General features: G+C 63.5%; 94 protein-coding genes and 1 pseudogene (1 of these 95 running past the window's edge). 48 read left to right on the forward strand and 47 right to left on the reverse strand.

The annotated features are described in order from the left end of the window. The 6 genes and pseudogenes from G4223_RS06345 to G4223_RS06370 form a co-directional block, all read left to right on the forward strand. A pseudogene (locus G4223_RS06345) lies at positions 1–317 on the forward strand (methyl-accepting chemotaxis protein); the annotation flags it as partial. 40 nt (positions 318–357) lie between these two features. Continuing rightward, positions 358–2583 (forward strand): HAMP domain-containing methyl-accepting chemotaxis protein, encoded by a 2226-nt coding sequence (locus G4223_RS06350; protein ID WP_241003991.1) that lies wholly within the window; start codon positions 358–360, stop codon positions 2581–2583. A gap of 25 nt (positions 2584–2608) precedes the next feature. Beyond that, the gene (locus tag G4223_RS06355; RefSeq protein WP_241003992.1) at positions 2609–4669 is read left to right on the forward strand and encodes a methyl-accepting chemotaxis protein; all 2061 of its coding nucleotides are present in this window, start codon (positions 2609–2611) and stop codon (positions 4667–4669) included. A 19-nt stretch (positions 4670–4688) separates the two neighbouring features. Continuing rightward, entirely contained in the window at positions 4689–5180 is a 492-nt protein-coding gene (locus tag G4223_RS06360; protein ID WP_163676690.1) for a chemotaxis protein CheW, read from the forward strand. Beyond that, a complete protein-coding gene (locus G4223_RS06365; protein WP_163676692.1) occupies positions 5174–6013 on the forward strand; it encodes a CheR family methyltransferase in 840 nt (279 codons plus the stop codon). The genes G4223_RS06360 and G4223_RS06365 overlap by 7 nt, the downstream gene beginning before the upstream one ends. Positions 6014–6036: 23 nt before the next feature. Next, on the forward strand, positions 6037–7122 hold the full coding sequence (locus tag G4223_RS06370; protein WP_163676695.1) for a protein-glutamate methylesterase/protein-glutamine glutaminase: 1086 nt from the start codon (positions 6037–6039) through the stop codon (positions 7120–7122). On the opposite strand, the gene G4223_RS06375 is transcribed toward G4223_RS06370, so the two are convergent. Then, entirely contained in the window at positions 7123–8856 is a 1734-nt protein-coding gene (locus G4223_RS06375) for a methyl-accepting chemotaxis protein (RefSeq protein WP_163676698.1), read from the reverse strand. A gap of 301 nt (positions 8857–9157) precedes the next feature. Here G4223_RS06375 and G4223_RS06380 point away from each other — a divergent pair, with 301 nt between their 5' ends. Continuing rightward, the gene (locus G4223_RS06380; RefSeq protein WP_163676700.1) at positions 9158–9799 is read left to right on the forward strand and encodes a LuxR C-terminal-related transcriptional regulator; all 642 of its coding nucleotides are present in this window, start codon (positions 9158–9160) and stop codon (positions 9797–9799) included. A gap of 485 nt (positions 9800–10284) precedes the next feature. Here the strand turns inward: G4223_RS06380 and G4223_RS06385 are convergent, their stop codons facing one another. Further along, complete coding sequence (locus G4223_RS06385; RefSeq protein WP_163676703.1) at positions 10285–13929, reverse strand: vitamin B12-dependent ribonucleotide reductase; 3645 nt, start codon at positions 13927–13929, stop codon at positions 10285–10287. 329 nt (positions 13930–14258) lie between these two features. Between G4223_RS06385 and G4223_RS06390 the strand changes: the two genes are divergently transcribed. From G4223_RS06390 to G4223_RS06400, 3 genes are read left to right on the forward strand one after another with little or no spacing between them, the layout of a single operon-like run. Then, positions 14259–14609 carry an NADH:ubiquinone oxidoreductase subunit NDUFA12 gene (locus G4223_RS06390; RefSeq protein ID WP_163676706.1) on the forward strand — a complete coding sequence of 117 codons (351 nt, stop codon included), beginning with the start codon at positions 14259–14261 and terminating at the stop codon, positions 14607–14609. Between the two features lie 20 nt (positions 14610–14629). Further along, on the forward strand, positions 14630–15133 hold the full coding sequence (locus G4223_RS06395) for an MlaD family protein (protein ID WP_241003993.1): 504 nt from the start codon (positions 14630–14632) through the stop codon (positions 15131–15133). 27 nt (positions 15134–15160) lie between these two features. Continuing rightward, entirely contained in the window at positions 15161–15667 is a 507-nt protein-coding gene (locus G4223_RS06400; protein WP_163676709.1) for an MlaD family protein, read from the forward strand. Positions 15668–15674: 7 nt separating this feature from the next. Here G4223_RS06400 and G4223_RS06405 read toward each other — a convergent pair whose 3' ends face one another. Further along, positions 15675–16160, reverse strand: coding sequence for a hypothetical protein (locus tag G4223_RS06405; protein ID WP_163676712.1), 486 nt, complete (start codon positions 16158–16160; stop codon positions 15675–15677). 74 nt (positions 16161–16234) lie between these two features. On the opposite strand from G4223_RS06405, the gene G4223_RS06410 reads away from it, so the two are divergent. Together G4223_RS06410 and G4223_RS06415 are read left to right on the forward strand one after the other, a co-directional pair. Further along, complete coding sequence (locus G4223_RS06410; RefSeq protein ID WP_163676714.1) at positions 16235–16474, forward strand: hypothetical protein; 240 nt, start codon at positions 16235–16237, stop codon at positions 16472–16474. Then, on the forward strand, positions 16465–16854 hold the full coding sequence (locus tag G4223_RS06415) for a DUF2155 domain-containing protein (protein ID WP_163676717.1): 390 nt from the start codon (positions 16465–16467) through the stop codon (positions 16852–16854). The genes G4223_RS06410 and G4223_RS06415 overlap by 10 nt, the downstream gene beginning before the upstream one ends. Here the strand turns inward: G4223_RS06415 and aat are convergent, their stop codons facing one another. The 4 genes from aat to G4223_RS06435 all read right to left on the reverse strand — a co-directional run bounded on the left by aat (position 16855) and on the right by G4223_RS06435 (position 26149). Beyond that, complete coding sequence (gene aat, locus G4223_RS06420) at positions 16855–17499, reverse strand: leucyl/phenylalanyl-tRNA--protein transferase (RefSeq protein WP_163676720.1); 645 nt, start codon at positions 17497–17499, stop codon at positions 16855–16857. A 73-nt stretch (positions 17500–17572) separates the two neighbouring features. Continuing rightward, positions 17573–20413 carry a PAS domain S-box protein gene (locus tag G4223_RS06425; protein ID WP_163676723.1) on the reverse strand — a complete coding sequence of 947 codons (2841 nt, stop codon included), beginning with the start codon at positions 20411–20413 and terminating at the stop codon, positions 17573–17575. Next, positions 20400–23471 (reverse strand): ATP-binding protein, encoded by a 3072-nt coding sequence (locus G4223_RS06430; protein ID WP_163676726.1) that lies wholly within the window; start codon positions 23469–23471, stop codon positions 20400–20402. The genes G4223_RS06425 and G4223_RS06430 overlap by 14 nt, the downstream gene beginning before the upstream one ends. 71 nt (positions 23472–23542) lie before the next feature. After that, the gene (locus G4223_RS06435; RefSeq protein ID WP_163676728.1) at positions 23543–26149 is read right to left on the reverse strand and encodes an ATP-binding protein; all 2607 of its coding nucleotides are present in this window, start codon (positions 26147–26149) and stop codon (positions 23543–23545) included. A 250-nt stretch (positions 26150–26399) separates the two neighbouring features. Between G4223_RS06435 and G4223_RS06440 the strand changes: the two genes are divergently transcribed. After that, positions 26400–27308 (forward strand): Dyp-type peroxidase, encoded by a 909-nt coding sequence (locus G4223_RS06440; RefSeq protein WP_163676730.1) that lies wholly within the window; start codon positions 26400–26402, stop codon positions 27306–27308. Positions 27309–27312: 4 nt separating this feature from the next. On the opposite strand, the gene G4223_RS06445 is transcribed toward G4223_RS06440, so the two are convergent. From G4223_RS06445 to G4223_RS06465, 5 genes are all read right to left on the reverse strand, one after another. After that, complete coding sequence (locus G4223_RS06445) at positions 27313–30099, reverse strand: FAD-binding and (Fe-S)-binding domain-containing protein (protein WP_163676733.1); 2787 nt, start codon at positions 30097–30099, stop codon at positions 27313–27315. A 7-nt stretch (positions 30100–30106) separates the two neighbouring features. Beyond that, on the reverse strand, positions 30107–30754 hold the full coding sequence (locus G4223_RS06450; protein WP_163676737.1) for a LutC/YkgG family protein: 648 nt from the start codon (positions 30752–30754) through the stop codon (positions 30107–30109). Beyond that, complete coding sequence (locus G4223_RS06455; protein ID WP_163676743.1) at positions 30747–32165, reverse strand: LutB/LldF family L-lactate oxidation iron-sulfur protein; 1419 nt, start codon at positions 32163–32165, stop codon at positions 30747–30749. Before G4223_RS06455 ends, G4223_RS06450 begins: the two co-directional genes overlap by 8 nt. Further along, positions 32162–32929 (reverse strand): (Fe-S)-binding protein, encoded by a 768-nt coding sequence (locus G4223_RS06460; protein WP_163676745.1) that lies wholly within the window; start codon positions 32927–32929, stop codon positions 32162–32164. The genes G4223_RS06455 and G4223_RS06460 overlap by 4 nt, the downstream gene beginning before the upstream one ends. A gap of 115 nt (positions 32930–33044) precedes the next feature. Continuing rightward, positions 33045–33629, reverse strand: coding sequence for an FCD domain-containing protein (locus G4223_RS06465; RefSeq protein ID WP_163676747.1), 585 nt, complete (start codon positions 33627–33629; stop codon positions 33045–33047). A 220-nt stretch (positions 33630–33849) separates the two neighbouring features. Here G4223_RS06465 and lldP point away from each other — a divergent pair, with 220 nt between their 5' ends. Continuing rightward, complete coding sequence (lldP, locus tag G4223_RS06470; RefSeq protein ID WP_163676749.1) at positions 33850–35493, forward strand: L-lactate permease; 1644 nt, start codon at positions 33850–33852, stop codon at positions 35491–35493. A gap of 99 nt (positions 35494–35592) precedes the next feature. On the opposite strand, the gene G4223_RS06475 is transcribed toward lldP, so the two are convergent. After that, on the reverse strand, positions 35593–37071 hold the full coding sequence (locus G4223_RS06475; RefSeq protein WP_338086827.1) for a methyl-accepting chemotaxis protein: 1479 nt from the start codon (positions 37069–37071) through the stop codon (positions 35593–35595). Between the two features lie 140 nt (positions 37072–37211). Then, complete coding sequence (locus G4223_RS06480; protein ID WP_205762412.1) at positions 37212–37988, reverse strand: FCD domain-containing protein; 777 nt, start codon at positions 37986–37988, stop codon at positions 37212–37214. A 162-nt stretch (positions 37989–38150) separates the two neighbouring features. Here G4223_RS06480 and G4223_RS06485 point away from each other — a divergent pair, with 162 nt between their 5' ends. Continuing rightward, a complete protein-coding gene (locus tag G4223_RS06485; RefSeq protein WP_163676751.1) occupies positions 38151–41600 on the forward strand; it encodes a pyruvate carboxylase in 3450 nt (1149 codons plus the stop codon). Between the two features lie 16 nt (positions 41601–41616). Here the strand turns inward: G4223_RS06485 and G4223_RS06490 are convergent, their stop codons facing one another. The 10 genes from G4223_RS06490 to icmF form a co-directional block, all read right to left on the reverse strand. Continuing rightward, positions 41617–43251 carry a sensor histidine kinase gene (locus tag G4223_RS06490; protein WP_163676753.1) on the reverse strand — a complete coding sequence of 545 codons (1635 nt, stop codon included), beginning with the start codon at positions 43249–43251 and terminating at the stop codon, positions 41617–41619. 176 nt (positions 43252–43427) lie between these two features. Further along, complete coding sequence (locus G4223_RS06495) at positions 43428–44300, reverse strand: c-type cytochrome (protein WP_163676755.1); 873 nt, start codon at positions 44298–44300, stop codon at positions 43428–43430. Between the two features lie 10 nt (positions 44301–44310). Then, positions 44311–45579, reverse strand: a complete 1269-nt coding sequence (locus G4223_RS06500; protein ID WP_163676757.1) for a c-type cytochrome — start codon at positions 45577–45579, stop codon at positions 44311–44313. Positions 45580–45675: 96 nt separating this feature from the next. Further along, positions 45676–46308 (reverse strand): response regulator transcription factor, encoded by a 633-nt coding sequence (locus G4223_RS06505; RefSeq protein ID WP_163676761.1) that lies wholly within the window; start codon positions 46306–46308, stop codon positions 45676–45678. After that, on the reverse strand, positions 46305–48047 hold the full coding sequence (locus G4223_RS06510; RefSeq protein ID WP_163676764.1) for a sensor histidine kinase: 1743 nt from the start codon (positions 48045–48047) through the stop codon (positions 46305–46307). The genes G4223_RS06505 and G4223_RS06510 overlap by 4 nt, the downstream gene beginning before the upstream one ends. Positions 48048–48092: 45 nt before the next feature. Then, entirely contained in the window at positions 48093–51284 is a 3192-nt protein-coding gene (locus G4223_RS06515; RefSeq protein ID WP_163676767.1) for an efflux RND transporter permease subunit, read from the reverse strand. Between the two features lie 12 nt (positions 51285–51296). Continuing rightward, the gene (locus G4223_RS06520) at positions 51297–52499 is read right to left on the reverse strand and encodes an efflux RND transporter periplasmic adaptor subunit (RefSeq protein ID WP_163676770.1); all 1203 of its coding nucleotides are present in this window, start codon (positions 52497–52499) and stop codon (positions 51297–51299) included. A 212-nt stretch (positions 52500–52711) separates the two neighbouring features. Then, entirely contained in the window at positions 52712–53341 is a 630-nt protein-coding gene (gene trhA / locus G4223_RS06525; RefSeq protein WP_163676772.1) for a PAQR family membrane homeostasis protein TrhA, read from the reverse strand. A gap of 124 nt (positions 53342–53465) precedes the next feature. Further along, the gene (locus tag G4223_RS06530) at positions 53466–55157 is read right to left on the reverse strand and encodes an AMP-binding protein (RefSeq protein ID WP_163676775.1); all 1692 of its coding nucleotides are present in this window, start codon (positions 55155–55157) and stop codon (positions 53466–53468) included. A gap of 114 nt (positions 55158–55271) precedes the next feature. Continuing rightward, on the reverse strand, positions 55272–58517 hold the full coding sequence (gene icmF / locus G4223_RS06535) for a fused isobutyryl-CoA mutase/GTPase IcmF (protein WP_163676778.1): 3246 nt from the start codon (positions 58515–58517) through the stop codon (positions 55272–55274). Between the two features lie 214 nt (positions 58518–58731). Between icmF and G4223_RS06540 the strand changes: the two genes are divergently transcribed. Next, the gene (locus G4223_RS06540; protein WP_163676781.1) at positions 58732–59280 is read left to right on the forward strand and encodes a hypothetical protein; all 549 of its coding nucleotides are present in this window, start codon (positions 58732–58734) and stop codon (positions 59278–59280) included. A 1-nt stretch (position 59281) separates the two neighbouring features. On the opposite strand, the gene G4223_RS06545 is transcribed toward G4223_RS06540, so the two are convergent. Continuing rightward, complete coding sequence (locus tag G4223_RS06545) at positions 59282–60091, reverse strand: ferritin-like domain-containing protein (protein ID WP_163676784.1); 810 nt, start codon at positions 60089–60091, stop codon at positions 59282–59284. 224 nt (positions 60092–60315) lie between these two features. Between G4223_RS06545 and G4223_RS06550 the strand changes: the two genes are divergently transcribed. The 5 genes from G4223_RS06550 (at position 60316) to qhpR (ending at position 67210) form a co-directional block, all read left to right on the forward strand. Further along, the gene (locus tag G4223_RS06550; RefSeq protein ID WP_163676786.1) at positions 60316–62280 is read left to right on the forward strand and encodes a methyl-accepting chemotaxis protein; all 1965 of its coding nucleotides are present in this window, start codon (positions 60316–60318) and stop codon (positions 62278–62280) included. Positions 62281–62450: 170 nt separating this feature from the next. After that, a complete protein-coding gene (locus tag G4223_RS06555; RefSeq protein WP_163676789.1) occupies positions 62451–63839 on the forward strand; it encodes an ethanolamine ammonia-lyase subunit EutB in 1389 nt (462 codons plus the stop codon). Then, positions 63836–64618 carry an ethanolamine ammonia-lyase subunit EutC gene (eutC, locus tag G4223_RS06560; RefSeq protein ID WP_163676792.1) on the forward strand — a complete coding sequence of 261 codons (783 nt, stop codon included), beginning with the start codon at positions 63836–63838 and terminating at the stop codon, positions 64616–64618. Before G4223_RS06555 ends, eutC begins: the two co-directional genes overlap by 4 nt. Positions 64619–64621: 3 nt before the next feature. Beyond that, positions 64622–66028, forward strand: a complete 1407-nt coding sequence (eat, locus tag G4223_RS06565) for an ethanolamine permease (protein ID WP_163676794.1) — start codon at positions 64622–64624, stop codon at positions 66026–66028. Between the two features lie 99 nt (positions 66029–66127). Further along, positions 66128–67210: an AraC-like transcriptional regulator QhpR gene (qhpR, locus tag G4223_RS06570; protein WP_163676796.1), complete on the forward strand. Its 1083-nt coding sequence runs from the start codon at positions 66128–66130 to the stop codon at positions 67208–67210. A 9-nt stretch (positions 67211–67219) separates the two neighbouring features. On the opposite strand, the gene G4223_RS06575 is transcribed toward qhpR, so the two are convergent. Continuing rightward, positions 67220–67681, reverse strand: a complete 462-nt coding sequence (locus G4223_RS06575; protein ID WP_163676798.1) for a peroxiredoxin — start codon at positions 67679–67681, stop codon at positions 67220–67222. Between the two features lie 83 nt (positions 67682–67764). After that, a complete protein-coding gene (locus G4223_RS06580) occupies positions 67765–70737 on the reverse strand; it encodes a bifunctional [glutamine synthetase] adenylyltransferase/[glutamine synthetase]-adenylyl-L-tyrosine phosphorylase (RefSeq protein ID WP_338086828.1) in 2973 nt (990 codons plus the stop codon). Between the two features lie 84 nt (positions 70738–70821). Here G4223_RS06580 and G4223_RS06585 point away from each other — a divergent pair, with 84 nt between their 5' ends. After that, complete coding sequence (locus G4223_RS06585; protein WP_163676801.1) at positions 70822–74025, forward strand: YhdP family protein; 3204 nt, start codon at positions 70822–70824, stop codon at positions 74023–74025. Between the two features lie 90 nt (positions 74026–74115). Here the strand turns inward: G4223_RS06585 and pal are convergent, their stop codons facing one another. The 5 genes from pal to hpnC form a co-directional block, all read right to left on the reverse strand. After that, the gene (gene pal, locus G4223_RS06590; RefSeq protein ID WP_163676804.1) at positions 74116–74646 is read right to left on the reverse strand and encodes a peptidoglycan-associated lipoprotein Pal; all 531 of its coding nucleotides are present in this window, start codon (positions 74644–74646) and stop codon (positions 74116–74118) included. Between the two features lie 138 nt (positions 74647–74784). Then, on the reverse strand, positions 74785–75381 hold the full coding sequence (locus tag G4223_RS06595) for a superoxide dismutase (RefSeq protein ID WP_163676806.1): 597 nt from the start codon (positions 75379–75381) through the stop codon (positions 74785–74787). Positions 75382–75480: 99 nt separating this feature from the next. Further along, positions 75481–76689: a hydroxysqualene dehydroxylase gene (locus G4223_RS06600; RefSeq protein WP_338086829.1), complete on the reverse strand. Its 1209-nt coding sequence runs from the start codon at positions 76687–76689 to the stop codon at positions 75481–75483. Continuing rightward, complete coding sequence (hpnD, locus tag G4223_RS06605) at positions 76686–77492, reverse strand: presqualene diphosphate synthase HpnD (RefSeq protein WP_163676810.1); 807 nt, start codon at positions 77490–77492, stop codon at positions 76686–76688. Before hpnD ends, G4223_RS06600 begins: the two co-directional genes overlap by 4 nt. After that, positions 77489–78400, reverse strand: a complete 912-nt coding sequence (gene hpnC, locus G4223_RS06610) for a squalene synthase HpnC (protein WP_338086830.1) — start codon at positions 78398–78400, stop codon at positions 77489–77491. The genes hpnD and hpnC overlap by 4 nt, the downstream gene beginning before the upstream one ends. A gap of 27 nt (positions 78401–78427) precedes the next feature. Here hpnC and G4223_RS06615 point away from each other — a divergent pair, with 27 nt between their 5' ends. Then, positions 78428–79270, forward strand: a complete 843-nt coding sequence (locus tag G4223_RS06615; RefSeq protein WP_163676816.1) for a phytoene/squalene synthase family protein — start codon at positions 78428–78430, stop codon at positions 79268–79270. Here G4223_RS06615 and G4223_RS06620 read toward each other — a convergent pair whose 3' ends face one another. The 5 genes from G4223_RS06620 to G4223_RS06640 all read right to left on the reverse strand — a co-directional run bounded on the left by G4223_RS06620 (position 79271) and on the right by G4223_RS06640 (position 83742). Beyond that, entirely contained in the window at positions 79271–80008 is a 738-nt protein-coding gene (locus tag G4223_RS06620) for a proteasome-type protease (RefSeq protein ID WP_163676819.1), read from the reverse strand. A 119-nt stretch (positions 80009–80127) separates the two neighbouring features. Further along, entirely contained in the window at positions 80128–81051 is a 924-nt protein-coding gene (locus G4223_RS06625) for an alpha-E domain-containing protein (protein WP_163676822.1), read from the reverse strand. Next, the gene (locus G4223_RS06630; RefSeq protein ID WP_163676825.1) at positions 81045–82463 is read right to left on the reverse strand and encodes a circularly permuted type 2 ATP-grasp protein; all 1419 of its coding nucleotides are present in this window, start codon (positions 82461–82463) and stop codon (positions 81045–81047) included. Before G4223_RS06630 ends, G4223_RS06625 begins: the two co-directional genes overlap by 7 nt. A gap of 348 nt (positions 82464–82811) precedes the next feature. Next, complete coding sequence (locus G4223_RS06635) at positions 82812–83009, reverse strand: YgaP family membrane protein (protein WP_163676828.1); 198 nt, start codon at positions 83007–83009, stop codon at positions 82812–82814. A gap of 79 nt (positions 83010–83088) precedes the next feature. Further along, complete coding sequence (locus G4223_RS06640; RefSeq protein WP_163676831.1) at positions 83089–83742, reverse strand: Crp/Fnr family transcriptional regulator; 654 nt, start codon at positions 83740–83742, stop codon at positions 83089–83091. Between the two features lie 63 nt (positions 83743–83805). On the opposite strand from G4223_RS06640, the gene G4223_RS06645 reads away from it, so the two are divergent. Next, positions 83806–84738 (forward strand): esterase-like activity of phytase family protein, encoded by a 933-nt coding sequence (locus G4223_RS06645; RefSeq protein WP_163676834.1) that lies wholly within the window; start codon positions 83806–83808, stop codon positions 84736–84738. A 49-nt stretch (positions 84739–84787) separates the two neighbouring features. Here G4223_RS06645 and G4223_RS06650 read toward each other — a convergent pair whose 3' ends face one another. Further along, the gene (locus G4223_RS06650) at positions 84788–85300 is read right to left on the reverse strand and encodes a glycine cleavage system transcriptional repressor (RefSeq protein WP_163676837.1); all 513 of its coding nucleotides are present in this window, start codon (positions 85298–85300) and stop codon (positions 84788–84790) included. A gap of 122 nt (positions 85301–85422) precedes the next feature. Here G4223_RS06650 and G4223_RS06655 point away from each other — a divergent pair, with 122 nt between their 5' ends. Further along, positions 85423–85872, forward strand: coding sequence for a c-type cytochrome (locus G4223_RS06655; RefSeq protein WP_163676840.1), 450 nt, complete (start codon positions 85423–85425; stop codon positions 85870–85872). A gap of 7 nt (positions 85873–85879) precedes the next feature. On the opposite strand, the gene G4223_RS06660 is transcribed toward G4223_RS06655, so the two are convergent. Then, complete coding sequence (locus G4223_RS06660; protein WP_163676844.1) at positions 85880–86653, reverse strand: metallophosphoesterase family protein; 774 nt, start codon at positions 86651–86653, stop codon at positions 85880–85882. 7 nt (positions 86654–86660) lie between these two features. Continuing rightward, positions 86661–87560, reverse strand: coding sequence for a lipid kinase MamU (gene mamU, locus G4223_RS06665; protein WP_163676847.1), 900 nt, complete (start codon positions 87558–87560; stop codon positions 86661–86663). A 156-nt stretch (positions 87561–87716) separates the two neighbouring features. Between mamU and G4223_RS06670 the strand changes: the two genes are divergently transcribed. The 21 genes from G4223_RS06670 (at position 87717) to G4223_RS06770 (ending at position 108592) form a co-directional block, all read left to right on the forward strand. Further along, positions 87717–89339: an acyl-CoA synthetase gene (locus G4223_RS06670; RefSeq protein WP_163676850.1), complete on the forward strand. Its 1623-nt coding sequence runs from the start codon at positions 87717–87719 to the stop codon at positions 89337–89339. Positions 89340–89480: 141 nt separating this feature from the next. Beyond that, the gene (locus G4223_RS06675) at positions 89481–90608 is read left to right on the forward strand and encodes an HD-GYP domain-containing protein (RefSeq protein ID WP_338086831.1); all 1128 of its coding nucleotides are present in this window, start codon (positions 89481–89483) and stop codon (positions 90606–90608) included. A 142-nt stretch (positions 90609–90750) separates the two neighbouring features. Next, complete coding sequence (locus G4223_RS06680) at positions 90751–91860, forward strand: HD domain-containing phosphohydrolase (RefSeq protein WP_338086832.1); 1110 nt, start codon at positions 90751–90753, stop codon at positions 91858–91860. 69 nt (positions 91861–91929) lie between these two features. Continuing rightward, the gene (gene mepA / locus G4223_RS06685; RefSeq protein ID WP_163677586.1) at positions 91930–92796 is read left to right on the forward strand and encodes a penicillin-insensitive murein endopeptidase; all 867 of its coding nucleotides are present in this window, start codon (positions 91930–91932) and stop codon (positions 92794–92796) included. A gap of 190 nt (positions 92797–92986) precedes the next feature. Then, a complete protein-coding gene (gene rpsB, locus G4223_RS06690) occupies positions 92987–93769 on the forward strand; it encodes a 30S ribosomal protein S2 (RefSeq protein ID WP_163676854.1) in 783 nt (260 codons plus the stop codon). Positions 93770–93863: 94 nt separating this feature from the next. Continuing rightward, entirely contained in the window at positions 93864–94790 is a 927-nt protein-coding gene (gene tsf / locus G4223_RS06695; RefSeq protein ID WP_163676858.1) for a translation elongation factor Ts, read from the forward strand. A 170-nt stretch (positions 94791–94960) separates the two neighbouring features. After that, a complete protein-coding gene (gene pyrH, locus G4223_RS06700; protein WP_163676861.1) occupies positions 94961–95686 on the forward strand; it encodes a UMP kinase in 726 nt (241 codons plus the stop codon). Between the two features lie 51 nt (positions 95687–95737). After that, positions 95738–96259: a ribosome recycling factor gene (frr, locus tag G4223_RS06705; protein WP_205762425.1), complete on the forward strand. Its 522-nt coding sequence runs from the start codon at positions 95738–95740 to the stop codon at positions 96257–96259. A gap of 5 nt (positions 96260–96264) precedes the next feature. After that, on the forward strand, positions 96265–97002 hold the full coding sequence (locus G4223_RS06710) for an isoprenyl transferase (RefSeq protein WP_163677593.1): 738 nt from the start codon (positions 96265–96267) through the stop codon (positions 97000–97002). Between the two features lies 1 nt (position 97003). After that, positions 97004–97783: a CDP-archaeol synthase gene (locus G4223_RS06715; RefSeq protein WP_163676864.1), complete on the forward strand. Its 780-nt coding sequence runs from the start codon at positions 97004–97006 to the stop codon at positions 97781–97783. A gap of 10 nt (positions 97784–97793) precedes the next feature. Beyond that, entirely contained in the window at positions 97794–98981 is a 1188-nt protein-coding gene (locus G4223_RS06720) for a 1-deoxy-D-xylulose-5-phosphate reductoisomerase (RefSeq protein WP_163676866.1), read from the forward strand. 24 nt (positions 98982–99005) lie between these two features. Continuing rightward, complete coding sequence (gene rseP / locus G4223_RS06725) at positions 99006–100142, forward strand: RIP metalloprotease RseP (RefSeq protein ID WP_163676869.1); 1137 nt, start codon at positions 99006–99008, stop codon at positions 100140–100142. A gap of 49 nt (positions 100143–100191) precedes the next feature. After that, complete coding sequence (gene bamA / locus G4223_RS06730) at positions 100192–102468, forward strand: outer membrane protein assembly factor BamA (protein WP_163676872.1); 2277 nt, start codon at positions 100192–100194, stop codon at positions 102466–102468. Position 102469: 1 nt separating this feature from the next. Next, positions 102470–103093, forward strand: a complete 624-nt coding sequence (locus G4223_RS06735; protein WP_163676876.1) for an OmpH/Skp family outer membrane protein — start codon at positions 102470–102472, stop codon at positions 103091–103093. A 3-nt stretch (positions 103094–103096) separates the two neighbouring features. Continuing rightward, entirely contained in the window at positions 103097–104116 is a 1020-nt protein-coding gene (gene lpxD, locus G4223_RS06740) for a UDP-3-O-(3-hydroxymyristoyl)glucosamine N-acyltransferase (RefSeq protein WP_163676878.1), read from the forward strand. A gap of 57 nt (positions 104117–104173) precedes the next feature. Next, positions 104174–104635: a 3-hydroxyacyl-ACP dehydratase FabZ gene (gene fabZ, locus G4223_RS06745; protein WP_163676881.1), complete on the forward strand. Its 462-nt coding sequence runs from the start codon at positions 104174–104176 to the stop codon at positions 104633–104635. Beyond that, complete coding sequence (gene lpxA, locus G4223_RS06750; protein WP_163676884.1) at positions 104635–105435, forward strand: acyl-ACP--UDP-N-acetylglucosamine O-acyltransferase; 801 nt, start codon at positions 104635–104637, stop codon at positions 105433–105435. Before fabZ ends, lpxA begins: the two co-directional genes overlap by 1 nt. Next, entirely contained in the window at positions 105425–106243 is an 819-nt protein-coding gene (locus G4223_RS06755; RefSeq protein ID WP_163676887.1) for an LpxI family protein, read from the forward strand. Before lpxA ends, G4223_RS06755 begins: the two co-directional genes overlap by 11 nt. Then, entirely contained in the window at positions 106236–107414 is a 1179-nt protein-coding gene (lpxB, locus tag G4223_RS06760; RefSeq protein ID WP_338086833.1) for a lipid-A-disaccharide synthase, read from the forward strand. The genes G4223_RS06755 and lpxB overlap by 8 nt, the downstream gene beginning before the upstream one ends. Continuing rightward, complete coding sequence (gene gloA / locus G4223_RS06765) at positions 107411–107803, forward strand: lactoylglutathione lyase (RefSeq protein ID WP_163676890.1); 393 nt, start codon at positions 107411–107413, stop codon at positions 107801–107803. The genes lpxB and gloA overlap by 4 nt, the downstream gene beginning before the upstream one ends. Before the next feature lie 3 nt (positions 107804–107806). After that, complete coding sequence (locus G4223_RS06770; RefSeq protein ID WP_163676893.1) at positions 107807–108592, forward strand: alpha/beta fold hydrolase; 786 nt, start codon at positions 107807–107809, stop codon at positions 108590–108592. On the opposite strand, the gene trmFO is transcribed toward G4223_RS06770, so the two are convergent. Beyond that, a complete protein-coding gene (gene trmFO, locus G4223_RS06775) occupies positions 108560–109939 on the reverse strand; it encodes a methylenetetrahydrofolate--tRNA-(uracil(54)-C(5))-methyltransferase (FADH(2)-oxidizing) TrmFO (protein WP_163677598.1) in 1380 nt (459 codons plus the stop codon). The genes G4223_RS06770 and trmFO overlap by 33 nt on opposite strands. A gap of 247 nt (positions 109940–110186) precedes the next feature. On the opposite strand from trmFO, the gene G4223_RS06780 reads away from it, so the two are divergent. After that, positions 110187–110591, forward strand: a complete 405-nt coding sequence (locus G4223_RS06780; protein WP_163676896.1) for a DUF4170 domain-containing protein — start codon at positions 110187–110189, stop codon at positions 110589–110591. A 108-nt stretch (positions 110592–110699) separates the two neighbouring features. On the opposite strand, the gene G4223_RS06785 is transcribed toward G4223_RS06780, so the two are convergent. The 4 genes from G4223_RS06785 to G4223_RS06800 form a co-directional block, all read right to left on the reverse strand. Beyond that, the gene (locus G4223_RS06785) at positions 110700–111188 is read right to left on the reverse strand and encodes a pentapeptide repeat-containing protein (RefSeq protein ID WP_163676899.1); all 489 of its coding nucleotides are present in this window, start codon (positions 111186–111188) and stop codon (positions 110700–110702) included. A 175-nt stretch (positions 111189–111363) separates the two neighbouring features. Continuing rightward, positions 111364–112404 carry a porphobilinogen synthase gene (gene hemB / locus G4223_RS06790; protein WP_420844438.1) on the reverse strand — a complete coding sequence of 347 codons (1041 nt, stop codon included), beginning with the start codon at positions 112402–112404 and terminating at the stop codon, positions 111364–111366. A 141-nt stretch (positions 112405–112545) separates the two neighbouring features. After that, positions 112546–112866 carry a peptidylprolyl isomerase gene (locus G4223_RS06795; protein WP_163676902.1) on the reverse strand — a complete coding sequence of 107 codons (321 nt, stop codon included), beginning with the start codon at positions 112864–112866 and terminating at the stop codon, positions 112546–112548. A 58-nt stretch (positions 112867–112924) separates the two neighbouring features. Beyond that, on the reverse strand, positions 112925–113755 hold the full coding sequence (locus G4223_RS06800) for a TrmH family RNA methyltransferase (protein WP_163676905.1): 831 nt from the start codon (positions 113753–113755) through the stop codon (positions 112925–112927). A 36-nt stretch (positions 113756–113791) separates the two neighbouring features. On the opposite strand from G4223_RS06800, the gene G4223_RS06805 reads away from it, so the two are divergent. Then, positions 113792–114379, forward strand: a complete 588-nt coding sequence (locus G4223_RS06805; RefSeq protein WP_163676908.1) for an rRNA large subunit pseudouridine synthase E — start codon at positions 113792–113794, stop codon at positions 114377–114379. Between the two features lie 34 nt (positions 114380–114413). Here the strand turns inward: G4223_RS06805 and G4223_RS06810 are convergent, their stop codons facing one another. After that, entirely contained in the window at positions 114414–114596 is a 183-nt protein-coding gene (locus tag G4223_RS06810) for a hypothetical protein (protein ID WP_163676911.1), read from the reverse strand. A gap of 162 nt (positions 114597–114758) precedes the next feature. Continuing rightward, on the reverse strand, positions 114759–115343 hold the final stretch of the coding sequence (gene uvrA, locus G4223_RS06815; RefSeq protein ID WP_163676914.1) for an excinuclease ABC subunit UvrA. The gene runs 2259 nt beyond the window's last position; only the last 585 of its 2844 coding nucleotides appear in the window; its start codon lies beyond the right edge, outside the window; its stop codon occupies positions 114759–114761.

Genomic DNA, 115343 nt, shown 5'->3' on the forward strand with positions numbered 1-115343 from the left:
AAAATGCCAGCGCCTCGGAGCAGGCGTCGGCCACCTCCGAGGAGCTGGCCACCCAGGCCGAGGCGTTGCAGCACACCATCGCCTTCTTCCGCGTCGATGGCAACGGTGCCGCCAAGCCCAGGACCAAGCCGGCGCCGGTCCGTCGCGCCGAGCCTGCCGTCCGGCCGGTGTCTCGTCCCACGGCCTCGGCCATGCGTCCGTCCGGCCGCAAGACAAACGGTGCCAAGCCTAACGGCAAATCCAATGGCAGCGGTTACGCCTTCGACCTGAGCGCGGGTGGCCCCGACGGTCAAGACGCCGAATTCGAACGCTGCTGAATACAACGAACGCACGACACCCCAGGGGGCTATTATGCGCATGTCGGTGAAACTGAAGCTTGCTCTGTCCTTTGGCCTGATCCTGGTGTTGTCGGCGGTGGCCGCATTCATTGGCGTCAACAGCCTGAACCAACTGGACCAGACGGCCCAAGGCTTGGTGAACGGTCCGGCCAAACGCCAGTCCATCGTGCAGGATTTGAACACGACCTTCGTCGCCGTGGTGAAGGCGGAAAAAAACATGATGTTGGCCGCCACCGAGGAGGACATCGAACGCTACGACAAGGAAGTCCTGGCCCTGCGTGACGAGGTCCGCAACCTGCGCGACGAATATCGCGGGGTGGCCAGCGAGGACGGACGCAAGCGCATCGACGCCTTCACCGTCGAATGGGAGCGTTACGTGGCGGTGCAGGACAAGGTGCGCGAACTGACACACCAAAACAGCAACGTCAAGGCACGTGAGATGAGCATGAAGATCGGCGCGCCCATCCTCCAGCCGATGATCGACGGGCTGCGGGCGTTGTCGCAGCGTCTTGAGACGGCTACCGGTGACCGGGCCAGGGCGCGGGTTCTGATCGACCGCATGGTCGGCCGCACCATCGAGGCGGTCAAGGACCAGAAGAACGCCCTGTTGCTCAATGACGTCGCCGCCATGGAACCCTATGAGCGGGCCTCCAACGAGGCGGTGGCCGACGTGCGCCATCTGCGCGACCAGGCCCGCCCGTTGTTGGGCGAGGAGGAGGGGCGCCAACTCGACCAGCTTTCGGCACAGTTCGAGCGTTGGGCCAAGACCAACACCGATGCCCTGGCGCTCAATCACGAGAATTCGAACACGCGGGCGGCGGAATTGTCCGCCAGCCAGGGGCGGCAGTCCCTGGACAAGGCGCAGCGCGTTCTTGACGACATCGTCGGGCTCAACCAAGTGCTGATGAAGGAGGCTACGCAGAACGCCAGCGAAACCGCGGCCAGCGTGCGCAACCTGTTGATCACCGTGGTCGTGGTGTCGCTGGTGCTCGGTATCGCCGCCGCCACCTGGATGGCGATAAGCATCAGCCGGGGCCTCGGCCGCTCGGTGGCGTTGGCCAACGCGGTGGCGTTGGGCGACCTCACCCAGACGGTCGAGGTTAGCAGCAACGACGAAATCAAGGATCTGGTCGATTCCCTCAACGCCATGACCGCCAATTTGCGTGCCACGGCGGGGGTTGCCGAGCGCATCGCCCAGGGCGACCTGACGGTTCAGGCCAAGCGACTGTCGGACAAGGATGTGCTGGGGATCGCGCTGGAAACCATGGTGGAGAAGCTGCGCGAGGTGGTGGCGGACGCGGGTTCGGCGGCGGAGAACGTGGCCGCCGGCAGCCAGGAACTGTCGGCCAGTTCGGAACAACTGAGCCAGGGGGCCACGGAACAGGCGTCGTCCACCGAGGAGGCGTCGGCGTCCATGGAGGAAATGGCGGCCAACATCCGCCAGAACGCCGAGAACGCCAGCCAGACGGAGAAGATCGCCCGCCAGTCGGCCAAGGACGCCCAAGCCTCGGGCGAGGCGGTGAGCCGCGCGGTCGAGGCGATGCGGACTATCGCCGAGAAGATCGGCATCGTCCAGGAGATCGCCCGCCAGACCGATTTGTTGGCGCTGAACGCGGCGGTCGAGGCGGCGCGGGCCGGCGAGCACGGCAAGGGGTTTGCCGTGGTGGCGAGCGAGGTGCGCAAGCTGGCGGAACGCAGTCAGGCGGCGGCGGCCGAGATCAGCGGCCTGTCGGGCGAGACGGTCAAGGTGGCGCAGGAAGCGGGCGACATGCTGGGCAAGCTGGTGCCCGACATCAAGAAGACGGCGGAACTGGTGGAAGAAATCACCGCCGCCTGCCGGGAGCAGGACATCGGCGCCGACCAGATCAACCAGGCGATCCAGCAATTGGACAAGGTGACGCAACAGAACGCCTCGGCGTCGGAACAGGCGTCGGCCACCTCCGAGGAACTGGCCACCCAGGCGGAAGCGTTGCAGCACACCATCGCCTTCTTCCGCGTCGATGGCAACGGTGCCGCCAAGCCCAGGACCAAGCCGGCCCCGGCGCGGCCGGTGGCCAAGTCGGCGGCGGTCCATGCGGTGGCCCACCTGACCGCCGCCGCGTCCGGCGTCCGCGCCGCGCCGCGCAAGGTCGCCGGGGCCAAGCCCAACGGCAAGGGCAACGGCAAGAGCAACGGCGCCGGTTACGCCTTCGACCTCAGCACCGGCGGCCCGGATGGCCAGGACGCCGAATTCGAACGCTGCTGACACATCTGTTCAGGGGGATACGGCCATGCGCATATCGATCAAGGCGAAACTCGGCGGGCTCGTCGGTCTGGCGATCGCCGGTCTGCTCGGGATCATCGGCGGTGGGATCGCCAAGGACAATGTCCTTGAGCAACTCTACGCGGTCGAGGGCATGGCCCAGCAGGTCGCCGTGGATATTCTCAATCTGCGGCGCTACGAAAAGGACTTCCTGCTGACCAACGCCGTCGCTGCCAAGGGGGAGCACGACAAGGTCTATGGCGAACTGGGGGGACGACTTCAGACCATCGCCGCCGCCGCTCGCGGCCACGGGCTCGAGGTGGGAAGCGAGTTGACGGCGTTGGCCAATGCCCTGGCCACCTATCGCGACACCTTTTCCCGTCTGGTCGAGATGCAGACCAAGGCGGGCCTGACCCCCGACCAGGGGCTCGAGGGAGAGCTGAGGCGGGCGGTGCAGGAGATGGAAAGAACAGCCAATGCGGCCAACAACGTGGTGCTGGTCCGCGACATCCTGATGATGCGGCGTCATGAGAAGGACTTCCTTCTGCGCGGCGAACAACAGACCATCGACCGGTTCGAGGCGGCCTACGCTTCGTTCACTCAGAATCTGGGACGTCGCCCCGTCGGCGGGATGGCCGAACGGGGCGATGCCTATCGCAGTGCGTTCATGGCCCTGGTCGAGGCCAAGCGGGCCATCGGGCTGGACCACAAAAGCGGCCTGATCGGCGCCATGCGCAGTGCTGTCCATGCCACCGACACGGTGCAGGAACAGGCGCTGACAAAGCTGCGCGAGGCGACGATGCAGGCCGGGGACCGGCTGCACAACACCATCGTCGCCATTTCGCTGGCGGTGGTGGTGGCCCTGGCCGCGCTTGGCGTCTATATCAGCCGGCAGATCCTGGCGCCGGTTCGTCAGTTGGCCCATTCCCTCCGCGTGTTGTCCACTGGCGACGTGGAAACGCCCATCGACATCCGCACCAACGATGAAATCAACGACATGGCCGAGGCGTTGCGGACCATGGCCGTCAACCTGCGCGCCACCGCCGGTGTCGCCGACCGCATCGCCCAGGGCGACCTGACGGTCCAGCCCAAGCGACTGTCGGACAAGGACACGCTGGGCATGGCGCTGGAAACCATGGTGGAGAAGCTGCGCGAGGTGGTGGCGGACGCGGGTTCGGCGGCGGAGAACGTGGCCGCCGGCAGCCAGGAACTGTCGGCCAGTTCGGAACAACTGAGCCAGGGCGCCACGGAACAGGCGTCGTCCACCGAGGAGGCGTCGGCGTCCATGGAGGAAATGGCGGCCAACATCCGCCAGAACGCCGAGAACGCCAGCCAGACGGAAAGGATCGCGCGCCAGTCGGCCAAGGACGCGCAGGTTTCAGGCGAGGCGGTGAGCCGCGCGGTCGAGGCGATGCGGACCATCGCCGAGAAGATCGGCATCGTCCAGGAGATCGCCCGCCAGACCGATTTGTTGGCGCTGAACGCGGCGGTCGAGGCGGCGCGGGCCGGCGAGCACGGCAAGGGCTTCGCCGTGGTGGCGAGCGAGGTGCGCAAGCTGGCGGAACGCAGTCAGGCGGCGGCGGCCGAGATCAGCGGCCTGTCGGGCGAGACGGTCAAGGTGGCGCAGGAAGCGGGCGAAATGCTGGGCAAGCTGGTGCCCGACATCAAGAAGACCGCCGAATTGGTCGAAGAGATCACCGCCGCCTGCCGGGAACAGGACATCGGCGCCGATCAGATCAACCAGGCGATCCAGCAATTGGACAAGGTGACGCAACAAAATGCCAGCGCCTCGGAACAGGCCTCGGCCACCTCGGAGGAACTGGCCACCCAGGCCGAGTCGTTGCAGCACACCATCGCCTTCTTCCGTGTCGATGGCAACGGTGCCGCCAAGCCCAGGACCAAGCCGGCGCCGGTCCGTCGCACGGAAAAGGTGGCGCATATGCTTACCCATCCGGTGACGGCGGTCCGCGTCGCACCGCGCAAGGTCAACGGCGTCAAACCGAACGGCAAGGGTAACGGCGCCGGTTACGCTTTCGACCTGAGCGCCGGCGGTCCCGACGGTCAGGATGCCGAATTCGAACGCTGCTGAGCGAAAGAGGAGAACCACCATGGACGGCGGCCGTAACTCCAACAATCAAAACGAGCAGGTCGTCACGCTGGGCCTGGGCAGCGAGATATTCGCGGTGGCGGTGGACCGGGTTCGGGAAATCCTCGACTTGGTTCCCATCACCCACCTGCCGCATGCGCCTGCTTATCTGTTGGGCCTGATCGATGTACGCGGTCGCGGCGTTCCGGTCATCGACCTGAGGGTCAAATTGGGCATGGCGGCAGTCGACCACACCCTGAACACCAGGATACTGGTGTTGCAATGCGACGTGGCCGGGCGGCCGCTGGACGTGGGGCTGATGGCCGACCGAGTCTACGAAGTCACCGCGCTGGACAGTGAGGCCACGGCACCGCCCCCCGATATGGAGCGGCTGTGGCATTCCGACTATATCGAACGCATCGGCCGTCATGGTGGCGACTTCGTCATCGTCCTCGACCTGATGCGGCTGTTCGCCGACGAAACCGCCCTGTTGCAAGCTGGCGCCGCATGCTGAGCCAGGGAGACTTCAAGCGTCTGGCCCGTTTCATCGAAGGCTATTGCGGAATCCGCATGCCCGACAGCAAGCGGACCATGTTGGAGGGGCGGTTGCGGCGGCGGCTGACGGCGTTGCGGCTGGACGACTACCACCAGTATTGCCGCTATCTCTTCGACGAAGACGGGTTGGCGGAAGAGGCGGTGCATCTGATTGACGCCGTGACCACCAACAAGACGGATTTCTTTCGCGAACCCGAGCATTTCCGCTATTTGGCCAGTACCGCGCTGCCCGATCTGCTGAATAGCCGGGGCGGGGGGCGGACGTCGAGGCTGGTGGTGTGGAGTTCGGCCTGTTCGGTCGGTGCCGAGCCCTATACCCTGGCCATGGTCTTGGCCGATCTGTCGGCGCAGGGAGCCGCCCAAGGGGCCGGCTTCGACTTCACCGTGTTGGCCACAGACATCTCGACCAGAGTGCTCGACAAGGCTGCGCAGGGTATTTATCCCGAGGACATGGTGGCGCCGGTGCCGCCGGAATATCGCCGGGCCTTCTTCATGCGGGCCCGCGACCACCAGCGCCATGAGATGCGGGTGGTGCCGGAATTGCGGGCCAAGGTGCAGTTCACGCGCATGAACCTGCTTGAGGATTCCTATCCGTTGGACCAGCCGGCGGATGTGGTGTTTTGCCGCAATGTCTTGATATATTTCGACAAGCTGACACAGCAACGGGTGCTGGAACGGCTGTGTGGCGCGTTGCGGCCAGGCGGATACCTGTTTCTCGGTCATTCCGAAACGGTGGGCAACCACCATCCGACCATCGTTCAAGTGGCGCCGACGGTGTTCGTGCGGATCTGACGCAAAAGGTGATGGGGGGAAGAATGAAGGACAAGGTCAAGGTCCTGGTGGTGGACGATTCGGCGTCGGTGCGTCAGACGTTGGCCGACATCTTGTCCAGTGATCCAGGCATCGAGGTGGTGGGGACCGCGGCGGACCCGTTTGTTGCCGCCCAGCGGATGCGCGATGTGCTGCCCGATGTCATCACCCTGGATGTGGAGATGCCGCGCATGGACGGCATCACGTTTCTGCGCAAGATCATGGCGCAGAGGCCGATTCCGGTGGTCATGTGTTCGTCGTTGACCGAACAGGGATCGGAAACCCTGATGCAGGCGCTGGAGGCCGGCGCCGTCGACGTCGTCCTCAAGCCCAAGATGGACGTCCGCCAGTCGCTGTTGGAAACCGCCGCCACCATCTGCGACACCGTGCGTGCCGCAGCTCATGCCCGTTTGTCGCAAATGCGCGCGGTGCGCGATTGCCGTCGTCCGGTCGAACGCAAACTGTCGGCCGACGTGATCATGCCGCCGCCGGCGCCGGGTGCCCATGCCATGGCGCGAACCACGGAAAAGGTGGTGTGCATCGGCGCTTCGACCGGCGGCACCGAATCGTTGCGGGTGGTGCTCGAAGGGTTGCCGGTGGACAGTCCCGGTATCGTCATCGTCCAGCATATGCCGGAAAAGTTCACCGCCGCCTTCGCCCGCCGCCTTGATGGCCTGTGCGAGGTCGAGGTCAAGGAAGCCGAGGACGGCGACACCGTGTTGCGCGGCCGGGTGCTGATCGCGCCGGGCAACCGCCACATGCTGTTGCAACGGAGCGGAGCGCGCTATTACGTCAGCATCAAGGACGGGCCGCAGGTGTCGCGCCATCGGCCGTCGGTGGACGTGCTGTTCCGTTCGGCGGCCCACCATGCCGGCGCCAACGCCCTGGGCATCCTGATGACCGGCATGGGGGACGACGGGGCCAGCGGCATGGCCGAGATGCGGGCCGCCGGTGCCACCACCATCGCCCAGGACGAGGCCAGTTGCGTGGTGTTCGGCATGCCGAAAGAGGCGATCGCCCGTGGTGGCGTCGAAAAGGTGGTGCCGCTTGATCTGTTGGCGGCCGAAATCCTGAGAGCCGACAAGGGCTGATCAGAACAAAAGGTCGTCGATCTCGGTCTCGGTGGGTTCCGTCCGCGGGGGGGCGTCGGCGGTCGCCGCGGCGGCGCCGAACAGGTCGTGCAGGGCGCGTTCGCTGGCCATGGTGTAATTTCCCGATAGCCGCGACAACACCAGATTCTTGAGTTCCTCGATTCGGGAGGTGTCGATCGGCGTGCTGGCGGCGATGTCGTTCAGACCTTGAGCCACGTTGCGCAGGCGCCGGGCGAAGCCGTCGGATACGGCGATGTGCTCGCAGCCGCCGCGCAACAACATCTGTGCCCGATGGCTGTCCGTTTCCAGCACGTTCAGGGCCGCCGCCTGTTCGGCACCGATTGCCGATAGTCGTTCTGTCGCTTCGCGCAGGCGGGCAACCGCCAAGCCGATGGCCTCGCCGTCGTGGCCGTTGTGGTTGTCGGCCAGGATTTCGGCCAGGGCTTGGGCGGTTTGAAGGCCGGACATCAGGGTTTCAGCGTCTTCCTCCGTGCGGGTGGCCAACTGGCGTAAACTTTGTGCCACCACGCTGAGGGTCCGGCCACGGTCGCCCAGCCGGGAGCATTTGAACGAAGCGTTGAGCGCCATGATCTTGAGGTCGGCCTCGATGGAATGGATCGCCTCCACATGGGCGACCATGGTGGCGACGGCGGTGCATACCGAGTTCATGGTTCCCCCGGTGCGCGTCAGTGCCGTGGCGTATTCCTCGAGCAGTCGTTCGACCTGACCGATCTCGCGACCAAGGTCGGTCAGGAACGAGCCGTCGCCGCCGCCGAAACTGTCGCGGCCCAGGGAGGTGATGGCCTCGGTCTCGCCGGCAAGGTCGGCCAGACTGATCGACACTTGGCCGACTTGTTCCAAAAGATCGGCGGCGGTCTGCTCCAACTGGTGGGCCTGCAACGAGGCCACCAGAGAGACCGCCTGGGCGGTGTCGGCGGCAGGCACGTCGGGGGGCGGGACGCACAACCCGCCCAGCACGGTCATCGCCTCGGCGACGTGTTCTGTGCGCTGGCGGGTGATGTCGCCGATCTGCAAGGCCATGACCGCTTGTCCGACCTTGTCGCCGGCCAGACGCGAACGTCGGCCGATCGAGGCGGCTGCCTCCGCCACCTGGCGCCGCTGTTCGTTCAATGTATGCAGGCTGTCGTCCAACCGGTGGGTCAGGGACAGCAACGCGCCGCCGTGGCGTTCGGCAAAGCCAGCCTGAGCCTGTCGCGCTTCCGACGTGTCGGCGGTAAGGGCGTGCAGTTCCGTGGACAGTACCGCCAATTCACGGGCCGCGTCGGCGGCCAGCCGGTCGATCTCTCGGGTGAAGACGGAAAAGTCGGTGCTGCGGTCGTCAAGATGGGCGGCCTCGACCTTGGCGTTCAGAGCCACCAGCTTGACTTCGGCGACGGTGCGGCTAAGCCGCACCAGCCGGCTGGCCATCGCGGTCAATGCGCCTTCCAACCCGCTCAGTCTTGTCACCGTGTCGCCCTGGCCGGTGGCGCCCAATTCGGCCGCCACCGCCAACGCCGCCGTCAAGTCGTCAATGCAGGCACGCATATCGGTGCGTTCGAATTGGGCGGTCAGGGCGGTGAAGGTCTGGGCGATGGTGTCCCAGCACGTCACCGCCTCACCCAGACCGCTGCCGGCATCCAGGAACACCGCCTCCAGACCATCGGCGACGCCGCTTAGTTCGGCGAAAGCGTGTGCGGTCTGCCGGTCGAATCCCGTAACAAAGGCGTTTGTCATGGCCGTCTTCTCCGCCTGGCGCCGTTGTGTCCTCGGATTATCTCTGCGACCGCAAGCGGTGGACAAGGCTGAGCACCATCCTCCTCCCCTCCCTCAGAAGAGGGGCGGAGAGGGGGAGTAGACGCTATCCATACGATAAAATACCACCGGCTGTGGTGTGTTGAGGCTGTCTGCCACAACATTTTATGGCGCAGAGGATTTTTCACCGAAAGCATGTTGTCCATGCGGATAGTAGACAACGGTAAAACGGATGTTAGTCTTTGGTTGAACTTTCAAAAGTTGGGCAAAGAAGGGTGGCGCTATGACTATCGTTGTGGCAGGAGAAAACCGTCTGGCCAAAGACAACCTTATCTCAAGCATTTTAGAGAATTCCGAGATAAATGCGATGTCATTGGACAACCTTGAGGATGTTGTCGCCGCCGCCGACAGCATGGACGCGGACACGCTGGTGCTCCTTGATTACGAAATGGGGGCGGCAATAGAGACGTTGTATGAACTGCGCAGCCGTTTGAACGGGCGCCTCTGGGTGGCACTATACAGTGCGCCGGGAAACCCGGACGAAGCCATGCGTTGCCTTAATCTCGGGTATGACGGCTATTTGCCGCGCACCATGCCGGCGTCGGCCATCGTCTGCGCCATACAGTTAATGATGCGGGGGGAACGGTTCGTGCCCTCCATCACCATCGACGGTTCGCCACGCATGTTCGGCGAACGGACGAGGAGCCTGTCGGCGTTGTCGCCGCGACAAAGCGAAATCCTCAGCCTGGTCGCGACCGGCGCCTCGAACAAGCACATCGCCCGTGCGTTGCTGGTCGAGGAAGTGACGGTGAAATCACACGTCAAGGCGATCTTTCGCAAACTGGGGGTTCGCACCCGAACCGAGGCGGCCCGCTACATGCTGACCGGTGCCGAGCGGCTACGGCCGCAACAGGCGCTGTTCTGACGCTGGATGCGGGCTATTTCTTCACGCGAAACCTGGAGCCGGCGAACCCGCCGCCGGCTTCTTTGGGCCGTACAAAGCGGTCTGACTGCTTCGGGACGAATTGCGCGGGAAAGCTACCTCCGCTCAAGTTGCTGGTAGACACTCATCCACCAGCCCGGCCGAAGCGACCATTCGCAAGTTCTTCATATGGAGAGGATGTCACCCTCAAGGACGAAGCTGGCGCGCTGCCGATCTTCATCGGAACGACCACCCTGGGCGCAAAACGGACCTGAAACATCAAATCGCTTTCATCGCGAGTCGGCTCAGTACCCGAACAGACGTGTCCAAGTCCGCCCTCTTCCGTCATTTCGCAAGCATCGCGCAAGCGAAGGGCCGGTTCCTGGGGAAGGAACCGGCCCGCTTGTTCGAGGGACCTAAGAGAGGAGAGAACGGTCCCCCGAGTCCCTTGCATGCGGCGGACCTGTCGGTTCGCCGCCTTCACCGGCTCACGAGCAGCCGGTGGTGCCGCCGCAGGTGTCGCATTTCAGGCAGGTGCCGTTGCGGACCAAGGTGAAGTTGCCGCATTCCGGGCAGGCGTCGCCCTCGTAGCCCTTCATGCGGGCGTGGCGGATCTGTTCGGCGCGGGCGTCGAACTCCAGGATGGCGGTTTCGGTGTCCACCTCGAGCGCCATCACCGGCTGGCTGATCGGGGTGGTGGTGGTGCCGGTCAGGTCGGCCGACAGGCCGGCATTAGTCGGCGCGCCGCCCTTCACCACCAAGAACTTGGACCGCACGTAACCCTTGGACGCGACCCGCTCGACCACGGTGTTGAGCGCCGCCACGCCCTGGCCGCTTTGCGCCGCGCCCTTGCCCACGGTGTCGGGAGTCAGGTCGGCCGGCTCCACATGGGCCAGATCGTTGCGCGACAGGTAGGAAATGGCCAATTCGCGGAAAATGTAGTCCAGGATCGAGGTGGACATTTTGATGGTGTCGTTGCCCTCCACCATGCCCGACGGCTCGAAGCGGGTGAAGGTGAAGGCCTCGACGAATTCCTCGAGCGGCACGCCGTATTGCAGGCCGATGGACACGGCGATGGCGAAGTTGTTCATCATGGCGCGGAAGGCGGCACCTTCCTTGTGCATGTCGATGAAGATCTCGCCCAGCTTGCCGTCTTCGTATTCACCGGTGCGCAGGTAGACCTTGTGGCCGCCGACGATGGCCTTTTGGGTATAGCCCTTGCGACGATCGGGCAGCTTGCGCCGCGCCGCGGCGATGATGCGCTCGACCACATGTTCGGCCACGATCTCGGCCCGTGCCGCCAGCGGCGCCTCGGCGATGGCTTCTTCCAATTCGCCGGCGTCGTCGAGCACGGCGGCCTGAAGCGGCTGGCTGAGCTTTGAACCGTCGCGATAAAGCGCATTGGCTTTGAGGCCCAGGCGCCACGACAGCATGTAGGCGTTCTTGCAATCGTCGATGCTGGCCGAGTTCGGCATGTTGATGGTCTTGGAAATGGCGCCCGAGATGAACGGCTGGGCGGCGGCCATCATGCGGATGTGGCTTTCCACCGACAGGAAGCGGGTGCCGATCTTGCCACAGGCGTTGGCGCAGTCGAACACCGGAAGATGTTGGGCCTTGAGGAAGGGAGCACCTTCAAGGGTCATGGCGCCGCAGCAATAGGTGTTGGCGGCGTCGATCTCGGCACGCGAAAACCCGAGATGGGCCAGCATGTCGAAAGACAGGTCGTCCAGTCGGGCCGCCGGGATGCCCAGCGTGCCGACGCAGAAATCGGCGCCCAGGGTGTACTTGTTGAACACGAACTTGATGTCGAAGGCCGATTCCAGGCTCTGTTCCAACCGTTCGAGCGTGGCGTCGTCGAAGCCCTTGGCCCGCAGGCGGTCATGGTTGACGCCGGGAGCGTTGCGCAGCGTGGCATGGCCGACCGCGTAGCGGATGATCTCGGCCACGTCGCTTTCGGAATAGCCGAGCGTGCGCAACGCCTCGGGCACCATGCGGTTGATGATCTTGAAATAGCCGCCGCCGGCCAGCTTCTTGAACTTCACCAGGGCGAAGTCGGGCTCGATGCCGGTGGTGTCGCAATCCATCACCAGACCGATGGTGCCGGTCGGGGCGACCACGGTGGCCTGGGCGTTGCGGAAACCATGCTTTTCACCCAGTTCCAGGGCGTTGTCCCAGGCCAGACGGGCGGCCGCCACCAAGGTAGCGTCGGGGCAGTTGTCGGCGTCCAGCGGCACCGGGTTGGTGGCCAGCCCTTCATAGCTGGAGGTCAGGCCATAGGCGGCGCGGCGATGGTTGCGGATCACCCGCAGCATGGAATCGCGGTTGGAAGAGAAGCCGGGGAAGGCGCCCAACTCGGATGCCATCTCGGCCGAGGTGACATAGGATTCGCCGGTCATCAGCGCGGTGATAGCGCCGATCAGGGCACGGCCCTTGTCGGAATCGTAGGGAATGCCCGAAGCCATCAACAGGCCGCCGACATTGGCGTAGCCCAGGCCCAGCGTGCGGAAGTCATAGGACAGCTGGGCGATCTTCTCGGACGGGAACTGGGCCATCAGCACCGAGATTTCCAGCACCATGGTCCACAGCCGGCAGGCGTGGCGGAAACCCTCGATGTCGAAGTCGCCGTTGCGGTCGCGGAAGGTCAACAGGTTCAGGGATGCCAGATTGCAGGCGGTGTCGTCCAGGAACATGTATTCCGAGCACGGATTGGACGCATTGATGCGTCCCGATTCCGGGCAGGTGTGCCAGTCGTTGATGGTGGTGTCGAACTGGATACCCGGATCGGCGCAGGCCCAGGCGGCTTCGCCGATGTGTTCCCACAGGGCACGCGCCGGCAGGGTCTTCTTGACCACGCCGCTGGTACGGTGCTTGAGCACCCATTCCTGGTCCTCGATCACCGCGTTCAGGAAGTCGTCGGTGACACGCACGGTGTTGTTGGAATTCTGGCCCGATACGGTCAGGTAGGCCTCGGAATCCCAGTCGGTGTTGAGCACCGGGAACTCGATCTCGTCATATCCCTGGCGGGCGAATTGGATCACGCGCTGGATATAGTTTTCCGGGATCATCACCGCGCGGGCGGCCAGGATGGCCTTGCGCAGCTTTTTATTCTGCTTGGGGTCGAAGCGGGATTCGCTGTCGGCGTCGCCGTCCCACTGGTTGCAGGCGGCCATGACCTCGGCCAGATGCTTGCTCGCCAGCTTGGAGCCGGTGACCAGGGCGGCCACCTTCTGCTCTTCCTTGACCTTCCAGTTGATGAATTCCTCGATGTCGGGGTGGTCCACGTCCACCACCACCATCTTGGCGGCGCGGCGCGTGGTGCCGCCCGACTTGATGGCGCCGGCCGCGCGGTCTCCGATCTTGAGGAAGCTCATCAGGCCCGAGGACTTGCCGCCGCCCGACAGCCGTTCACCGACGCCGCGCAGCTTCGAGAAGTTGGTGCCGGTGCCCGACCCGTACTTGAACAGGCGCGCCTCGCGCACCCACAGGTCCATGATGCCGCCTTCGTTCACCAGATCGTCCTCGATGGACTGGATGAAGCAGGCGTGCGGCTGCGGATGCTCATAGGCCGATTTGGAACGGACCAGCTTGCCGGTCTTGAAATCCACGTAGGAATGGCCCTGGCCGGGACCGTCGATGCCATAGGCCCAATGCAGGCCGGTGTTGAACCATTGCGGAGAGTTGGGGGCGCCCATCTGGGCGGCCAGCATATGGGCCATCTCGTCACGGAAGGCGCGGGCGTCGTCGTCGGACGCGAAATAGCCGCCCTTCCAACCCCAATAGGTCCAGGTTCCGGCCAGACGGTCGAACACCTGACGGGCGCTGTTTTCGCCGACCAAACGCTCGCTCTCGGGCAGTTCGGACAGGGCGGCGGCGTCGGGCTCGTGCCGTTGCAGCCATTCGGGGACGCCCTTTTCCGCGACGCGCTTCAGGCGCGCCGGCACACCGGCCTTGCGGAAATATTTCTGTGCCAGCACGTCACAGGCCACCTGCGACCAATCGGCGGGGACTTCGATGTCGTTGGCGGAAAACACCACCGAGCCGTCGGGATTGCGAATCTCGCTCGACGTGGTGCGGAATTCGAGGCCGCTGTAAGCGGTTTCCCCGGCCTTGGTGAAGTGACGCTGGACGCGCATTGGTTCCCCTCTTCGAAACGGTCGGCCTGTGGCGATGCCGGTGGCGACAGCCGGAACCGAGGAATCCCCATTCCCTCCAGGTTCAGCCTAGCCACACAAGATGTGGTGGCTCGCCTCCAGACGACGCGCAGGTTATGCCAGGGGCGTTACAGGATCAACAAGATTTTGTCCCGATTTTGTAAACGGAACACATTATATAGTTACAAAAAATACGGTGTTTTAAACGTATGCCGACGGATGCGAAGGCACCTCTGGACGCGTGGCCCCGCATTTGCCATAGTCCCGCCCTGCAATCGCCAATCGCCACCCTCTGAAAGAGCGGGGAAAAGATGACCAGCTTCGGCACCCTGATGTATACCTGGGCCAAGGGCCGCCTGGTGGGCACCGACACCAAGGGCAACCGTTATTACACCGAGCGTTCCGCCGCCAAGAACCGCCGCACCAAGCGTTGGGTGATCTTCAACGGTCCGGCCGAGGCCTCGACCATTCCGTCGGAATGGCACGCCTGGCTGCATTACACCGCGGACAAGCCGTTGACCGACATGCCGCGCCAGCCCTGGCAAAAGCCGCACGAGGCCAACGCCACCGGTTCCGCCGGCGCCTATTTGCCGCCGGGTCACGACCTGCGTGGTGGCCAGCGCGAGCGTGCCGCCGGCGATTACGAGGCTTGGCAGCCCTGAGTTCCAAGGGGCGGGAGACAATGTCCATGGTCACCAAGGGCGGATACCGCGACACTGTTCTGGGCGCCACCGTCGTCCTGACGGCAGCCGTCCTGTTGGGCTTGGTCTACGCCAAGGACGACCGGCCCGAACAAGGGGAAACCGATGGCTACATCCTGACGGCGCTGTTCAAGCGCGCCGACGGGATCAGTGTCGGTTCCCTGGTCCGCCTGTCCGGGGTCAACGTCGGCAAGGTGGTGGACCAGAAACTTGCCCCCGATTATCGCGCCCGTCTGACCTTGCATATGGAGCAAGGGGTCGAGGTGACCGCCGACACGGCCGCCGTCATCCAGACCGACGGGCTTTTGGGCGCGAAATACATCGAGCTCAAGCCCGGCGGCGACGAACGCATGCTGGAGCCGGGACAGGAGATCGCCTTCACCCAGGACGCCATGGTCCTTGAGGAATTGGTGGGCATGATCATCGAGCAGGCCAAGGCCAAGCGCGGCTATGCCGGCAAGCCGGTGCCGTCGCTTACCGAATAGGCGAGCGCGAGAAGAGGTCTAGAAAACATGGGACGTAATCTCATCGAGACGATCATGGGCGCGGTGGTGTTGGCGGTTGCCGGCTTCTTCCTGGCCTTCGCCTATAACCATGCCGATCTCAAGCAGGTTGCGGGTTACGGCCTCAGCGCCCAGTTCGCCAGCATCGGCGGGTTGGAGGATGGTTCGGACGTCCGCATCAATGGAATCAAAGTGGGGACCGTCGCCAGTCATCAGCTTGACCCGGTGACCTTCAACGCCGTTCTGCATCTGACCATCATGCCGGAAATCCGTCTTCCCACCGACACGGTGGCGACCATCGCCAGCGACGGTCTGTTGGGCGGCAAGTTCCTGAAACTGGAACCAGGCCGGGCGACCGGGCGGATCGAGGACGGCGGCACCATCACCAAGACCCGGGATTTCAAGTCCATCGAGGAAATGGTGGGCGAGTTGATCTTCCTGGCGACCTCGGACGCACCACCGGCGGCGGGAACCGCCAAGCCGGCGGCTCCCACGGTTCCGGCCGAGGAACAGTAAGCAACTTTTAGAACAAGGACGCGCCGCCCGGCCATGCCAAGGCAGGAATGACCGGGCAATCCTTGCCGCCCTGGTTGTTTTTGCCGGTCTGTTGGGTGGCGGCCAGAACGGATTGGCTTTGTCCGTCCTGTTGCTGTTGCTGCTTGGCCTGTTCCTCCTGGACGCGCTTGTCCACTTCCTCTTGGATCTTCTGCTCCAGGATCTGTTGCATGACCGGGGACAGTTTGGCCATGGAATCGTCGTCCACGCCCATTTCCGCCATGATCTGCTCACGCAACTTTTCCTTGAGCTTTTCCAATTGGGTGTCGCGAACCCAGGCACTGAAGCCTTTCTCCTTGATGGCGTCCATTTCGCTGGCGCGGGCTTGTTCTGCGGCCTCTTTTTTCTGCGCGGCCTCAAGTGCCGCGTCGAAGCCGCTGGCGGTGGTCGTGGCGCCGACGGCAACCGCTGCCGAACCGGTGGTCGCCGTTTGGTTCGAGAGGGGATCGATCATCGCAGGTCTAGCTCCTGGTGGTACTTGCGGGTAATTTCTGCAAGAGTCGCGCCAGAGCGAAACGGAGGACGCGCGTGAAAGCCATCGTTGTGCTGTGTTGTCTGGCTTTGGCCGGCTGTGTCGAGGTATCCCGGTTCAAGGATGCCGGGGGCGATCTCTATTACGCGGATTGCGACAACCCGATTCGTCTGCAAAGCTGCCGTTCCGCGCTGGAATCCACCTGCCCGGCCGGGTACGATTTCGTTCGGACCAATACCCGCGATGACGGCGGGAAAACGGTCTACACCAATTCTGGATTCTTTCGATGCCGTTGACCCGTTTGCGTTTTCCGTTTCTTGCCTTGACCCTTGGCGTGGGCGTGCCGTTTGTCGCCGCCGCGCAGGGGGCGCCGGACCTGTCGATGGATGTGGCGGTCTTGCAGGGATTGGACAAGGTGACCGCCCATGTGGTCACCATCGAGGCCCCGGTCGGCCAGCCGGTGCGGTTCGGCACGCTTGAGATCATCGCCCGTTCGTGCAAGAAGCGCCGGCCCGAGGAAAACCCGGAAAGCGCGGCTTTCCTCGACATCTGGGAGTTGCGTCCCAACCAACCGGCGCAAAGCCTGTTCCGGGGCTGGATGTTCGCCTCCAGCCCGGCGCTGTCGGCCATGGAACACCCGGTCTACGACATCCGCGTCCTTGACTGCGAACAGTGATCAGCCGGCGGCGATGCTGTCCGGGATGGCGTGGCGCCAGTCCACGGTTTCTCGGGGAAACACTGTCGGAACCGCCACCGCTGCGGCCAACAGGTCGCGGTAGCGTTCGCGCGGGATCTCCACCGCCCCGAAACGGGTCAGATGGTCGGTGATGAACTGAGTGTCGAGCAACGCATATCCCGCCGTCCTGAGCCGCGCCACCAAATCCACCAGCGCGACTTTCGAGGCGTCGGTCTCGCGGCTGAACATGCTTTCGCCGAAAAACGCCGATCCCAGCGCTAGCCCGTAAAGACCGCCGACCAAGCGTCCGTCCCGCCAACTCTCCACTGAATGGGCCAGTCCCAAACGGTGCAGTTCAACGAACAGGCTGACGATTTCGTCGTTGATCCAGGTTTCCGTGCGGTCCGCCGTGTTTTCCGCACATGTTTCCATGACCGTTTCGAAAGCCGTGTCGACGCGAATATCGAACGTTCCGCGCTTTAACGTCTTTTTCAACGAGCGTGGCACATGGAAGGCGTCGAGCGGCAAGATTCCGCGCTGTTCCGGGTCGATCCAGTACAGGTGGCGGTCGTGACGCGACCGGGCCATGGGAAAGATGCCCATGGCATAGGCGCGCAACAGCAAGTCACAGGTCAAGGGGCGCATGAGGTGCGTTTCCGTCCATCAACCCTGGATAGCTATTACGCCAGCAAAACGCGGGCCGCCAGGACAAAAATGCTCAGTTACGGGGCCGGGCGAGGCTGACATGGAAAACGGTGCCTTGCTGCGGTGCCGGTTCGACCCAGATACGGCCGCCGTGATGTTCGGCGATTTTGCGGCAGGCGGCCAAGCCGATGCCCGTGCCTTGGTATTGCTTAGGGGTAACCAATCGAGAGAACAGGGCGAAAAGGCGATCATATTGCGAGGGATCGACGCCGATGCCGTTGTCGGCGACCGAGATGATCCATTCCATCGGTGTTTCGCGGCAACTGATGTTGACGCATGGGGCGCGGTCGGGAGCACAAAATTTGACGGCGTTGCCGATCAGGTTCTGGAACAGGCGTTCCAGTTCCGAGGCGCTGGCGTTGATCGTGGGAAGCGGTTCCTCGACGGTGATCCGGGCTTGTGCTTCGGTGATGGCTTCGCCCAGGTTGGACAGGGCGCGGCGCAGCGGTTCTTCCAGGGCGACATCCTCGCGCGGGGACGATTGGCGGCCGATGCGGGAATATTCCAGCATGTCGATGATCATGCGATCCATGCGCTGGGCGCCGTCAATGGCATAGCCCAGGAACTCGGCCATTTCCTCGTCCAGCCCGGTTTTTCTCAAGCGCCGTTCGATCAGTCCCATATAGCTGCTGATCATGCGTAGCGGCTGGCGCAGGTCGTGGGACGCCACATAGGCGAAGCGTTCCAACTCGGCATTGGAGCGCAAGAGATTCTCGTTGAGTTCCTTCATGGTGGAAACGTCCTGGGCCGCCCACACCACGCCCAGTTCGGGGGTGGTTTCGTCCACCAGATGCGCGACCAGATGCACCCAAACCTGGGTGCCGTCGCGGCGGCACATCAACACGTCGTCGGTGAAGGTGCCGCCGTTCACAACCATGGGATAGGCTCGCTGTCTGACGTCCTCGCTTTGCGCCGGGTCGCCGTACAGGATGGATGCCGAAAGTCCCGCCAAATTCTCGCCATCACGACCATAAATACGGCAAAACGCCTCGTTGGCCTGGACGATGATACGGTCCAGACCCAGGATGGCGATGCCAACGGGCGTATTGGCCAAGATGGCCTGTTGGTAGCTGGCCAGCCGATGAATTTGTTCGGCGGCCTGGCGCTGGACGGTGATGTCGTGGACGATCTTGGCGAAGCCGCGAACGCCGCCCGATTCGTCATGCAGGGCGGTCAACACCTGATGAGCCCAAAAGCGGGAGCCGTTCTTGCGGACGTGCCAGCCCTCGATTTCGGCGTGGCCATGGCTGCGGGCGGTTTCCAACATTGTCCGAACCACGCCGTTGGTCACATCCTCGGGGGGGTGGAACAACTCGGTGGATTGGCCGATCACGTCTTCTGCTTCATAACCCTTGATGAGCTTCGCGCCCTGGTTCCAGGTCTGTACCCGTCCCTCGGGGTCCAACAGCATGACGGCGTAGTCGCGGATGCCGTCGACCAGCACACGGAAGCGTTCCTCCGAGGCGCGCAAGGCCTCGGTGGTGGTCACCTGTTGGGTGATGTCTTCGAAAATCCAGATATAGCCCCGACCGGTTTTGCCGGGATGGATAAGCCGTCCCGTCAATTTGAGCCACAGGGGGGTGCCGTCGGCACGATGTGTGAAAACGGTGTCTTCGAAGGTGCCGCCAGCCGTGATCTCGGGATAGGCGTGGTTTCCCAGCGCGGTGTAGACCGAATCGTCGCCATAAAGCACGCGGGTGCTCTGTCCTTTGAGGGAGGCGGGAGGAACCCGGAAAATCGCGGCCAAGGATTCGTTGGCGTCGATGATGTGGCGCTTGTGGTCCACCAGCGCCAGCCCGATGGGGGTATTGGCGAAAACGGCTTCCAGTCGGGCCGAGGCGTCCGAAGCCTGTTCCAGAGCCTTTTCCTCGTCGTGCCACGACCGCAGAATATGGCGGGCGCCCCAGGTGCTGAGCGCGCAGAACAACATGATCAGGGCAACGGTGCGGACCAGTTCGCTCCACCATTCCCGCAGATAGTCCTGGGTGGCCAGGCCGACAAGGATATAGAGCGGGTGATCTCCGATTTTGCGATAGGAAACGGTGCGAGTGACGCTGTCGATGGGGGTCGTGGCGAAATAGGTGCCGGCTTGGGGCTGGCGTTTGACCAGTTCCGCCAGTTCGTTCGAACGGCTGGCGGAACGGATGGTGGCTGTGCCGTTGTCCAGGGTTTCGGGATAACGGACGACCACCGCCAGCGAAGCGTCGCGCAAGGCCACGGCGCCACGGCTGCCGAGGTCGAGTTGTTCGAAATTGCGCGACAGCTTGTCCAGGCTGATCGGGGCATAGGCCACGCCGGCGAAGCTGCCGTCGTGGTGGCTGATACGGCGGGCGGCCACGATGACCCATTGTTCCGTGGCCCGCCCCAAGACCGGGGACGAAATGACCAGAACGTCGTCGTCGCTTTGGCTCAGGCGGCGGAAATAATCGCGGTCGCCGACATGGAGGTCGTGTTCGGCCCCTTCACCGACTGCGTGGACGACCGTCCCCTTGGCGTCGGTGACACGCAATCCGATGACCTCGTCGGTTCGGCGGGATTGGCGGTCCATCAGTTCCAGAACGGCGCCGTCGTCACGGTATCCCCGTCGTTCCTGGCTTTTGATTTCTTCAGCCACCGTCAGCAAACCGTCGTCGATGCGGTCGAAGGTGGCGGCAAGGCTGCTTTCCAGCAAGTGGGTCAGGTTCTGGGAAACGGTATCGGCGGTGTGGTGCTGGTGTTTCCAACTGTTGACCAGGGCAAGGGTGGCCAGAACCACGGCGAACATGTTCGCCATCACCACCAGGGCGGTCAGACGGTAGGCGAAGGAGCGGCTTTGAGCGGGTTTCCCCGAGGATGCAGGGTCAGGCGCTGGCACTGTGGATGTCCTCGGCAACCGGCAAGGTGAAGTGGATGGAGCATCCCTTGCCCGGCATCGACGTCGCCCAGATGTGGCCGCCATGGCTTTGCACCAGGACGCGGCACAAGGGGAGGCCAAGGCCGGTGGAATCCGGATTGCGGTCGTGGGCGGTCTCGAAGGCGCGGAACAGATGTTCGCTGTTGATCGGCGGCAAGCCAGGCCCGTCGTCGGCCACGGTGATGCGCCAACCATCCTGATGTGGTGCGGAACAGACGGTCACGGTGATCGGCTGGTGCCCCTGGCAATGGCTGGCGGCGTTGGTGAAAAGCTGGACGAACACTTCCAGCACCATGGAAGCGTCCGCCTGGACGGCGGGAAGCGGCTGAACGTCGAACCGTATTTTCTCGGCGGGCCAGCGTTTCCTGGTCTTGGAGATGGCGTCTTCCGCCACGGCGGCGCAATTCGTCGGGCAAAGTCGCGGTTCGTCGCACAGCGCGGCGACATAGCGGGGATAATCGCGCAGCAGGGCGTTGAGGTGAATGTTGGCGGCGGTGATGAAGCCCAGCCAATGGTCACCTTCGTCGCTTTGGCCGCTCGCCAGTTCCCGCAGTTCCCCGATATGGTGGGTCAGCTCGGCCAAAGGCTGTTGCAGGTCGGCCGCGATCAGTTGGATCAGTTCGTGCAGACGGTTGTTGGCTTCGGCCAACCGCTCGGAACGTTCTTCGGTCGCTTCGCGGGCCGCGGCCAATCCAGAGGTGCGGTTGGCCACCTCCGTCGCCAGTCGCCAGCGGTAATGGGCCAGGCGGCCGGCGTGCTGGTCCGCGCGATGAGCCCAAAAGTACAAGATGAGCGAGGCGATTATCGCCAGCGCTGTCGACAGCACGGTGACGATTCGCCATTCGTGCAGTGTCTTGTCACGGGAATAGCCGGAGGTCACCACCAGGGGAAAGCCGGGCAAGACCCGATATCCCAGCAACTTGTCGTTCCCGTCGGCCTTGGAAATCAGGTGGGCCGTGCCTTCCGTCGCGCGTGGCAGGTAACGCACGAACAGGTCGGAATTGGAAATGTCGATGCCGAATTTTTCTTCGTGCTTGGGAGCGCGGGCGACCATGTGCCCGCTGAGCGTGATGACCGCGGTTCCGCCATTGGGATCCAGCAGAACCGTTTCCAGGAACCGGGCGTAAAGGTCCGGGTTGACGGAGGCGAACACGATGCCGTCGAAGCGCCCCTGAGCGTCGAGGATGGGATGGCTGAACTGGATGGAACGATGCTTGGTGATCGGGCCAAGTCGTGGCCGCCCCAGCACCAGTTGGCTTTGGCTGTGGCTGGTTGTCTGTTCGCGGAAATATTCGTAGCTGGAAACGTCCATGCCGGTGGTGGGTGTCGTGGTTTCGGGCCAAGTGCGCGGCCAGACCAGGCCGGACGAGTTGGTCCGCGTCACCAGCATGACCTCGGGCATGGTCGCCAAGCGCGCCGTCAGGCGCTCGCTGAAGGCTTCTGTCTGGATGCGGCCGTCTTCGGCCGCCAATGCCACGTCATCGAGCATGGTGTCGATCCGCCGGAACGACCCTTGCAGGTGGTGGGCGATGGACTTCACCACGGCGGCTGTCAGGTTCTCGGCGGCGGCGATGGCGCTTTGATAGTCGCTGCGGGCTTGCAAGGCGTTGCCGACCAACAGTGCGCCGGCGATGGCCGCCGCGACCATCCGTCCGCTGTAGGTCGGCATGTATGGCGGCGGAGGGTCGTCCCGATGGGTGGATGGTGGCGCCGGGGATGGAGAGGACACCACAAGACGTGTCAACTCGGCGATACGGGCCTCGAAGGCGCTCAGGCGTGCCTTGAGAGCCAGACCTTGCTGGCAGGTCGCCTGGGTCCGGGTCTCCAGGTCGGGTAAGGATGGCGGCACGGAGCGGGCCAGCATCTGACTGCAACTGACGATCGACCGCAACGGTTCTTGAAGGTGGTGCGACGCCACCAGGGTCAGGCGCTTGAGTTCCTCGTTGATCCGGGCGAGTTGGCTTGTTCGTCGTTCGGCCAGGGTGCGGGCGGCCTCCAACTCGATCGTGCGTTGGGCGACGGCCTCTTCCAGCGTATGCTGTTCCGTGGCGAGAAGAAGGTGCTGGCGGCGGATGTGGCGGGTCCAATAGAGCAGCAGAGCCGAGAACGCCACCAACAAGGTCAGTTCGACTACCGCCATGCGTCGCCAGGCGCCCAGCCCCTTGGCGCGGGAGATGCCGGCGGTGACCATGACCGAATATTCGGGCAGGACCCGATAGGCCAGCAATTTGTCATTCGCGTCGGTCTTGGCGACCAGATGGGCGACGCCGATCGGCAGGTTCGGCGCCCACAACCGGATCAGGTCGCTGTCGGAAATGTCCCGAGCGAACGAGTCCGCCTGGTTCGGCGCACGGGCGATGATCCGGCCGGTGACGCTGATCAGGCCGCACGATCCGTCTTCGTCGTAAAGGATGGAAGAGAGGAAGCCGGCATAGGTGTCGGGGTTGACGGCGGCCACCACGATTCCGGCAAAGGCGCCATTGCGGTCACGGATCGGCCGGGACAGGTGCAAGGTGCGTTCGCCGGTGGACAATTCCCGGATCGGATCGCCGACGACCATGCGGGCGGGGCCGGTGGCGTCTCGTTGTTCGATGAAATAACGGCGGCCCGAGATGTCCACCGCACTCGTGGGTAAGGAATTGCCGGGCCAAGTCTGCGAAGACAACGTGCCGTTGGCGTCGGCGATCCCGAGATAGCGCACCTCTGGATAGGACGAAAGCCGGGCGCCGATGCTGTCGATGAAGCGGCGGTCGTTGTGGCGGCCGTCGCGGACGGTGAGGGCCAGTTCGTCCAACAGGGCGTCAAGCGCCTCGAGGCTGCTGCCGATGTGCTGTTCGGAGGCTACCGCCAGAGCCTGGATCAAGGTCTCGGCGTCGCGGATCGCCTTGTCGTAAGTGAACTTCAGGTGAAGCGAGACACAGGCCACCAAGCCGGCGATGACGGTCAACGCCACCCGATAAGCCGACCACGGGGATCGCCTTGGCTTTTGGGCGGGAGCGATCGGCGGCTGGCTGGACATGGGGCTCCCGGATAGCGGCATGGCCGAACGAATCTACCTCTGACGCACAGGTGCGCCAAGAGGCAAAAGCGTCATTCGGCGACGCCTGTCTTCTTGGGCAGGGTGAAGGAGAAGGTGGAGCCTTCGCCAGGGACGGAGGTCACCCAGATGCGCCCCTGATGATGTTCGACGATCTTGCGGCAGGAGGCCAGTCCGATGCCGGTGCCTTCGTACTGGCTCTGCGGGACCAGACGCTGGAAGATGTTGAACAGGCGGTCATGATCCTTGGCTTCGATTCCGATGCCGTTGTCGGCGATCGAGAACGACCAATTGTCCCCTTTGTCCTCGCACATGACGGTGATGCGCGGCGGGCGTTCCTCGGCCCGGAACTTGATGGCGTTGGCCAACAGGTTCTGGAACAGCCGTTCCAGTTCCGAACGCACCCCCCAGATGGTCGGCAAGGGTGTCAGGATGGTGATTTCGGCTCCGGCTTCGGCGCAGGCGGTCCGTAGCGTCGCCGTCACGCTTTCGGCAACCTGTTCCAGGTCCACCTCTTCGCGCGTGTCGGTTCGGCCAATGCGGGAATAGCTCAGAAGGTCCTGGATCATGCGGTCCATGCGCTGGGCGCCGTCCACCGCGAAACCGATGAATTCCCTTTCCTCGTCACCCATGCGGTCGTTCATGCGGCGCACGACCAGGGACAGGAAACTGGTGATCATGCGCAACGGCTGGCGCAGGTCGTGGGACGCCACATAGGCGAAGCGTTCAAGCTCGGCGTTGGAACGGCGCAGGTCGGCCAACAGGGACTCGATCTCCTGCTCGGCCGCCAACCGGGCCTGGATGTCGCGGAAGATGATGACCGCCCCGCGGACTTCGTCTTGTTCCTGGATAGCGGTTACCGTGAACTCCACCGGCAGGGCGTCGCCGGACTTGTTCCAGAACACCTCGCGCTCGCAATACCGCGTCTGTCCGTCCCTCAAGGTGTGGTGGATGGGGCATTCGTGTTCCGGGTAGTCGCGGCCGTCCGCGTGACGGTGGTGCATCAGGTGGTGCTGGGGATGTCCCACCAGGTCCAGGGCGTCCCAGCCGGTCAGGCGTTCGACTGCCGGGTTGACGAAGGTGACATGGCCGGAACTGTCGAGTCCGATGATGCCCTCTCCGGCACAATCGAGCAGCAATTGGTTCTGTTGTGCCAATCGGGCCATCGCCACTTCAGTACGGCGCCGGTCGGTGACCTCGCGTCCGAGGACAATGGTGCCACGGCAAACATGGTCGGGCCGGAACAGCGGGACGCGCAGGACGTGGAAGAAATGGACATCACCACCGATGGTGGCGATCACTTCCTCGCGGCTGATGGTGGCTCCCTTGCTGCGCACGCTTTCTTCCGCTCCGGCGGCCGACAGCAACCAAGCCGAAAGGTGAGGGGCGGCGGCGGCGACCTCGGAATCGGTGCGGTCGCGGTAGTCGCCGTCTTCCAGTCCGAACAAGGTGGCGGCCGTGGCGTTGATCCATTGCCAGCGGCCCAGGTCGTCCTTGAAACAGATGAAGTCGGGAAGGGCGTTCCACAGCGACCGCCGTTCCTCGAGGGCGTCACGGAATTCCAGGATGGCCGTCCGCATCTCTCCCAATTCGTCGTGGTGGAAACGGACATCCATGGGCAGGTCGAGGTCTCGCCGCGCTAGGCTGCGCAGATCGCGGCGCAAGCGGCGCAAAGGGGTCAGCAACCGTCGGCGCAGCAGGGCCAGGGCCGCCGCACCCAGCCCCAGGGCGGCCAATGCCACGCCGCCATGCACGACCATGGACCGGGTGGCGGCGGCATGGGCGGTTTGGGCGGCGGCGACCGCCCCTTGGCGCGTCCGTTCCATCAAGGCGGCCATCTGCTCTTCGACCGGGTTGGCGACGGCCCGTTCGGTGCCGGGGGGGCGCCCATTCAACATGCGCTCCCACATGGGCCAATAATTTGCGTTCAGCGCCTGTTGGGTTCGTTCCACTGTTTCAACAAGGGCACGGTTGTTCAGTGATTGCGTTTCTTCGACAATGTGGCTCCATACCGTGTCCGCCTCGCCGCGCATGCGGGCAAGGGCCAACAATTCGGCGGAAGACAGTGGACGGTCGTGGGATCTGGCCAGGGCGACCTGGGTGGTTTGATCCTGGACCGACCGGTACAAGTCCAATGTCCACAGCTTGATCCGGTTCATGCGGCGGATGAAGACCACGGTCCGATCGGAAGGAAGGGTGAGACGGCGAACCGACGTGGTCAGTCGGCCTAGGAAAAGGTCGGTGGTATCGAGCCAGTCTTGCCGCAATTGAGGAGAGCGTTCGGCAACGGGGCGAAGCATGTCCTGGTCTACCGACAGGCGCAGTTTGGCGACGTCTCGGGCCGCTGCGGCCAAGTCTTCGCCGTTGTCCAGCAACGTCAGTGCCGCATGCAGCCCCTGGCCGCCGTCGCGTCGATGCATCTTGATGTGTTCGACGGCGGCGGCTTCGACGGAAGTGGTCAGGGCCTGAGCGGTTTCGCCGCGTTCCGCGACCATGTGGTGCGCGGCCGCAAGCAACAGGTCGGCGGTGTCGTTGGTGCCTTGTTGCATTTCGACGGCACGCAAGGCCATGTACTGGCCGTGAACGTCACGCAGTACGCACCCCCAGATGACGGCGACCAACAGCGCCACCAATCCGAAGACGAGCCGGCCGACCGTCACATGGCCGGCTCTGCCGTTTTGCCTTTGTGTGGAAAGCACCCAGACGTCCCCAACCCACTTCCCCGATCGCGACGATTTTCGCGGGAGGCGTTATTTTCGGAATTCAATCTACCAAGAGTGTCTATCTCCTTGTCCACAAGTATAATCGATGACCTGGTATTTTCCGACCAAGGCAGCAGGGCGTTTGTCGCAACGCCCCTTTGCGCTATCCTCCCATCCTGGATGTGGGCAACGAATTGAGAGGACGTCGATGGTGGTCGCGCAAACGGCGGTCTGTGCCGAGACCGGGAATTACGCCGTCTTCCTGACGCTTCTGGTCAAGGCCGGGGGCGAGGCGGTGATACGTCGGGCGGCGGCGGCTCTGCCGTCCTTGACCAGGACGATCGCCGATCAGGTGGGGGAGCCGGAACTGGTCAGCGCTTTCGGCATCGGTGCCGACGTTTGGGAAAGTGTGACCGGATGCGCCAAGCCCGAGGGACTGGAGCCGTTCAAGGCCTTGGCCGACGGGCCGCGGGTGGCGCCGTCCACGCCGGCCGACCTTTTCGTGCACATCCATTCCCCCCGCCAGGACGCCAATCTGGTTTTGGCGCGCGAGCTCATGCGGCTTTTGGGGGACGGCGCCACGCTGGTCGAAGAGGTGATGTCCTACAAGCATCTGGGCGGGCGCGACCTGACCGGTTTCGTCGATGGTACCGAGAACCCTGAAGGCGAGGAACGGGCCGAGGTGGCGCTGGTGGCCGACGGTCCCCATGCTGGTGGGTCTTTCGTCAGCCTGCAACGCTATGTCCACGATCTGGCGCGCTGGGAGGCGCTGCCGTTGCCCGAGCAGGAAGGCTGCATCGGTCGCACCAAGGCGGACGACGAAGAGTTGGACGACGACGTCAAGCCGCCGACGGCCCATATCGCCCGCGTGGTGATCGAAGAGGATGGCGAGGAACTGGAGGTGGTGCGCCACAGCCTGCCTTATGGCGGCGTCGGCGAACGCGGCCTTTATTTCGTGGCCTACTGCGCCGATCCGGCCGTTTTCCGGCGTATGCTGGAGAACATGGTGATGACCGATCATGAGGGACATCACGACCGGCTGTTGGATTTCACCAAGCCGGTGACCGGGGCGTCGTTCTTCACGCCCTCGGCCACTTTCCTGGAGGGATTGGCGTAAGAGCTCAGTCCTTGCGTTTTCCCACCCGGTCCAACAGATAGGCGATCGAGCGATACGGCTTGCCCGAGTGGTCGGACAAGCCGATCTCACAGGTCCGGTTCGAGGAATAGCCGCCCTCGGCATCGACCGGCACCGCGGCCGGCAATCTGCGTAGCGCGTGATCGTTGAGTTCCGGGGTGGTGAAGCCCTTGTCGCCGGCGAAGCCGCAACAGCCGACACCTTCAGGCACCACCACCGTTTCGGCACAGGCCTGGGCCAGGGCCAGCATCTTGCCCTCGAGCTCCATACGCCGGGCCGAACAGTTGAAATGCACCAGCACTGGCCGGCTTTCCTTGCGCTCGATTTCAAGGCGCGGCAGGACCCGGTCGTGCAGGAACTCGACGCTGTCGAACACGGACAAACGCTTGTCCAATACCCGCTTGAGCCGCAGCGTGCAGGCCGAGGCGTCCATCAGCACCGGGATACGGCCATTGTCCGACGCGGCCAGCAGGGCGCGTTCCATCTCGGACGACTTGGCATCGGCAAGATCGTTCATACCCTTGCTCTCGAAGGCCTGCCCACAGCACAGCTCGGCCATGTTTTCCGGGAAGACGACGCGAAAGCCGGCTTTTTCCAACAATGCGGTCATGCGTTCGGGGACCGCATCGCTTTCCGGCGCGCCCGACGACGCCCCCAGCGAGCGGTTGGCGCAAGAGGGGATATAGACGACTTCTTCGCCCGTCGCCCTGTTCGCCACGGGTGGCTTGGCCGGGCGTGGCAACGACGCGTGCACCTTGGGGAACGAGCCGCCGGTCATCGCCTGGGCGACGCGGCCGGCCACCAGGGCGGCGCGGGCCCCCTTCATGGCGAGGCCGAAATTGTTGGCGGCCAGCTTTCCGGCCATTTTTTGCAGCGGCGTCAGCTTGCGCCCGCGCAATGCCTTGGTCAAAAGGCCGGTCTCGATGCCGACCGGACAGGCGGTGGAGCACAGGCCGCAGGCGGCGCAGGTGTCCAGGCCCTGGTAATCGTAAAGTTTGCGCAATTCCGGGGCGTCATCGCCCTGGGCCTGGCGCCGCGAGATTTCGCGCCAGCCGGTGATGCGCTGGCGGGGCGACAGGGTCAGTCCATGGCTGGGGCACATGCGCTCGCAGAAACCGCATTCGATGCAGGTGTCGACCAGCGGATCGGCGGCGGGCAGCGCCTTGAGGTTCCACAGATGGGCATAAGGATCGTCGTCCAACACCACGCCGGGATTGAGCAGACCCGAAGGGTCGAGCAGCCGCTTGAGGCGCCACATCAGGGCGGTGGCTTCCTGGCCCCATTCCATTTCGACGAAGGGCGCCATGTTGCGGCCGGTGCCGTGCTCGGCCTTGAGCGAACCGTCGTATTTGTCCACCACCAGATGGCAGACGTCGTCCATGAAGGCGGCGTAGCGATCGACCTCGGCGCGGATGCCGAAATCCTGGGTGAAGACGAAGTGGACGTTGCCGTCGAGCGCATGGCCGAAAATGATCGCTTCGTCATAGCCGTGCTTGGCGAACAGCGCTTGCAGGTCGAGCATGGCCTGGGCAAGGTCGGGAATCTTCACCGCCACGTCTTCGATGATGACGGTGGTGCCGGTCTTGCGCACCGCACCCACCGCCGGGAACAGGCCCTTGCGGATCTTCCACAGCTTGCCGAATTCCTCGGGGGCGTCGGTGAAGGCCGGCGGGTACAAGGTGGTGAAGGCGGCAAGAACGTGTTTGACGGCATCGATGTTGGCGGCAAGACCTTCGGCGCTTTCCGCGCGGGTTTCCACCAACAGCGCGGTGACACCATCGGCGACGCCGACGATCTCGGCCGGCATGCCCGGCTTGTCCTCGACCGAGCGGAGCGCCGGGCGGTCCATCAACTCCACCGCCGACACCGGCGAGTGCTTGAGCTCGGCCACGGCGCGGCAGGCTTCGGCGATGTCCGGGAACAGCAACAGGGCGCTGGCCTTGTGGGCGTGTTCCGGCACCGTGCGGTACGTGATTTCGGCGATGAAGCCCAGCGTGCCCTCGGACCCGATCAGCAGATGGGTCAGGATGTCGATGGGGTCTTCGAAATCCACCAGGGCGTTCAGGGAATAGCCGGTGGTGTTCTTGATGGCGAACTTGGAGCGGATGCGTTCGGCCAGGGCCGGGTTGTCGCGGGTGGCGCCACCCAATTCGGCCAGTTCGGCCAACAATGCACCATGGCTGGCGCGAAAGGCGGCGACCGAGGCGGCGTCGCCGGTGTCGACCAAGGTACCGTCGGCCAGGATCAGTCGCATGGACAACATGGTCTGATAGGAATTGTCGGCGGTGCCGCAGCACATGCCCGACGAATTGTTGGCGGCCATGCCGCCGATCTTGGCGGAATCGATCGAGGCCGGGTCGGGGCCGATCTTGCGGGCGAAGGCGGCCAGACGGCGGTTGGCTTCGGCGCCGATGACGCCCGGTTGCAGGCGGATGGCCTTGCCGTCGTCCTCGATCTTGACGCCGTTCCAGCTGTCGCCCAGGACCAGAAGCACCGAATCGGTGACCGATTGCCCGGACAGCGAGGTCCCGGCGGCGCGGAAGGTGACGGGGGCCTGGGCGGCGCGGCATTCCGCCAGGATGGCGATGACCTCGGCCTCGGAATCAGCCTTGATGACGATTTGCGGCACCAGACGGTAGAAGCTGGCGTCGGTGCCATAGGCCAAGGTGCGCAAGGGATCGCGGATCAGCCGCTCGGGCGGCACGATAGCGCCCAGGCGGACGGCGAGGGCGTCGTAATCGCGAGAGGTGGCGGGAGAGGAAAGGGCGTTCATGATGTCTTCAGTCCTCGATCACCAGGACGACCAGTTCCTTGGGGCCGTGGACGCCATAGGCCAGGGTTTGTTCGATGTCGGCGGTCTTGCTGGGGCCTGACACCAGAACCACGTTGGTGGGCATGCGGCTGCTCCAGCCCTGGTCACGCATCAGCTCCGGCAGATTGTCCACCACCGTCGAGGCACGCACCAAGGCGACGTGGATCGGGGGCAGCAACGACAACAGGCGCGGTTCGGCGGCGTCTGGCCATAGGACCAGGGTGCCGGTTTCGGCGATGCCGGCGACGGCTGTGGTCAGGCCGGCATCGACGCCGTGCACCAATGTCGTCTTCATCTCTTCGACCGGACGGTCATAGGGAACCAGCCGGGGCGCGTCCTGGCTCCAATCGGCGGCAAGCCGACGCCCGCTCTCCGTTTCGGGGGCGACCATCAATGAAGCGGCTCGGCCGGCCAGGACCGTCCGCAACTGCTGTGGCCAACCGGCCTCGGTGACGCGGTGCACTTCGGCGTGCAGGGTCTCCAGCAACTGGCAGAATCGTCCGATCCGTTCGTCCACGGCGTAAGCCGGGGCATCCCAGGCGGGCAGGGCGGGGATGGAGGTGCGCCGCGCGGCGCGCAAGCGGCCCAGGATGTTGGCGCGGGCGGTCTCACTCATGGTCGAACCCCTTGTCGCGAGCCAGCTCATGCAAGGTCTTGCCGGCGAATTTCGGTTTGGTCCGCACGCTGGTCCATTGCCGCATCAACGGCGCCTTTGCCGGAATCAGGTTGCCCAAGCGCGCCATCAGCCGGGTGGCAAGGCCATAGGCCCAGGGATGGGCATACATGAATTGCCATCCCCGCCATGACAGGGTTTCGTGCAAGCTCCGGCGCGATCCGGCCCCCTTGACCGCTTGGCTGTGGCCGGAATGCACCGATTCGGTTCGCAACCGCACCAGTAGGTCGGCCAGGGGGATCTTGACCGGGCAGACCTCGACACAGGCGTTGCACAGGGTCGAGGCGTGCGGCTGGTCGCCGGCGCAATCCAGTCCCTCCAATTGCGGCGTCAGAATTTTGCCGATGGGACCGGGATAGACGAATTTGTAGGTATGGCCGCCGACACGGGTGTAGACCGGGCAATGGTTCATACAGGCGCCGCAACGGATGCAGCGCAGGGTGTCGCGCAATTGCTCGTCGGCGTAGACGCGCGATCGTCCGCTGTCCAACAACACCAGATGCACCGCCTGGGGGCCGTCCTTCTCGCCCGGCTTGCGCGGGCTGGTGATCATGTTGACATAGGTGGTGATGGGCTGGCCGGTGGCCGAGCGCGGCAGCAACGACAACAACGGCGCCACGTCGTCCAGGGTTTCCGCCAATTTCTCGATGCCCATCAGCGCGATGTGCAGCGGCGGCAAGGTGGTGGACAGCCGGCCGTTGCCTTCGTTTTCCACCAGGACCAGGGTTCCGGTCTCGGCCACCGCCACGTTGACGCCGGAAATGCCCGCGTCGGCGGTGGCGAATTCGTCGCGCAGCACCCGTCGCGCCGCCGCCGTCAAGGCGTCCACGTCCTCGGTGTAACCCAGGCCGTCGATGTTGTCGGCGAACAATTGGGCGATCTCGCCCTTGTTCTTGTGGATGCAGGGCATGACGATGTGGCTGGGGGCTTCGTGGGCCAACTGGATGATGTACTCGCCCAGGTCGGATTCCACCGCCTTGATGCCGTGGCCTTCCAGGAAATGGTTGAGCTCCATTTCCTCGGACACCATGGACTTGCCCTTGATGACCTTTTTCGCGCCGGCCTTTTGCAAGATGCCGAGAACGATGGCGTTGGCCTGGGCGGTGGTTTCCGCCCAATGAACATGGATGCCGTTGGCGGTGCACTTGGCTTCCAACTGCTCCAGCAATTCAGGCAGCCGGGCCACGGCGCGGGCCTTGGCCATGGCGCCGCGTTCGCGCAACGCCGCCCAGGCGGCGGGATCGGCGAATTGGGCGGCACGCTTGGACATCAGCCCATCCATGGCGCGGCGGAAATTGCGCCGAAGGGTGGGGTCGTTGAGCGCGATGGGCGCGCGTTGCGTGAAGTCGCTCATTTCCCACCTTGTCCGCTGGTGCGTTCCAACAGGAATTCGGCGATGTGACGGCCATGAATGGCCTTGCCGGCTTTTTCCAGGGCGCCGTTGATGTTCATCAGGCAGCCGCAATCGCCCGACAACACTTGCGATGTGCCGGTTTCCTCGATGGCCGCCACCTTGTCGGTGACCATGGCCGCCGAGATTTCCGGCTGACGCACCGCGAAGGTGCCGCCGAAGCCGCAGCACTCCTTCTCGCGCGGGTTTTCCACCAAGGTGACGTTGGACAATTGCCGCAGCAGGGATTTGGGCTGGTCCACCACCCCCATCTCGCGCATGGAATGACACGACCCGTGCCAGGTGACGCGCACCGGCTCGCCCTTATCCTCGAGCTTGATGTCGAGAACGTTGACCAGGAAGTCCGTCAATTCGAACACACGGGCGGAAAAGGCTTTGGCCTTGGAATATTCGGGCCGCCCCTCGAACAGGTCGGGATAGTGGGTCTTCATCATGCCGGCGCACGATCCCGATGGCACGACGACCGGCCAGTCGTTGGGGAAAGCGGCGATCTGACGCAACGCCACGGCACGGGCTTCGTCCAGATAGCCGGAATTGCGTGCCGGCTGGCCGCAGCAGCTTTGATCCGGGGGAAACACCACGCGCAGTCCCTGGCGTTTCAGCAATTCCATGCCGGCCAGACCTGCTCCGGGATAGAACAGGTCGATGACGCAGGTGCCGAAGAAATAGACGGTTTCGGGCCGTCGCAGGCGTGCGGGATCGGACATGGCGCTTCCTTCGGGGTTACGAGCCTTCTTGCGGGCCGCGTTGAATGGCTAGCCAATATGACCGATTTATACAAGTGGTAAAATATTTTATCCAGATATGATTCTGTGGTTCTGACTATCCGCGTGACCGCGCCGGGGCCATCAGGTCAACTCCGTCGCGGCGCCGCAAGGCGACCTCGCGCCGGGAATCGGCGCGCTGTGCCTCACGCAGTGTTTCGGCGGTGGTGGCCAGGTGGGCGTCGGCGGCGGCGCGGGCGGCGTCGGGGTTGCGGGCGGCGATGGCGGCGTAAATGGCCTGATGCTGACGCAAAAAGCCTTCGCGGACGCCGCGCCTGAGGTAGAGGTCCGCCCGATCATAGAACACGCCGCTTTTCAGCATTTCAAACAGCCGGCGCATGATGTGGATCATCACCTGGTTTCCCGACATCTCGTAACAGATCAGGTGGAACTGGGCGTCGGCTTGGGCTTCCTGTTCCGGGTCGTCCAGCGCGTGTGCCTTTTCCATCTCCGTCAGGGATTGGCGCAGGCGGGCCACGTCTTCGTCGCTGGCCCGTTCCGCGGCGAAAGCGGCGGCCTGACCGGCCAGCAGGCGGCGGAATTCCAGGTAGTCGAAAGCGGTTTCGGGATGGGAGTGCAGCAGGCACGACAGCGGGTCGGCCTGTTCCTGGGGGCTGCATGGTTTCGGTGTTCGTGTCCTCATGGTTCAAACATAGCGACTGCCAATGCGGCTATCCAGAGGGGGAGTTCTGAATAAGGTGTATTTTCCAGTTTACAAGGGCAAGGCAATAACGTTATCCATCCGTCACGCGCGGTCATATTAATTTACCAAAATGGCCGCATGGGTAAGAACCTTTCCAAAAAGGCCGAGCCAGGGCTTCCCGACCGGAGGCCGAGCGGCCGTCGTTCCACCGGGAGGAAACATGCAGCCCTGGATGCAGATTTATGACCCCGTCGGCAATTTGTGGCTTTCGTCGCTGGTTGCCGCCTTGCCGATCATTTTCTTTTTTGCCGCCCTGGCGGTCTTTCGCATGAAGGGCCATTGGGCGGGCACCGCGACCGTGTTGATCGCCTTGGCCGTGGCCGTGTTCTTTTACGGCATGCCGGCGCCCATGGCGCTGGCATCGGCCGGGTATGGTTTTCTTTATGGGTTGTGGCCCATCGCCTGGATCATCGTGGCCGCGGTGTTCCTCTATAAGATCACGGTCAAGACCGGGCAATTCGACGTCATCCGCGCTTCGGTGGTCGCCATCACCGAGGATCAGCGGCTTCAGATGCTGATGGTCGGCTTTTCCTTCGGCGCCTTCCTGGAAGGTGCGGCCGGCTTCGGCGCCCCGGTGGCCATCACCGCCGCGTTGCTGGTGGGGTTGGGTTTCAACCCGCTCTATGCCGCCGGTCTGTGCCTGATCGCCAACACCGCGCCGGTGGCGTTCGGCGCCATGGGTATCCCGATGATCGTCGCGGGCAAGGTGACCGGCCTCGACGCCTTCAAGATCGGCCAGATGGCTGGCCGCCAGTTGCCGCTGCTGGCGATGATCGTGCCGTTCTGGATCGTCGCCATCATGGATGGATGGCGCGGCATCAAGGAGTGCTGGCCGGCGATTCTGGTGGCCGGCGGGTCGTTCGCCATCGGCGTGTTCTTCACCTCGAACTTCATCGGTCCCGAACTGCCCGACATCACCTCGGCGCTGATCAGCTTGGTCAGCCTGACCTTGTTCCTCAAGGTGTGGAAGCCCAAGCGCATTTTCCGCTTCAAGGACGTATCGGAAGAGGAAAAACATTCCCACGACTATTCCATCGGTCAGGTGGTCAAGGCGTGGTCGCCGTTCCTGATTCTGACCGCGGTGGTCACCGTGTGGTCGCTGAAGGGGTTCAAGGCTTTGTTCGCCAAGGGCGGCGCCCTGTCCGGTACGGTTCTGTCCTTCCCCATTCCGGGCCTGGACAAGATGGTGACCAAGGGTGAACCCATTGTCGCCAAGGCCACCGCGCTGTCGGCGGTCTACGACCTCAATCTGGTTTCCGCCACCGGCACGGCCATCTTGCTGTCGGCGCTGATTTCCATGGCGGTGCTGCGTCTCAGTCCGGCCCAGGGTCTGAAGATTTTCGTCGAGACCCTGAACGAACTCAAGCGCCCCATCTACACCATCGGTACGGTGCTGGCCTTCGCCTTTGTCGCCAATTATTCGGGCCTGTCCTCGACCTTGGCGCTGCTGTTGGCCGGTACTGGTGCGGCGTTCCCGTTCTTCTCGCCCATCCTGGGCTGGTTGGGGGTGTTCCTGACTGGGTCCGACACCTCGTCCAACGCGCTGTTCTGTTCGCTTCAGGCAACCACCGCCCAACAGATCGGAGCCCCCGAGGTGTTGATGGTGGCGGCCAACACAACCGGTGGCGTGACCGGCAAGATGATCAGCCCGCAATCCATCGCCGTGGCCTGCGCGGCCGTCGGTCTGGTGGGCAAGGAAGCGAATCTGTTCCGCTTTACCGTCAAGCATTCCATCGGTTTCGTGGTGCTGATCGGCCTGATCACCCTGTTCCAGGCCTATGTGACGCCGTGGATGGTGCCGTAAGGCATTTGCCCCTCCGGCTTGGTTTTCCGATTTCCCTGAGCCGGAAAAACTGAAGGCCCGGATGGTTCGCCATCCGGGCCCTTTTTTGTGCGCCTGGGTTCAACGCGCCAGGATTTGTGCCGCCTCTCTGGTTTTGGCGACGGCGCTTTCCGATTGCTGGGCGGCGGCCGAGATTTCGCCGATGCTTTGCGAGATCGCCGACACCGAGGCCGAGGCGTTTTGCATGTTGGCCGACATGTCGCGGGTGACCGCGCTTTGCTCTTCGACCGCCGACGCGGTGGCCGAAACGTATTCTCGCACGTTCTCGATGCTTGAGCGGATTTCCCCCAGGGCGTCGACCACGGTGTTCGACACATTCTGCACCGCCTGGATTTCGGCGGTGATCTGGTCGGTGGCGCGGGCCGCCTGGGTGGCCAGGTTCTTGACTTCGTTGGCAACCACGGCGAATCCCTTGCCGGCTTCGCCGGCGCGGGCCGATTCGATGGTGGCGTTCAACGCCAAAAGGTTGATCTGTCCGGCGATGTTCTGGATCAGGCCGACGATGCCGCCCATGGACAGGACCGCTTCGGCCAGACGCTGGGTCGAGTCGCCGGCCATCGTCACGCGCTCGAAAGCGCCGTCGCTGGCCTTGCGGGAGTTGCTCATACTTTGCGATATCTCGGCCACGGACGCCGCCAGTTCCTCGGCGGCCGAGGCCACCATCTGCACGTTGCCCAAGGTTTCGACGGCGGCGTGTTTGGCGGTGTCGGCCTGTTGGCTGGTTTGGCCGATGGCGTGGTCCAGTTCCGCGAAATTGCGGTCGATCAGTTGCTTGAGGCTTTGCAGAAGCTCGATCTGCTTGGTGATGTCGGTGGCGAACTTGACCACTTTATAGGGCTTGCCCTCGGGATCGAGGATGGGGTTGTAGCTGGCCTCGATCCACACTTCGCGGCCACCCTTGCCGATGCGCTTGTACTGCGCCGCCTGGAACTCGCCCGCGCGCAGCTTGCGCCAGAATTCGGCGTATTCGGCATTGTTCCGGTAGCCGGCCTCCACGAACATGGAGTGGTGCTTGCCCTTGATTTCGTCCAGGCGATACCCAAGGGTCCGCAGGAAATTCTCGTTGGCGTCAAGGATGGTGCCGTCCATCGCGAACTCGATCACCGCCTGGGACTTGCGGATGGCGTCGACTTGCCCGCGCAGTTCCGCGTATTCCTTTTTCTGCTTGGTCACGTCGATGGCGAATTTGACAACCTTGTAAACCTTGCCGTTCGCATTGCGCAGGGGATTGTAGCTGGCTTCGATCCAGACTTCGTGCCCGCCTTTGCCGATGCGCTTGAATTGCGCGATCTGGGCTTCGCCTTGGCGCAGCTTCTTCCAGAATTCGGCGTAGTCGGGGCTGTCGCGGTAGCTGGGTTCGACGAACAGGCTGTGGTTCTTGCCTTGAACTTCGTCCAGTCGATATCCCAAGACGTTCAGAAAATTGTCGTTGGCCGTGAGAATTGTACCGTCGGGCGTGAATTCGATGGTGGCCTGGGATTTTTCAATGGCGGCGAGCTTATGTCCAGCTTCGTCGGGTTTGCGAAAGAACACCATCATCCACCTCATCTCCCTGAGATATACCAATGGTATGTGGTTGATGTATGGTGGATGTCAAGGCAAAAGTAGAACGGTTATATTTATTTTATATTTATTCGCATTCCATTGCACTTTGAGGGCGAAATTTTTATAAGAAGTACTCATTTAGGGGGAGCTATCAGGTCGCTTTTTGCAATGCGGCGCAAACTGACTTCCAGGCGGGCATCGGCCTTGGCGATTTCAGCCAGTGCGTCACGGGTGAAGTTGATGTGGGATTCGGCCGCGCTGCGGGCCGTGATCGGGTCACCGGCCATCACTGCGTCGAACACGGCACGGTGCTGTGACAGCAACAGGTCGCGCACGCCTTTGCGCATGTAAAGCTTGGCGCGGTTGTAGAAGACGTCGTTGCGCAGCATGTCCGACAGCGACCGCATGATGTGCAGCATGACCACGTTGTGTGACGCTTCGTAAATGGACAGGTGGAAGTCGGCGTCGGCGTCGGCTTCTTCGCTGGGGTCGTCCAACGCGTGGGCCCGTTCCATTTTCTCGAAACAGTCGCGAACAAGTTCCCGATCGACGTCGGTGCCGCGCAGCGCCGCCAGATAGGCGGCCGAGCCCTCGACGATGGCGCGGAACTCCAGATAGTCGAAGGTGGTTTCAGGGCGCTGTTGCAAGACGGAGGACAACGGCGCGGTGAAACCCTCGCCCAACAGCGGTGCGACGAAGGTGGCGCCGCCTTTGCCGGAATAGACCAAGCCTCTTTTTTCCAGCTTGTCCAAGGCCTCGCGCAGCGAGGGGCGGGAGACGTCGAACCGGACAGCCAGCTCACGTTCGGCCAACAGGCGTTCTCCAGGCCGGAGTGATCCCTCCAGGATCAATTGTTCCAGATGGTCGGCGATGGTGTCGGCCAGTTTGGCCGGGCGGATCGGTTCGGTCATGACGGCACATTCTGTTGATGAGCAATCCCTGATTAGGTCGGAAAGCGTCTTTTGTCCAGCCCAGGGAATTTCGGTAAACAGAAATGACGTCGTTTACATATTTGGTAAAAAAAGTTATCCAATTTCTGAAAATCCGGTCAACGGCTGAAGGTTGCCGCTTCCATGTCCCATTCCGTCAAGAAACTGCTTGTCGCCAACCGTGGCGAGATCGCCATTCGCGTCTGTCGCGCCGCCACCGAGTTGGGCATGAGCACGGTGGCGCTTTATTCCCAGGAAGACCGCTTCGCCTTGCATCGGTTCAAGGCGGACGAATCCTATCCGGTCGGCAAGGGCAAGGGGCCGGTCGAGGCCTATCTGTCCATCGACGAAATCGTGGATATCGCCCGTGAATGCGGTGCCGACGCGGTGCATCCCGGCTATGGCCTGCTGTCGGAAAATCCCGATTTCGCCGATGCGGTGCGCGAGGCGGGTCTGGTCTTCGTCGGCCCCAGCGCCGAGGTGATGCGGGTGCTGGGCAACAAGGTCTCTGCCCGGATCGCCGCCGTCGAGGCCGGGGTGCCGGTGATGCCGGCCACCGGGCCGTTGCCACATGACATGGATGAATGCCTGAAACTGGCCGCCGGCATCGGCTATCCGCTGATGCTCAAGGCCAGTTGGGGCGGCGGCGGACGTGGCATGCGGGTGGTGGAAGGTCCGAACGATCTGCCCGATCTGGTCGCCACCGCCCGGCGCGAGGCCAAGGCGGCGTTCGGCAACGACGAGGTCTATCTGGAAAAACTGGTCCGCCGGGCACGCCATGTGGAAGTGCAGGTCGTCGGCGATTCCTTTGGCAACGTGGTGCATCTGTTCGAACGCGACTGTTCCGTTCAGCGTCGGAACCAGAAAGTGGTGGAACGCGCGCCGGCACCCTATCTGGATGACGGACAGCGGGACCATTTGTGTGCCGCCGCCTTGCGTTTGGCCCGTGCCGTGGGTTACGAGAACGCCGGCACGGTCGAGTTCCTGATGGATGCCGACACCGGCGCTTTCTATTTCATCGAGGTCAACCCGCGTGTTCAGGTCGAGCACACGGTGACCGAGGTGGTCACCGGCATCGACATCGTCAAGGCACAAATCCAGATTGCCGCCGGTGCCGCCATCGGTTCGCCCGCCTGTGGGGTGCCGCGCCAGGACGACATCGGTCTGAACGGTCACGCCATTCAATGCCGGATCACCACCGAGGATCCGGGCAACAACTTCATTCCCGATTACGGCCGCATCACCGCCTATCGCGGTGCCAACGGCTTCGGTATCCGCCTGGATGGCGGCACCGCCTTTTCCGGGGCGCTGATCACCCGGCATTACGATTCGTTGCTGGAGAAGGTCACCGCCTGGGCTCCGACACCGCAAGAGGCCATCCGCCGGATGGACCGTGCCTTGCGTGAGTTCCGTATTCGCGGCGTCGCCACCAATCTGGCGTTCCTTGAAGCGGTGATCGGCCATCCGGCCTTTGTCGCCTGTGACTACACCACCCGGTTCATCGACGAGACGCCGGCCTTGTTCCAACAGCCCGAACGCAAGGACCGGGCGACGAAGTTGCTGAAGTTCGTGGCCGAGGTCATGGTCAACGGCAACCCGGAAACAGCGGGCCGATCCCGTCCCAAGTATCACCACCCGGCACAACCCTTGCCTCATTTCACCGGCGAGCCCAAGGCGGGAAGCAAGCAAAAGCTCGACGCGCTGGGGGCCGACGGTTTCGCCGCCTGGGTGCTGGAGCAGAAACGGGTTCTGGTCACCGACACCACCATGCGCGACGCCCACCAGTCGCTGTTGGCGACCCGCATGCGCAGCCACGACCTGTTGGCGGCGGCGCCGGCCTATGCCCACATGCTGCCGGAATTGTTCTCGGTGGAATGCTGGGGGGGCGCGACCTTCGACGTCGCCATGCGCTTCCTGCACGAGGACCCGTGGCAACGCTTGGCCGGACTGCGCCGGGCCATGCCCAATCTGTTGCTTCAGATGTTGCTGCGCTCGGCCAACGCGGTCGGCTACACCAACTATCCCGACAACGTGGTGCGCCATTTCATCGACCGCGCGGCCAAGGGCGGCATCGATCTGTTCCGGGTGTTCGACTGCCTGAATTGGGTGGAGAACATGCGCTTCGCCATCGATGCCGTGCGCGAGACCGGGGCGCTTTGCGAGGCGGCCATCTGCTACACCGGCGACATCCATGATCCGGCGCGCAGCAAGTACGACCTGAAATATTACGTCGACCTGGCCAGGCAACTGGAAAAGGCCGGCGCCCACATGCTGGGGGTCAAGGACATGGCCGGCCTGTTGCGCCCGCGTGCCGCCACCGCGTTGTTTTCGGCGTTGAAGCAGGAAGTGGGCATTCCAGTCCACTTCCACACCCACGACACCTCGGGCCTGTCGGCGGCCAGCGTGCTGGCGGCGGTAGAGGCGGGGGTTGACGTGGTTGACGCGGCCATGGACGCCATGAGCGGCACCACCTCGCAACCGCCCCTGGGGTCGTTGTGTGCGGCCCTTCGCGGGCACGAGCGCGATCCCGGCTTCGATCCCGAGACGTTGAACCGACTTTCGGTCTATTGGGAACAGGTCCGCGACCATTACGCCGCGTTCGAAGCCGACATGAAGGCGGGAACCGCTCAGGTCTACCTGCATGAAATGCCGGGCGGACAGGTCACCAACCTGCGGCAACAGGCGCGTTCGTTGGGGATCGAGGAAAAGTGGGACCAGGTGGCACACGCCTATGCCGACGTCAACACCTTGTTCGGCGACATCGTCAAGGTGACGCCGACCAGCAAGGTGGTGGGCGACATGGCGTTGATGATGGTGACCGGCGGGCTGAGCCCGTCGGACATCGCAGCCCCGGACAAGGAAATCGCCTTTCCCGAATCGGTGGTGCAGTTGTTCCGTGGCGAACTGGGCCAGCCGCCGGGGGGATGGCCGGCCGAGTTGCAGGCCAAGGTGCTGAAAGGCGAAGCGCCGTTCACCGATCGTCCCGGCGCGGTCATGCCGCCGGCCGACCTTGGCGCCATCCGCGCCGAGGTCGAAGGCAAGCTGGGGCGGGCCATCGATGACGATGAATTGGCGTCGTATCTGATGTACCCCAAGGTGTTTGCCGATTTCGCCGCCTTTGGCCGCCATTTCGGCGACGTCTCGGCCTTGCCGAGCCTCGTGTTCTTTTACGGCATGCAGCCGGGCGAAGAGGTGTCGGTCGAGTTGGAGCGCGGCAAGGCCCTGATCATCCGCTTCCTGGCGGTCGGCGAGGCGGACGATCAAGGTCTGCGCAAGGTGTTCTTCGAACTGAACGGTCAGCCGCGCACGGTTCAGGTTTCGGACAAGGCGGTGGCGCCGGCCCGCCCGGCCCAGCCCAAGGCGGAAGACGGCAATCCGGCGCATGTCGCGGCTCCCATGCCCGGCTTGGTGGTCGGCATTGCCGTTCAGGAAGGGCAAAAGGTGGAAAAGGGCGACATCTTGCTGTCGCTTGAGGCCATGAAGATGGAAACCGCCGTCCGTGCCGAACGTGCGGCCTCCATCAAAAGAATCTTCGTGCAACCGCGTCAGGCGGTCGAGATGAAGGATCTGTTGGTGGAATTGGATTTCTCCTGACGCTTCGGGAGAAACGTCAGCTTTCCGGCAGGGTGAAATGGAACGTCGATCCCTCGCCGGGCTGGGACGTCACCCAGATGGTTCCCCCCCAAAAATGGACGATGCGGCGGCAAAGGGCCAACCCGATGCCGCTGCCCTCGTACTGCTCCACGGTGTGCAAGCGCTGGAAAATGGCAAAAATCTTTTCCCAATATTCCGAGGAAATGCCGATACCGTTGTCGGTGACGGCGAAACGCCACAGGCCGTTTTCAACCGGTTCGGCGGAGATGGTTATTCTCAGCGGACGGTCGGGACTGCGGTATTTCAGGGAATTGCTCAGCAAATTGCCGAACAGGCTGGTGAGATGGTTGAGGTTGACCGCCAGGGCGGGAAGTTCGGCGACACAGACCTGGGCCCCGCAGGAATCAATGTCGTTTCCAAAGTCCTGTAACGCCAGGGCGACGGCGTCAGTTGTCGCCACCGATTCCGCCCCCAGGTGTTGACGGCCAATGCGGGCATAGGCCAGCAGATCGTGGATCAATCCCGACATGCGTTGGGCGTTGTTGGAGATGAAGGTCAGGTATTCGTGGCAATCCTTGTCCAACTGGCCGTCACAGCGCCGTTCCAGTAATTGAGAAAAGCACGAGATGTTGCGTAGCGGCGTCTGGAGGTCGTGCGAAGCGATATAAGCGAATTCCTCCAACTCGGCGTTGGAGCGTTTCAGGTTGGTGTTGCTTTGTTCAAGTTCGGACGCCATGCCGACACTGGTGTGGTAGGCCTGTTCCAGCCGTCGATAGGCCGTCAGTTGGATAGCCCCCAGCAACAGGGCGACGGCGGCCGTCAGCCAGCTTTGTATCTTCCAGGCGTGCAGATAATCGTCCGGGCTGACCGCGACAACCAAGGTGAGCGGGTATTTCTCGAGACCGCGAAAGGCGTAGATGCGGTCAAGTCCGTCAATGGCCGAGTGAAACGTGCCGCTGGCCCGCATGACGTCTGACAGGTGCAGCTCCAGCAGGCCGGAGCGGCCTAGATTCAACTGTTCCTCGACCTTTGGGCGCCGCACGATCAGGTGGGCGTTCTCACGATGGCGCAAGGTGACCAGCCCTTGCTTGCCGATGTTCAGCCCATCGATGGTGGCCTGTAGCCATTCCAGGTCGATATGACCGGTCAAGGCTCCGGCGAAGGTGCCGTCTTCATCGCGGACTGGGGTGGCGAAGAACAGGCCGTAATGCCCGGTGGCGCGACTGATCTGCACGTCGGAAATGATGAAGTTCCGCTCGGGCTGGCTTTTAAGGGTACGGAACCAGTCGCGGTCGGCTATCGAAAAATGGGCCTGAGGGTTGGCCCGTCCGACACCCAGGACGGTTCGGCCTTCGGCATCGAAGGCCCGGTGGTTCAGCACCACCTCGAAACCACTAAGGGCTGCGGCCATGCGACTTTCCAGCAACTGACGGCGAGCGGGTGAGATGGGGGCACGCAAATCGGCCGGAGTGACGTCGGCGGCGAGGCCGTTCAGATTCCCGAGAAGGCGGTCCAGACTGGAGCTGACGGTAAGCGTCAGCACGTCGGCCAGATTGTCCACGTTGGCCTGGGCCGCGCGGAGCGTCGACTGGTAGCTGTTGACCAACAGGAAGGCCAGCAACAGCAAGATGAACCCCAGAGGTCCCATCATGGCAAGGCCGTCCGCACGAATGATGCTGGGTCGGTGTCCGCCGTGGCTCTGGTTCTTGCCCATTTCGGCGCCTTTTGTCGCCGGTGATGCATGGGCTCACCATATCATAAGTTTATGATGTTGGGCCTAATTCTTAGGAAGGTTGGAACCCGCCTTTCGGCGGGTTCCTGCGATTGTCAATAACGGGCGTCCTTGGGTTTGTCGCCCTTGGGCCAGTCGTTGGCCTTGCCCGCGAAATCGGGGCGGGGTTGGTGTGTGAAATACTCGGATACGTCCACCGCTTCCTGTTCGGTCAGCGAACCACCCTGGCCCAGCCGGTCATTCAGGCCATGGCCCACCGGCATGTTGTTGAAGACGAAGGCAGCCGCCTTGTAGGTTCGCGCCATGCCGGCGCCGATGTTGAACGATTCCGGCCCCCAGAGCGGTGGGAACAGCATTTCGCCTTGGGCGTCCTTCATGCCTTCGCCGTCGTTGCCGTGGCACATGGCGCATTGCTGTTCGTAAACCCGCTTGCCGTTGACCGGATCGGGTTGCAGCTTGGTATTGATCTTGCCGATGCCGCGTCCCTGGACGTTGGCCGCCCCTTGCGGGATCAGCGAAGACAACCAGTCGGAGTAGGCGATCATCGCCTTCATTTCGCGTGAGTTCTTGTCCAGCGGCTTGCCGTTCATGGACCGCATGAAACAGCCGTTGAAACGCTCGGCCAAGGTGACGTCGCGGGCGGCGCGGGGATTGTAGCTGGGATAGGCGAAAGAGACGCCGACGAGGGGCGAACCGTTGGGCGCCTTGCCGCCGGCCATATGGCACGAGGTGCAGTTCATGCTGGCGCCGACGTTGTCGGGCAGCAAGCGCTTGGTTTCGGACATCAGCCGCTTGCCGTACATGATCAACTCGCCCTGTTCACCCTTGGGCATGTCGACATCGCGCGGCACGGCGAAGGCGACGGAAGGGGCCTTGTCGGCGGCCAGGGCGGGCAGGGTGCCCAGGACCATGGCTCCGGCCATGGCTGCGCCAAGGGCGGACCGGATGTTCTTCGAAAGCGTGGTCATGGTCGGCTCCTTACGGGCGGGCGGGGATCAGGGCGTAGGCCTTGCGGGCTTTCGCCACGTCTTGGGCGCTGACCGCCGGGGCGTTGTTGCCCCAGGACGTGCGGATGAAGGTGGCGACGTCGGCCACTTCGTCGTCGGTCATCCTGGCGAAGCCCGGCATGGCGAAGGCGCGGAAGGGGCCGTCGGCGGTGACCGGCATGCGTCCGCCGGCCAGAACGATGCGGATGACCGAGGCTGGATTGTCGGGCAGCACCGCGCTGTTGCCGGCCAGGGCCGGGAAGATGGCCGGCGCCCCCATGCCGTCGGCGCGGTGGCAGTTCTGGCAATATTCGGCATAGGCCACGGCGCCGCGTTGGGCATAGTTGCCGGCACGCAGATCGGCGAAGGTGGTTGATCCGGCTTTTGGCTGGTAGCCCTTGCCCGACTGTGGCGACAGGCTCTTGAGATAGACGGCCATGGCGTTCAGGTCGGATTCGGACATGTGCTGGGTGGAATGGCTGATCACCTCGGTCATGCCGCCGAAGGCCGCGGTGTGGTCGGTGCGGCCGGTCTTCAGGAAGCGGACGATGTCGGCTTCGCTCCAGTCGCCCAGGCCGATGCCCTTGTCGTTGCGCAGCGACTTGGCGAACCATCCGTCGATCATGCCGCCGGCCAGGAATTGACTGCCCTCGGCGAAGCCCATGGCCTTTTCCTGAAAGCCGATTCCGCGCGGCGTATGGCACGAACCGCAATGGCCCAGTCCTTCGACCAGATAGGCGCCGCGGTTCCAGGTTTCGTCACGTCCGGCCACCGGCTGGAATACGGCGGTGTCCACGAACACGGCGTTCCATACGGCCAACGGCCAGCGGATGGACAGCGGCCAGGGAATGTCCGAGGCGCGGTTGTTCTGTTCCACCGCGTCCACGCCGCTCATGAAATAGGTGTACATGGCCCGCATGTCGGCGTCCGACACCTTGGCGTAGGACGGATAGGGCATGGCCGGATAGAGCTGGTGCCCGTCCTTGGCGACGCCGTCGCGCACCGCGCGGACGAAATCGTCGTAGCTGTAGGCGCCGATTCCGGTCTTGCCGTCGGGGGTGATGTTGGTGGAATAGATGGTGCCGATGGGGGTTTCCATGGGCAATCCGCCGGCGAACGGTTTTCCGTCGGGGGCGGTGTGGCAGGCGATGCAGTCGCCGGCGACGGCAATCGCGCGGCCGGTGTCCACCGCCGAGGTTTCGGCACGGGCGGATGTCGCCATCAACAGGGCGACGGCCGTGCTCAGCACGATACGTTTCATGGTGGGCGCGCTCCTTGCAGTCCTATGCCGCAAGGCTAGGCTCATGCCCTGTCCGTCGGTATTGGGGTTACCCCGAAAAGGGGGGTAGGGTTTACCCTATGCCGTCGCCATCAGCATGCGGGTCAGGTCGGCGACGGAATCGGCCTGCATCTTTTCCATCACATGGGCACGGTGGACCTCGACCGTCTTGATGGAAATATCCAGTTCGAAGGCGATGACCTTGTTGGGCTTGCCCTGAACCACCAACGCCATGACGTCTTTTTCCCTCTGGGTCAGGGTATCGACGCGGCGTTGAACCGCCTGGGCGGCGGCGGCGCGGCCACAGATGTCGCGGCTGCGGTTAAGGGCGCGTTCCACCTGCTCCAACAGCACCTCGTCATTGCACGGCTTTTCCAGGAAATGCACCGCGCCGTCGCTCATGGCCTGGACCGCCATGGGGATGTCGCCATGTCCCGACAGGAAGACGATGCCCAAGGTCTCGCCGGCTCGGTTGAGCAGGGCTTGCAACTCCAGCCCGCTCATCCCCGGCATGCGGACGTCCAGCACGACACAGCCGGGCTTTCCGGGCTTGCGGGCGGCCAGGAAAGCTTCGGCCGAGGGATGGCATTCCACCGGGACGCCCAGCGATTTCAGCAGAAAGGCCAGGGAATGGCGGATGGCTTCGTCGTCGTCCACCACATGAATGGTGGGAACGCACGGATCGGGGGAACCGCAGTTGCCGCAATTCATGAAGCGTCCTCCCTGAGACGGGGCAGGGTGAAATGGAAGCAAGCGCCGTCCGGGCCGCTTTCCGCCCACAGACGGCCGCCATGGGCTTCGACGAAGCCGCGCGACAGGGAAAGCCCCAGGCCCAACCCCTCGGGTTTGGTGGTGAAGAACGGCTCGAACAGATGGGCCAGCGCCTCGGCGCTGAGACCGGGGCCGCTGTCGGCGACGCTGAGCCTGACGCGCTCGGCGTCGCCCCAGGTGCTGACGGTGATGCGGCGGTCGTCGCGCCCGGCCATGGCGTCGGCGGCGTTCTGCAACAGGTTCAGCACCACCTGTTCCATCTGCACCCGGTCGGCACGGACCATGCCCAAGCCATCGGCCAAAAAGGCGGAGACGGTGACGCCGCGCCGCGCCGCAATGGCCTGGAACAGGCCCAGCGCCTCGCGCACGGGATCGTTGAGGTCAAGAATGTGCGGTTCGGGGACGCGCTTGCGGACAAAGGCCCGCATGCGCCGCACGATGCCGGCGGCGCGTTCGGCCTGGGTGGCGATCTGGCCGATTCCTTCGGCAACGCCCTCGGGATCGGTGTGGGCGGTCAGGCGGCGCTGGCAGCCGTTGGCATAATTGGCGATAGCGGCCAGCGGCTGGTTGATTTCATGGGCCAGGCTGGACGCCATTTCCCCCAGCAACGCCAGCCGGGCTCCGTGTTCCATTTCGTCGCGCCGCCGCCGGGCCTCTTCGTGCGCGGCTTTCAGTTCCTCGGTGCGGCGGCGCACCAGAACCTCGACACGGGCGACGTGGATCAGCCACCACAGCGCGGCCAACGCGGCGAACGCCAGGAACGGCCAGTAGTCGCGGGCCATCTGTCCCAGGCTGCGATGACGCAGATATTCGTAGGGGCCGATCTTGAGCGCGCGGAACAGTTCGTGCACTGGTTGGTAATCCACCGGCACCGTCCAGGCATGGCCGTCGCGAACCGGCATGGTCAGCAACGCCACCGCCACCCGTTTCGCCAGGGCGTCCGGTGTGTGGGCCAGTTTGGCGAAGGGCCAGTCGGGATAGGAGCGGGTCGAGGTCAAGCAACCGCCACCCGGCGGAATGCGGCCGTCGAGCACGCGGAAATCCTCGGCCCTGAGCTTGCCTTCGGCGGCCATCTGCTCCAACAGGCAGGCGCGCACGATGCCGGCGTCGGCGGCGCCCGACGCTACTGCCTCGACCACACGTTCGATGGGAAAGCCCAGGAAATCGACGCCGCTGGTGTCGTCGAACGGATCGATGCCGATCTCGGCCATTTCCCGCCAGGCGACGCGAAAGCCGCCGAACGCCTCGGGCGCCACCGCCGCCAAACGGGTGCCGCGCAAATCGGCCAGACGGCGCAGGTCGGTTCGCGAGGCCCGCACGACCACCGCCGAGGCGACATTGCGTGCCGTCACCGTTTCGGCCGAGGCGGCCAGACTGGCGATGCGAATGATGCCCTCGGCGGCTTCGAGTTCGACGTAATGGCCGGGATTGGTAATGACGAAATCCACCGTTTCGTCACGGACGGCCCCGGCCAGCCCGTCAAGGTCCAACGGCACGGCCCGCAGGGCATATTCGGGCAAATTGGCGCCCAAATGGCGCAACGTGGGCTCCCATTCGGCTTCCGCCCGTTCGGCGCCGCGAAAGGCCAGGATTCCGATGCGCAGCTCGGACGGTTCCGCCCGCGCGAGTACGGGCAGCAGGCACAACGCCACAAGGATCAGCAGGCGGCCAAGAAGCATGTCCTCTTGATAGCCTGCTTTCCCTTACGCGTCATGGGTAAAGGCCTATTCCCCGGCCTCGGCGGTCTCGGGGTGGGGGAAGCGTGGTTTCTTCGGGTGCTTTTCGAACCACCGGGCCACGGCGGCACGGACCACCACATAGAAGACCGGGGTGAACAGCAGGCCGAACAAGGTCACGCCCAGCATGCCGAAGAACACCGCTGTTCCCAAGGACTGGCGCATTTCGGCGCCGGGGCCGATGCCGATCACCAAGGGCAGCACACCCAGGATGAAGGCCAAAGACGTCATCAGGATGGGGCGCAGGCGGGTACGGGCGGCGTGAACGGCGGCGTCCACCCGGTTCATGCCTTCGACTTCGGCCTGACGGGCGAATTCAACGATCAGGATGGCGTTTTTCGCCGCCAATCCGATCAGCACGATGAAGCCGATCTGGCCCAGGATGTCGATGGGCATGCCCCGCACCATCAACCCCGAGACGGCGGCCAACAGGCACATGGGAACGATCAGCACCACGGCCAAGGGCAGCGACCAGCTTTCGTACTGTGCCGCCAGCACCAGGAAGACGAACACCACGGACGCCACGAACACCAGCATGCCGTGGTTGCCGGCCAGGATTTCCTGAAGCGCGAGTTCGGTCCATTCGAAACCGAAGCCCACCGGCAGGCGTTCGTCGGCCAGCTTCTTCATCTGTTCCAGCGCATAGCCCGACGACACGCTGGGGATGGTCGATCCCTGAAGCTCGGCCGCCGGATACAGGTTGTAGCGCGGCACGCGATGGGGGCCGGTGTCGTAACGGAACGACGCCACCGACCCGATCGGCACCATCAGGCCCTTGTCGTTGCGCACCTTGAACTGAGAGATGTCGGCGATGTCGTCGCGGAACTGTGCATCGGCCTGGGCGGTGACACGGTAGGTGCGGCCCAGGAAGTTGAACTCGTTGACAAAGGACGACCCCAGGAAGATCTGCAACGCCTCGTTCACCCGTTCGGCCGGCACGCCCAGCATCTGGGCGCGGACCCGGTCGATGTCGGCGTAGACGTTGGGGGTGCGGGTGTTGAACAAGGTGAAGACGCCGACCAGTCCGGGCACCTTGTTGGCGGCCATCATCATGTCCACGGTGGCTTCCTCGAGCGCGCGGGAACCGGCGCCGACCTTGTCCTGGATCATCATCTTGAAGCCGCCGGCGTTGCCGATGCCGCGCACCGGCGGCGGTTCGATGGCCATGATCAGGCCGTCCTGGATGGCGCCGTAACGTTTGGTCAGCTCGGCCTTGATGCGGGCGGCGGTCAGCCCTTGCTTGGCGCGTTCCTCGTGCGGGGCCAGGATGACGAAGATGGCGCCCGCATTGGGGGCGTTGGTGAAGGTGGCGGCGTCAAGGCCGGCGATGGGCACGGCGTGCACCACGCCCGGCGTCGCCAGCGCGGTTTCCACCACCCGGCGCATGACCTTGTCGGTCCGCATCAGGGACGAACCAGCCGGCAACTGGATGACGTTGATCAGGTATCCCTGGTCCTGGGTGGGGATGAAGCCCTTGGGCGTGGTGGCGAACTGGTAACCGGCCAGACCGATCAGGCCGCCATAGACCACCAGCATCATCACCGCCAGCCGCACCACCCGCCGGGTCAGGCCGCCATAGCCGCCCGACAGGCGGTCGAACAGCCGGTTGAAACCCTGGAAGAACAAGATGACCGGCCGGGCAAGCGGCGAGGCGGTCTCGTGGTCGTGCACGGTGTGCGGCTTGAACAGCAGCGCGCACAAGGCCGGCGACAGGGTCAACGACACGATCAGCGAGATCACCGTCGAGGCGGCGATGGTCACCGCGAACTGGCGGAAGAAAGCGCCCGAGATGCCGGGAATGAAGGCGGCGGGAATGAACACCGCGCACAGCACCAGGGCGATGGAAATCAGTGCCGAGCCGGTCTCGTCCATGGTGACGTGGGCGGCGTTTCGTGGCGTCATGCCTTCGCGGATGTTGCGCTCGACGTTTTCCACCACGACGATGGCGTCGTCGACCACGATACCGACCGCCAGGACCAGCCCGAACAGCGACAGGTTGTTGAGCGAATAGCCCATGGCCGACAGCACGGCGAAGGTGCCGACCAGCGACACCGGAATCGCCACCACCGGCACGACCGAAGCCCGCCAGGTCTGAAGGAACAGCACCACCACCACGATCACCAGCAGAACGGCCTCGAAGATGGTCTCGTTCACCGCATCGACCGAGGCGGCGATGAATTCCGTGGGGTTGTAGATGACGTCGTACTTGACGCCTTCGGGGAACGACTTGGACAACTCGCGCATCTTGGCGAGCACCAGTTCCGAAGTGTCGAGCGCGTTGGAACCGGGACGTTGGAACACGCCGATGGGGGCGGCGCCCTTGGTGTCAAGGTAACCGTTGACGCTGTAATCCAGCGCCCCCAATTCGACACGGGCGATATCCTTGACACGGGTGACGCGGCCTTCACCGTCTGTCTTGACGATGACGTTGGCGAACTGGGCCGGGTCCACCAATCGTCCCTGGGTCTGGACGTTGAACTGGAACGCGCCCTGTTCCGGCATGGGGGGCGCCCCCAAGGTGCCTGCGGCCACCTGGACGTTCTGGGCCTGAAGCGCCTTGATCACCTCGCCGGCAGTCAGGTTGCGGGCCGCGACCTTGGTCGGGTCCAGCCACACGCGCATGGAATAGTCGCGGGCACCGAAAACGCGGACGTCGCCGACGCCATCCAGACGCAAGAGGTGGTCCACCACCTGAAGGGTGGCGTAGTTGGAAAGGTAGATCTGATCGCGCGACCCGTCTGGGGAGTACAGGTGCACCACCATCAGCATGTCGGGCGAATTCTTGGTCACCGTCACGCCGATGCGCTTGACGTCGTCGGGAAGACGCGCGGTGGCGATGGCGACGCGGTTCTGCACCAGCACCTGGGCGGTGTCCAGATTGGTGCCCAGGCTGAAGGTCACCGTGATCTTGAGGTTGCCGTCCGCCGTCGCCTGGCTGTTCATGTACAGCATGTTCTCGACGCCGTTGATCTGCTGCTCAAGCGGTGTCGCCACGGTGTCGGCCACCACCTGGGCCGAGGCGCCGGGATAGCTGGCGCTGACCACGATGGTCGGCGGCGTGATCTCGGGATATTGGGCCACCGGCAGCGCGAAATAGGCGATGCCGCCGATGATGGTGATCAACAGCGACACCACGGTCGCGAAGATCGGCCGGTCGATGAAGAAATGCGACAGCTTCATGGTGGCCGGTCCTTATTTGCCAGCCGGGGCGGCTGGTGCCTCGATCTGGCCGGGGACCGGCGTCACCTTGGCGCCGGGGCGGGCCCGCATCAGACCGTTGATGATGATCTGCTCGTCGCCGGTCAGGCCCGAACGGATGGCCCGCAGACCATCCGACAGCGTCCCCAACACCACCGGTCGCGGCGCCACGGTGCCGTCGGCGGTGACGGTCATGACGATCTTGCGGCTTTGATCGGTCATGATCGCCGAATCGGGCAGCATCAGCGCCTCGTACGGTGCCGAGGCAGGCAGGCGCACGCGGCCGAAGCTGCCCGGCACGACGCGCCCATCGGGATTGTTCAGGGTGACGCGGGCGCGGATGGTGCCGGAATTGGCGTCGACCTGATTGTCGATGAAGGTCAGGTTTCCCTGGTGCGGCCAGCCGCTTTCGTCCATCAGCCGCAGGCTGACCGGAACGGCCAGATCGGCGCCGCTGACGCGGCCATGGGTGTTCTGGAACGCCAGGAAATCGGCCTCGCTGAGGTCGAAGCTGAAATAAAGCGGGTCCTGGGACACGATGGTCGTCAACAAGGTACCCGAACCCGAAGCGCTGCCGGCACTCACCAGGTTGCCAATGCTGATGTTGCGCGCACTGATGCGGCCGGTGATGGGCGAGGTGATCCGGGTGAATTCCAGGTTCAACTCGGCCTCGCGCACGGCGGCCTGGGCGGCGGTTTGGCCGGCGCCGGCGGTGCGCGATTCCGCCTCGCGCTGATCCAGCAGGCTTTGCGCCAGGAAGTCGCGCTTTTGCAATTCGCCGGCCCGGTTCAACTGACGGCTGGCGTAGTCTTTGCTGGCTACCGCCTGGGTCACCTTGGAGCGCGCCGACACCAGGGCGATTTCATAGGGGCGGGGGTCGATGACGAACAGCAGGTCACCCTTGTTGACCATCTGGCCGTCGGTGAAATGGATTTCCGTCAGGTAGCCGCCGACGCGCGCCCGCAATTCCACATAGTCGATCGGGGTGAACTGGCCGGTGAATTCGCTCCATTCGGTGACCTGGCGCTTGAGCGGCTGGGCCACGGTCACCGGCGGGCCACCCTGGGGGCCGCCCTGCGCCGTTGGCGCGCTCTTGCCGCCACTCTTGAACGAATAGATGCCGGCACCGATGCCAAGGGCCACGACCGCCGCCAACACCAACAGGGAAACAGGGAATTTGCGCGTGTCTTGGGCCATGACGGTCGTCCGGGTGGATGGGGCTGAGGATGTGCAGAAAGCAAAACGCCCCGGCGGCCGGGGCCATGTCGGGACGTCTGACCGTCTGACGGTCAGAACTATACTGAACGGTTTGGTTTTATCGTTGACGCCGGGGCTGGGTCAAGGACGCAGAAAGTGGTCGGTGCAAGGCGAGGGGTAAATTCCCTCTGGGTTGCATCTTTAGCTGGCGTTCAGACGAATTCACCGGCGATGGCGGCGAAATGGCAGATCGCGGCGGCCAGTACGCAGGCATGCCAAGCCGCGTTATGGAAACGCATCCGATGGGCAAGGTGCAGCGGGACGCCCAAGGTGTAAAGGCCACCGCCCACCAACAGCAAGATCAGGGTGCGTGCGGCAAGGGAATCCACCAAGGGGCCGAATCCCAGCACCAGCGCCCAGCCCAATGCCAGATAAAGGGCCAGCGACAGCTTTTCGAAGCGGCGAGGGAAAATCAGTTTCAGCACCACTCCGGCCAGGGCGCCGGTCCACACCACGCCGCCCAACAGGGCGGCGGTGCTGCCGTGCAGGCGCAGCACCACGAAGGGGGTGTAGCTGCCGGCGATCATCACGAAGATCATGGCGTGGTCGACGCGGCGCCACCATTCCTTGGCCGGCCCGCTCCATAGATTATAGGCGGCCGAGGCCCCCAGCATGGCCGCCAATCCGGCGCCATAGGTGATCAGGGCGAAGCCGCGGTCCATGGACAAGCCCTGGGCCACCAGAAAACCGACGGCCCCCAGTGCAAACAGCAATCCAAGGATATGGACGATTCCGTCGGCCCATTTCTCGGCGGTGGTGAAAACCGGAAAGCCGTGAGTCATGCCGCCCCCTTGATTGAACGGTAATTATGTTGGGATAAACAGGGCTGGTTGCAATGGGGGGGCATACGAAAGAAAAGGCCCGCCGACCTTGCGGTGGCGGGCCTTGGGGTGACGGGACGCGAGGTCAGGCGGTGACTTCGGCGAAGTCTTCCTCGAAATATTCGCCTTCGACCCGGATACCCTGGTTGCGGCGCTGTTCCTCGATGCGCTTGAGCTCGACACGACGGATCTTGCCCGAGATGGTCTTGGGCAGGTCCGAAATCTCGATACGGCGGACGCGCTTGTAGGGCGCCAGCGTCGCGCGGATGTGCTTGAAGATATCCATGGCCAACTCGCGCGAGGGTTCGAAGCCGGCACGCAGCACCAGGAACGCCTTCGGCACCGCCAGACGCACCGGATCGGGGCTGGGCACCACGGCGGCTTCGGCGATGGCCGGGTGCTCGATCAGCGCGCTTTCCAGTTCGAACGGGCTGATACGGTAGTCGGACGCCTTGAACACGTCGTCGGCGCGGCCGACATAGGTGATGTAGCCGTCTGCATCGATGCAGGCCACGTCGCCGCAATGATAGTGTCCGGCCCGCATCAGGCTCTTGGTCTTTTCCGGGTCGTCCTTGTAGCCCTGCATCAGGCCCAGCGGACGCGGATCGAGCGCTAGCGAGATCTCGCCTTCCTCGGTCTTGTTGTCGTCGGAATCGAGCAACGCCACCGTGTAACCCGGCATGGGGCGACCCATGGAGCCTTCCTTGACCAACTGGCCCGGCGGGTTGCCGATCTGGCAGGTGGTCTCGGTCTGGCCGTAGCCGTCGCGGATGGTGATGCCCCAAGCCGACTTGACGCGGTCGATGACCTCGGGGTTCAGGGGTTCCCCGGCGCCGACCAACTCGCGGATCTTGACCGGATAGGACGCCAGATCCTCTTGGATCAGCATGCGCCACACGGTCGGCGGCGCGCACAGCGAGGTGATGGAGCAGCGGACGATGACGTCCAGCATGGACTTGGCCGAGAAGCGGCCGTAATTGTAGACGAACACGGTGGCGCCGGCGTTCCACGGCGCGAAGAAGTTGGACCACGCATGCTTGGCCCAGCCCGGCGAGCTGATGTTCAGGTGGATGTCACCCGGTTGCAGGCCGATCCAGTACATGGTGGACAGGTGGCCGACCGGATAGGACTGATAGGAATGGGCCACCAGCTTGGGCTTGGCCGTGGTGCCCGAGGTGAAGTAGAGCAGCAAGGTGTCGTCGACCTTGGTCTCGCCCTCGGGGGTGAACTCGGCGCTGGCTTTGTAGGCCTCGTCGAAACTGGTCCAGCCGTCATGGGTGCCACCCACCACGATCTTGGTGAACTGGTTGTCCAGCGCGTCGAACTTGACGGTCTGGTCGGCCCCGGCGACGACATGGGCGGCGCCACCGCGTTCGAAGCGGTCCTTGAGGTCTTCGGTGACCAACAGGGTGGTGGCGGGAATGATCACCGCCCCCAACTTGATGCAGGCCAGCATGGTTTCCCACAGTGGCACCACGTTGTTCAGCATCATCAGTACCACGTCGCCGCGCTTCACCCCCTGGGCGCGCAGGAAATTGGCGACCTGGTTGGAGCGCGCCGACAATTCGGCGAAGCTCAGCTTGATCTCGCTGTTGTCGTCAACCAGCCACAGCGCCGGCTTGTGGTTGTCCTTGGCCATGACGTCGAAATAATCGAGCGCCCAGTTGAAGTTGGACAATTGCGGCCAGCGGAAGTCGCGGTAGGCGGTGGCATAGTCGGTGCGATGGGCGAGCAGGAAGTCGCGAGCCTTGAGAAAAGACTGAAGATCAGCGGACATGTTTTCTCCCCCTGAGGCGGGTGGTGTGGCGGAACGGGAGCTTGACGCTCTCTTGCTCGGCGGGTTTCACCCCGCCGGCCAGGACGGTCGGCGGGGCAAGACCGGGATAAATGGTTACATGTTGCGGCGGTATTGACCGCCGACCTCGTACAGCGCGCCGGTGATCTGGCCGAGCGAGCAGCAGCGCACGGCGTCCATCAGGACGGCGAACATGTTTTCATTGTTGATGGCGGCCTGTTGCAGCCGGTGCAGCATGTCTGGCGCCACCTCGGCGTTGCGGGCGTGGAAGTCGCGCAGCCGCTTCAACTGGCTTTGCTTTTCCTCGTCGGTGGAACGCTGCAACTCGATCTCGGCTTCCTCGGGCGGATTGGGATTGAGGAAGGTGTTGACGCCGATGATCGGATAGCTGCCGTCGTGCTTCTTGTGTTCGTAATAAAGCGATTCGTCTTGGATCTTGCCGCGCTGGTAACCGGTCTCCATGGCCCCCAGCACGCCGCCGCGTTCGGCGATGCGCTCGAATTCCTGGAGCACGGCTTCTTCCACCAGATCGGTCAATTCTTCCAGGAAGAACGAACCCTGGTTGGGGTTCTCGTTCTTGGCGACGCCCCATTCACGGTTGATGATCATTTGAATGGCGACGGCGCGGCGCACCGATTCGGCGGTCGGCGTGGTGTACGCCTCGTCATGGGCGTTGGTATGCAGGCTGTTGCAATTGTCGTAGATGGCGATCAACGCCTGCAACGTGGTGCGGATGTCGTTGAAGTCCACTTCCTGGGCGTGCAGCGAACGGCCCGAGGTCTGGACGTGGTATTTCAGCTTCTGCGACCGCTCGTTGGCGCCGTACTTGTCGCGCATGGCCACCGCCCAGATGCGGCGGGCGACGCGGCCGATCACCGAATATTCCGGGTCCATGCCGTTCGAGAAGAAGAACGACAGGTTGGGCGCGAAATCGTCGATGTGCATGCCGCGCGCCAGGTACGATTCCACGTAGGTGAAACCGTTGGCCAGCGTGAAGGCGAGCTGCGAGATGGGGTTGGCGCCGGCTTCGGCGATGTGGTAGCCGGAAATCGAGACGGAATAGAAGTTCCGCACCCGGTTGTGGACGAAGTATTCCTGGATGTCGCCCATCAGCTTGAGCGCGAAATCGGTCGAGAAGATACAGGTGTTCTGGCCCTGGTCTTCCTTGAGGATGTCGGCCTGGACGGTGCCGCGCACGCTTTCCAGGGTCCATTCCTTGATCTTCGCCACTTCGTCGTCGGTCGGCTGGCGGCCGTTGTCACGCTCGAACTTCTCGATCTGCTGGTCGATGGCGGTGTTGAAGAACAGCGCCAGGATCACCGGCGCCGGGCCGTTGATGGTCATCGACACCGAGGTTGACGGCGCACACAGGTCGAAACCCGAATACAGCACCTTCATGTCGTCCAAGGTGGCGATGGAAACGCCGGAATTGCCGATCTTGCCATAGATGTCCGGGCGTTCGTCCGGGTCACAGCCGTACAGCGTGACCGAGTCGAAGGCGGTGGACAGGCGGGTCGCGGCGCTGTCCTTGCTCAACAGCTTGAAGCGGGCGTTGGTGCGGAAGGCGTCGCCTTCGCCCGCGAACATGCGGGTCGGGTCCTCGTTCTCGCGCTTGAAGGCGAAAACGCCGGCGGTGAACGGGAAGGAACCGGGCAGGTTCTCCTTGAGCAGCCAGCGCAGCAACTCGCCATGATCCTGGAACGGCGGCAGCACCACCTTCTTGATCTTGGTGCCCGACAGCGATTCGGAAACGATGGTGGATCGAATTTCCTTGTCGCGGATCTTCACCACATATTCGTCACCGGCGTAGCTTTCCTTGACCTTGGGCCAGATCTCCAACAGCTTTTTGGCGCCGTGGTCCAACTTGCCCTGGCGTTGTTCGATCAGCGTGTCGATCTCGCCCACCTGACAGCCACAGGTCTTGTCCAGCATGTCCTTGGTGGCGGAAAGCTGCTGAAGCTCGCGGGCGGTCTGGGCCTGCTTGGCGGAATGGGTGTGGTAGCCGCGCACGGAATCGGCGATTTCCGCCAGATAACGCACGCGGGCCGGCGGCACGATGGCCGTGCCGGCGGTCGAGGCGTTGGAAGCCGGCCGGGCCAGGGTGGACTCACCCATGGCGAAACCCTTGGCGACCAGCGCGTCGAGCAGGCCGAGATACAGCGCGGTCACCCCGTCGTCGTTGAAGCGCGAGGCGATGGTGCCGTAGACCGGCATGGTGTCGGGCGACTGGGCAAAGGCGTTGCGGTTGCGCTGAACCTGCTTGCGCACGTCGCGCAGCGCGTCCTGGCCGCCCTTGCGGTCGAACTTGTTGATGGCCACCACGTCGGCGTGATCGAGCATGTCGATCTTTTCCAACTGGCTGGCCGCGCCGAATTCCGGGGTCATGACATAGAGCGACAGGTCGCCCAGTTCGGCGACGGCGGAATCGGCCTGGCCGATGCCGGGGGTCTCAACGATCACCAGATCGAAACCGGCGGCCTTGCACAGGTCGACGATGGCCGGCACATGCGGCGGCACCTCGGATCCGGCCGAACGGGTGGCCAGCGAGCGCATGTAAACCGGACCGTTGACGGCGTTCATGCGGATGCGGTCGCCCAGCAGCGCGCCCCCGGTCTTGCGCTTGGAAGGATCGACGGCGATGACCGCGATCTTGAAATCGGGCTTGTCGATGCGGAAACGGCGGATCAGTTCGTCGGTCAGCGACGACTTGCCGGCACCACCGGTGCCGGTGATGCCCAGCACGGGCACCGACCGGACGGCGGCGGCCTGAACGATGGCCTGGCGCAGCTCGGCGCCAAGCTTGTCGTTTTCAAGCGCCGAGATCAGGCGCGACAGCTTTTGGCGGTCGGGGGCGTCGATGCCTTCCAGGCTGGGCGGCAGGCTTTCGGTGACGTCGAAATCGGTGCGTTCGATGACGTCGGCGATCATGCCTTGCAGGCCCAGACGCTGGCCGTCCTCGGGCGAATAGATGCGTTCGACGCCATAGGCTTCGAGTTCGCGGATCTCGGGCACGACGATCACGCCGCCGCCGCCGCCGAACACCCGCACATGGCCGGCGCCACGCTGGCGCAACAGGTCGATCATGTACTTGAAGAACTCGATATGGCCGCCCTGATACGAGCTGATGGCGATACCCTGGACGTCTTCCTGCACGGCGGCGGTGACGATTTCCTCGACCGAGCGGTTGTGGCCGAGGTGGATGACCTCGACGCCGCCTTGTTGCAGCAACCGGCGCATGATGTTGATGGACGCGTCGTGTCCGTCGAACAGGCTGGTGGCGGTAACGAAGCGGATCTTGTTGGTGGGCTTGACGCTGACCTTGTTATCGTTGCCGTCGGGCATGGACCTTCCCTCAACCTTGCTTATAGGGTTGAGCGAAGCCTAGCGTTTCCGCCGCCTACGAATCGATGTCGGGAGAACCCAACATGGTTGAGCGGATTTGCCATATTGCACTGCAACGCGCGATGGTGGGCACACACTTGGCGGCGGCGGGGGCGGGACGCTATCATGGGGGCGCCGGCCCAAAGCGACAGCGGCCGGGCGAGGGAGTGCACGCATGCCGTTCGCGGTTCAATCCTGTCTGGACGTGGTCTTTTGGTTTTCCGACCGGGCGTTGAACGACCGGGAATACATCCAGCCGCAAAAGCTGCATCGGCTGATGTTCCTGGCCCAGGCTTATTATTCCGTGGCCTATCCGGGGCGGAAACTGATGCCGGCGACCTTTGTCACCGACACTTTGGGGCCGATCGAGCCCACCGTCTTCCACGTCTTCGCCTATGGCCGTCCGCACATGGTCGAGGCGAATCCCATCGCCGATCCGGTGGCCCATTTCCTGGACGGGATATGGCGCCGTTTCGGCCAGTACAGCGCGGATCAGCTCAACAAGAAGCTGGCCGAGCACGCTCCGGTGGCCGCTGCCGTCGCCAAGGGGCTGGGCGAGGAAATTCCGCTGGCCGCCATGGTCAAATATTACGGCAGCGAGGTGGCCAGCCGCCGTGGCGGCGGGCCGGCGCCAGCCGTCGATCAAGTGGTGAAGCCGCGCCTGATGCGCTCGCAAAACGGCAAGGCGGTGGCGGTCAAGTCCTGGACACCTGGGAAAAAATAGATCAACGCGCCAGCGGTTCGTACCAGTCACGTGGGAAAGCAGCTTCGGCGCGGGCGGGGTGATTGAACGGCGCCTTGAGGCCACCGGGGAAGCGCTCGCCGATCAGCCGATGATATTCTGAACGGCCGTCAAGGCCGCGCTTGGCCGCCAGATGGACAAACCAGCGGTAGCCGGCGGCCACATGGCGGATCTCATCGTGGTAGATGACGTCCAGGGCCGGCGGCGTGACGGTGTCGCCGTTGCGGGTCAGCCGTTCCATGGTTACTGGGGTCGTGTCCAACCCACGCGCTTCCAGGGTCATCGGCACCACCGCCAGGCGCGCCATCAGGTCGTCGGCGGTCTTTTCCGCCGCTTGCCACAAGCCGTCATGGGCCGGCAGATCGCCATAGGTCGCTCCCAGGCTGGCCAGCAATTCCTGCAACATCTCGAAATGAACCGCCTCGTCCAGCGCCACCTGAACCCAATCGTCCAGGAACGCCTTCGGCATCTGTTCGTGCGGGAAGCGACAAACGATGTCCCAAGCCAGATCGATGGCGTTCAGCTCGATGTGGGCAAGGGCATGCAACAGGCCGATGCGCCCACGCTCGCCACCGTAAGCACGCTTGGGCATCTCTTTCGGCGGCAGCAATTGCGGACGAGAGGGGCGGGCCGGGCGGTCGGGCGGCAAGGTGCCGCCAGTCTCGGTCACGCGGTCGGCGAACCAGTCGGCGGCCAGGACGCGGGTGAGGCGGCATTTTTCCACGCAATCCGCATTTGCCAGGATGGCGGCTGCGGATTGGGTCAGGGTGGCGGGGTTGTTTGCGGTCGTCATGGCCGCACCTTGAGAGTCTTCGTGCGGAATGGCAAGCCCCGATGATGGCGTGTTGGTGTGTGGCTTGTCATAAGTTGTTGTCTTTTTTTATTGTTATCGTCAATGGATGTCTTTTGTCGTTTAATATATCATCCAGAGGTATGAGGTGAAGTACCCTTAAGTGGATGTGTTTATTTTGACTGATGATGTTATTTCTACATTGTGGCATTCGTGGAGCACCGGGCATGGCGTCCTATTTCTCGAACTTGTCGATCAAGGCGCGGATCGGTGGCCTGACGGCTTTGTCGGTCGTCGCCTTGGTGGCGGTTCTGGCCATCTTCGTTACGGCCAACCTGTTCCTTTCCCATGCTCAGGACAATGCCGACCGGTTCAAGGCCATCGCCGAAGCCGGTCGGGATCTGCGCATTGCCGCGCTGGAAATGCGGCGTGGGGAAAAGGATTTCCTGTTGCGTCGCCAGTTGTCTCACGTCGATCAGACGCGTCAGGCTTTGGCGCGGGCCGGCGAACAGTTGCGGGTGCTTTCCAGCCTGGACCGCGAAGGAGGGCTGAGCGGTGATCTGGACATCTTGCGCCAGGGTCTGGCCCGTTATGGAGCCGCCCTGGACCAGATGGCCGCGGACGAGGTCGCCAAGGGGCTGACCCACGAGGACGGAAGTTCCGGCGCGTTGCGCAAGGTCATCCATAAGGTCGAGGCGTCGATCGCCCGTTTGGGCAATGCGCCGGCCATGGTGTTGATGCTGACCATGCGCCGCCACGAAAAGGATTACATGCTGCGTGGCGACCCCGCCTACATCGACAAGGCGCGTGCCACCCATGCGGCGTTGCAGGCGGAAATCCGCCGTCTACCCTTGGGTGCGGCGGAGATGGCCGAGGCGGAAGGGCAAGTGAACGCCTATCTGGCGGCGCTCGAGGATTATCTGGCTGCCGATGTGGCGACCAGTAAGGCGCAGAAGACCTTGAGCGAGAGTTTTTCTGCCCTGGTCCCGACGTTCACCTCGCTTGAAGACCATGCCGCCACGCATGAACGTGAGGCGCAAGAGGAACTTGCGGTTATCCGGTCGCGCGCCGAGACGCTGTCGGCGGTTCTGGCGTTCCTGGTGTCGGCGGTCATGGTGGGGATCGCGGTGGTGGTCAGCCGTTCCGTGGTTGGCCCCCTTGGTGCCATGACGTCGATCATGGAGCGCATGGCCCGCGGCGAACGTGGCATGGCCATTCCTTACAGCGACCGGAGCAACGAAATAGGCGGCATGGCCCGCTCGGTCGAAGTGTTTCACCAGGGGTTGGTTCAGGCTGAAACGCTGGCGGCCGAAGCGGCGGAACGTCAGCGCGGCGACCTGGAGCGGGCGGAACGGCGCGCCCATTTGACCGCCGCTTTCGAACAGGCGGTTGGCCGGGTTCTGGGTGAGGTTGGCAACGCCGTTCACATTCTGACTGAAACGGCGCTGACGTTGCATCGTTCGGCGGCACAAACCGCCGAGCAAAGCGTGGCGGTGTCCACGGCCGCCGAGGAATCGTCGTCCAACGTTCAGGCCGTGGCCGGTGCTACCGAGGAATTGGGGGCTTCGACCCATGAAATCAGCCGCCGAGTTCACGAAACGCGCGGCATTTCGCAAGAGGCGGTGGCCGGGATCGGCGAAGCGTCAGCCATGGTCGGTGCGCTCAATCAGACGGCGTCGCAAATCGGTCAGGTGGTCAAGTTGATCAGTGACATCGCCGCCCAGACCAATCTTTTGGCCCTTAACGCCACCATCGAGGCGGCCCGCGCCGGTGACGCCGGCAAAGGCTTCGCCGTGGTGGCTGGCGAGGTCAAGAATCTCGCGACCCAAACCGGCAAGGCCACGGAAGAGATTTCCAGCCTGATCGCCAACGTTCAGACAAGCACCCATCAGGTGGTGGGAACCATCGGTTCCGTGCACGGCGTGGTCGGGTCGGTCGACCAGGTGGTCGCCAGCATCGCGGCCGCCATCGAGGAACAAACCGCCGCCACCGGTGAAATCGCCCGCAACGTTCAAGAGGCGGCAAGCGGCAACGCCTTGGTCACCGTCAGCATTTCCGGCGTGTCGCAACTGGCGTCGCAGACTGGTGAGATGGCGGACAGAATGCAGGGTGTCGCCAATGATTTGGGGCGTGAAATCAAAGGATTGCGGTCTGAAGTTGAGGGCTTCCTGCAACAGGTCAACGCCTTATAGGCAAGGTGTCTGGCGCTATCTTCCGGGTTGTCGATGAAAGTGGGGTTGCGTCGATTGCGTTAAAAATAGGCATAAACGATTTGTGATTAAAGTTTGTGCTGTAATGTCAACTGCCCGCCGATGAAGCGGGGCATAATCGGGCCATCCTGCCACTGCGTCATGGATCGCCCGTGTCCCGTTTCTTCGCCACCTTGGGGCAGACCCGCCATTCTTTCGACAGCCTTTCCCAGGTCATGGCCTGCGCCTCGCCGCGCCGGTCGGGGGACGAACTGGCGGGTCTGGCTGCGCAAAACGACGAACAGCGTGTCGCCGCCCGCCGGGTCCTGGCTGACTTGCCGTTGGCTGTGTTCCTGGACGAACCGCTGGTACCTTATGAAAGCGACGAAGTCACCCGGCTGATCTGCGACAGCCATGACGCAGGCGCCTTCGCGCCAGTCGCATCCTTCACCATCGGCGAATTCCGCGACTGGCTGCTGTCCTATGCCGCAGACAGTGCCGCCCTGGCGCGGTTGGCGCCCGGCCTGACGCCGGAAATGGTCGCTGCGGTCAGCAAGCTGATGCGCAACCAGGACCTTATCGCCGTGGCCTCAAAGGCCCGCGTGGTCACCGCCTTTCGCACCACCATCGGCCTTCAGGGACGGTTGGCCAGCCGGTTGCAGCCCAACCACCCCACCGACGACCCGACCGGCATCGCCGCCTCGACGCTGGACGGTTTGTTGTTCGGCATGGGGGACGCGGTGATCGGTATCAATCCCGCCACCGACAGTGTCGCCGCCAGCACTACTTTGTTGCATCTGTTGGACGAGGTGCGCGAGCGTTTCGCCATTCCGACGCAATCGTGCGTGCTGACACACGTCACCAATTCCATCCAGGCCATCGAACAAGGCGCGCCGGTGGATCTGGTGTTCCAGTCCATCGCCGGAACCGAGGCGGCGAACGCCGGTTTCGGTGTGTCGCTGTCGATTCTGGCCGAGGCCCGCGACGCGGCCTTGTCGCTGAAGCGCGGCACGGTTGGCGACAACGTCATGTATTTCGAGACCGGGCAGGGGGCGGCGCTGTCGGCCGACGCCCACCATGGTCTGGATCAACAGACCGTCGAAGCCCGCGCCTATGGCGTGGCCCGCGCCTTTTCTCCGCTGCTGGTCAACACCGTGGTCGGCTTCATCGGGCCGGAATACCTCTACGATTCCAAACAGATCATCCGTGCCGGCCTGGAAGACCATTTCTGCGGCAAGTTGCTGGGCGTGCCCATGGGCGTGGACGTCTGTTACACCAACCACGCCGAGGCCGACCAGGACGACATGGACGCACTGGCGACCTTGCTGGCGGTGGCCGGGGTCAATTTCCTGATCGGCGTGCCTGGCGCCGACGACGTCATGCTTAATTACCAAAGCCTGTCGTACCACGACATCCTGGGGCTGCGGCATCAACTGGGCCTGCGGCCGGCGCCGGAATTCGAATCCTGGCTGGATCGCATGGGCATGGTGGATTCGGCGGGCCGTCTGGCTCCGCCCGAGCCGCTGGTGCGCCGGCTTCTGACGTCGGAGGCCGGACGATGAACACCGTCACTCCCCTTGATCCCTGGGCCCGTTTCCGCGCCGCCACCCGCGCCCGCATCGGCCTGGGTCGGGCCGGCGACGCGCTGCCCACGCCGGCCTTGCTGGATTTCCAGGCGGCCCACGCCAAGGCGCGCGACGCCGTGCACGGTGCGGTCGATTTCGACGCCCTGGCCGCCGCTTTTCCCGGCCGCGAGGTGGTGAACGTGCAAAGCGCCGCCGCCGACCGCGTCACCTATCTGCGTCGCCCCGATCTGGGCCGCCGGTTGGAGGATGGCTGCCGGGCGTCATTGGAAAAGGGCGATTACGACATCGCCTTCGTGGTCGCCGACGGTTTGTCGGCGGCGGCGGTCGCCGACCATGCGGCGGCATTGCTCAACGCCTGCCTGGACCGGCTTTCGGGGTGGCGGGTGGCGCCTGTCGTGCTGGCTCGCCAGGGACGGGTGGCGTTGGGCGACGACATCGGCGCTGCCCTGGGCGCACGCATGGTGGCGGTGCTGATCGGCGAACGTCCCGGTCTCAGTGTCGCCAATTCCCTGGGCGTCTACCTCACTTGGGACCCGCGCCCTGGCCGGCGCGATTCCGAACGCAACTGCATTTCCAATATTCACGCCGACGGGTTGGACATCGACGGTGCCGCGAAGCGGCTGACCGGTTTGATGGCCGAGGCCCGGCGGATTCGCGCAACTGGCATCACCCTGAAAGAGGACGCGGTGCGGCTGGAGGGGCCTGGGGGGCCTTCCGACGCACTCGTCGCGGATCAGCGAGGACAGGAGGCATAACGCATGTCCGATACTAGCAAGAGCACCTTGAAGAAAGGCTTGAGCGGCCTGCACCTGTGGGGCATCGCCGTCGGTCTGGTCATTTCCGGCGAATATTTCGGCTGGAGTTACGGCTGGGCCCAGGCCGGGACCCTGGGTTTCCTGGCGACCACCATCCTGGTGGCCGTCATGTACACCACCTTCATCTTCAGCTTCACCGAGCTGACGACGGCCATTCCCCATGCCGGCGGCCCGTTCGCTTATTCCTATCGCGCCTTCGGGCCGCTGGGCGGCTTCATCGCCGGGTTCGCCACGCTGGTCGAGTTCGTGTTCGCGCCGCCGGCCATCTCTCTGGCCATCGGCGCCTATCTGAACGTCCAGTTCCCGGCGCTCGATCCCAAGCTGGCGGCGGTTGGCGCCTATGTGTTGTTCATGGGATTGAACATCGCCGGCGTCACCATCGCCGCCACTTTCGAATTGTTCGTCACCGTTCTGGCGATCATCGAGCTTCTGGTGTTCATGGGCGTGGTTTCGCCCGGCTTCTCGTGGGACAATTTCGTCGCCAAGGGCTGGTCCGGCGAGGAAGGGTTCTCGCTGGTCGCGTTGGGTGGCATCTTCGCCGCCATTCCCTTCGCCATCTGGTTCTTCCTGGCCATCGAGGGCGCCGCCATGGCGGCCGAGGAAGCCAAGGAACCCAAGCGCACCATCCCGCGGGCCTATGTTGCCGGCATCCTGACCCTGGTGGTGCTGGCCTTCGGCACCATGATCTTCGCCGGCGGCGTCGGCGACTGGAACGCGCTCAGCAATATCAACGACCCGCTGCCCCAGGCGATGAAGGCGGTGGTCGGCGAAAGCAGCGGCTGGCTGCACATGCTGGTGTGGATCGGCCTGTTCGGCCTGATCGCTTCGTTCCACGGCATCATCATGGGCTATTCCCGCCAGATTTTCGCCCTGGCCCGCGCCGGCTTCCTGCCGCCCGCTTTGGCCAGCGTCCACCCCAAGACCAAGACCCCGGTATGGGCCATCCTGGCCGGTGGCGTGGTCGGCATCGCCGCCATCTTCTCGGATGAACTGATCCAGATCGGCGGCCTGCCGTTGACCGCCAACATCGTCACCATGTCGGTGTTTGGCGCCATCGTCATGTACATCATGAGCATGCTGAGTCTGTTCCGCCTGCGTCGGACCGAGCCGGCGCTGGAGCGTCCGTTCAAGGCGCCGGGCTTCCCGGTGGTGCCGGCGGTGGCCCTGGGCACGGCGGTTATCTGCCTTGCGGCCATGATCTATTACAACCAGCTGGTGTTCGCCTTGTTCGTCGGGCTGTTCGCCGTGGCTTGGCTGTTCTACCGCTTCACCGCCGATCTGCGGGAAGCGGCCGAGGATGACGATCTGCTGGAACTGGCGCAGATGGAAGCCCGTTCCATGGCCGACTGAATGGCCTGATGTGACCAACAAGGCCGTCACCGCAAGGTGGCGGCCTTTGCGGTATGGGATTTGCAACAAAACATGCCAGGACGGTGTCAGGAGGCCTTCATGGTAAGCGCCCGATCAAGAATTGAGCAAAATGGTCGGACCAGTTGCCCGATTTCGGGGCAACGCAACATCCTGGCCGCCGCCGCCAATGGTGTCCGCAGCTTCATCGCCGGCCAGGGCGGTGACGCGGACATGGTGTTCACCCGCGTCGGTGTGGACGAACGTCGTCTGGGTGATCCCAAGCTGGCCCTCGATCTTGGTGCCTATGTGGGCATGATGGAGGAGGCGGCGATCCAGACCGGCAACGACAACTTCGGATTGTGGTACGGTCAGCAGTTCAGGCCCGCCATGCTGGGGCTGATCGGCGAGGTAGCCCTGGCGTCGCCGACGCTGGGGGCGGCGGTCGCCAATCTGGCCGAGCTGTTTCCCTATCACCAGCAAGCCACCGAAACCCGTCTGGTCCGCGACGGCGACCTGTTGCGGCTGGAATACCGCATCCTGGACGGTGCCATTCTGGCACGGCGTCAGGATGCGGAACTGACCATGGGTATGTTCGCCAACGTTTTCCGCTATTGTCTTGGTGCCGATTGGACTCCCGAGGAAGTCCATTGCGAACACCCCCGCCCCGAAAGCTGGCGCGAACATGAACGCGCCTTTGACGCTCCGGTGCATTTCGGCCAGCACACCAACGCCGTGGTGTTCCGCGACCGCCACCTCGACCGCCCCATGCCGGGTGGCGACCTGGCACGGTTGACCCGGTTGCGTGACGAATTGATCCGGGTGGCGGGCGGCACCGGATCGCCGGGGTTCCTGGATCGGGTCAAGGGCGAGGTGCGTTCGCGCCTGCCCGACGGTACCGCCGGGGTGGAAGAGGTGGCCGAGGGGCTGGGGCTGGCGCGCTGGACCCTGCAACGCCGGCTGGCGGATGTGGGGCTCAGCTATTCCGACGTGGTCGAGGCGGTGCGCCGCGATCTGGCCTTCCTGCATCTGCGCCAGCCCCATGTGTCGGTGGCCGAGATCGGTTTCATGCTGGGCTATTCCGAAGTCAGCGCCTTCAGCCGGGCTTTCCGCCGCTGGACCGGTCAGTCGCCACAGACATACCGGGCCCCCCTGGCGTGTCGGGGCGAAACGGCGGAAAGCTGACGCAGGGCGTCACAACTCGTGCAGGGCGTCCAGGATGGCCTGGACGTGGCCGGAAACCTTGACCTTACGCCATTCCTTGACCACCACGCCGTTTTCGTCGATCAGGAAGGTCGAGCGCTCGATGCCCATGTACTTCTTGCCGTAATTGTTCTTTTCCTTCCACACCCCGAACGCCTCGCACAACGCACCGTCGCTGTCGCTGGCCAGCGGGAAGGGAAGGGAATGCTTGGCTCGGAATTTCTCGTGGCTGGCGATGGAATCCTTGGACACACCCAGGATTTCCGCCTTGTTGATGGTGAAGCGCAAGAATTCGTCGCGGAATTGGTGCGCTTCGGACGTGCAGCCCGAGGTGTCGTCCTTGGGATAGAAATACAAAACCAGCCGCTTGCCTTGGTAATCGCCAAGCGATCGCGGGCCTTCGTCGGTTTCGACGTTGAAGGCGGGGGCCGGCTGGCCGACGGTCACGGTCATCGCGTTATCCCTCTCATGGTTGGGGCCATTTGGGGTGCCCATCAGAGTTGTAAAACCTTGTGCACTGCATTCAAGTGACGGTTTTACGCATCAGGGCCGATCCGTTCGCGCACGTCGCGGCCGGGTTGGCCGACGATGCGCTCGAATACTTCAAGCGATTGGGCGGCGCAATCGTCCATGCGGTCCACCAAGGTCTTGAAGTCGGTCAACCCCGCCGCCTGGACCAATACGTCCCTTAATCCGCGCGGCGCCGTCTTTTCGTCGAACTTGCCGGCGATGGTCTGGCGCAGGACCACCTGCACCGCCGACCACAGCCGCCACGCCGCCACCAGGGTGTCGAGGTCGCCACCCGACAGGATGCCGGCGGCGTTGGCGGCCTCGAGCGCGTCGCGGGTGTTGTGGCACAGCATGGACGGGTGCTCGCGGCCATGGCGCAGTTGCAGGTATTGGGCGGTGAACTCGATGTCGACCAGGCCGCCGCGCAGGTGCTTGACCTCCCAATGGCTGTCGGCCCTGTGCTCGCGCGCCATGCGTTCCCGCATCTCGGCCACGTCCATCACCAGCCGGTCGGCATTTCGCTCGCGCGTCAGGGTGTCGCGGATGACGCTTTCCACCTTGGCGCCGAGTTCCGCGTCGCCGGTGACCACGCGGGCACGGGTCAGCGCCATGTGCTCCCAGGTCCAGGCCGATTCGCGCTGGTAGCGCTCGAACGATGTGAAGCTCGAGGCGATGGGGCCGGAATTGCCCGACGGCCTGAGCCGCATGTCCACGTCGTAAAGCGTGCCTTCGGCGGTCTTGGCGGTAAGGGCATTGACGATGCGCTGGGTCAGGCGCGCGAACCACGTGCTGACCGCCAGGGGGCGAGGGCCGTCGGATTCCTCGGCATCTTCGGGCGCGTCATAAACCAAGATCAGGTCCATGTCCGAGGTGGCGGTCATCTCGTGTCCGCCCATCTTGCCCATGGCCAGGATACACCAACCGCCTCCCGGAACGGTGCCGTGGGCGCGGGCGAACTCCTCTTCGACCTTGGGGATCAACGCGGCCAGGATGGAATCGCCGATGTCGGAAAAAGCGCGTGCCGCCTGGTCCGGGCCCAGCAGGTTGCGCAGGGTCTGCACCCCCACCTGAAACTTGTGGTCGTTGGCCCAGCGCCGGGTGACGTCCAGCACTTCCTGGAAGTCGTCGGCCTCGGCCAGGGCGCGTTCCAGATCCGCCTGCAATTCCGCGCGGCCGGGCGGTGGTTCGAAGAACGCCGAGGTGACCACGGCGTCAAGCACGGTGGTATGGCGCGCCAGATGCTCGGCCAGCCTGGGCGCGTTGCCCATGATCTCGGCCACCAGTTCCAACAGCGACGGGTTGGAGTAAAACAGCGAGAACAGCGGCACGCCGGCCGGCAGGCGCGACAGGAAGTCATTGAACCGCATGAAGGCGTCGTCGGGGGCCACGGTGTTGGACATGGCGCCCAAAAGGGCCGGCGTCAGTTCGGTCAGCAATTCGCGCGCCCGTGTCGAGCGGGTGGCGCGGATTCGGCCGTGATGCCAGCCGCGAATGGTGGCGCACACCGCTTCGGCGGTGGAAAATCCCATTTCTTTCAGGGTCCGCACGGTGTCTGGATCGTTCTCGCCGCCGGTGAACACCAGATTGCCATGTGTCACCAGTTCGGGGCTGTCCTCGAACAATTTGGCGTAATGGGCCTCGACGGTCTGAAGGCGCCGGGTCAACGCCGCCGAGAACGCCTCGACCTCGGCGAAGCCCATGAACGCCGACAATTCGGCCAAGCGGGGCGGGCTGTCGGGAAGGGTCTGGGTCTGTTTGTCGTCCACCATCTGAAGGCGGTGTTCCAACTGGCGCAGGAAGCGATAGGCCTCCTCCAGTTCCGCCACCACCTGCGGGTCGGTGTGTCCCAGTTCGGCCAAGGCGTGCAGGGCGTCCAGCGTGCGGCAACAGCGCATCTCGGGCTGGCGTCCGCCCCAGATCAGTTGTTGGGTCTGGGCGAAGAACTCGATCTCGCGGATGCCGCCGCGGCCCAGTTTGATGTTGTGTCCGGCCACTGCGATGGAATGGCCGCCCTTGTGGGCGTTGATCTGGCGTTTGATGGAATGGATGTCCTGGATGGCGGCGAAATCCAGTGACTTGCGCCAGATGAACGGACGCAGGAATTTGAGGAAGGCGCCGCCGACCTCGCAATCGCCGGCCACCTGTCGCGCCTTGATCATGGCGGCGCGTTCCCAGTTCTGCCCGAACCCCTCGTAATAGGATTCCGCCGCCAACAGCGAGATCGCCACCGGGGTCGAACCAGGATCGGGGCGCAAGCGCAAATCGGTTCGGAAGACATAGCCATTGACCGTGCGCTCGTCCAGGATCTTCACCAGATCCTTGGTCAGGGCGATCATGCATTCGGGCAGGCTGCGCCGGCCGGTGTAGTTCAGCCTTTCATGGTCGTAAAAGACGATCAGGTCGATGTCGCTGGAATAATTCAACTCACGCGCGCCGAACTTGCCCATGCCCAGCACCACCAGACCGCTGTCGCGTTCGGGATCTTCGGGATGAGGCAGGGTGAACTCGCCCTTGCGCGCCTCGCGCCGCAACAGGAAACGCACGGCATGGCGACAGGCGGCTTCGGCGAAGTCGGCCAGGGTTTCGGTGACGCGTTCCAACGGCCATGTGCCGGCGATGTCGGCCAGGGCCACCAGCAGCGCGGTTCGGCGTTTGGCGATACGCAGCGCAGCCATCAGGCGCGCCATGTCCGTTTCTGCGTCGCATTGGCCAGCCAATTCGTCACACAATTCGGCAAAGGCGGCGTCGGGGCCCACATCGAGAAGACGCAACAGGAAGGCCGGTTCCGCCGAGGAACAATGGCTGAGGAACGGCGAATTGCCGAAGATCCGCGACAACAGCGTCTTTGCCTTCAAATCGCCCAGAAGCGACCGCATGCTTTCGGCCAAATCTGCGTTAGTTAGTTCGTCGGCGATTTCCAACCAGCGGTCAAAGCCGCGCTGTTCGGCGGCAGGATCGGCGATAAGAGGCAAAAGCCGTTCATCTAGGGGAAAGTTCACCTTGTGCGATCCCACATGTTGTGATTGCTTCAGACTGGTCAAATCGCGGGAAGGGGTCAAGTCGGACATGGAGGCCCAGGGCTAGTGGTTCACGGCGCCGTCAGAAGTCTGTTCCAGACTCTGGGAGCCTTCGTCGTCGGCTTGTTGATCGTGTTGCCTTTGTTCGTCTGGCGTTTGTCCAGCGGGCCGATCGCGCTCGATTTCCTGACGCCGTACATCGAAGAGGCTCTGACCGCCAGGGATGGCGGTGTTTCCGTGCGTCTGGACACTACCGTCCTGGCCTTGGCCCAGGACCGGCGCATGGTGGAAATCCGCGCGGTCAACGTCCGCGCCTATGCCGGGAATTCGGACCAGCCGATCGCCACCGTGCCCGAGGTGGCGCTGACCTTGAACGGGCGGGCGCTTTTGGCCGGCGTGCTGGCCCCCAACTCCGTCCGCCTGTACAAGCCACGCCTGCATCTGGTGCGTGACGCCAGCGGACATTTCCAATGGGGTATCGGCGAACGTTCCGACGCCAGCGCGCAATCGTCCGACGGGCGTTCCGACGACGTGGTGCGTCAGTTGCTGGACGCCCTGGTCGGCGATTTCGATCCCGCCCAGCCGGGAAGGCATCTGCAACGCGCCGCCGTCATCGACGCCGACATGATCGTGGACGATCTGGCGCTGGGGGTGTCGTGGCACGCCCCGGACAGCGACCTGGAACTGCGCCGGGTGGAGACTGGGTTGTCTGTTTCCGCGCGCATGGTGTTGGATCTGGCGGGAGAGCCGGGTTCCGTGGTCGCCACCGGGATCTATGACAAGGACGACCAGACCGTCGAGGCCGAAGTGTGGCTGTCGGGTCTGCGCCCCGCCACCTTCGCCGCTTTGGGCGGGCCGCTGACCGAGCTCAAGGCACTCGACCTGCCGTTGGCTGGGGTGATCCGGGCCAAGGGAACAGTCGCCGGTGCCTTGGAAACCCTCAGTTTCGATCTGTCGGGTGGGGCCGGAACCCTGGTTCTTCCCGCTCCGGTGGACATGGTGCGCAAGGTCGAGGCGGTGGCGTTGCGCGGTTCCGCCGAGAACGGACTCAAGCGGGCGCGCCTGGACGAATTGTCCATCGATTTCGGCGGGCCGCGTCTGAACGTGGCGGCGGCACTCGACGGCGTTGGCGGCGAAACCGTCGTCAATCTGGACGCCCAGCTTCAAAACGTTCCGTTCGACGAACTGCACGCATTGTGGCCGTCCGCCGTCGCCCATAACGCCCGCGAATGGGTAGTTCAGAACTTGTCCAAGGGTATGGCGCACGAAGCCCGCGCCACCATCTCCGGTCGTTCCGCATCGGGAACGTTCTCCGATCTGGTGGTCGAGCGTGTCCAGGGCGAGTTGCGTGGTGACGGCATCACCGTCAACTACCTGCATCCCATGCCGGTGGTGAAGAACGCCGCCGCCGTGGCCACTTTCGACGCTTCCGACTTCCGCATCAGCGTCAAGGGCGGCGAGGTTTACGGGCTGAAGGTCCAGGACGGGACCATCGTTCTGTCCGGCCTGGATCAGGAGGATCAGTTCGCCGACATTGATCTGACCATCGCCGGACCGGTTCCCGACGCCCTCAAGCTGATCGACAACAAGCCGTTGCGCTATGCCACCGCATTGGGGATCGACCCGGCCACCGTCACCGGCGACGCGGTGACCCGGCTGCGACTCAAGTTCCCGCTTCTGGCTAATCTTCGCCTGGACGATCTGGCGGTGAAGGTTCATTCCTCGACCAAGGGCGTATCCATTCCCGACGTGGTGCTGGGGCAAAACCTGTCCAAGGCCGACCTTGAGATCGACGTGGATGCCAAGGGGCTGGACGCTCAAGGCCACATCGTGTTGGGAACCATTCCGGCCGAACTGAAATGGCGTGAGAATTTCTCGACCAAGGGCGTGCCGTTCCGGTCGCGCTATCAGGTGTCGGCCGCCAGTGTTGACGAGGAGCAGCGCAAGGCGCTGGGGCTTGACGGTCCACCCTTTGTTGCGCCGTTCGTTTCCGGCCCGGTCGGCGCCCAGGTGGTGGCCACGTTGTATGGCGGTGGCCGGGGCGACATCGACGCCAAGGTCGATCTTTCTCCCGCCCATATGAGCTTGCCCGGTCTGGGCTGGCGCAAGGAAAGCCGCACGACCGGCGGTGCCCAGGTTCAGGTCAAGCTGGACAAGAACAAATTGGCGGCCGTGCCTTATTTCGTGGTCAACGCCGGCGATCTTCAGACCAACGGTTCCGTCTCTTTCGGCGCCGACGGCAAGATCAGGCGGGTTGATTTCGCTCGTGTCCTCTATGGCGGCCGAACCGACGTCGAAGGCAGCATCGCCTTCAAGGGGGGCACGCTGGATATCGATCTGCGCGGTCCCAGCTTCAATGCCGAGCCCCTGGTCGGCAAGGACGATACCCAGACGCCGGCCGAGGCGGACGCCGAAGCGGCCCGCCGCTCGGGGCCACGTCAGAAAGACGACCTGCCGCCCATGGACATCAGCGCCAGGGTCAAGACCATGTGGCTGTCGAAAGAGGGATCGATGGTCAACGCCAGCGCCGATTTGTCGCGCGACGACAAGGATTGGCGGACCATGTCCATCAAGGGGACGGTCGGAAAGGGCAAGACCTTCAACATGACGTTGCAGCCGGTGGTTGGCAACAAACGGGCGCTCAAGGTGTCGTCCGACGATGCCGGGGCGGTGCTGCGCGCTTTCGACAGTTACGGACATATGGTCGGCGGGCGTCTTGAGGTGGACGCCGCTTATGACGACAACCAGGAAAGCCAGCCGTTGTCCGGTGTCATCCGCATCGGCGACTATCAGATCGTCAATGCCCCGGTGTTGGCGCGGTTGCTGACGGTGGCGGCGCTGACCGGAATCGCCGACGTGCTGAATGGTGACGGCATCACGTTCTCCAATCTCGACGCGCCGTTCACGCTGGCCGACGGCTTGCTGACCATCCGCGATTCCCGTGCCTATGGTCCGGCGCTCGGCATCACCTCCAAGGGTGAAATCGACCTGGAGCGTGGACGCATGGCGCTTGAGGGGACGGTGGTGCCGGCCTATGCGCTGAATTCGGTTCTTGGCAAGATTCCTGTTCTCGGCTGGCTGATTACCGGTGGAGAAAAGGGCGGCGGCCTTGTCGCCTTCAACTATTCCATGAAGGGGCCGAGCGAGGATCCTTCGGTCACCGTGAATCCACTGTCGGCGTTGACTCCCGGTTTCCTGCGCAACCTGTTCAACATCTTCGACAATGGCAGCGAGACCGAGGCGCGACAGCGGCAACAGCCCGCCAAATAGGGGACGTGGGCCGTTGGCGAAACGAAAGCCCCCGGCCATTGCTGGCCGGGGGCTTTGCGTTTAAACGGGACGCCCTGACGGACGTGCCTTTTACTCGGCGATGACGCTGACCGAGCGGCGGTTCTGGGCCCAGGCGGCCTCGTTCGAACCGATGGCTTCGGGGCGTTCCTTGCCGTAGGTGGTGGTGCTCAGGCGGTTGGACGAAATGCCCTGGGCCAACAGGTACTCGCGCACCGACTGGGCACGGCGGTCGCCGAGCGCCAGGTTGTATTCGCGGGTACCGCGTTCGTCGGCATGGCCTTCGATCCGCAGCGAGATGGTCGGGTAACGGCGCAGGAAGGCGGCTTGGCGGTCCAAGGTCTGCTTGGCTTCACCGCTCAGCGCGACGCTGTCGGTGGCGAACCAGACGCGGTCACCCACGCTGGTCTGGAATTCGCGTTGAGCCTGGGCAAGGCGCTCGGCCTCGGTCAACACGCCTTGGCCCACGGGGCCGCGAGGCTGCTGGTAACCCGCGTTGGAGCCGGAACCGGTGACACCACCGTTTTGCTGGGACTCGTCCGAGCAAGCGGAAATGGTCATCAGAGCGGCCAGGGCGGTGAACGAAACGACGATGCGACGCATGGTTGTGTGTTCCCTGGTGATGGAGTTTTGCCGGCCACAAGTGCCGAAACTTCGGCACGATGGCCGACGAAGGTGGCAAAAATGTGGAAACGGCCTCTCTTTTGGGGAGAGGCCGTTGCTTTACCACGAAATCTGGGCTCAGCCCAGGTTCTTCTCGACGAAATCCCAGTTGACCAGATGGTCCAGGAAGGCCTGGACGAAATCGGGGCGACGGTTCTGGTAGTCCAGGTAATAGGCGTGTTCCCACACGTCCACGGTCAACAGGGCCTTTTGGCCATGCGCCATCGGCAGGTCGGCGTTGCCGGTCTTGGCGATCTTGAGCGCGCCGTTGTCCACAACCAGCCACGCCCAGCCCGAACCGAACTGGGTCACGGCGGCGCTCTTGAATTCCTCGGCGAACTTCTCGTACGAGCCGAAAGCGGCTTCGATGGCGGCCAGAACCTTGCCCGACGGCTTGCCGCCGCCACCCTTCTTCATGCAATTCCAGAAGAAGGTGTGGTTCCACACCTGGGCGGCGTTGTTGAACACACCCTGCTTGGCCGGCAGATCCTTGGCGGCAGCCAGGATCACCTCTTCCAGCGGCTTGGTCGCCAGGTCGGTGTCCTTGGTCAGGTTGTTCAGGTTGACCACATAGGCGTTGTGGTGCTTGCCATGGTGGAAGTCCAGGGTCTGGGCCGAGATGTGGGGCTCCAGCGCCGACTTGTCGTAGGGGAGAGCGGGAAGCTCGAAAGCCATGTCGATGCCTCTTTTGCAGAATGTCTAGTTTGGAAAAGGTCTAAACCTGCCGCACAACATAGGTAGTCCATGCGGTGTTGTGAAGAGGCTAAAATCTTATCATGCGAACGACATGTCGTCGCGTCCCAAGGCCAGACGGGCTGCGGAAAGGCCCGAGGCGACCGCTGCTTCCATGGTGCAGGGCCAGGGAGCGGAAAGCCAGTCTCCGGCCAGAAACAGCCATTCCAGATGCGTGGCCGGACCGGGGCGGCGGCGCAAGATGGCCGGGGTGTGGGCCAAGGTGGCGCGCCGTTCCTTGATCACCCGAAAGGGTGGCAAATGCTGTGGAGCCCCTTGGAGCAGCGGGGCGATTTCCTGCCAAACCTGTTGCGCGATGGCGGCGGCCGGGCGATCGACCAGGGACCCGGCGGCGGAAATGGTCACCGAAACCACGTCTTCGCGGACGAACAGCCATTGCGCCAGACTTTCGACCAAGGCCAGGAAAGGCATGCCGCCGGGCAGGATGGCCGTGTGGTCCAGGCGGAAATGAAGGTTGACGATGGACGAGGTGGCAAGGGGCGGCAGTGCCGGGAGCAACTGGCTGGCCACCCATGGTGGCACCGCCAGCACGGCGCGGTCGCCATCGCGGATGGGAACGGGTCCGTTGTCGAATTCCAGCACATGCGGTCCGATGGCCGTCAGGCGCCGGCCATAGCGTAAACTGGCGCCATGGGCGGCCAGCGTCGCCTCGGCGGGGGCGGAAAACAGCGCCGACAGGCCGGCGGCGGCCACATGAGGGCGGGCGGCGGCGTGCCCGCCCAGGAAAACCGTGCGCAGGACCCGCGCCAGCAATTGTGCCGACGCCTGTTCCGGCGGCGTGTTGAGGATCGCCTCGCATAACGGTTTCCACAAATGGGCGAAAGCAGAGGTTTTGCCAAGGCGGTTGGCGACGCTCTGGCCGTGGGGAATTCCGGTCAGTCCCAGGGCACGTATGGTCTGCCACACTCCGGCGGGCAAGCGGCCTGGGCGCACCTCCCACAGGCGATGGGTTTTCACGTCGAGAAAGGGGAAGCGGGGGGGAAGAACGGCCAAGGTCTCGCCGCCGCCGACGGCCGCGGCGAACGCCAGGGCGTTCCGGTTCGCGCCCAGCAACAGGTGGCTGCCGTTATCGAGGGCGCGGTCGAGCAGATGACAGCGAAACGACCGGCATCGCCCCCCGGCCATGGGGGCTGCTTCGTGCAACGCCACCCGCCAGCCGTCACGGGCCGCCGCCACCGCCGCCGACAGGCCGGCAAGGCCAGCGCCGATGACGTGCAGCGTGGGGCTCACGATCCCGCCGCCGCCACCCTGAGCGCGATCCACAACCGCGACAGCCGCGACAACCGGGGCGGCCGCTCGGGATCGCGCCAGCCCCGTTCCTCCAGGCGCGCCAACTGACGGCGGTATGTCGCCATCATCATGATCGCCGGCAGCAACCGCTTGCGCCCGATACGTGTCAGTTCCGCATTGGCTTCCTCGAAAGCCGTTTTCGCCCGCTGGGCCACGATGGAGCAGGCGGCGGGCAAGGCGGGGTGGGTCAGCACCGCGCGCGGCGAGTGAACCAGGATGCCGGCGGCGTCCAGTGCCTGGACCGGCAGGTAAAGGCGCCCCAGCCGGGCATCCTCGGCCACGTCGCGGAGGATGTTGGTCAGTTGCAACGCTTCGCCCAAGGTAACCGCGAAGGTCCCGGCGTCGGGCCGGCCGAAAATGCGAATCGCCAGCATGCCGACCGATCCGGCGACGCGCCGGCAATAAAGCTGCAACTGCTCCCAGGTGGGGGCTGTCAATGGCCCATTGACATCGCTTTCCATGCCATCGATCAGCGCTTCCAATTCGGCGCGCGGCAGGTCGTATTGACGGATGGCGGGGCTCAGGGCGGCCAGGGTCGGGTCAAGGCAGACGCCTGTTTCATGCAAGGCGGCAAGGGTGCCTCGCACCACCGCCAGACGAGCACGGCGCGTGTCGATCGGTTCGTTGCTGTCCGCGACGTCATCGAGCATGCGGCAATAGCCATAAAGGGCGAACATGGCCTTGCGCCGGGCGGGCGGCAACAACCGCATGGCCCAGTAAAAGGACGAACTTCTACCGCTCATGCCCGCAATCCACGCCACAAGCCGGTCAACACCGCGCCAGCATACCCCATAGCGGTCAGGCGCACCTTGGACGCCAGCGGGTCGCGGCGGCGTAACCGTTCCGACAGCCGTTCCGCCACCGTCAAGGTGACGGCGGCTTCGAGGCGCAGGCGGTGGTCGCGGATACGGCTTGGCAATGGCCGGGCCATGTCGAGCAGGGCATCGACGTGGTCAAGGGTCAGGTCGAACACCTGACGCAGGGCAGGAGAAGTAGCCTCGTCCAGGAAAGCATCGTTGTCGATGCCGTGTCCGGCCAGCCAGACGCGGGGGACGTAGACCCGTCCCAACACACGATAGTCCTCGCCGCAATCCTGGATGTGGTTCAGGACCTGAAGCGCCGCGCACAAGGAATCGGTGGCGGTCGTGGCTGTCGGATTCTCCCCGTGCAGTGCCAGCAGGAAACGGCCCACCGGCGCGGCCGAGAACTGGCAATACAGCATCAGGTCGCCCCAATCGCGGCAATGGTCGCTGACCGCGTCGCGCCGAAAGGCCTGTAGCAATTGGGCGGCGTGGCCCAAAAGCACCTCGTCGCCGCCAACGGCATCGCGCAGGCCTTGGGCGCTTTCGGTGTATTCGTTGGCTTCGTGCCGTCCGCACAACGTTTCCTCAAGCGCGTCGAGGCGCAGAATCTTGCTGTCGGCAGTCAAGGCCGGGTTGTCGGCGATGTCGTCGGCGATACGGGCGAAGTGGTAGAAGGCCATGACCCGCGCGCGGGTGGCGGCGGGCAACAACAAGGACGCCACCGGAAAATTCTCCTGGGTGGCGGTTTTCGAGGTTGAGGCTGGCAAGGCGACAACGGCGGCCCGGGGCAAAGGGGACCTCCCATTGGTGCAGTGCTGAGAAAAATCTAGTATATGCCCAGCCAGCACCGCGCTGGTAGAGGAGATTTGCGTTTCATGCCCCCATCGCCGTCCATGTCCGAGGCCGCCCGTGACGTTCACCGGCACGACCGCGAGCGTTTCGTCACCGCCTTGTTCGCGCCCGAGCCAGAGCGCGAGGCGTTGTTGACTCTTTACGCCTTCAATCTGGAGATAGCCCGTGTGCGGGAAAATGTGCGCGAGGACGTGGCGGGATTGATTCGGCTGCAATGGTGGCGCGACGTTCTGAACGGCGAACGCGACGACGAGGCCGCCCGTCACCCGGTGGCGGGACCGTTGCTGGCGCTGGTGCGTGAGCGGCAATTGCCGGCGGCGCTGTTCGACCTGATGCTGACGGCCCGCGAACAGGATTTGGCGCAATCCCCCTTCGCCACCCGATCAGAATTGGCCATCTACGCCCAGCAGACGGCGGGAACATTGGCCGAACTGGGGGTGTTGGCGCTGGGGGAGACGGATGGAGACAGCCGCGACATCGCGCGTCAGGTCGGCCGGATCTGGGCGACGACGGGCCTGTTGCGCGCCTTGCCTGTTCATCTGGCGCAGGGCTGGCTCACCCTGCCGGCCGAGATTCTGACCCCGTCGGGCTGTTCGACGGACGAGGTGTTGGCGGGCAAGGCTTCGCGGGAAGCCATGGCCAAGGCGGTGGCGGTCCTGGGGCGGCAGGCAGCGGAAGATTTGCGTGCGATCCGCAAGCGTCGGGTTTCGCGCCGGGTGTTGCCGGCGGTTCTGTCCGCCACTTTGGCCGCCGGCCATTTGCGCCGCCTGGAGCGGGCGGGGTGGGACGCTTTCGACGCCTCGGTCCTGCGCCAGCGCCCCATGCCGTTGCGTCTCACGATCAACGCGCTTTTCGGATGGTTTTGATTATTTAATGGCCCATGGCGGATCGGGGATCACCTGGAACAGGCTGTTCAACCCTTGCCCCCAGCGCGCACGGATGTCCTCGAAATAAGGGTCGTGTTCCTGGATCAGTTGATGGTTGTCGATGCTGAAGCTGTCCCGACGATACAACAGAAGATCGATGGGCAAGCCCACGGTGACGTTGGAACGGATGGTCGAATCCAACGACAGCAGCGCGCATTTGGCCGCCTGGGTCAGGTCGGTTCCCGGCTTGATGACACGGTCGATCACCGGCTTGCCGTACTTGCTTTCGCCGATCTGGAAATAGGGGGTCTCGGGCGTCGCTTCGATGAAATTGCCGGCGGCGTAGACCAGGAACAGGCGCGGCGCCTCGCCCTTGATCTGGCCGCCCAGGATCAGGGACACGTTGAAGTCCACGCCGTTTTCCTTGAGTGCCTTGGCGTCGCGGGCGTGAACCTGACGCACCGCCTGACCGACCAGCACCGCGCAGTCGTAAAGCGACGGCGCCATCATCAGGGAATGGCCCTCGCTTTCCGCCTTGACGTTTTGTTCAAGCACCGCCACCACCGCCTGAGTAATGGCCAGATTGCCGGCGCTCATCAACACCAGCACCCGCTCATCGTCCCGGTGCCAGATGCGCATCTTGCGATAGGTGGAAATGTGGTCTACGCCGGCATTGGTCCGGGAATCGGACGCCAGGACCAATCCCTGGTCCAGGGCCATGGCCACACAATAGGTCATCGTTTCTTCCCTCCCCCTTTTTTGCGCGATGACAGGATTGGCCGCGCATGCGCTGTGGCGTGCGCGGCCCATTCGTGGCCGTCCAAGGCGCGACGAGATTTGCCCGCCGCGTCCTGGTGTCAGGACGACATCAGGAAATCCTCGTGGATTTCGGTTCCCAGCGCGTTGTTGTCCAAGATGAACTGGCTTACGAACTTGTCCAAGCCGTTCGCCAGCAATTCCGACAGCTTGCCGTAATGCAGCCGGGCATAGGCGGCACCGGCCATCCTGGTGCATTCCGCTGTCGGCGAGATGCGTTCCAATATGGTCGAGACCGTGTCCATGCAGGTGTGCAACGAGCGCGGCATGGCGGGATTCATGATCAGCATGTCGGCCACGCCGGCCGGCGACACATCGTCGCGGGTCAGTGCGCGATAGGATTTGTAGGCCGATACCGACTTCAACACCGCCGCCCAATGCAATTGGGCCGACGCCGACACGACGCGGGTGTCGGCGGTGACGCCTTCGGAACGTACTCCCAACAGACGGGCGGTGTTGTCCGAGCGTTCCAGGAAGGTGCCCAGACGGACGAACCAGAACGCCTCGTCACGCAGCATGGTGGAATGGGTGGCGCCCCGCACGGTGTGCGAACGTTCCTTGATCCATTCACAAAACCCGGTCAGCCCCTGTTCGCGCAGACGGTGGCCGTCGATATTCTTGAGCTCGAGCCACGTGGAATTGATGATTTCCCACAACTCGGTCGGGATGACGCTGCGGACCGCATGGGCATTCTCGCGGGCGATACGCAGGCAGGAATAGATGGAGGAGGGGTTGGCCGGGTCCAGCACCGCCCACGAAATGACGCTGACGGCGACGACTTGGCCGTGACGTTCCTGGTACGCCTCGGTGCCGCCGGTGATGGTCAAGGCCGGTTGCCAGCAATCGCGGGCGTTGCCGCCCGACAGCGACAGCCGGTTGGCGACATCGAGGAAGCGGGCGATGTTCTCGGCGCGCTCGATGTTGCGGCTCATCCAATACAGGTGGTCGGCGGTGCGGCTCAGCATTCGTCGTCCTCCAACACCCAGGTGTCCTTGGTTCCGCCGCCCTGGCTGGAATTCACCACCAGGGAGCCTTCCTTCAACGCGACGCGGGTCAGGCCGCCCGGCACCAGCGTTGTGGTCTCGCCCGACAAAACGAAGGGACGAAGGTCCACGTGGCGTGGCGCGATCCCTTTGTCAACTAAGGTCGGGCAGGTTGACAACGCCAGCGTCGGCTGAGCGATGTAGTTGCCGGGATTGGCCAGGATCTTGGCGCGGAACGTCTCGATCTGTTCCTTGGTCGAGGTCGGGCCGACCAGCATGCCGTAACCGCCCGATCCGTGAACCTCCTTGACCACCAGTGCGCTCAGATGCTCAAGCACGTACTTGCGTTCGTCCTCGCGTTCCAGGCGCCAGGTGGGCACGTTGGGCAGGATCGGTTCCTCGCCCAGGTAGAACTTGATCATCTCGGGAACGTGGATGTAGGTGGACTTGTCGTCGGCGACGCCGGTGCCGATGGCATTGGCCAACGTCACGCCACCCTTGGCATAGGCCGACAACAGCCCGGCCACGCCCAGCGTCGAATCGGAACGGAAGGCACGCGGGTCCAGGAAATCGTCGTCGATGCGGCGATAGATCACGTCAACCCGTTTGGGGCCGCGCGTGGTCCGCATCCACACCAAGCCGTCATCGACGAACAGATCGCGTCCTTCGACCAGTTCGACGCCCATCTGTTCAGCCAGGAAGGCGTGTTCGAAATAGGCGCTGTTGTAATATCCGGGCGTCAACACCACCACGCACGGCTCGCCGTCACAGGCGGGCGGCGCCACGCTACGCAATGCCTTGAGCAGCAGGTCGGGGTAATGGTCGACCGGGCGGACGCGGTGCAGGGCGAACAGGTCGGGGAACAGGCGCATCATCATGGCCCGATCCTCAAGCATGTAGGACACTCCCGACGGCGTACGCAGGTTGTCCTCGAGCACATAAAATTCATCGGCGCCGGTGCGCACCACATCGACGCCGGCGATCTGGACATAGACGTCGCGGGCGATGTCGATGCCTTGCATCTCGGGGCGGTAGCTGTCGTTGCCCAGCACATGCTCGGCCGGCACGATCCCGGCCTTCAGGATTTCCTGGCCGTGGTAGATGTCGTGGATGAAGGCGTTCAGCGCCTTGACCCGCTGGATGCAGCCGTCGTGTACCCGGCGCCATTCCTTGCTGGTCAGGATGCGCGGAATCGGGTCGAAGGGAATCAGTCGCTCGGTGCCGTCCTGGTCACCGTAAACGTTGAAGGTGATGCCGATTCGTCGAAACAGTTCGTCGGCTTGTTCGTGTTTGCGGGGCAGCAGGTCGGGCGCTGCCGACAACAGCCACTTTTCGTAAGCCCGGTAGGGGGAACTCACTCCGCCGTCCGGTGCCTTCATTTCGTCGAAAGCCATGGCCCTCCCTCTGTCGATCAAACCCCTCCCTCGAATCGTTGCAACTTGCGTGCCTGTTGTCGAGCGAAGACTTTGCCGTGGGCGGCGTGAGGGATCTGCTTAAAGCGCGGGCAGGGGAGCTCTCTCCGTGGGCAATGGCGGGGGTGGTTGACGTTTGGTTGACGACTGTCGACAGGGCGTCTGAACGGCATTTCCGTCCGTTAGCGAAACGACTTTGCCGGAGAAAACCGGGCGAGAGGCAAAAAAACGGGGACCGGGCCAAAGGCCAGCGGTCCCCGCATTCCTCTACCCATGTCGCCACCGGAATGATGTGGCGGCAAGAGGGGCGAAGGCTGTAAACCGTGAGGTTTACGCGTCCTTCTTGCAGCCGCAGGTGTTGACCTTGAGGATCGAGTAGGCCGGGCACCAGCCCAGAAGCGCGGTGAACAGCGGCACGACGCCGATGTACCCCCACACGCCGACGGTGCCGGTGACCGCCAGCGCGATCAGCACCAAACCGACGAGGATGCGCAGGATGCGGTCGATACCGCCAACGTTCTTGGTCATGGGTCGGACCTCCGATGAATGAAACTGGCGCCGGTGTAATCCCTTTTCACGGGATGGTCCGTGACTAGGTCACAGAAGGTCAGGCCAGGCTGGCCAGTCCGTCGCGGCTCTTGATCTCGACCCGGCCCCGATGCAGGGCGACCCAGCCGCGCCTTTCGAATTCCTTGAGTTGGCGGCTGATCACCTCACGCGCCGAGCCCAGTTCGGTGGCGATGTCCTGATGGGTGGCGACGATGGCGTCGCCGGAGGCTGTCCGCGAGCGCAACCACCCGGCCAAGCGCACGTCGATGCGGCCGAACGCCACTTCCTGGATCAGCAGCAACAAGTCGGCGATACGGGTTGCGTAGGCGGAAAAGACGAAGTCGCGGAACGCCTCGGATTTGCTCAACAGGGCGCGGAAGGTGGTGGCCGGCAGCACCAGGGCGCGGACGTCGGTTTCCGTCACGCCTTGGGCCGCGTAATCTTCGCGTGCGATCAGGCAATTGGTGGTGAGAACGCAGGATTGTCCCCGTTCGACACGATAGAGCACGATCTCGCGACCGTTTTCCGACACCTTCTGGACCCGGATCGACCCTTCCAGCACCAGGACATAGCTGGAGCATTCGGCGCCGTCGCGAAACAGCACGGTACCGCTGGGGATATCCATCAGCCGGGCGTTGTTTTCCAGAAGGCGGGCAGAGTCCGCGTCCAGGTGGCTGAATTGGGGAAAACAGGTGGAGATTTCCAGGTTCATGCCCGGCATATTGCCCAACCGGGATCACTTAAGCCAGATGCAAGAGAAGAAGGTGGGACGCTGATGGGGCGATGGTTCCTGTTTCTGGCCGTCTGTGGCCTGTTGTGGTCTTGCGGCGCTTCTCCGCTCGGCAGGGTCGAAGGGGTGGCGCGGTTGCTGGATCAGGACGATCCGGCGCGGAATCGCCAGGGCGCGGTCGAAGTGCTTTCGGTTCACGAGTTGCGTGGTCCCGGCGGCTTTGGCGGTATTTCAGGGATGGCCTACGACGGAACGATGGTTACCGCTGTCAACGATTCCGGGCGCTGGCTGCGTTTTCCCATGGCTGTCGATGCCATCGGCCGGCCCGTGGCTTTCGGCCTTTTGCAGCAAGGCGGGCTGGGCGGCGCCGATGGCGGTAAGGACCATGGCGACGCGGAGGAACTGGTCCGGGTGCCCGGCGGTTGGCTGGTCAGCTTCGAGCGTGAGCATCGTCTGATGCTTTATGGCGACGACCTGTCCGCCGCGCCGCATGGCCAGTCAGTCCCCGAAGGCTTTGCCCGGCAACCGGCCAATGGCGGTGTGGAAGCCATGACGGTCCTTTCGGATGGCCGGTTGTTGCTGTTGTCCGAGGATGGGGTGGACGGGGGCGGACATGGCTTGGCCTGGATCGGCCAACCCGGAAAGTGGCGCCGCTTGGCCTTTGCCCGGAATGCGGATTTCCAGCCGACGGCGGTGGCTCAGATGCCGGGGGGCGACGTGTTGCTTCTTGAACGGCGCTTCGACGTTTTATCCGGCGTGGCCATCCGGTTGTCCCGTATCGCCTTGGACGACCTGCGCCCAGGGGGTGCGATTCAGGGACGTGAGTTGTTCATTCTGGCCCCGCCCTTGCTGGTGGACAATTACGAGGCGATGGCGGTACGTGTCCGTTCCGATGGGCGCGTCGTCGTCTACCTTGTGGCTGACGACAACTTCAATCCGCTTCAAAAGACGCTGCTGATATCCATCGTCATTGATTAACTATTTCAATGGGATGTCTTGTTGGATTAAAAGTTTCGCGTGAACCTTCTCACGCCTCTTCGATATGACAGGAAAGGTGCAATTCGCCGGCGGTGTTGGCCACCGTGTTCAGACAGGCTTCGGTTCGTTCGGGAATGGCCACCGACAGGCGGGTGACATAGAGCCCCTGTTCGGGAACACGTTGTGCGTCAAGCCGCACGATATTGGCCTGGAACGTGCCGAACGCTTCGGATAACCGGGCAATCAGGCCGGGGCGGTCGCCGCCGGACAACACGATGCGGTGGCTGATCTTGCCCATGGGGCCGGCGGCCGATTCCATCTCGAACGCCCGCACGTCCACCCGTGCCCCGGCCAGTTCCGGCAGGGACGCCAGATCGCTTTCCAGGTCGGCGGCCGAAATGTCGGACGGAAGGTCGCAAACCGAGGTGAACTCGGCGCCCGTGCCCAGCATGGCGAAGCTGGTGTCGCCCAGATTGGCGCCCACTTCGAACAGCCGGCCGGTGATGGCGGCGACCAATCCTGTGCGGTCGGGACAGAAAATCGAGATCAGGACGGTGCTCATGGGGGAACCTCTTGCTTGGCGGGCGACCATGATGCCTCCATCGTCGCCGTTTGCAAACCCGGCTTGCTTTTTCGCGCGTCAGAGGACTGTCGTTCCTGCGCGCTACCGCTATAATCGCCGTCATGTCGCGCCGTCGTTTTGTTGCCTTGTCCGTTTTCCTGGCCGCCGCCGCCGTGGTGACGGGGGGATGGATATGGCTGCGCGGACAGGTCATCGACCCAGACAGCCGGGTTCAAGTGGCGCGCGGTGCGGAAATTTACGTGGCTCAATGCGCGCAGTGCCACGGCGCCCGGCTGGAAGGCGAGGCCGAGTGGCACATCCGCAAACCGAATGGCGAGTTGCCGGCACCGCCACACGACGCCAGCGGCCACACCTGGCACCATGCCGACGAATATCTGTTCGGGGTCACCAAGCACGGCATGGCCCGCTATGCTCCGCCCGACTACAAATCGGCCATGCCGGCCTATGTGGGCAAGCTGTCGGATGGCGATATCCGTGCGGTGATCGCCTTCATCAAGTCCACCTGGCCAGACGAAATCCGTCGCCGTCAGGAAGCCCTGGGGCGTCGCTGAGATCGCCTTAGGGGCATTCCTTCCAGTGGCCGCCATGCTTGCGGTAATGCTGCTGACGCACCGCATGGAACCGTTCCCCCGACCAACCGCGGACCTCGACCATGGTTTCCGGCATGGCGACCCGGATGATTCCGTAGCCGTTGGCGTCCTCGCGCAGGCGGGTGGAACAGGCGGTCGAAGCCTGGACCAGGATGGCGGTGCCGTGGTGTTGGCCGGTGATCAGCTCCAGATGGGCTTTATGCGCGTGTCCGGTCAAGACCAGATCGACGCCCCTGTCGGCCAGGGCGTCGAAGGAATGGCCGGAAAGCGCGGTCGCCGGCGGGTGATGCAGGAACGCGACCCGGCACACTACCTGTGGCGCCGCCGCCAAGGCATTGTCCAACTGGTCCAGATGCCGGGTCCGCAGCTTGCCGCTTTTCCAACGCAGGTGGCGCGTGCTGTCCAATCCCACCACCAACAGGCGCTCGTCGTTCCACATGGTGCTGTCGGCGTGCCCCGCGAGGTGGTGTTCGAAGCGGGCTCGGGGGCGGAACAGGCGGTTCAGCGGCCGGTACAGGGGGGCCAGGTCGTGGTTGCCGGGAACCACCATGGCCGGTGCCGGCAGGCGGTCGAGGAAAGCGCGGGCCTCGGCGAATTGGTGGGTTCGGGCGCGTTGGGTCAAATCGCCGGAAACGATGACCAGATCGGGCTTTTGCGCGGCGAGGTCGGCCAACAGCGCCTCGACCACCACCGGGTCGGTACGGCCGAAATGCAGGTCGGAAAGGTGGGCGAGAACACGCATGGGCGGTTTATTTCCTGTCGGCGGGCATGAGGACGAAAAGGCCGCGGGCCCGCGACCTGAACACCAGGGGGGAACGTAAAACCGTGACCTCGCCGTCCAGCGAGACCATGGCCCGCCGCTTGCGGCTGATGACCCGCACTTCGTGGGCCTTGAAGGTGTCGAGCAGGCCGGACGTGTTCCATACGCCGACCAGGGCGCGCAACGCCAGCCACAACAGGCCCAGACGCGATTGCACCTTGGCCACGTGCACCACCAGCTCGCCCCGGTCCAGCGCCTCGCGGGTCAAGGGCAGCCTGCGCTCTTTCCAGGCGTTGTTGGAGATCACCAGCAAAGGCGTGGTGACGGTTTTCTGGTGGTCCCCCACCGAAAGAGTCGCCCGCACCAACGGATAGCGACGAAAGGCCCGAAGCGCGGCCAGGGCGAAGGCCGGCCATTTGCGCAAGCCCTCGCGTTGCAGCTTGTCGCGTCGGCGTACGATCCACGGATGCATCCCCAGGGACGCCCAGATGGCGAAGGGAAGCCCATTGACTTCGGCCAGATCGATGGCGGCGGCACGGCCCGAGGCGAGGGTGGCCGCGGCCTCGATCGGGTCCAGGGGCAGGCCGAGGTCACGGGCCAGAAGGTTGAGCGTGCCCAGGGGCAGGATACCCAAGGGGCGCTCACGCCCCAATCCAGCCAGGATGGCGGTGAGCACGGTGCCGTCGCCACCGCCGCAGACCACCGCGTCCAGGTCGTCGCGCTGGGCCTGGGTGGATAACGTCCCGGCCAGGTCGCGACGGCCGCAGATAATGGTTTCGACCGTATGGCCGGCGGCTTTGAAGGTGCCGGCGATGCCTTCGGCCAGCGGGCCGGGGGGCTGTCGCAGGAAGGTTCCGGCAGAGGTGTTGAAGACGATGGCGAGGCGCATGCCCAATCTCATCCGGGGTCGGACCGCTCTGTCAACTGTTGTGCGCTTGCGAGGCCGACTTGAAAAAGTTCTCGGTCGCAAGCATGCTCTCGCCGTCACCCGTCCGGAAGGGGGGCGGGGACACGGCTGACAACGCCCAAGGGAGGAAAGCGCCAAATGTATAATCCTTACGAGCTGAACCTGGACAAGAATCCGGCCAATTTCGTGCCGCTGACCCCCTTGCAGTTCCTCGAGCGGGCCGCGTCCGTCTATCCCAACCGCACCGCGATCATCCACGGCGAGCTGAGCCGTACCTGGGGCGAAACCTACAAGCGTTGCCGCCAGTTGGCCTCGGCGCTGGCCAAGCGCGGCATCGGCGTTGGCGACACCGTCGCGGTGATGGCCCCCAACATTCCCGAAATTTTCGAGGCCCATTTCGGCGTGCCGATGATCGGCGCCGTGCTGAACGCGCTCAATATCCGTCTGGACGCCGAGGCGCTGGCTTTCATCCTGGAACACGCCGAGGCCAAGGTGCTGATCACCGACCGCGAGTTTTCGGGCGTGATCCGCAAGGCGCTGGGGATGATCGGCCGCAAGCTTCTGGTCATCGATATCGACGACCCGCAGTGCAAGACCGGCGAACTGGTCGGCGAGACCGATTACGAAAGTTTCATCGCCACCGGCGATGCCGACTACGCTTGGCGCTGGCCGGCCGACGAATGGGAAGCCATCTCGCTGAACTACACCTCGGGCACCACCGGCAATCCCAAGGGCGTGGTCTACAGCCATCGCGGTTCCTACATCAACGCCATCGGCAACGTGGTCACCTGGGGCATGAGCGGCCATCCGGTCTATCTGTGGACCCTGCCCATGTTCCACTGCAACGGCTGGTGCTTCCCCTGGACCATCACCGCCATGGTCGGCACCCATGTCTGCCTGCGCCGGATCGACGCCGCCAACATGTTCAACGCCATCGCCGAGCACAAGGTCACCCATCTGTGCGGCGCTCCCATCGTCATGGGCATGCTGATCAACGCTTCCGATGCCGACCGCAAGCCGTTGCCGCACACGGTCCAGTTCATGACCGCCGCCGCGCCGCCGCCGGCCGCGGTGATCGGCCGTCTCGAGGCCCAGGGCTTCAACATCACCCACGTCTACGGTCTGACCGAGGTCTATGGCCCGGTCACCGTCTGCGCCTGGCACGAGGAATGGGACGAGCGGCCGCTGGACGAGCGGGCGCGCCTCAAGTCCCGCCAGGGCGTGCGCTACGTGATGCAGGAAGGCCTGATGGTCGCCGATCCCAACACCCTGGAGCCGGTGACCAAGGACGGCGCCACCATGGGTGAGGTGTTCTTCCGCGGCAACGTGGTGATGAAGGGTTACCTCAAGAACCCCAAGGCCAGCGACGAGGCGTTCTCGGGTGGTTGGTTCCACACCGGCGATCTGGGGGTGTGGCACGCCGACGGCTACATCGAGCTCAAGGATCGTTCCAAGGACATCATCATTTCGGGTGGCGAGAATATTTCGACCATCGAGGTCGAGGGCGTTTTGTTCCAGCATCCAGATGTGGTCGAAGCCGCCGTGGTTGCCCGTCCCGACGAAAAGTGGGGTGAGACGCCGTGTGCCTTCATCAACCTGAAAGAGGGTTCGGCCATCACCGACAAGGAAATCATCGCCTTCTGCCGCGAACGGCTGGCGCACTTCAAGTGCCCGCGTACCGTGATCTTTGGACCGCTGCCGAAAACCTCGACCGGCAAGATCCAGAAATTCATCCTGCGTGAGATGGCGAAAAAGTCCTGAACCTGATCGCCTCTAACGTTCATTGGCGACGCCCGGACGCATATTGTTCGGGCGTTTGCCTTTATATGGCGTTAATTTAGGCGTTTGACCTGGGTCATCCCATCTTGCTACCTTGCCCCGTTCATTCAATGGGGGTGTCGAGTGGAATCGGCCTTGGGAGCGCTGCCGTCCATGCAGCGAGGGTTGGCGGAACGCCTGATCTGTCTGCATGACGAGATCAAGGGCGACGCCTCCCTGGCGTCTCTCAGCCGCATCGCCGTGGCTCTTTACGACGGCAGTTCCGACCAGCTCAAGACCTTCATCCATTCCTCGGACGGCGAATCGCCGCTTGAGCACGTGATCGCGCGGCTGTCGGACATGCCGACCCTGCAACAACTGGCCTGGACCGGGGCGCGCCGCACCATCAACGACCTTGACGCGGCGGCGCAGGCCGGACAGGAGCACGCCGTCCGGCTGGTGGCGTCGGGCTACCGCTCCAGCTACACCGTGCCGATCACCAGCAAGGGAACCTTCTACGGTTTCCTGTTCTTCAACTCGTTCATGCCCAATTTCTTCGTGGCGCCGGTGTTGGCCCGGCTGCGCCCCTATGCCGATCTGATCGCGCTGGCGGTGATGCGCGAATTGGACACCGTCCGCATGATGCAGGCGGCGGTCAAGGTTATCCGCTCGGTCAGTTCGGCCCGTGACGAGGAAACGGGCGCGCATCTGGCGCGCATGGCCCGCTATGCCCGTATGATCGCTTCGAAACTGGCTGATCGGCAGGGATTTTCCGACGAATTCGTGGAGTTCGTCTTCCAATTCGCGCCATTGCACGATGTCGGTAAGGTTTCCGTCCCCGACGCCATCTTGCTGAAGCCCGGCCGGTTGATGCCCGAGGAATTCGAGGTGATGAAAACCCATGTGGAGAAGGGGGTTCAGATCATCGACCTGATGGTGCAGGATTTCGGGCTGAAATCCCTGCCGCATTTTGATTTGCTGCGTAACATCGTCGCCTATCACCACGAGGCGCTGGACGGATCGGGCTATCCCTATGGGCTTGCGGGGAGCGACATCCCTGTCGAAGCCCGCATCGCCGCCGTCGCCGATGTGTTCGACGCATTGACCAGCGTGCGCCCCTACAAGACGGCATGGAGCAACCAGGACGCATTGGAATTGTTGCAGCGCGAGGCCGGCACCAAATTCGATCCCGATTGTGTTGCCGTCATGGTCGAGAATCCCGATCTGATCGCCGACATCCAGGCCCGGTTCGCCGAAACCATCTTCGATTGATCGGCCTTATTCCCACTGCACGACTTTGACGCCGTCCTCCCGATGGGGATAGGATGTGCGCAATGCCAAGAAGAGCCGCCCAAGGCTCGTGAACAGGGAGTTCGCCCATATGTGGTCGGGGAGGGGCACGGCGCCTAAGGTGGTGCAAAATTTTCGTCCTGTGCACCAGGGGCTGGCCGAGCGGCTGGCGTGTTTCCATGACGAGATCAAGCGTGATTTCGACGGCATCAACCGCCTTGCCATCGCCATCTACGATCCCGAGACCGATCTGCTCAAGTCCTTCGTCGATTCCAGCGAAGGCGACAATCCTTTCGAACATTGCGTGGCGCGGCTGAGCGAGCTTACTCCTCTTGCCACCCTGGCCCGAACCGGCGGACGGCGGGTGATCAACGACATGGTGAACCACCCCGCCAGCACGCCGGCCCATGCCAGGAAGCTGATCGAGGCCGGCTATCTTTCCAGCTACACCGTGCCTTTGTTCCACAAGGGAACGTTTCACGGTTTCGTCTTCTTCAATTCCTTTCAATGCGGCTATTTCACCCCAGGCGTGGTCCAGCGCTTGCGGGCGGTGGCCGAGGTGGTGTCGCTCAACACCATCATGGAATTGGACGCGGTGCGCATGATCCAGGCGGCGGTCAAGACCGTCCGCCAGATCAGTCGGGTACGTGACGAGGAGACGGGGGCGCATCTTGAACGCATGGCGCGCTATGCCCGGCTGATCGCCTTGAGGCTGGCGCCCCGGCTGGGGCTGTCCGACGAATGGGTGGAGCTGTTGTTCCAGTTCGCGCCGTTGCATGACGTCGGCAAGATCGCCGTTCCCGACCAGATCTTGTTCAAGCCGGGGCGTCTGACACCCGAGGAATTCGAGGTCATGAAGACCCATGTGGCCAAGGGCAGCGAGATCGTCGATACCATGGCCGACACCTTCCGCATTGGCGGCGCCCCTTATGTACGGGTGCTGCGCAACGTCGTCGCCCATCATCATGAGGCTATCGACGGCAGCGGTTATCCGTGCGGCCTGTCCGGTGACGCCATTTCACTGGAGGGGCGCATCACCGCGGTGGCCGACGTGTTCGACGCTCTGACCTCGGTGCGCCCTTACAAGGCGGCCTGGACGACCGCCGACGCTTTCGCCTTCCTGACCGAGCAGAGCGGCAAGAAGTTCGATCCCGCCGCCGTTGCCATCCTGAAGGATAACGAGGCCGCCATCGTCGACATTCAGCGCCAGTTCGCCGAAACCCCTCTTGACTGAAAGTCGCTGTGATTGACCTTGGCCCGATCGCTGTGGCGTTATGGTGCGGCGACAACGGAGAACGTGGCGATGCGGCGTGGGGCGGCGATAGTGGCCTTGGTGGTCCTGGCGACCTCGGTGGCGTCCGGCGCGCATGCCGGCTCGGCGGCCGATCCGTGGGCGGCCATCCGTTTTCCCGCCTCGGGAGGGACGCAATCCCTGGGCTCGCCGGCCGCCGGGTGCATCGTCGGGGCCGAGGGCTTGCCGCTGTCGGGTGACGGCTATCAAGTGCTGCGTCCGCACCGGAACCGCTTTTGGGGGCATCCGCGCACCATCGCCATGATCGAGGAACTGGGGCGGTTCGCCGCCGCCCAGGGTATCGCTCCGCTGTTGGTGGGGGACATGTCGCAACCCCGTGGCGGTCCCATGGCCTTTGGTCACGGCAGCCACCAGAATGGCCTGGACGTCGATATCTGGTTCCGTCTTCCCGGTCGTACCTTAAGCGGAGAGGAGTTGGAGCAGCCTGAGCCGGTGTCCATGGTCCACGGCACGCGGGTCAATCCCGACACCTGGGGCGACGCCCAATATCGGCTTCTTCATCAGGCTGCGTCCTCGCCCGAGGTCGAGCGCATTTTTGTCAACCCGCCGATCAAGGCCGAAGCGTGCCGCCGTGCCGGCGAGGACCGGGCATGGCTGGCCAAGCTGCGGCCGTGGTGGGGGCATGACGAACATTTCCATGTGCGTCTATCGTGCACGCCGGGTGATGACGGTTGCGTGTCGCAGGCGCCGGTTCCCCCCGGTGACGGCTGCGGTGGCGAACTGACGTCGTGGAACGCCAAGCCGGTGGTGTTGCCGACTTCGGCCAAGGATCGTCCGAACCGCCGCAATCCGGTCCTGCCGGCGGCTTGCGCCGCCATCTTGCGGAAACCGGCGGTTCTGGAAGCCGCGCGACGCTGATTTTCCCGAATTGCCTGAAGCTTTGGGCAAACGGCCCTTGCCAAATGCCGTCTGAAACGCTACATACCCGCCACCAAACCGCACGCGGGTTCGCGGCGGCGTGCTTGCACGTCTTCCGCTTCCGGTGTCGCCCCGATGGGGCGACCATTGCCCGCGGAGGCTCAACCGGAGAAAAGAAGGAATTCTCTCCATGGCTCTGCCGACCTTTACCATGCGCCAGCTCGTCGAAGCCGGTGTGCACTTCGGTCACAACACTCGCCGTTGGAACCCGAAGATGGCTCCGTTCCTCTTCGGTGTCCGCAATGGCATCCACATCATCGACCTTCAGCAGTCGGTGCCCATGCTGCACGCCGCCATGACGGCCGTGCGCAATGTCACCGCCGGCGGTGGCCGCGTCCTGTTCGTCGGCACCAAGCGTGCCGCTTCCGACATCGTCGCCGAAGCCGCCAAGAAGTGCGGTCAGTACTACGTCAACCATCGTTGGCTGGGCGGCATGCTCACCAACTGGAAGACCATTTCCAACTCGATCAAGCGTCTGCGCGAGTTGGACGATCAGCTGGCTTCCGGTGCCTTGTCGGCGCTGACCAAGAAGGAGCAGCTGGTGCTGTCGCGCGAAAAGGAAAAGCTGGATCGCGCGCTGGGCGGTATCAAGGATATGGGCGGCCTGCCGGACATCCTGTTCATCATCGACACCAACAAGGAGTCGCTGGCTGTTCAGGAAGCCAACAAGCTGGGCATTCCGGTGGTCGCCATCCTCGACTCCAACTCGGATCCGGCCGGCATCCAGTTCCCGGTTCCCGGCAACGACGACGCCATTCGCGCCATCCAGACCTATTGCGATCTGATGATCGGTGCGGTGCTTGACGGCATCCAGGCCGAGATCGGCCGCTCGGGCGGCGACATCGGTGCCCAGGCCGAGGCTCCGGTCGAGGTGCTGGCCGTCGAGGGTGAGGCTCCGGCTCCGGCCGAGTAAGCTGCCCGCAAGGGGTGAATGGCGGCGACGGACGTTGCCGCCATTTTCTTAAGTTCTTTACGCTTCCAACGATTTGCACGAAGGGGAAGATCCCATGGCCGAGATTACCGCTGCGCTTGTCAAGGAGCTGCGCGAGAAGACTGGCGCCGGCATGATGGACTGCAAGAAGGCGCTGGGCGAGACCGCCGGCGACATCGAAGCGGCCATCGACTGGCTGCGTACGAAGGGCCTGGCCGCCGCCGCCAAGAAGGCCGGCCGCGTCGCCGCCGAAGGTCTGGTGGCGGTTGCCGCTGGCGGCACCAAGGGTGTCGCCGTCGAAGTGAACGCCGAAACCGATTTCGTTGCCCGCAACGACCAGTTCCAGGGCTTTGTTTCCACCTTCGCCCAGGTCGCCCTGGCGAACGGTGACGACGTCGAGGCGCTGAAGGCTGCCGAATTCCCCGGCGCCGGCAAGTCGGTGCAGGAGCAGTTGACGGCCCTGATCGCCACCATCGGCGAGAACATGAACATCCGTCGCGCCAAGCGTCTGGAGGTTTCGGCCGGCGTGGTCGCCTCCTACGTCCACTCGGCCATCGCTCCCGGCCTGGGCAAGATCGGCGTGCTGGTCGCCCTGGAATCCACCGGCGACGTCGCCAAGCTGGAAGCCCTGGGCAAGCAGATCGCCATGCATGTGGCCGCCGCCAATCCGCTGTTCCTCGACACCACTTCGGTTGACCAGGGCGCGCTTGATCGCGAGAAGGCCGTGCTGACCGAGCAGGCCCTGGCTTCGGGTAAGCCTGCCGCCGTGGTCGAAAAGATGGTCGAAGGCCGTATCCGCAAGTACTACGAAGAAGTCTGCTTGCTTGAGCAGGTGTTCGTCATCGACCAGGAGAACAAGATTTCCAAGGTCGTCGACAACGCCGCCAAGGAGATCGGCGCGCCCGTCAAATTGACCGGCTTCGCCCGCTTCGCCCTGGGCGAAGGCATCGAAAAGGAAGAGAGCGATTTCGCTGCCGAAGTGGCTGCCGCCGCCAAGGGCTGATCGCCGTCTGCGTCAAGCCGCCGTCCTGGGTTTCGTGCCTGGGGCGGCGGCTTTCGCCTCTTTATCGGGGCGTGAGTTAGGGCGCGACAGCGGGTTGGAATGGTGTATGATCGCCAGCCGGCCGCTGTCCAGGCGCCGTCCACCGGTTCATCCAGGCTTTGAGGGCACCCATGGCCAGCGACGCCAAATTCCGCCGCGTTCTGCTCAAGATCTCCGGCGAGGGGCTGATGGGCTCCCGTGATTATGGTTTGGACCCCGACACCGTCGACCGTATCGCCCGCGAGGTAAGGTCGGTGCGCGAGCTTGGGGTCGACGTTTGCTGCGTGGTTGGCGGTGGCAACATCTTCCGTGGTATATCGGGCGCCGCCAAGGGCATGGAACGGGCGGCCGCCGACAACATGGGCATGCTGGCCACCGTCATGAACGCGCTGGCGTTGCAAAACGCGCTTGAGGCCGCCGGCGTCGAAACCCGCGTGCAATCGGCCATTCCCATGCCGTCGGTGTGCGAGAGTTTCATTCGCCGCCGCGCCATCCGTCATCAGGAAAAGGGCCGGGTGGTGATTTTCGCCGCCGGTACCGGCAATCCGTTTTTCACCACCGACACGGCGGCCGCGCTGCGCGCCGTCGAGATGGGCTGTGATGCGCTGCTGAAGGCCAGCCAGGTGGACGGCGTCTATTCCGCCGATCCCAAGAAGGTGCCAGACGCGGTGCGTTACGATTCGCTGACGTTCCACGATGTGCTGGCGCGCGATCTGGCGGTCATGGATGCTTCCGCCATTTCGTTGTGCCGCGAGAACAACGTTCCCATCGTGGTTTTCGACATGCACCAGAACGGCGCCTTCGCCGAGGTCGTCCGCGGCCGTGGGCGCTTCACGATCATCAAGGAAGGGGGTTGACCCGTGGCCGTGACCAGTTGGAGCGATCTGAAGAAAGACATTGCCCACCGCATGGAAAACACGGTGGAAGTCCTGAAAAAGGAGTTCACCGGTCTGCGGACCGGCCGTGCCCATGCCAGCCTGCTTGACCCGGTGACGGTCGACGCCTATGGCCAGCACATGCCGTTGAACCAGTGCGCCACCGTGGGTGTGCCCGAGCCGCGCCTGATCACTGTCCAGGTGTGGGACAAGGGGCAGGTCAAGGCGGTGGAGAAGGCCATTCGCGAATGCGGTCTGGGGCTCAACCCGCAGACCGAGGGCCAGGTGATCCGCGTGCCGATTCCGCCGCTTAACGAGGAACGCCGCAAGGAACTTCAGAAGGTGGCCGGCAAGTATGCCGAACAGGCCCGCGTGGCCGTGCGCAACGTGCGCCGCGACGGCATGGACAGCCTGAAGAAGCTGGAAAAGGACGGCCATATCTCGGAAGACGAGATCAAGAAGCACGAGAAGGAAGTCCAGGTGTTGACCGACGAGACCGTGAAGCGGATCGACGAGACCCTGGGCAACAAGGAAAAGGAAATCCTTCAGGTCTGACCATGATGGAAACCGCCGCTTCCGCCCGCGTCGATCTGCCGGTTCAGCCGGTGCACGTCGCCATCATCATGGATGGCAACGGGCGCTGGGCGAAAGCGCGCGGTTTGCCGCGTACCGCCGGCCACAAACGCGGTGCCGAGGCGGTACGGCGCACGGTGGAATGCGCCCGCGAGATGGGCATTTCCTATCTCACCCTTTACGCCTTTTCCTCGGAAAACTGGAAACGGCCCGAGGGAGAGGTTTCCGACCTGATGGGCCTGTTGCGCCTTTATCTGCGCAACGAGGTCAAAACCCTGCACAAGAACGGCATCCGTCTCAGGATCATCGGCGACCGTTCGCGTCTTGGTCCTGATATCGTGTCGCTGATCGAGGAATCCGAGGCCAAGACCGCCGCCAATTCGGCGATGACCCTGGTGTTGGCCCTGTCCTATGGGGGGCGCCAGGAAATCGTCGCTGCGGCTCGTGCGCTTGCCGCCGATGTCGCCGCCGGCCGTTTGGATGTCGCCCAGGTCGATGAGGAGGCGTTGTCTGCACGCCTGTTCACCGCCGACATTCCAGATCCGGACATGATCATCCGTACATCGGGGGAACAGCGCATCTCGAACTTTCTGCTGTGGCAATGCGCCTATGCCGAGTTGGTGTTCCTGGACGTATTGTGGCCGGATTTCAGCCGCGACCACCTGATTGCGGCCATTCGTGATTTCCACGGCCGCGAGCGCCGTTTCGGCGCCACGGGCGGTTGACGTGCTGCGAACCCGCATCCTGTCAGCCCTGGTCATGGCGCCGCCGGCCCTGCTTGCCGTCTGGTGGGGTGGTGTGGCCTTCGCCGTTCTGGTGGCGGTGGCTGTAGCTGTCATGTGCTGGGAATGGGATGGCATCGTCAGCAAACGTTTCGGTTGGCCGGGGCGGGTTTCCGCCATCGGCTGCGTCCTTGCCGTTTTCGTCGCCCTGTTTCAGCCCGACATCGCGGTTCTGATCGTGCTGGCCGCCGCCGCCGCCGCCGCCGCCCTGGCGCCTTCCGGTGATGGCCGGCCTCGCCTGTGGGCGGGAACCGGGGCGCTGTATGCCGGATTGCCGGCAGTGGCGTTGGTGTGGTTGCGCGACGAATCGGCCGGCGGCTTGTTCCTGGTGTTGTGGCTGATGCTGTTGGTGTGGGCCACCGACATCGGTGCCTATGCCGCCGGCCGTACCATCGGCGGTCCGCTGCTGCTGCCGAGGGTCAGCCCCAAGAAGACCTGGGCCGGTTTGATCGGCGGCATGGTCTGTGCCGCCCTGGTGGGGATTCCCTCCGCCATCCTGATGCCGCTGGCTCCCGATGCCATGCCGTGGTGGGGGCTGTGTCTGGGCGGCGCGGCGCTGGCGGTGGTCGCCCAAGCCGGCGACTTGAGCGAGAGCTGGGTCAAACGGCGATGGAACGTCAAGGATTCCAGCAACATCATTCCCGGTCATGGCGGCGTCTTAGACCGCGTCGATGGCCTGTTGGCCGCGGCGCTCGCGGTGGCGGTGGTGTTGCAGTGGCAGTGACGGAGGCAGCATGAGCGGCGCCTTGAAAGAGGATGGCCGCCGTGGCGTGACCATTCTTGGTTCCACCGGTTCCATCGGTTGCAACACGGTCGAATTGGTCGAGGCGCGGCCCGATCTTTATCGCATTGAGGCGTTGACCGCCCACAGCCGGGTGGAAATCCTGGCCGGTCAGGCTCGACGTCTGAAGCCGCGCTTGGCGGTGGTGGCGGACGAATCCGCTTATGGCGCCCTCAAGGACGCCTTGGCCGGAACCGGCATTGCCGTGGCTGCCGGACCGGCGGCGGTTGTCGAGGCCGCGCAATTGCCGGCCGATTGGGTGATGGCGTCCATTGTCGGTGCCGCTGGCCTGGCTCCGACGCTTGCCGCGGTGCGGCGCGGCGCGGTGGTCGGTCTGGCCAACAAGGAATGCCTGGTGTGCGCCGGCGCCCTGATGACCGCCGAAGTCGCCGCCCATGGTGCCACCCTTCTGCCGGTGGATTCGGAACATTCCGCCATCTTCCAAGTTCTGGACGCCACCCAGCCGCAAGCGGTGGAAAAGATCGTCCTGACCGCCTCGGGCGGGCCGTTCCGCGATCGAACCCTGGCGGAAATGGAGGGCATGACCCCGGAACAGGCGGTTGCCCATCCCAATTGGTCCATGGGCGCCAAGATTTCCGTGGATTCTGCGTCCATGATGAACAAAGGGTTGGAACTGATCGAGGCCCACCACCTGTTCGCCATGCCGGAAGAGCGGATCGACATTGTCGTCCATCCGCAATCGGTCATCCATTCCATGGTGTCCTATGTGGACGGTTCGGTCCTGGCGCAGTTGGGGAGCCCGGACATGCGCACCCCCATCGCCTACGCCCTGGGGTGGCCCAAGCGCATCTTTGCTCCCGCGCCACGCCTCGACCTTGCCGCTATCGGCCAGTTGACGTTCCAGGCACCAGATTCCGAACGATTCCCGGCATTGCGTCTGGCGCGGACCGCCTTGCAAACCGGCGGGTCCGCACCTACTGTCTTGAATGCCGCCAACGAGGTCGCGGTACAGGCGTTCCTGGCGCGGCGCATCGGGTTCCTTGATATCGCCCGCGTGGTCGAGGAAACGTTGGAAACCGTCGAACCGGTGACGCCGTCTTCCATCGACGACGTTCTCGAGCAAGACCTGCGGGCACGTCGTTGTGCCGATGCGATCATCGCGCGGCGTGGCAAGCGCTGACGCCGTCTGGAGTGACAGGCCCCTATGGATTTTCTTGCTGGCATCTGGAATTACGGTGTCGTCTTCCTGTTGATTCTTACCGTCGTGGTTTTTGTCCACGAAGCCGGCCACTATCTGGTGGCGCGGTGGAATGGAGTCCGGGTCGAGGTGTTCTCCATCGGCTTCGGACCTGAAATCTGGGGCTGGACAGCCAAATCCGGGACACGCTGGCGTATCAGTGCGCTGCCGTTAGGCGGGTATGTCCGGATGTTTGGCGACGGCGACGCCGCATCGGCCACCGGTGACGAACGCCCGATGAGTGAAGAAGAAAAAGCGGTCAGCTTCCGCCACAAGCGGGTGGGGCAGCGTGCCGCTATCGTTTTTGCCGGACCGGCAGCCAATTTCCTGTTCGGAATCGTCATGTTGGCGGGCATGTTCATGGTCCTGGGCCAACAGGTCACCGAGCCGGTGGTCGGCTATGTGCACGAGGGTATGCCTGCGGAAAGCGCAGGCCTCAAGGCGGGTGACCGGGTGGTTGCCATCAACGGTACCGAAGTGGACCGTTTTCAGGATATCCAACGCATCGTTCGTCTGGAGCTGGAACGCCCCCTGAGCATCGAGGTCGACCGCAACGGCGAACATCTGGTCGTGGTCGCCCGCCCGCGCATCATCGAGCGCAAGGGGATTTTCGGCGACATGGAGAAGGTTCCGGTGCTGGGGATATCGGTTGACGGTTCCCACACCCGCATCGTCCGGCACGGACCGGTCAGCGCCCTGGTTCTGGCGTTGGGTGAGACCGAAACCATGGTCACTTCGACTTTCGTCGGCATCGGCCAGATGGTTTCCGGGACGCGAGACAGCGACGAATTGGGCGGTCCCATCCGTATTGCCAAAGGCGCGGGAGAGGCGGCGCAAGTCGGCTTTGCCAGTGTCGTTTTCTACACCATTTTGCTTTCTCTTAACCTCGGGTTAATCAATTTGTTTCCCATCCCTGTACTGGATGGCGGTCATTTGGCTTTTTATGCCGTCGAAGCCATCCTTGGTAGGCCGCTGGGCGAAAAGGCACAAGAATATGGTTTCCGAATCGGGCTGTTTCTGGTATTGGCCTTGATGGTCTTCGCTACCCGGAACGACATTGTCAGCCTTCCGGTGTGGGACATGGTGAAGCGTTTGCTTTCGTGAACTAGGACTAAAGCCATCGCCGATGGCGGGACGTCGCAGGGGGGCCTTGATGAGTTTCGTGCGGAAGACTGCGTTGATCGCCGGTTTCCTGGCCGCGGCGGCGCCTGCGCTTGCTCAGGATTCGGGGCGTATCCGCCAGATCGTGGTGCAGGGCACCCAACGTATCGAGGTCGAGACCGTCAAATCCTATATGGCGGTGTCCGAGGGCGATCCCTACGATTCCGATCGCATCGACCGTTCGCTCAAGACGCTGTACAACACCGGTCTGTTCGCCGATATCGCCATCCGGCGCGAAGGTGACGTGGTGGTGGTGCGCGTGGTGGAAAACCCCATCATCAATCGCATCGCGTTCGAGGGAAACAAGCGCATCAAGGAAGAGGAACTGACGCAGGAAAGCCAACTGCGTCCGCGCGTCGTCTACACGCGCACCAAGGTGCAAAGTGACGTCAAGCGCATCCTCGACCTGTATCGCCGCAACGGCCGTTTCGGTGCGACCGTCGAACCCAAGATCATTCAGCTTGAGCAAAACCGCGTCGATCTGGTCTTCGAGATCAACGAAGGCGAGTCCACCTACGTCAAGCGCATCAATTTTGTCGGGAACCATAAATACAGCGATTCGCGTTTGCGCGAGGTGCTGATGACCAAGGAGGAGCGGTGGTATCGCTTCTTCTCGACCGACGATACCTATGATCCCGACCGTCTGACCTACGACCGCGAATTGCTGCGCCGTTATTACCTCAAGCATGGTTATGCCGACTTCCGAGTTTCCTCGGCGGTGGCGGAACTGACGCCCGACCGTCAGGGTTTCTTCATCACCATGACGGTGGACGAAGGCGACCGTTATCAGTTCGGTCCGGCCGACATCACGGCCAACCTCAAGGATTTGAACGTCGATGAGCTTCGGCCGCTTTTGGTGTCCGAGGAAGGCGAGTGGTACAACGCCGATCAGGTCGAGGATATCGTCCAAAAGCTGACCGATGCGTTGGGAACCCGTGGCTATGCCTTCGTGGACGTCAAGCCGCAGGTCAACCGCGACCGTGAAAACAAGAAGATCAGCGTCACCTACGACATCCAGGAAGGCCCGCGTGTCTATGTCGAGCGTATCGACATCACCGGCAACCTGCGCACGCTCGACAAGGTGATCCGCCGCGAGTTCACCTTGGTGGAAGGCGACGCCTTCAATTCGGCCAAGCTGCGCCGGTCGCGTCAGCGGGTTAAGGACCTTAACTTCTTCGAGAAAGCCGAGGTCACCAACGTTCCGTCCGAAACGGCTCCTGACCGTACGGTCATCAAGGTGGACGTTCAGGAAAAGTCCACTGGCGAGCTGTCGTTCGGCGTCGGCTGGTCGACCATCGCCGGCCCCTTGGCCGAAGTGTCCATGCGTGAACGCAATCTGTTGGGGCGTGGTCAGGATGTCCGGGCCTCGTTCTCGGTCGGCACCAAGCAGAACCAGCTTTCGTTCAGCTTTACCGAGCCCTACTTCATGGATCGTCGGGTGGCCGCTGGTTTCGACCTGTTCGCCACCACTCGCAAGCTGCAAACCGAAAGCGGTTACGACGCCAATAGCGTCGGTGGCGCCTTGCGTGGTGGTTATTACATCCACGACAATTTGCGCCAGGATCTCAAATACACGCTCAAGCGTGACAAGGTCGAGAACATCGACAGCGGCGCGTCGATCTACGTCAAGGAACAGGAAGGCACGGCGACGCTGTCGTCGGTTCAGCAGACTCTGCTCTGGGATTATCGCGATTCCAAACTTGAGCCGACCGAAGGCTACTTCTTCCGGATCAATAACGAATTGGCCGGATTGGGCGGAACCCAGAAGTTCCTGCGGAACAATCTCGGCGCCGGCCAGTATTTCCCCATTGACGAAGGCGTGGTGCTGTCGCTTAGCGGTAACGTCGGTTATATGACGGGCTTCGGTGACGAAAAAATCCGCATCACCGAGCGCTATTACCTTGGTGGCGACACTCTGCGCGGCTTTGCCAATGCCGGCGTCAGTCCTCGCGACAAGAGCTCTGGCGACGCGCTGGGCGGTTTGTGGCAGTACTACGGTAGCGCTCAGTTGAAATTCCCGCTGGGGCTGCCCGACGAGTTGGGCTTTGGTGGCCAGATCTTCAGCGATTTTGGTGCCATCGGCGATACCGAGGATTATTCGTCCACCACCGATATCCAGCAATCCAGCTCGATCCGTGTATCGGTTGGTGCCGGTGTGACCTGGAAGTCGCCCATGGGACCGGTCGCCGTCGATTTCGGTATTCCGATCAAGAAGGAAAGCTTCGACGACCGCGAACTGTTCCGCTTCAATTTCGGCACGAGGTTCTAGCATGGTCGCTGGGATGCGGGCCGGCCTTGGGCTGGCCGTCCTTGCGCTTCACTTGGTCATGACCGGCGCGGTAGCCGCTGAGCCGGACCAGGGTAAGCTGCCGACGGCAGTGGTGATGGTGGTCGATGTCCAGGCTGCTTTGCAGCAATCGCTGGCGGCTAAGGAACTGCGCAGCCAACGCGACCATTATCTCCAGACCTTTCAAGGAGAACTGGAGAAGAACCGCGCGGCGTTGAAGGAAACCGAGAACGATCTGGTCAAGCAAAAGGCCGCCATGTCGCCGGAAGTTTGGCAACAAAAGGCGCGCGCCTTCGAGAAACAGGTGTTCGAGTTCAATCAACGCTTCCAGCGCAGCAGTCAGGCGGTGGACAAGTCGTTTCGCATCGGCATGGGGCAGCTTTCTGACGCCCTGGCTCAGGTGTCCGAGGAACTGGCGGGTGAACTGGGCGCCAATCTGGTGTTGCCCAAGTCGCAGATTTTCCTGCACGATCCCCGCATGGAGGTCACGCAACAGGTGATCGAGCGGCTCAACAAGAAATATCCCTCGGTCAAGTTCCCGACGCCAACTATCGAAGGGGAGGCGATACCGCGTGTCCCTCCTGGTCCTCCGGCCAAGAGGAACTGAGCCATGGCTGATCAACGTTTCTTCGTCAATGCGGGGCCTTTCACGCTGGCCCAATTGGCTGAGCTTGCAGGGGCGGAATTGTCCACCGGTGCCGATCCGGCGCGGGTCGTCAAGGATGTCGCTGCGCTGGACCAGGCCGGTGACGACGACATCACCTTCCTCGATAACCGCAAATATCTGGCGGCATTTCAAGCCAGCCAGGCGGGTGCGGCGATCGTCCACCCGGATTTGGCCGACCGGGCGCCGACCGGCATGGCACTGTTGCTGTCCAAGGACCCGTATCGCGCTTATGCCAAGGTGGCGCAGGCGTTCTATCCCCGTCCCAAGGCTGAACCGTGGGTGGCTCCGACCGCTTATGTCGATCCTGCCGCCAAGATTGGCGACGGGTGCCGTCTGGAATATGGCGCGGTGATCGGGGCGCGGGCCGAAATCGGTGCTCGCTGCCATATCGGGCCGAATGCGGTGATCGGCGATGGCGTCGTCCTTGGCGATGATTGCATCGTCAGCGCCAACGCCACGGTGCAGTTCGCGGTGATCGGCCGTAACGTCTACATCTATCCCGGTGCCCGTATCGGCCAGGATGGTTTCGGCTTCGCCATGGGGCCGCAAGGACATCTGAAGGTGCCGCAATTGGGGCGGGTCATCATTGGCGACAACGTCGAAATCGGTGCCAACACCACCATCGACCGCGGTGCCGGACCGGATACGGTGATCGGTGCCGGGTCGATGATCGACAATCTGGTGCAGATCGGCCACAACGTGCAGCTTGGGCGTGGGTGCGTGATCGTCTCCCAGGTGGGGATTTCCGGTTCCACCAGATTGGGGGATTTCGTCGCGGCTGGTGGCCAGGCGGGATTCGCCGGGCACCTGAATGTCGGTATGGGCGCGCGCGTTGCCGCTCAGGCTGGTGTGATCAAGGATATTCCGGCCGGTCAGACGGTCGGAGGCACGCCCGCCGTTCCGCAAATGGAGTGGCTGCGTCAATCGGCGGCCCTGAACAAGCTGGTCAAACGCAAAGGTTAGGCTGACAACCGAAATTCGCTTCGAGCGGTTTCGCGAGGCTGAGAGGACAAGGACGAGATGACAGTGGTGAACGAAGCGGGAAAGACGATCGACATCAACCGGATCATGGAAATGATTCCGCACCGCTACCCGTTCCTGATGGTGGACAAGGTTGTCGATGTGATTCCCAACGAAAGCGCCGTTGGGATGAAGAACGTCACCATCAACGAACCTTTTTTCCAGGGCCATTTCCCCAGCCGCCCGGTGATGCCCGGTGTCCTGATCATCGAGGCCATGGCCCAGACCGCCGCCGTGCTGGTGGTCGAGACCCTGGGGCCGTCCGCGGAAGGCAAGCTGGTCTATTTCATGAGCGTGGATTCGGCGCGTTTCCGTAAGCCCGTGGGCCCTGGCGACACGCTTGCCATTCACGTTTTCAAGGAACGTTCGCGCGGCAACGTGTGGAAGTTCCGTGCCGAGGCCAAGGTCGGCGAGACCCTGATGGCCGAAGCCACCTACGCCGCCATGATTCTGGACGACTGATGCCCAACATTCATCCCACCGCGATCGTCGATCCCAAGGCTCGTGTCGCCGATTCCGCCGTCATCGGCCCGCTATGCGTGGTCGGTCCCGACGTTGTCCTTGGCGACAGTGTCGAGTTGCTGTCCCATGTGGTGGTGACAGGCATCACCAGCGTGGGCGAGGGGACGCGCATTTTCCCCTTCGCCTCGATCGGCCATCAGCCGCAGGATCTGAAATACAAGGGCGAGCCTTCGACGCTGTCCATCGGCCGCAATTGCCAGATTCGCGAGCACGTCACCATGAATCCCGGCACAGAAGGTGGCGGCATGGAAACCCGTGTCGGCGACAATTGCCTGTTCATGGCCAGCGCGCATGTCGCCCATGATTGTATTCTGGGCAACAACGTCATCATGGCCAACAACGCCACGCTGGCCGGTCATGTGGTGGTCGGCGACTACGCCTTCCTGGGTGGCCTTTCGGCGGTGCACCAATTCGTGCGCATCGGCAAGCACGCCATGATCGGTGGCATGTCTGGTGTTGAAGCCGACGTCATTCCGTTCGGCATAGTGATCGGAAACCGTGCCCACCTGAACGGCCTCAACATCGTCGGGCTCAAGCGCCGCGGTTTCTCGCGCGAGGATATCCATACCTTGCGCAACGCCTATCGTCTGTTGTTCGCACCCGAAGGGACGCTTCAGGAGCGGGTCGACGACGTGGCCGAGCAATATCAGGACAACGTTGCCGTCATGGAGGTGATCGAGTTCATCCGTGCCGGTTCGTCCCGCCAGCTTTGCACGCCCGGCTTCCAGGATGGCAAGTAAACTGGGCATCGTGGCGGGCGGCGGCGAGTTCCCTGGACTTGTCATCGCCGCCTGCCGCGCCCAGAACCGCCCTTTCCATGTTCTGGCTCTGTCCGGTCATGCCGACAAGGCGGTGATCGGTGACGCTCCCGCCGACTGGATCAGATTGGGCGAGGCGGGGACCGGCTTCAAGTTGCTCAAGCAAGCCGGTGTCGAAGACGTGATGATGATCGGCCCGGTGCGCCGCCCAACCTTGCGCGAGCTGGCTCCAGATTTTCGGACAACCCGTTTTTTTGCCAAGGTCGGCCTCAAGGCGTTGGGGGACGACGGTCTGTTGCGTGCGGTGGCGCGTGAGATCGAGGAAGAAGGGTTCCGCATCGTCGGCGTCGATGACGTTTTATCCGATTGTCTGGCGGTACCCGGAATTTACGGCACTTATCTGCCTGACGATCAGGCCAAGGCCGACATCCAGCGTGGCCGCGAGGTGGCCAAGGGGATCGGGGCGCTTGACGTCGGCCAGGCGGTGGTGGTGCAGCAAGGAATCGTGCTGGCCGTCGAAGCGGTCGAGGGAACCGATGCCATGATCCGTCGCGCCGCCGGCCTGAAACGCGAGGGACCGGGTGGTGTCCTGGTCAAGGTCAAGAAGCCGGGCCAGGACCGGCGCCTTGATCTCCCCACCATCGGCACCGCCACCGTGCGCGAGGCCGCTACTGCCGGTCTGCGCGGCATCGCGGTCGAGGCGGGGGGGGCATTGGTCCTGGGACGCGACGCGGTGCGGGCCGAGGCGGACCGTCTAGGGTTGTTCGTGATCGGGGTCGAGGGTGACTAGGCCGTTGACCATCTACGTCATCGCCGGCGAACCGTCGGGCGATTTGTTGGGTGGCCGGCTGATGGCCGGGCTGAAGGCGCGAACCGCTGGCGAGGTGGCTTTCGCCGGGATCGGCGGCGAGAGCATGCGGGCCGAAGGGCTTGAAAGCCTGTTTCCCATGGCGGAATTGACCGTCATGGGGTTGGTCGAGGTTCTGCCCCGCGTTCCGCGTATCCTGCGCCGTGTGCGTGAAACCTTGGACGATATCGCGGCGAAACAGCCCGATGCCATCGTCACCATCGATTCGTGGGGTTTTACCGGTCGGGTACAAAAGGGCTGTCAGAGCCGTTTCCCCCATATTCCACGGATTCATTACGTGGCGCCCATGGTGTGGGCGTGGAAGCCCAAGCGCACCAAGAAACTGGCGGCGGTTCTTGACCTGTTGATGACGCTGTTGCCGTTCGAGCCGGAATGGTTCGAGAAGGATGGCCTGCGCTCTGTTCATGTCGGCCATCCGGTGGTCGAAAGCGGAGCGGAGCGGGGGGACGGTGCGGCCTTCCGTCTTCGTCACGGAATCGCCGCCGATGCGCCGGTTCTGGTCGCCCTGCCGGGAAGCCGGATGTCGGAAACCGGCCGTCTGTTGCCGTTGTTCGTCGAAACGTTGGCGCGTTTGGCCGAACGCTTTCCAGATCTGGTGGTGGTGGTGCCGACCGTCGAAACCGTGGCGGTTACCGTCCGCGCGGCCGCTGCGCACTGGCCGCTGCGGGCGATCATCGTGGACAACCGGACGGAAAAATACGACGCCTTCGCCGCCGGAACGGCCGGCTTGGCCGCGTCGGGCACGGTGGCGCTGGAACTGGCGCTGGCCGGGCTGCCCAGTGTGGTGGTTTACCGCGTTTCGGCTTTGACCGCCTTTGTCGCCCGGCGTTTCATGGGGTTCAAGATCAAGTGGGCGACATTGGTCAACATGGTCTTGGATCGCGCTGTCATGCCGGAATTCCTTCAAGAGGAATGCCGAGCCGACCAGGTTGCGCCGGCGATTGCCGCGTTTTTGGATGATTTCGGCGATCGCGCCGCCCGGCGTGCCGACATGGCCGAAGCCATGCGGCTTTTGGGTTATGGTGGCCCCAGCCCTAGCGACCGTGCCGCCGCTACCGTCTTGGACTTCATCGCCGAAAGGAGAACGCCATGAGCTGGCGCATGTTGCACACCATGATCCGGGTCGGCAATCTCGACCGTTCCATTGACTTTTACACCCGGTTGTTGGGCATGACGCTGTTGCGCCGCACCGATTATCCCGAGGGGCGTTTCACCTTGGCCTTTGTCGGCTATGGCGAAGAAGCGTCCAACACGGTGATCGAACTGACCCACAATTGGGACACCGAAGCCTATGACCTGGGGAACGGATTTGGCCATGTCGCATTGGGTGTGCCCGACATCTACGCAGCTTGCGAGGTGTTGGCTGCCAACGGTGCCAAGATCACCCGCCCGCCGGGACCGATGAAGCATGGATCCACGGTGATCGCTTTTATCGAGGATCCTGACGGTTACAAAATCGAACTGATCGAACACAAGGGCTAGGTCATGGCGCTGGAAGTGCTGCGGGCCGGTGCGCCGTCGGAACGGCCGCCGTTGTTGTTTATCCATGGCTCGTTCTGTGGTGCCTGGGTGTGGGCCGAGCACTTCCTGCCCTATTTCGCCGCCGCTGGCTGGCATTGTGCGGCGGTGTCATTGCGTGGACATGGGGAAAGCCCGGATCGCGGGGCCTTGGACGGTTACGGCCTGGCCGATTACGTGACCGACGTCGCCGGGGTGGCCGCCGGTTTGGAGCGTCCGCCGGTTCTGATCGGTCATTCCCTAGGCGGAATGGTGGCGCAGCGCGCGGCGTGCCGCATGGCCTGTTCCGGTCTGGCAATGTTGGCTTCTGTCGGGCCGGGGGGACTGGGATCGGCTTTCACCCACATGTCGCTGCGTTATCCCGACCTGTTGTGGCAATTGGGCCGGCTTCAGACCGTGGGACCCGATGGCGTCGATTACGAGGTGGTGCGGCGCGGCCTGTTTTCCGCCGAGTTTCCCGCTCAGGACGCCTATGCCTATGCCGAGCGTTTCCAGCGCGAAAGCCAGGCGGCGGCCAACGAATTGTTGCTGCCGCAATGGTTCCATCTGATGCCGCGCCCCGCAATCCCGGCCTTGGTGCTGGGCGGCAGCCGCGACGCCTTCATTCCCTATGGCGACTTGGCCATGGCCGCCACCTATTGGGCGGCCGAGATGAAGGTGGTGGACGGCCTGCCCCATGTGATGATGCTGGACAGCACCTGGGAACAGGCCGCCACCGAGTTACGGTGCTGGTTGGATCGCCGTTTCCGCTGACAGCGCCTTGGCCGCGTCTTCCAGCCATTGCGGCAAGGCGGCGCGGGCCCGGTCGGAATAAAGCTTCTTGCGGTCGCGGCCCTTGACCCTTTTGCCGCGTTCGTCCCGTTCGGGAGCGGGTGGGAACAGGCCGAAATTGATGTTCATCGGTTGATAGGTCTCGACCATGCCGCCGCCGGTGACGTGGTCGAGCATGGCGCCCAGCGCCGTGACGGCGGGTGGTGTCGGCAGGGCGTTGCCCAACCGTTCGGCCGCGGCGAAACGGCCGGCCAACAGGCCGATGGCGGTGCTTTCAACATAGCCTTCGCAGCCGGTGATCTGTCCGGCCAGCCTCAGGCGCGGCTGCGCCTTGAGGGAAAGGTCACGGTTGAGCACACGCGGGCCGTTGACGAAGGTGTTGCGGTGAACGCCGCCCAGGCGGGCGAACTCGGCGTTCTCCAGGCCGGGAATCATGCGGAAGATGCGGGCCTGCTCGCCGTGGCGCAACTTGGTCTGGAAACCGACCATGTTGTAAAGCGTGCCCAGCGCGTTGTCCTGGCGCAGTTGGATCACGGCGAACGGCTTGGGGCCGTTGGGGTTGGTCAACCCAACCGGTTTGCCGGGGCCATAAGCCAGGGTGTCGCGGCCGCGTTCCGCCATGACCTCGATCGGCAAGCACCCCTCGAAATAGGGCACGTCCTTTTCCCATTCGTGGAAAGGGACCTTCTCGCCGGCCAGCAGGGCGTCGATGAAGGCGTAATACTCGTCGCGGGAGAGCGGACAATTGATGTAGTCCGATCCTTCGCCCTTGTCGTAGCGCGACTGGAACCACGCCTTGGAAAAATCGATGCTGTCCTTGTGGATGATGGGGGCGATGGCGTCGAAGAACGACAGCGATTGCTCGCCGGTCACCGCCCGGATGGCGTCGGCCAGCGGCGGCGAGGTCAAGGGACCGGTGGCGATCACGACGGAATCCCAATCCTCGGGCGGCAGGGAGGCGATTTCCTCGCGCAGGATGGTGATGTTGGGGTGTGCCGCCATTTCCCGTTCCACCATGACGGAAAAACCGTCCCGGTCCACCGCGAGCGCGCCGCCAGCCGGAACCTTGCAGGTGTCGGCACAGCGCAGGATCAGCGAGTCGGCCCGCCGCAATTCCTCGTGCAGCAAACCGACGGCGTTGTAGTCGGCGTCGTCGGAACGCAAGGAATTGGAGCACACCAGTTCGGCCAATCCGGCGCTTTGGTGGGCGGGGGTGGAGCGATGGGGGCGCATCTCGTGCAAAAGCACGGGAACGCCGGCGCGGGCGAGCTGCCAGGCGGCTTCACAGCCAGCCAGACCGCCGCCGATGACGTGGACGGTGCGGATCATGGTCACGACATAAGCCGTGGTCGCCCCGCTGTCCAGCGTCTTCGCCGCGTCAACTTTGTTGCGCGGTCCGAAAGCGCCGCCGTCAGCTTGCGCCGGTTGACGGGTAGTCCCTGCAAGGGAAATGGGTGGGGTGAACACCCTGCCCGAACGGTATGGGAAAAATCGACGCAAAGGCATTCCTTCCGGGCGTCGCTTGGGGTATAAGCAAGCACCGCCAACCACCCTATCGAGTGGGAACAGCACACCCATGGCAAAGCAATATTATGTCGTCGGCGGCGAATACGCCGACACCGCCTTTACCCAGATCGCCGCTGGACACAAGGAAGAACGTTTCGGCCCCTTCGACGAGCACGAAGCGCATGTGTGCTGGCGCGCGCTGACCGGCAAGACCGTCGATAACGCCATGTGCCGTTATTTCATCCGTTCGGAGGGCGCAGAGAGCGTCGGCGAGGAATGGTACGTGGTGGGGGGCGAATACGCCGACACTTCGTTTGAGGTCATCGCTGCGGGCAAACAGCTTGAGACCTATGGTCCGTTCCCCCGTCAGGAAGCGCTGAACACTTGGCGTGCGCTAACCGGCAAGACGGTGGACAACGCCATGGTGCGCTACGATCTGTGTTCGGCCGAGGAATTGAAGACGCTCAAGGGCTGAGCGCAGCGAAATTCTGATTTTTGACGAAGCCCCCGCCTTTGGCGGGGGCTTTTGATTCATACGGAATGGCCCCCTGCGGCAAGGCCGGAGGAGGCGTCTGTTTTGGGGCTAACGGCATTCGCCTTTGGAGCCGTCGGCGCAAACGTGTCCGTCCACCCAGGTCGCCCCCGACAAATTGGCGGCGGTCCACAAGGCGCGGGTAACCTTGGCTCCCTTGAGGTTGGCGCCGCTCAAATTGGCATCAAGAAAGTTGACGCCGCTCAGATCGGCACCTTCCAGGTTGGCTCCCGCCAGATTGACGGCATGCATGTGGGCGTAGGACAGGTCGGCACCTTTGAGGTTGGCCTTGTTCAGATTGGCCAATTGCATGTGCGATCCCGACAAATTGGCGCCAGACAGGTCAGCTTCGTCGAAACGGGTGGCCATGAACTGGCTGTCGCGCATGTCCAAGCCAGAGGCTTTGGCCTTGCGGAATTCCGCCCATCCGCAATTTGTTTCCGGTTCCAGCTTGCAATTTGGATTGACGTTGTCTTGGTCGTTGGCCTGAGCCGGAGCGGCGATAGCCAGCAACAGGCCGGCAAGAAGCAAGGATCGCATGCGAATTCCCCTCTATCCGTATCGGCGCATAAAATAATATGCGCATATTAATGTGTTGTTCGCATTAAATTTACACTTTGCTAGCAGAACTCTATTTGACTTTGGCTAATAACACAAATACGTTGTTATTTATCGCAGGTAAAAAGGCCGCGACATGGCGCGGCCTTGGTTTGATTCAGCGCTTTCCCAGCAGGCGGGCGACTTCCGGGGCTGTATAGGTCAAAATGGCGTCGGCCCCGGCACGCTTGAAGCCGATCAGGCTTTCAACGATCACTTTTTCCCAATCCAGCCAACCGTTCTGGGCTGCGGCCTTGAGCATGGCGTATTCGCCCGACACCTGATAGGCGAAGGTCGGCACGCCGAAAGCGTCCTTGACCCGGCGAATGACGTCGAGATAGGGCAGGCCGGGCTTGACCATCACCATGTCGGCGCCTTCCTGAAGATCAAGAGCGACCTCGCGCAGGGCTTCCTCGGTGTTGGCGGCGTCCATCTGATAGTTCTTCTTATCGCCCTTGAGCGCCCCGTTCGAACCGACCGCGTCGCGGAACGGGCCGTAGAAGGCCGAAGCGTACTTTGCGGCATAGGACAATATCTGGACATGGTCCAGGTCCGCCTGATCCAGTCCGGCGCGCAATGCCCGGATGCGGCCGTCCATCATGTCGGATGGCGCCACCACGTCGCATCCGGCCTCGGCTTGGACCACGGCCATGCGGACCAGGATTTCGACCGTCTCGTCGTTAAGCACATAGCCGTCCGCGACCAAACCGTCGTGACCATCGGAGTTGAACGGGTCAAGCGCCACGTCACAAACGATGCCGATGTCGGGCACCGCTTTCTTCACCGCGCGAACCGCGCGGCACACCAGATTGTCGGGGTTGGTCGCTTCGCGGGCGTCGGGAGTTTTGAGCGAAGCCTCGACCGATGGAAAGAGGGCGATGGCGGGAATTCCCAGATCGTGAGCCCCGCGCACCGCTTCGACCAACAGGTCGATGCTCAGGCGCTCGACGCCGGGCATCGAGGTGATGGGCTGGCGCAGATTGGTCCCTTCGATCACGAACAGCGGCCAAATCAGGTCGTCCACCGACAACCGGTTTTCCGACACCAGCCGGCGCGACCATTCATGTCGGCGGTTGCGGCGCATGCGGGTGTAGGGAAAATCGGCATGGGGCAGGAACGCAGGCACGATCCATTCTCCTGTGTTGCGGACTGCCGCCATCATAACGGCGGCGTGCATGGGCTCCAGGGGGAAATTGCACGCGGATGGCGGCGACGCCAGTGAACAATTGTCAATGAACGGAAAAGAGCGGCCCAGGAGAGCCGCTCTTCTGTGGCAGGTTTCCCCGTCAAACCGCCCCGACTATTCCGTGCGCTGGATCAGGTGATACCCGAAAGCGGTCTCGATCACGTCCGACACCTGTCCGGGTTCCAGGGCAAAGGCCGCCTGATCGAATTCCGGGACCATGGCGCCACGCGGGAACTTGCCCAGGTCGCCGCCTTCCTCACCCGAGGGGCAGTCGGAATTCTGGCGGGCCAGTTCGGCGAAGTCGGCGCCATTGGCGATTTCCGCCTTCATGGCGTTGATGCTGTCCAGCGCTTCCTGCTTGGAACGGCTGGCGGTGGAACGCATGGAGCCCTTGTACATGAGCAGGATATGCGAGGCGCGGATTTGCGACGCCATGGAAATCTCCGAAGAAGGGATAGGTCAGGGCCGCGACCATAGCAAAGCGACAAGCGGTTTAGCCAGCCAGCAAATGCACCAGGATGGCGGCGGTGGCGGCGACGTTGAGCGATTGCACCCGCCCGGATCCGACAATGGTGGCGATGTCTTCACACGCGGCCACGGTGTCGGACGGCAGGCCGTGTTCTTCGTTGCCCAGTACCACCGCCAGCGGCCGGCCGCCACGGGTCAGAACCTCGGTCAACGGGCGATGGGCGCCAAGGGCCGTGGCGACCACCCGGTAATGGGGGCGCAGATTGGTCAGTTGCCGGGCCAGCTTCCTGACTCGGATCACCTCGACCCATTCCAGACCACCTTCGGCGACGCGGAACGCCGCTTCTGACGGCAGCGCCTGACCGGGGTGGTCGGATACCAGCAAGGTGTCGAGGCCGAAGAATGCCATGGTGCGGATTATGGCCCCCAGATTGTGAGGGTTGCCGACACCGTCCAGGATCAGCAACGGCTTGTTGGCCTTGGCCCAGCCCGGAATCCGTGCGGGATCGAACTCTTCTACCGGTTTGGCCCGCGTTACCGCCAGGATGCCGCCATGCAGCGGTGTGCCCGCCACCTTGGTCAATTCTTCGGTTGGCACGTGACGATAGGGCTTGCGGGCCGCCGCCAGCACTTGGCAGAAGGGTTCGGCCTCGGTCTTGAAACGGTCGTCGAAGAACAGGCGCAGCACCCGCTCGGGATCGCGGGCGAACAACGCCTGGACTGCTGGTAACCCCGCGATCTTTTCCGTTTCCTCGCGCGGGGGACGTTGGGGGCGGTCCCGTTTGGGCGGCTCCAGTCCACCCAAGGTCAAGGTCGGGCGCTGCTGTGGCTTGTGCGGTCGGGGCGGTCGTGCCATGGATGGAAAGCCTGTCGAGGAAGGAGCCCCCGTGTTTTGCCCCGCCTGATCGTGTTCAACAAGCCCTATGACGTGCTGACCCAATTCAGCGACCGCGAAGGCGGACGCAAGACGCTCAAGGACTATGTTCCGGTGCCGGGGGTTTACCCGGCGGGCCGGCTGGATCGCGATTCCGAGGGATTGCTGGTGTTGACCGACGACGGCCGGCTGATCGCCCGCATCGCCGACCCGCGCCACAAGCTGCCCAAGACCTATTGGGCACAGGTGGAAGGCATTCCGACCGACGAGGCGTTGGAAAAACTGCGGCGCGGGATCTTGCTCAACGACGGTCCGACCTTGCCGGCCGGGGCGCGGCTGATGGACGAACCCATGGATCTGTGGCCGCGCGATCCGCCGATCCGCTGGCGGGCCAACATTCCGACGTCATGGCTTGCGCTGACGTTGCGCGAGGGGCGCAACCGTCAGGTGCGGCGCATGACGGCGGCTGTCGGTTTCCCCACGCTCAGGCTGATCCGGTGGTCGGTGGGGGAGTGGACGCTTGCGGGGCTGGCCCCCGGCCAATGGCGGGAAATTCCCATGCCTTCGACGCAGCCCCCAAAAGGAAACGGGCGCCCCCATCGGTGACGGGAGCGCCCGAGAAGTCCTTTGCGTTGAAAGGTTAACGCTTGCCTCCGAAGGGGAACGCCGGAACCTTCAGGCTGGCGGTGGCGGCGCGGGTGACAGCCACGCCCATGGCGAAATGGGGGGTCAGGTAAGGGCCGTTCTTGGTCGGACGCGCACCTTCGGCGCGCTCGTCGTTCATCGCTTCGTCGATTTCGCGGAGTTCAGCCGGCCCCAACATGGCAATGTCCCTTTCAACCCCAGAGTGAATGGCTGGACGGTAATTTTATTATATTTCCAACGTGTCCGTGGAAACCTAATTACCCGATCTGTCATTGCAATGCAACATGTTTCAGGCCGGTTTGCAATTGGAACCTATCCAAACGGGCAGGGGTGGTCGGAGCTATCTCCGACCTTTGTCCATGGTATCGAGATAGGGCGCGAGATAGCGCCCGGTGTAGCTCTCGCCACAGGTGGCCACCTGTTCCGGGGTTCCGGCGGCCACCACGCGGCCACCGCCGTCGCCGCCTTCGGGGCCCATATCGATGATCCAGTCGGCGGTTTTGATGACCTCAAGGTTATGTTCGATCACCAGCACGGTGTTGCCGCCCTCGACCAGGGTATGCAGAACCTCCAAAAGCTTGCGCACGTCCTCGAAGTGCAGGCCGGTCGTCGGTTCATCCAGGATGTAGAGGGTGCGGCCGGTGGCTCGGCGCGACAGTTCCTTGGCCAATTTTACTCGCTGCGCCTCGCCACCTGACAAGGTGGTGGCCTGTTGGCCGAGGTGGATGTAGTCAAGGCCCACCCGTTGCAGCGTCACCATCTTGTCGCGGATGGCGGGAACCGCCTTGAAAAAGTCGGCGGCTTCCTCGATCGTCATATCAAGAACGTCCGCTATGCTTTTGCCTTTAAATGTTATTTCAAGGGTTTCTCGATTGTAACGTTTGCCTTTGCAGACGTCGCATTGGACATAGACGTCGGGCAGGAA

The organism is Magnetospirillum aberrantis SpK (assembly GCF_011022235.1).
GTDB classification, from domain to species: domain Bacteria; phylum Pseudomonadota; class Alphaproteobacteria; order Rhodospirillales; family Magnetospirillaceae; genus Magnetospirillum; species Magnetospirillum aberrantis.

What these genes read in the sequence shown, in the direction of transcription:
- bamA (WP_163676872.1), top strand. Translation starts at nt 100,192, where the DNA reads ATGAGTTTCGTGCGGAAGACTGCGTTGATCGCCGGTTTCCTGGCCGCG.
- G4223_RS06615 (WP_163676816.1), top strand. Translation starts at nt 78,428, where the DNA reads ATGCCCCCATCGCCGTCCATGTCCGAGGCCGCCCGTGACGTTCACCGG.
- G4223_RS06375 (WP_163676698.1), bottom strand. Translation starts at nt 8,856, where the DNA reads ATGACAAACGCCTTTGTTACGGGATTCGACCGGCAGACCGCACACGCT.
- G4223_RS06595 (WP_163676806.1), bottom strand. Translation starts at nt 75,381, where the DNA reads ATGGCTTTCGAGCTTCCCGCTCTCCCCTACGACAAGTCGGCGCTGGAG.
- G4223_RS06495 (WP_163676755.1), bottom strand. Translation starts at nt 44,300, where the DNA reads ATGACCACGCTTTCGAAGAACATCCGGTCCGCCCTTGGCGCAGCCATG.
- G4223_RS06770 (WP_163676893.1), top strand. Translation starts at nt 107,807, where the DNA reads ATGGCGCTGGAAGTGCTGCGGGCCGGTGCGCCGTCGGAACGGCCGCCG.
- G4223_RS06540 (WP_163676781.1), top strand. Translation starts at nt 58,732, where the DNA reads ATGCCGTTCGCGGTTCAATCCTGTCTGGACGTGGTCTTTTGGTTTTCC.
- G4223_RS06365 (WP_163676692.1), top strand. Translation starts at nt 5,174, where the DNA reads ATGCTGAGCCAGGGAGACTTCAAGCGTCTGGCCCGTTTCATCGAAGGC.
- G4223_RS06795 (WP_163676902.1), bottom strand. Translation starts at nt 112,866, where the DNA reads ATGGCGTCGCAAATCCGCGCCTCGCATATCCTGCTCATGTACAAGGGC.
- G4223_RS06620 (WP_163676819.1), bottom strand. Translation starts at nt 80,008, where the DNA reads ATGACCTATTGTGTGGCCATGGCCCTGGACCAGGGATTGGTCCTGGCG.
- icmF (WP_163676778.1), bottom strand. Translation starts at nt 58,517, where the DNA reads ATGCCCGACGGCAACGATAACAAGGTCAGCGTCAAGCCCACCAACAAG.
- hemB (WP_420844438.1), bottom strand. Translation starts at nt 112,404, where the DNA reads ATGGCGGCAGTCCGCAACACAGGAGAATGGATCGTGCCTGCGTTCCTG.
- G4223_RS06645 (WP_163676834.1), top strand. Translation starts at nt 83,806, where the DNA reads ATGGGGCGATGGTTCCTGTTTCTGGCCGTCTGTGGCCTGTTGTGGTCT.
- G4223_RS06430 (WP_163676726.1), bottom strand. Translation starts at nt 23,471, where the DNA reads ATGTCCAGCCAGCCGCCGATCGCTCCCGCCCAAAAGCCAAGGCGATCC.
- mepA (WP_163677586.1), top strand. Translation starts at nt 91,930, where the DNA reads ATGCGGCGTGGGGCGGCGATAGTGGCCTTGGTGGTCCTGGCGACCTCG.
- G4223_RS06450 (WP_163676737.1), bottom strand. Translation starts at nt 30,754, where the DNA reads ATGAGTGAGACCGCCCGCGCCAACATCCTGGGCCGCTTGCGCGCCGCG.
- G4223_RS06550 (WP_163676786.1), top strand. Translation starts at nt 60,316, where the DNA reads ATGGCGTCCTATTTCTCGAACTTGTCGATCAAGGCGCGGATCGGTGGC.
- G4223_RS06755 (WP_163676887.1), top strand. Translation starts at nt 105,425, where the DNA reads ATGGCAAGTAAACTGGGCATCGTGGCGGGCGGCGGCGAGTTCCCTGGA.
- G4223_RS06625 (WP_163676822.1), bottom strand. Translation starts at nt 81,051, where the DNA reads ATGCTGAGCCGCACCGCCGACCACCTGTATTGGATGAGCCGCAACATC.
- lpxA (WP_163676884.1), top strand. Translation starts at nt 104,635, where the DNA reads ATGCCCAACATTCATCCCACCGCGATCGTCGATCCCAAGGCTCGTGTC.
- G4223_RS06530 (WP_163676775.1), bottom strand. Translation starts at nt 55,157, where the DNA reads ATGTCCGCTGATCTTCAGTCTTTTCTCAAGGCTCGCGACTTCCTGCTC.
- G4223_RS06635 (WP_163676828.1), bottom strand. Translation starts at nt 83,009, where the DNA reads ATGACCAAGAACGTTGGCGGTATCGACCGCATCCTGCGCATCCTCGTC.
- lpxD (WP_163676878.1), top strand. Translation starts at nt 103,097, where the DNA reads ATGGCTGATCAACGTTTCTTCGTCAATGCGGGGCCTTTCACGCTGGCC.
- G4223_RS06640 (WP_163676831.1), bottom strand. Translation starts at nt 83,742, where the DNA reads ATGAACCTGGAAATCTCCACCTGTTTTCCCCAATTCAGCCACCTGGAC.
- G4223_RS06735 (WP_163676876.1), top strand. Translation starts at nt 102,470, where the DNA reads ATGGTCGCTGGGATGCGGGCCGGCCTTGGGCTGGCCGTCCTTGCGCTT.
- G4223_RS06460 (WP_163676745.1), bottom strand. Translation starts at nt 32,929, where the DNA reads ATGTCCGATCCCGCACGCCTGCGACGGCCCGAAACCGTCTATTTCTTC.
- frr (WP_205762425.1), top strand. Translation starts at nt 95,738, where the DNA reads ATGGAAAACACGGTGGAAGTCCTGAAAAAGGAGTTCACCGGTCTGCGG.
- G4223_RS06465 (WP_163676747.1), bottom strand. Translation starts at nt 33,629, where the DNA reads ATGAGGACACGAACACCGAAACCATGCAGCCCCCAGGAACAGGCCGAC.
- G4223_RS06500 (WP_163676757.1), bottom strand. Translation starts at nt 45,579, where the DNA reads ATGAAACGTATCGTGCTGAGCACGGCCGTCGCCCTGTTGATGGCGACA.
- G4223_RS06710 (WP_163677593.1), top strand. Translation starts at nt 96,265, where the DNA reads ATGGAAACCGCCGCTTCCGCCCGCGTCGATCTGCCGGTTCAGCCGGTG.
- mamU (WP_163676847.1), bottom strand. Translation starts at nt 87,560, where the DNA reads ATGCGCCTCGCCATCGTCTTCAACACCTCTGCCGGAACCTTCCTGCGA.
- G4223_RS06575 (WP_163676798.1), bottom strand. Translation starts at nt 67,681, where the DNA reads ATGACCGTGACCGTCGGCCAGCCGGCCCCCGCCTTCAACGTCGAAACC.
- G4223_RS06475 (WP_338086827.1), bottom strand. Translation starts at nt 37,071, where the DNA reads ATGATGGTGTTCTTTCGCAAACCCGACGAAGCTGGACATAAGCTCGCC.
- G4223_RS06505 (WP_163676761.1), bottom strand. Translation starts at nt 46,308, where the DNA reads ATGAATTGCGGCAACTGCGGTTCCCCCGATCCGTGCGTTCCCACCATT.
- G4223_RS06785 (WP_163676899.1), bottom strand. Translation starts at nt 111,188, where the DNA reads ATGCGATCCTTGCTTCTTGCCGGCCTGTTGCTGGCTATCGCCGCTCCG.
- trmFO (WP_163677598.1), bottom strand. Translation starts at nt 109,939, where the DNA reads ATGATCCGCACCGTCCACGTCATCGGCGGCGGTCTGGCTGGCTGTGAA.
- G4223_RS06380 (WP_163676700.1), top strand. Translation starts at nt 9,158, where the DNA reads ATGACTATCGTTGTGGCAGGAGAAAACCGTCTGGCCAAAGACAACCTT.
- G4223_RS06660 (WP_163676844.1), bottom strand. Translation starts at nt 86,653, where the DNA reads ATGCGTGTTCTCGCCCACCTTTCCGACCTGCATTTCGGCCGTACCGAC.
- qhpR (WP_163676796.1), top strand. Translation starts at nt 66,128, where the DNA reads ATGGTAAGCGCCCGATCAAGAATTGAGCAAAATGGTCGGACCAGTTGC.
- G4223_RS06655 (WP_163676840.1), top strand. Translation starts at nt 85,423, where the DNA reads ATGTCGCGCCGTCGTTTTGTTGCCTTGTCCGTTTTCCTGGCCGCCGCC.
- hpnD (WP_163676810.1), bottom strand. Translation starts at nt 77,492, where the DNA reads ATGAGCGGTAGAAGTTCGTCCTTTTACTGGGCCATGCGGTTGTTGCCG.
- pyrH (WP_163676861.1), top strand. Translation starts at nt 94,961, where the DNA reads ATGGCCAGCGACGCCAAATTCCGCCGCGTTCTGCTCAAGATCTCCGGC.
- rpsB (WP_163676854.1), top strand. Translation starts at nt 92,987, where the DNA reads ATGGCTCTGCCGACCTTTACCATGCGCCAGCTCGTCGAAGCCGGTGTG.
- tsf (WP_163676858.1), top strand. Translation starts at nt 93,864, where the DNA reads ATGGCCGAGATTACCGCTGCGCTTGTCAAGGAGCTGCGCGAGAAGACT.
- fabZ (WP_163676881.1), top strand. Translation starts at nt 104,174, where the DNA reads ATGACAGTGGTGAACGAAGCGGGAAAGACGATCGACATCAACCGGATC.
- G4223_RS06440 (WP_163676730.1), top strand. Translation starts at nt 26,400, where the DNA reads ATGGTGGTCGCGCAAACGGCGGTCTGTGCCGAGACCGGGAATTACGCC.
- G4223_RS06545 (WP_163676784.1), bottom strand. Translation starts at nt 60,091, where the DNA reads ATGACGACCGCAAACAACCCCGCCACCCTGACCCAATCCGCAGCCGCC.
- G4223_RS06800 (WP_163676905.1), bottom strand. Translation starts at nt 113,755, where the DNA reads ATGGCACGACCGCCCCGACCGCACAAGCCACAGCAGCGCCCGACCTTG.
- aat (WP_163676720.1), bottom strand. Translation starts at nt 17,499, where the DNA reads ATGCGCCCCTTGACCTGTGACTTGCTGTTGCGCGCCTATGCCATGGGC.
- G4223_RS06390 (WP_163676706.1), top strand. Translation starts at nt 14,259, where the DNA reads ATGACCAGCTTCGGCACCCTGATGTATACCTGGGCCAAGGGCCGCCTG.
- G4223_RS06520 (WP_163676770.1), bottom strand. Translation starts at nt 52,499, where the DNA reads ATGGCCCAAGACACGCGCAAATTCCCTGTTTCCCTGTTGGTGTTGGCG.
- G4223_RS06405 (WP_163676712.1), bottom strand. Translation starts at nt 16,160, where the DNA reads ATGATCGATCCCCTCTCGAACCAAACGGCGACCACCGGTTCGGCAGCG.
- G4223_RS06400 (WP_163676709.1), top strand. Translation starts at nt 15,161, where the DNA reads ATGGGACGTAATCTCATCGAGACGATCATGGGCGCGGTGGTGTTGGCG.
- G4223_RS06350 (WP_241003991.1), top strand. Translation starts at nt 358, where the DNA reads ATGTCGGTGAAACTGAAGCTTGCTCTGTCCTTTGGCCTGATCCTGGTG.
- lldP (WP_163676749.1), top strand. Translation starts at nt 33,850, where the DNA reads ATGCAGCCCTGGATGCAGATTTATGACCCCGTCGGCAATTTGTGGCTT.
- G4223_RS06480 (WP_205762412.1), bottom strand. Translation starts at nt 37,988, where the DNA reads ATGACCGAACCGATCCGCCCGGCCAAACTGGCCGACACCATCGCCGAC.
- G4223_RS06485 (WP_163676751.1), top strand. Translation starts at nt 38,151, where the DNA reads ATGTCCCATTCCGTCAAGAAACTGCTTGTCGCCAACCGTGGCGAGATC.
- G4223_RS06780 (WP_163676896.1), top strand. Translation starts at nt 110,187, where the DNA reads ATGGCAAAGCAATATTATGTCGTCGGCGGCGAATACGCCGACACCGCC.
- G4223_RS06385 (WP_163676703.1), bottom strand. Translation starts at nt 13,929, where the DNA reads ATGCGCGTCCAGCGTCACTTCACCAAGGCCGGGGAAACCGCTTACAGC.
- pal (WP_163676804.1), bottom strand. Translation starts at nt 74,646, where the DNA reads ATGCGTCGCATCGTCGTTTCGTTCACCGCCCTGGCCGCTCTGATGACC.
- G4223_RS06490 (WP_163676753.1), bottom strand. Translation starts at nt 43,251, where the DNA reads ATGATGGGACCTCTGGGGTTCATCTTGCTGTTGCTGGCCTTCCTGTTG.
- G4223_RS06630 (WP_163676825.1), bottom strand. Translation starts at nt 82,463, where the DNA reads ATGGCTTTCGACGAAATGAAGGCACCGGACGGCGGAGTGAGTTCCCCC.
- trhA (WP_163676772.1), bottom strand. Translation starts at nt 53,341, where the DNA reads ATGACTCACGGCTTTCCGGTTTTCACCACCGCCGAGAAATGGGCCGAC.
- G4223_RS06370 (WP_163676695.1), top strand. Translation starts at nt 6,037, where the DNA reads ATGAAGGACAAGGTCAAGGTCCTGGTGGTGGACGATTCGGCGTCGGTG.
- gloA (WP_163676890.1), top strand. Translation starts at nt 107,411, where the DNA reads ATGAGCTGGCGCATGTTGCACACCATGATCCGGGTCGGCAATCTCGAC.
- G4223_RS06510 (WP_163676764.1), bottom strand. Translation starts at nt 48,047, where the DNA reads ATGCTTCTTGGCCGCCTGCTGATCCTTGTGGCGTTGTGCCTGCTGCCC.
- G4223_RS06445 (WP_163676733.1), bottom strand. Translation starts at nt 30,099, where the DNA reads ATGAACGCCCTTTCCTCTCCCGCCACCTCTCGCGATTACGACGCCCTC.
- G4223_RS06670 (WP_163676850.1), top strand. Translation starts at nt 87,717, where the DNA reads ATGTATAATCCTTACGAGCTGAACCTGGACAAGAATCCGGCCAATTTC.
- G4223_RS06395 (WP_241003993.1), top strand. Translation starts at nt 14,630, where the DNA reads ATGTCCATGGTCACCAAGGGCGGATACCGCGACACTGTTCTGGGCGCC.
- G4223_RS06355 (WP_241003992.1), top strand. Translation starts at nt 2,609, where the DNA reads ATGCGCATATCGATCAAGGCGAAACTCGGCGGGCTCGTCGGTCTGGCG.
- eutC (WP_163676792.1), top strand. Translation starts at nt 63,836, where the DNA reads ATGAACACCGTCACTCCCCTTGATCCCTGGGCCCGTTTCCGCGCCGCC.
- G4223_RS06650 (WP_163676837.1), bottom strand. Translation starts at nt 85,300, where the DNA reads ATGAGCACCGTCCTGATCTCGATTTTCTGTCCCGACCGCACAGGATTG.
- rseP (WP_163676869.1), top strand. Translation starts at nt 99,006, where the DNA reads ATGGATTTTCTTGCTGGCATCTGGAATTACGGTGTCGTCTTCCTGTTG.
- G4223_RS06720 (WP_163676866.1), top strand. Translation starts at nt 97,794, where the DNA reads ATGAGCGGCGCCTTGAAAGAGGATGGCCGCCGTGGCGTGACCATTCTT.
- G4223_RS06455 (WP_163676743.1), bottom strand. Translation starts at nt 32,165, where the DNA reads ATGAGCGACTTCACGCAACGCGCGCCCATCGCGCTCAACGACCCCACC.
- G4223_RS06360 (WP_163676690.1), top strand. Translation starts at nt 4,689, where the DNA reads ATGGACGGCGGCCGTAACTCCAACAATCAAAACGAGCAGGTCGTCACG.
- G4223_RS06515 (WP_163676767.1), bottom strand. Translation starts at nt 51,284, where the DNA reads ATGAAGCTGTCGCATTTCTTCATCGACCGGCCGATCTTCGCGACCGTG.
- eat (WP_163676794.1), top strand. Translation starts at nt 64,622, where the DNA reads ATGTCCGATACTAGCAAGAGCACCTTGAAGAAAGGCTTGAGCGGCCTG.
- G4223_RS06810 (WP_163676911.1), bottom strand. Translation starts at nt 114,596, where the DNA reads ATGTTGGGGCCGGCTGAACTCCGCGAAATCGACGAAGCGATGAACGAC.
- G4223_RS06415 (WP_163676717.1), top strand. Translation starts at nt 16,465, where the DNA reads ATGCCGTTGACCCGTTTGCGTTTTCCGTTTCTTGCCTTGACCCTTGGC.